Here is an 84,304-nt window from a genome sequence, read left to right as displayed (position 1 = left end):
AACTGGAATTTTGTGCTGCCATCATCAGCGGGCGGATTCGGCAGGATCACCACTTCCTTTGTCTCCACGGTGCAGGTCGCGTTTGCCCCGTGGTAGCTGTCGTTTCCTGCGTAGGAGGCCGTGAAGGTATAGTCTGCGGTGCTGTTGGGCAGTTCCGCCGTCCAAGTGCCGCCCGCTCCCGCTGTCACGGTGATGCCGCCAGAGCAGGTCACGGAAACCATTCCGCCGGCAGGCAGGCCGGAGAGGGTCAGCGTTACCGTGCCGCCGCCGATCAGCGGGGATGCCGGGGAGGCTGTCAGGGACAGCACCGGCGTGATCTTCTCCACGCTGACGGTGCAATTTGCTGTCGCGCCGTTGTGGTTCCCGTCCCCGGCGTAAGTGGCGGTAAAGGTGTAGGACGCTCCGCCAGCGGGCAGCTCCGCCGTCCAAGTATCGCCGCTCCCCTTTGTCACAGTGATGGTTTCATCCGAACAGGTCACGGTGGCCGAACCGCCAGAAGGCAGACCGGAGAGGGCCAGCGTCACCGTGCCGCCGTTGGGCAGGGTGGCCGGGGACGGCGTGAGGGTCAGGCTGGGCGTGAGCTTGTTGATGGTCACCAATACATCGCCGGTGGCTTGCGCATAGTTCTCACCGTCCACGGGCGTAAAGATCACGTTCTTTGTGCCGCTGTCGGCCACGGCGGTAAGCTCCTGCCCGCCAGCAAAGCTCCAAGCTCCGGGGACGGAGACCCCTTCCGACACCGCTGTGCCCCGGATGGCTGTGTTTGGGACAGGCTCACCGTTATAGATGACTGTGATGGGGTCGATGGTCAAGTTGGGCACAAACTTATCCTTCACAGTGACGGTAATAGTCAAGCTAAAACTGTTGTAATTGGTGGATTCCATTACGGGAATGGTGATCGTGCCGGTTTTGCCCACCTTTTCCTCCTCGTTCACCAGCTTATAAGTCAGTACGGTGCCGTCCACAGTGGGCGTATCCACAAAAATCCCGTTATCATCCGACACAGTGATTCCCCCCAGCACATACCCTGCCGGAAGCAAGTCCTTCAAATCAAAGGTCTTGGTTACGCCAAATCTGCCCTCGCTGCCGCCGGTTGTGTTTCCGGTGTAGCTGGCCTTTGAGATGGTCACGCTGGTGCTTACCGCTCCGTCCGGCTGGGTCAGGATGTAGTTTCCGGCTGACGTGCCGGTCAGCGTCAATTCGGGCAGAGTGACGGACGAATATGTACCCGCGTCGGAGCCGGTGATCGTGCCCTTGAGACCGGCGGTGTTCACCGAGACGGTATCGCCCGCTTTTACGCCGCCCAAGTCTACGGAAGTGATGGATACCTCATTTGTTTTATCATAGGCCCTGTCCGCGGCCGCGGCCCCGGTGACAGAGAGGGGCTTGGGGTTCACCTTTACCGTAAATTCCTTTTCCCCCAGACCGTCTGGCAGTTTTGCGGTGAGCGTCGCGTCTCCGGCGGGCAAACCGCTGGTATCAATGGTAATCTCTTCGTTCAGATTCCCCTCGCCCACCTTGGCCGTGCCGCTGAACACCTCCACAGTGGATGTGACAGCGGGGGTGGTGCTCAGCGTCACCTTGAGCGTGTCGGTATCGCCGTAGGTACAGGTGGGGGGACTTGCTGGAATGTTGAGGGTTACTGAGCCGAGTTTTACGGAAGCGGCCGCAGACCCGTCGCTATTTCGAATTGTTGTTTCTCCTATGGTTCCTCCGGCTGGTTCAATGACAATCAGTCCATTCACCGTGAGTTTTGCACAGTTTATTGCTGGGTATTGCGCGCCATCGTAGATGCCTCCAGAGGCTGTAAACGTTCCTCCCGTTATGCTGATGTTCCCCCCATTGATTCCAGGATACTCTGCACACGAAAGATTGACATCGCTATTTTTGATTACTATGTCCCCCAAAGTATGAATTGCGCAAATATTTGTACCCTGTGTGGAGATCATGATTGCGGCATCTTCAATGGTAATGTTTCCTTTGTTGCAAAAAATACCGCCTCCGATGGTGTTCCCTCTTATGGTTACGCCTCTTATTGTCATATTGCCTGAATTACTGCCGCTTACGCTTGGCATGCCTAGAAAAACCGGTTCATTTGCCACGTTGGCCTCCAACTCTCCGGTGCCTTCTACCGTAAGGTCAAAGGCGCTTTTGGCATAAATCGCGCGCTCATCGTTCCAAGCAGAGCTTGCGGATATGGTATTTTTCCCCTTCAATACTACAGTGACCGGGCCGTCCGACGGCAGTAAGATCGCTGTACGCTCCCGCCATTTCCAATCCTCTGTGTATTCTGTAACATTCAAGGATAATCCGTCCAGTGTCAGGGTGTAGCCGCTCTGAGCATCTCCTTCCAATTGATATCCAGGACCTTCCGCCGGGGTCTGGCCTTCCCCTTCTCCGATGTTGGTAAAATCCAGCGGCTTTGTAAGTGTCTTATTCGCTGCTTGGACCGTCCCCGGCAGAACCCCCAAACACAGGGCCAGAGCGGTGATGATGCTGAATAGTTTGCGTTTCATGCAGTATGCCTCCTCATGCGGCAGAGGAAATTTAGTTCCCCCATGGGGGGACTGAGAAAGGGGCGCACCCCTTTCTTAATCCATTTTCGCCGCAGTTTTCTATTTCACAACATACACAAAACTTTCTAAAAAAACAAGACCGCTCGACCAGAATGCAGGATTTGCTACCAATTAACATCCCCCGCCCCTTGACAGCGGCAATTTTCCCGGTTACGCTAAGTGCAAACAGGATTGAGGAGGGCGGAATATGCGGATCGGAAAACGGTGGGCCAGTTGTCTGGCAATGGGCCTGTTCCTGCTGTGCGCGGCGGGGCTGGTGTGGCTGCTGGCAATGGAGACAGTTCCCAATCAAGAGCCTGTGCGCCTGACGCCGGAGGCCGTGAGCGGTGCGCCGGAGCTGGAGGGGCTGTACCTCTACGCGGGTCCGCTGGAGCTGGAATATACTCTCCCGGCACAGGCGGGAAAACTGCGCCCGATTTTGGAGATTCGGCAACTGTTTGCGGCGGCGGAGCTGCGGCTGGACGGCGCGCCGTTTCAACAGCTCCCGGCGGGCCTGGGCCGCTTGTATGTGACCCTGCCTGGGGAGTGGGCGGGCAAGACCCTCACCCTCATTATGGACAAGGGGGAGGAGGACCCGGAGCCGTCCTTGTATTTCCTGGACAGCGTTCTGCTCAACGAACAGGCCCGCGCGGATACCAGCCTCCGCGCCTTTCCCGCCGCCGTGTTCGGGGCGGTCTTTCTGCTGACGTTGGGCCTGTTCCTGTATGGCTGGCTGGAGGGGACCCGGCCTTGGCCGGTACTGCTGCTCTGCGCCGCCGCCCTGGGCCAGACGGCGTACTTCTATCTGCAAAACTTCTCCCTGTTCAGCCTGCCGCCCGCGCTCTACGGGCTGGCGCTGTACCAGTCCCGTGCGCTCCTGTTCGCCGCACCAGCTTTGTATTTGATGCTTGGGATGAAAAAACGGCGAAAGGTCTTTGCGCCTTTCGCCGTCCTGCCCGCGCTGGTCTATTGGGTTGTGGCGGGATTTCAGACGGTGTTCCCGCTCTTTTCCAATTTTGCCGTCCACGCCGGGATCATGTTCTGTTTTACCATCGCCGCCCTGGCGGTCTGTTCCGCTCTGGAATACCGGGACGGCAATCCTGTGTTCCGTCGTTTCCTGCCCTGGCTGGGAGGGTGTGCTGTGGTCATTGTACTGCTGAGTATGCTCCCGGCGGGGCGGGCAGGTTCCCATGCCTCCATCCTGCGGGCGTTCCTGGATGACCCGATTCTTTGGATCGACACAGAGCTGTTTTACTGGAACAGCCTGCTGCTGGCCCTATGCTTTTTGGAGAGCGCGGCGGCCTACATCCGGCGCAGAAGCGAACAGGAAACGGAATTGCAGGTGCTGTCCGCCCGTGAAAGTCTGACGCGGGAGCAGCTTGCCACCGTGCTGGAGAGCGCCGCCGCCCTGGGGGAGCTGCGCCATGAGGTGAAAAATCATTATCTGGTCCTGCAAAACCTGTCCTGCGCGGGAGAGACGGAGCGGCTGGACGCCTATCTGAGCGAGCTGGCATCCGATGTGTCCTCTATTCCCGCTCTGACTTACGCGCCCCATCCGGCGATCAATGCGGTGCTGACGGTCATGCTGGCGCGGGCACAGAAACAAGGCGTAGAGGTGGAGCGCCGGATCGACGTACCGGAAACGCTGCCCTTCCCGGACACGGAGCTTTGCATGGTGCTGATGAATTTACTGCAAAACGCGCTGGAGGCCAACGCTCTGGCCCCGGAGGGGGTTCGGAAATGGCTTCGGGTCGATCTCCATATCCGGGGTGTCCATCTGTATATCGGGGTGGAAAATTCCCGCTTTGTTCCAGTGGACTATGACGCGGAGCGTGACCTGTGCCGCACAACGAAAGAGGACAAGTCCGCCCACGGCTACGGCCTGAAAGCAGTTCAGACCATAGCGCGGAAGTATCAAAGCGAGCTGCTGCTGAAATTCCCGGACAATGCCTTTTCCGTTGCTACCGCCCTGCAAATGCCAGATTAAAAAGCCGCCCTTTCTGTGACGATCCACAGAGAGGGCGGTTTCTATTGGATAAAAGCGACGAATCGTTTGGTAGTCTCCTGCTGATAGGCGCGGCTGATTGGCAGTTCTGCTCCGGTGTCCAGAAGCAATCCCCGCGCGGTTCGCTTATGGACGTGCTTCAAATTAACAACAAAGCTGTTGTGACAGCGGCAGAACGTGTCCCCCTGCAAATGGGAAAGCAACGCCCGAAAGCTCAGGTTGACGGATATGACTTCTTCCGGCAGATACACGGCGGCTTTGTGGTTGACCGCCTCCGCGTAGAGAATATCCTGGACCATTACCTTGCGTAAGCCGCCGTTGACGGGCAGCGCGATCTGCTCCGGGCGGTAGTTTTTCCGCAGATCCCATTCGATGGCCTTTGCCAACCGTTTCTCGTCCACCGGCTTCAAAAAATACCCCAGCGTATAGGTAGAAAAGGCGTCCTCCATATATTCCGTATAGGCGGTGATGTAGATGACGGAACAGCCAATATCGGACTCCCGCAGATAGTTGGCCAGCTCCACGCCATTTTCCTGCGCCAGCCTAATATCCAACAAAAGCAGATGAAAAGACGCGGGCTGGTTCCGCAGAGCGGTCAACAGCGGCCCCGCTGTGGAAAAGCTGGAAACGGTAAAGTCAATATCCCGCCGGAAATGGCGGTTCTCCAGAATACGGCAGAGCATAGTTTCATTTTCTTGCGCCATCAGCGGCTCGTCCTCGCATATCGCAATACGGTACATAGGCAGTCACCTCCCCGCAAAATTGTCAGTATCATTATAGCAGTTTTCGGTGTTTCCGTCAAAGGGCATCGCCGCCTGCTATCCGAGGGATTGAAAATGCGTCTCACGGTGAGACGCATTTATAGGGATACCTGGGCGCATAAGCGCCCGCCGCCTTTGCCTGACGATAACCGCCGCACGTTCCGGGAAACGCTGGCGTTGCCCATAACGAAAAAACCGGCGCAAGCCGGTTTTGGGGTATGTCCCCCTTAACCACCAAAAGCACCGACGGCCTTTGGCTGTCAAGGCCCGCGCCGGACGCTTGCGTCCGGCGCGGCTCGTCTTGGCCTTGACGGACAAAGGACGGTGGTGTAAAATCTGGCACATTGAGGGGGCATACCCCGCATTGTGACGCTTTATCATGTTACAGCATCTCTTTCACCAAACGCCACGCCCGCTGTACTAACGCAACAGCTTCTGCAATCTCTGCTTTTCCGCTGCCTTTGGTGGCGTTGGCCCAATATGCAATCTGATTTACGTTGTTCCCGATTGCCGACAACTCCCGCAGCAGGGCGGCGTAGGTGTCGGGTGGCTTCGGCTGAATGTTTACGTCCATAATACTGTGCCGGATCAGGGTGCTGGCATTGAGGCCAGACAGGACACATTGTTTCAGTAAATGCCTATATTCTATATCATCCAACCATAGGCCGATAAAATGTTCGCGTTTTCGCATGGCAGTCTCCTTTTTATAATGCGTCTCACGGTGAGACGTATTTTCCGTAGACTGGGGGTTTTAAGGGGGGTGTGCCCCCTAACAAGGGTCGTTTGTGTTTAACAAATGACATACTTGCTCGGACAGCACCGCCTTTTGGCGGCGCTGTCCGCTGTGGTGCCGCTGGGTAGGTGATTCCTTTTTTAACGGCGTTTTTTCCACAAAAGTAATGCGTCTCACGGTGAGACGCATTTCCCCAACATCGTGCTGAACAGTAGAAAAACTGTAAATGCTCATAATACGTACTATTTGATCTGCGTTCCTCTCTTAACTCGTATCCATCCATCTCCAGTCGTTCCGCGATGGGGGTAGGGGGATAGATAGATTGATTAGTATGGATAAAATTAGTTTGGTTTTTATCAATATAACTTGGGTTTGCATTTGAAACCTCAAGAGGTCGATTTTCCCGACGCCTTGAAGTCGATTTTTCCGACCTCTGGATGTCGGAAAAATCAGCCGATGAAATGGGTGCGGCAGGGCCTTGGCCGGGTGCCTCCGTATCTTCCTGTACAGTGATCCGCTTGACAAAAACCCTGTCCGGCTTGCCCTGGCCCTGCTTGACGCGCTCAATCAGGCCGATTCCTTTGCTGGTATCCAACTCTGCCAATAACCGCATGGCCTTGTTTCGCCCGCAGCCTATGGCTTCGCAGACTTCTTTTACAGTGAAGTAAATATAAACCCGCCCGGTGTTGTCGTGCCAGCCATTTTTTGCGGACAGGCTCATGCGGTTCAGTAGCATACCATATAGTAGCTTGGCATCAGTGGACAGGGGCTTGAAATGAGGATGGGTGATAAGCTGGCGGGGGATGCGAAAGTGTGAAAACTGTATTTCTTCATCGCCGCAAAAATAGTCTGATAAAGTTACGCTCGGCATAGATTGCCCTCCTTTTTGAAAGTGAAAAACGCACGATTGACTTTGATTGTCAAATCGTGCGTTTTTCTGCTTGTTTCATTTTGTCACAAAGGTTTGCTTTTTCGGTAACTGCCTTATTATATGTTGTTTTTTGGCTTGTCCTTTATGCGTACTGACCTTACACGCAACAATCAATCTGCATTGATGGAGCGCCGTGTGCGGTGAAAATCGCATGCACGGTGCGAAGCGGGGGAAAATCCGCTCTGACTGCCACTCTCTTATGAGAACGGTAAAAGCGGCGGATTACCTATCGCTATTACCCTTCCCGCCCAGGTGCGGCTGAACACTGTGGTCACCGGGACCTACAACTTCCCCGGCGTGTAATAAGATCACCTACCGGGTGAACGGCGGCGAGTACCGGACCCTGGCGGACAACCTGAGTACGCAGAAGAACTATACCCTGCAGGCATCCCCCGCCGCTCTGGGCCTCGCAGCCAATGAGCGGGTGACGGAAGTGATGGTTGTGTTCGGGCAGGCCCCCGCTGGCTTCGCCCAGGTGGAGAAGCCCCAGATCAAGTGTACCGCCATCGCCGGCCTGTCTGCCAGGAGCAGCTTCGTCAACATCGCGGATGTGGGCGGCGTGTACAACGGGGTCTAGGTGCAGGCCATCTCCCGCTAGGTCACCACCGTCTATGGCAAGCCCACCCCTCTGCCCAAGACCGGGTATTGATCGCACCCCGCTTTGCACCCATGGGGGCCGCCAGCAGGCGGCTCCCCTATACATTATAAATAACATCTTAGGTAATTGCGAAAGACAGCCTAGATAATTGGGACAGGGACAACACGGTCATAGAAGGAAATGTTTTTTTCATCCTTGAGCGCGCAATAGAGAAATACTGTTCCGTTGATGGATTCCATTGTTTTCTCAATATTTTCCATGAAACATCTCCTCTCAGCACTCCATCGGTTTCAGCTGCGGAATTGTTTTCAGTCCGTAGGTGCTGGGAATTTCATAATACCACCGCCCGGGTTCATCGTCATATCCCGGTTCGTACCAGGCACTGTAGCCCAGTTTTTCCAGTTCCTTAAAATCTCGCTGGCGGGTGCGGTCGGGGATGCCCGGCAAAATCTCCCGATAAAGCTCCACCTTGTTCATACCGTCTTCATAGTCCTCCCAGCTCATCCGGCACATGAGGATACACAGCCGCCGCAGCTTCTCCAGATACTTCTGCCGGGTCTGGTTCTCCTGGTTCTCCAGGGGAAAGGGCTCCAGTGTCACGGGCACGAAGGCTTTCCTTGCTCTGTCCCACTGAACCCCCAGGACTCCAGCCTGCCGCAGCAGCTGGATATCCCGGAGGGCGGTGCGCCGGCTGACGCCAAAATTCAGCGTAAACTCCTGAAACGAAACCTCCTCACAGTTTAGAAATAGGTGGTAGACGGACAGCACCCGGCTGGTTTTGGTAATTTCCTTCAGTCCTCATCTTCTCCATCATCGACAAGTCATCGATTCTTATACTCCCAAAATCCTTTTTTGCGGAACAAAAGAAAGGCGCCCCAGCAATCATCCTTTTTTGGCGAGAACCACGCTGTCTGTATATTGCTGAGGTGCTGATAGACCGGCGGAAGAAGAATATCCCAATCCTCATCCTATATTCGTCGGCGTTCTGATGGCAGTATAACATATTGCCTTCTCTGAATAAGACAAACGTATTGTCGTATTCTGGATACGCGCCTTTTACAGCACGTCCAAGTTAAGGGGTTCCCCGTCTTTCAGGACCTTTACACGGTCCTTATAGGGGGCAAATTCGGGGATGGTAGCAAATTCGTCCGCCCGCTCGGTGTGTATAGGCACGATGACCTTCGGATTGACGGTCTCGATCAGTTCTCCTCTGAACGGTTCAGTGCAATAGGAAACACACCTTCTAAGATATCAAGCAAACGCCCTCCCAGCACTTTCCCGAAACTCGGTTCTCCCTCTGCAAGCAAAGCGTAACGGGATACTTGTTTGTCATTGATACTGCTGTCTGTGGCTTTCAGTTCAACCAGGTAGACATTATCTGAATCAGCAAGGACATAGTCGATCTTCGCTCCAAGATTGCTGGCGCTTCCAAGTTCAAAGATAGACATCTCTTTTGTCAGAAAGGACAGCTCTCCGACTTTGAGTCCCATTTGGTCTTTGATGATTTGTGTGATATACTCCGTAAGTAACGTGTCCAGGATGACCTCTGCCCTGATGTTGGGGGTTAAGTAGTCGTTGACTACCAATTTTGTAATTGTGTCCGAAAGCGGCATGATATCAACTCTCTCTTTTATGATGTCTACAGTATATCAGGCAGGAACCAGAAGTACAAGCAGACGTATTGTCGGGTAGGAATTTATTTCGGCCAGAGGTGAGTGAAAGTATGAATGTTAGCCATATTGTATCACCCATCCATATTGTATACTTTACTTTTTGAAGCAATCTCTGATGGAAGTCAGGATGCCTTTGGGGGTCTCATCAAATGTTGATCCGGTAATCCAGTACATGGCTGAGCAGCTTTCGCGGCTCCACGCCCAACTTTGCCGCAAGTGTGCGCATATGTTCTGTTATTAGAGCCAAGTGGGTTTCCTCAAATTGAAGCAATCTCTGATGGAAGTCAGGATGCCTTTGGGGGTCTCATCAAATGTTGATCCGGTAATCCAGTACATGGCTGAGCAGCTTTCGCGGCTCCACGCCCAACTTTGCCGCAAGTGTGCGCATATGTTCTGTTATTAGAGCCAAGTGGGTTTCCTCAAATTGAAGCAATCTCTGATGGAAGTCAGGATGCCTTTGGGGGTCTCATCAAATGTTGATCCGGTAATCCAGTACATGGCTGAGCAGCTTTCGCGGCTCCACGCCCAACTTTGCCGCAAGTGTGCGCATATGTTCTGTTATTAGAGCCAAGTGGGTTTCCTCAAATTGTTCTGCTGCTTCTTCGCTGTCAAAGGCAAAATTATGCAAGCCGGTCAATTCTGCACCGGCTTTTTTCATGCAGCTCTGGCAGGGAATATTATCCACTTCCACCAGAAATTGAAACTGATTTTTGGTGGTTATTTCATTCAGCCGCTTCAAAAACAGCGTGATTGCTTTTGAGCCACAACCCTGGCCGCAATGGGTCTTGTCCAACTCGATCGCAATTTCCCAAAGTTCTTTGGAGGTATCCTTTACTGCGATATAGCCTATTTCATGGCTGCCATCCTCAACTTCTATTACACAGTAAAACGCAGAAGTCTTCCTGATCTCCGGACTCCAATATTCAATTAATTGCGCCATAGTAAGATCTTTGTGAAAAATGGAATACTGCTCCCGAATTGCTGCGTAAAATTCCGCATCCCTGGCGGAGAGCGGGCGCAGCAGGACTGTTCCATCCGCAATGAAAACCGGCTTTGTCCTTTCCTGGCTAAAATCCCAACATTTTTCCACTGTACTTGGCTTGGACGGATCGAGAAATGCTGATATGATGTCTATAATTTCCTGCTTGCTGTATGTAGATGTTTCACCTGCCAAAGCCTCCCTTTTTTCAAGTTTAGAAAGAGAGGCAAGTATTTCATCTGAAACACGCTTCATTTTCTCTTTTTGGATGATAGTGTAAATTCGATTCATTTTATGTGCTCCCTCCCCACTGGCTTGTAGTGATGCACCAGGGAAACTCATCATTCTGCATTCCGATACGCCAAAATATCCGCCAAGTTGGTATCGGACTTTACCTTGGGCATCACGTTTTCGATCATACCGCTCTCGTCAATGATGAACGTGGAGCGCACCACGCCCATACTTACCTTGCCACTGAATGGCAATCAGTTCAGGGTCGAATATAAGGATTCTTATATCCCGAACAGTCCGCGGATATCCCCTTCGTCAATGGTCCGGCCGCTGGTCCGGTCGGCATTTTTCAGCATTTGTTCCACCCGGTTGGCAATCACCACATCAATAAAGCGGCCCATTTCGATTCCCCGCAGTTCAAAAAACAAGGACGGATTTTCGTCCAGCCGCGCCCCAATCCCATAGAGGACCGCCGCCACATGCTTACACATCAGCGCCCAGTCGGGGCAGCTGCACGAAAAGCTGATCTCTCTGGATGAGGGGAACAGTCCGTCCCGCTGGGTGAACAACTCCTTGAGTTCCTCAGGAAAGTCTCCAGCCAAAAGCTTTTCCAGTGTTTCCACCCGCTTTCCGCAGTTCTGGAGGATCTCCTGACACCGCTCCTCGGACAGGGGGCTGATGCGGATCTCCACCTTGTAGGGCGTTTTCCGGGACCCCTGCACTTTGGCCTGAATCCTGCCCTTTGAGATGTTCAGGTCAATGACCGCTCCGGTTTTGACGTACCGCTTGCCCCGGCCCAGTCGGCTTTCATAGTCAGCGTACCGCTCCAGGTTATTGCACCATGCCCTTCCCCACCAGCTTTTGGCGATATTGCGGCCCTGAATGACCACAGGCTCCAGGCGCTTGCCCTTCTTCTCCGCACTCGCCCGGCTGGCCTCTGATTTCCGCTTCAGTTCCGAAGTGGTGGGCTGGCTGTAAAATCCATCCTCCCAATAACGACTCATCACGTCCTCCTCTCATCCATCCAGCCGCAGCAGAGACAGCAGCTCGTCGTTGCTCAGCTCGGTCAGCCACTTCTCTCCGCCCCCGCCCAGCACGTTCGCCGCCAGCTCCTTCTTGGCCTGGATCATGGCGTCGATCTTTTCCTCAATGGTTCCGTCGCAGACCAGCTTATGTACCATAACATTTCGGGTCTGCCCAATGCGGTAGGCCCGGTCGGTGGCCTGATTCTCCACCGCCGGATTCCACCACCGGTCAAAGTGGATCACATGGCTGGCCTTTGTCAGGTTCAGTCCCGTCCCTCCGGCCTTCAGGGACAGTACGATAAAGGGGACATAGTCCTCCCCTTGGAAGTCATCCACGATTTCCCCGCGCTTTTTCACCGGCGTACCGCCGTGAAGAACACGGCCTCGGGCGTGGAAAATGCCGGTGAGAAATTCCGCCAGCGGCCTGGTCAGCTCCCGATACTGGGTAAACACCAATACCCGCTCCCGCTTATCCCGGATGGTTTCGCACAACTCTCTTAGAACGGTCAGCTTGCCGCTGTCCTTTTCCTCAAACCCCTGCTGACCCAGGTACTGGTCGGGATGATTGCATATCTGTTTGAGCTTCAGAATGGTAGACAGCACCAGCCCTTTCCTGCCAATGCCCTCTGCGTCTTCCAGCCTGCGCTCCATATCCGCCACCGCCTTGCGGTAGAGGACCGCCTGCTTTTTGGACAGAGAGATATGCTCCACCATCTCCAGCTTCTCCGGCAAGTCGGCAATGATCCGTTTGTCCGTTTTCAGCCGCCGGAGCAGGAAGGGGGCCACCATGGCCCGCAGCCGGGCGTAGCCCTCCGGCCGCTCGTCCAGGCCTTTGCAGAACATCTTAAAGGTTTGAGAGGAACCCAGAAGCCCCTTGTTCAAAAAGTCGAACAGAGACCAGAGATTGGTCAAATCGTTCTCCACCGGTGTGCCGGTCATAGCCACGCGCATATGGGCGGACAGCTTTTTCAGCGCCTGCGTCTGTTTGGTCAGGGGGTTCTTAATGGCCTGGGCCTCATCCAGAATGACACATTCCCAGGTGATGTCCTGCAGCCCCTTGATCCGTGCCGCCATACCGTAGGTGGTCACGGTCAAAAACACCGGATGGTTCTCCAGCAGCTCTTCCAGCGCGGCGGAGGACTTGCCGTGTAGAATCAGCGGCTCCAGCTCCGGGGCAAAGCGGGCAGTCTCCTTGTTCCAGTTGCTCAGCAGGGATGCGGGAACCACCAGCAGCACCCGGGCCGATGGCTTGTCCCCGCGCAGACGTTCCAGGTATCCCAGCACCTGCACCGTCTTTCCAAGGCCCATGTCGTCCGCGAGGCAGGCGCCAAAGCCCAGGGAACTCATATAGTGCAGCCAGGTAAAACCGGTCCGCTGGTAGGGGCGCAGATCGGCATGAAAGCTTTTGGGCAGCTCAGGGGTGGGAATGGCCTCCGGCTCCTTCAGGCGGGCCAACAGCTCCCCCAGCCACGCGCCGTGGGTTATGGTGCCCCCCACATCGGCACAGGGCTTGTCCAACTCCGTGCGCAGAGCGTCTAACAGAGTGATTTCATCGGGGAGGGAGTCCATCTGTTCCAGCAGCGCCCGCAGCCGGCGGTGGTCCACCTCCACCCACCGGCCTTTGAGCAGGGCAAGGCCCTCGGTTTGGGCCAACAGAACCTGGATTTCCGCTCGGGTCAGGGGGATACCATCCACCGCCAGCTCGGGCTGAACCGAGACCAAGGCGCTGAAGCCCACCATAGACGGCTTCTTTCCGCCCAGGCTGATGGACAGACTGACTGCGGCATTGCGCTTGCGCCACCAGTTGGGGACCCGGCACAGTATGCCCGCCTGTTCAAATTCCATGGTGTGCTTCAAAAGCTGAAAGGCCTCCTCCGCCGTCAGTTTCAGGGGATGGAACAGTTCGCCGCTCTCCATGAACGCCCCGATCAGAGGCGAGACCTCCGCCGCCCGGTTCAGGCAGGCCAGCAGCTCCAACAGCTTTTCCCGCTCATTTTTGTACTCGGTCAGGGCATATTGCAGGGGTACATGGGAAATTTGCCTGTTCTTCCCCTCTGTGGCGTAGGTGGCCAGAAAGGCAAAGGGAAACGCCTCGTCTCCGCTCTCCACGATGTGGAAAAAGACCCGCTCCGGAACCCTCAGCCGCTGGCTCTGCTCAGCCAGATAGAAGGCCACCGTTCCGGTATAGGCTCCGATTTCCTCGGAGAATACCTCGTTCAAGCGCAGAAAAAGCCCTTCCAGCCAAGCTCGGTTTACATACTCCGCGCCGATGACAAAGGGGACCGCCTGGAGCAGTCTGGCCGTCTCCTCATCGGAGAGCAATGCCTGCGCTCTCTCCCGCAAAAGCTCCAGCTCGGGCAGGGAGGTCAGGGCGCGGAAGAAGGCCTCCGCCACCGTATATAAGTACAACACCGATGGGGACAGCCCTTCGGGACGTTCCCGCTGGCCCAAATGGTACAGCTCTTTGCAGCGGTTTTCCTTCCACCGGGCCAGCAGGGCTTTTCCCTCCTCTGTGTGCCGGCTGCCCGGCAGTTCCGGGACAAAGCCGTCTGGCGTCAGAACAAGCTCCAGGGGAAACGTGATTTTCTCCGTCATGTAACATACCTCCGCCTGTTTCATCGCTTCACCCGCTGCCGGCATATAGCTCTCTTACAGAGCAGGCAAAACTTTCCTCTATTATAGCGCAGAGAGTACCTTTCAACAAGCTCTGGTATAAAAGGTCGCCCGACCCTTTCCGTGCTGCACAAGAATGTCCTGCTCCACCAGCTTTTTGAGAGAGCTCTCCACAGAAGTTTTTCCCAGCGTGGGGCAGAGCTCCAAAATATCAGTCTTTGAGAACTTTCCCAGCCTGCTCTCCACAGCTCGCCGCACTACTTCAATAGCTGGGGACTTGTCCCCAACCAACTCCAACCGCTCATCCAGTTCCCGATAAGCCGCCAGGATGACCGAGAGCAAATATTTGATAAACGGTGTTGGATCGTCTGCGTTCTCATACCAGCCGCCCTGGCTGGCCTCTAACGAATCATAGTACAAATCCTTGTTCTTGGCAATCTTACTTTCCAGTGAAATATACTTCCCCACATGATATCCAGAGCGGTAGAGCAGCAGTATGGTCAACAAACGGCCCATTCTGTCGTTTCCGTCGTTAAAGGGGTGGACACACAGAAAATCGTGGATCACAACTGGAATCAGGATCAGCGGATCAATCTCCTGGGTATCAAGAACCCGATTATAGCTGGCACAAATCATGTCAATGGCCTCAGGCGTCTCGTAGGGCGGCAAAGGGCTAAACAATACAAAGGTATTTCAAAACTCTGAAGAAATAGTATAATACCCGTGTGTCAAGGAACCCCCTGTCCAATCCGGCAAACCGCTTCAGGTCTGCTCCGATTGGGCAGGGGGATTTTTGTCTATGGGATCATGCTCCAGCGCTCCAGTCCGGCGGTCACCAGTGTTTTTCCGCTGGCGTAGGTTCGCTCGCCGCCCTGCTCATAGTGGTCAAAATCAAAACAGAACAGGGAGTACGCGCCGACTTTTCCGGTTTCCATCACGGCTTGGACATTTCTGGCCACCACGTCCAGGTCGTGCCCCAAGGGGACCCGCTTCTCATAGGCGGGGACATAGTCCGGCTTGAGGATGTCCGCATCCACGGACAGATAGATGGCGTCTACCCGCTCCGCCAGCGCGGAGACCTTTTCCCGCCAGAGGGCCTCCGATTCAAATATGCTGCCGTCCACCGGCGCGATGTTGGCCGCACACAGATTTTCGGCTGTGGTTTCATCCATCATCCGCAGGTCGCTGGCCAGGATATCCTCGCCACGGCAGGGCGTTTCCAGGCCGCACACCTCCCGGCGGTACACAGGCAGAGTCAGCCCGGCCATGGTGGACAGGGGGACCCCTACCAGGCGAACGGGCTCCGGAGAGGTCTCCGGCACCCTGCAGTCGGCGTGGGCGTCGATCCATACCACGCCGATGCGCCGGTCCGCGCCAAGCGCCCGCTGCAGTCCGCCCAAAATGGCTGGGGCGTAGTTGCAATACCCCCCCGCCACCAGCACCGCCCGCCCCTGGGAGAGGGCGCTGTACACCGCGTCGGAGTAGTCCCGGGTCACCCCCGCGTAGGGCGCGTACTGACTGTAGTTCTCATAGTCCACATTGTGGATCTCCACCGGCACCCCCATGGCGCTGTACGCGCCGCAGGCGTGGTACAGGTCCACCTCTCTGGGCTGCTGGAACTCCTTCAGTTCAGAGGTAAAGACCGGGGTCCCGCCGGAACAGTCTACTCTCCATTTGTTGTAGCAGTATTTGCACTCAATTACGGTAAGTCCCGCTGCTTTTCTCATAAAAGCCTCCCATATTCCGCGTTCTAGGCAGTCCGCTTTTTGTTCCTGGTAATGCGCCCGAAGACCACCATGAGGATGGCCAGCACGACCGCGTGGGAGCCCACAAAGAGCATGGCGCTGAAGGCTCCGTTGTTGACCACATAGGGGAAGATCACCGCCGCCAGGACCACGCAGTAGAAGGTGTTCAGGGAGTAGGCGATGGAGAAGTCGCCCATGGCGGTGGATTTGAAGTCCGGGTCCAGCATCCGGGTGAGCAGAACGCCGGTGATAAAGTCCCCCGTCAGCATACCGATGGGGCCCATGGACTTCTCCACCCAGTCCTCGTGCATATAGTGCCTGCATAGGATCAGGACGACGGGGACGGTGACCAGGAAGCCCAGCACGGCGCTGACCAGGATAGGCAGCCAGAGCTCCAGCACCATGGAGATCGGCATACTCATAATGGCGGAGGCCACCACAAAATCGGTGCAGCAGCCCTGAATTTTACTCTTGATGCTGGGGTCGAAATATTTATCCCATCCCAGTAGGCGGATGACCGGCCAAATAATGTACATGGCGATGAGCATCCAGAACCAGTCGGCCATATAGATCAGCAGAGGGATCTGATAGGTTTTGATCAGCCTGCTGATGAGGTATCCGGCGCCCACCGCGAACATAATCAGCGCGAAGTGCAGGCCCAGGGTATCAATTGAGCCTCCGGCGGTGGTCTGCCGCCCGGCGCTGGGGCACTCCTCCGGCTCGCTGTACAGACCGGTTTTCATCTCCCTGGGCAGGTCCTTGGGGTTGGTCACATAGTTGGTCAGGCCCTTTCTGGCGTACCGGTTGATGATGTAGATGCCGGCCAGGATGCCGCCCACCATGCCCAGCGTGGCAAAAGTCATGCCGCAGCCCTGGGCCAGCTCCCAGTAGTCCATCCCAAGGTTTTGGAAGTTTGTACCGATGGTGGACGCGGTGCCGTGTCCGCCGCAGAAGCCCAGCATCATTTCGGCGCCGTAGCCGTCGTAGAGCTCCAGTCCCATGGCGTTGGATACCACATTGACTGCGAATCCAACTACAAACTGCAAGGCGGAGATCAGTGTGATGATGATTCCAAGCTGTACACCGTCTGTCTGATTCATCAGGTCCTCTTTTTTCAGCTTTTGGGCGCACATAGGCAGGGCGGCGATGATCACGCCGAACAGCCGTCCGGGCAGGTTGGACGCCGTGGTCATGATCTCCTCAGAGATGGGCAGCAGGCCCAGCACTCTGGGGCCCAGGATCAGCCCGATTACACCGCCGATTACACAGGCCGGCAGGAACAGCGTTTGGAAGAGTTTCACTTTCGCGCGGAGAAAGGTCCCCAGCAGCAGGAGCGCCGCCAGGATGGCCACCGTCTGGAAAAAAATATTGATTTCTGCGTTTGTCATAGAACCACCTCCAAATTATATCAGGAAAGGGTGTCGGCAACAATCATCATGTAGTACTTGATGGAGTCTAAATAGTCGCTCAGCCGCAGCCGCTCATTGGGCGTCCCGCTGCCGAAGGGGTCAGCCGCGCCTCGCTCGTCAAAGTCTGGGGCTGCCCCCAAGTTAGGGATGGGCAGCCGGTACGCCTGGTAGAGAGAAGCGGCGTCGGAGCCGCCGGCCCGGGTGTACAGCTTTGCGGGCCGGCCCATGATTTTCTCATAGGAGCGGGCGGCGCTCAGGATAAAGGGGTCGTCCGCCGGCACCGTCAGCACAGGGCGGTCAGACAGGATGGAGTACGCGTAGTGATACTCCGGGTCCGCCCGTTCCAGCCCGTCAAAGATATCTAGAATTTCCCCTTTGACGCGCTCCGGGTCCTCGTCCAAATCCACCCGGCGGTCCACCACAAATTCCGCCAGGCCGGGCTGAACATTGGGCGTGTTCCCCGCGTGGAGCATTGTGACAGACAGGCACCGGGACGGGGCGCCAAACTCGTCGGTCCGGTCGCGGAGGGTTTCGTTCAGGGCGTAGAGCCGCTGGATAGCGGTGACCGCCTTTTGCAGGGCATCGCAGGTGGGGTGGGGAGTGCTGGCGTGGTGGGGCTGAGCCCGGTAGGTGAACTTCATCCTCAGAATCCCCCGGTGCCGGTGGAGAATGCGACCGTTGGTTGGCTCCATGCACAGGCCAACGTCCGCTTTGAGCAGTCCCTGGTCGATGAGATACCGCACGCCCTTCCAGCCGCCGTTCTCCTCGTCCACCATGTAGCTGAGTATCACACTGCCTTTGGGATCAAAGTTCATCCTGCGCAGCAGCCGCACCGCCATCAGGGCTGCGCAGTCTCCGCCCTTCATATCCACCGCCCCGCGTCCATACAGAAAGCCGTCCGCGATTTTGCCGGACCAGGGGCCGTACCAGCCGCCATCCCCATCCGACGGGGGAAATACATCCAGGTGTCCGTTGAACAGAAAACGCTTCCCCGGCCGGCTGCCATGCCATTGGGCGATGAGGTTGGGACGGCCCGGCTCCGCTTCGTACTGTTCCACGGTCAGCCCGCAGTCCGCTATCCATCTGGTGAACAGCCGGCTGATGGCCAGTTCCTCCCCAGTGGGGCTGGGCGTTTGGACCGCCTCCTGTAGGCATTGAATTGCCTCGTCCTGACAGGCGTCCACCATATGAATGATCTGTTGAGGTGTAATCACCTTTCACGCTCCTTTCTTTGCCGCGGCAGGTTATTCTCCACCAGCGCTAGTGGAGTATGGACTGCCATTGAAAATCTTCTTGGACCAAGCTTCATTTCATTAGTACCATAAATCCCGGTGCTTGTCAAGAAAAATTTTATAATATAAATTATTGTTTTATAATATAAAATATGGAGGAGTAAAAAAGAACCTGCCCGCAGACAGCGGACAGGCCGTTTTTCATGTATAATGTTATGGGCAGGGGGGAATAGGGGCCCCTTTGAATAACAAATCCGGGCAGGTTGTGGAGCTGCTCAGCACATCCATCATCCCGACGGCAATCTCCCGCAGCCGCTGGTCCGAGGCGCGGAAGGTGGGCACCGAAACAGAGACGGCGTAGATCACCCGGCCCGTGTATTTGAACAGGGGCACCGCCACGGAACAGATCCCCGGCAGATACTCCTCCTTTTCAATGCAGAAGCCCTGCTTCCGGATCTCATCCAGCTGTGCGCGGAACACCTCCGGGTCTGTGACAGTGTGCTCGGTATAGCGGTCAAAGGGGGTGTACTGGAGCTGCTCCTCCAGCATGGCCTGGGAGTATCCCAGAAAACGGACCTTTCCGGCGGCGGTACAGTGGATGGGAGTGTGGGTCCCGATGTCCGCCGAGTATTTCAGGGAGTGGGAGGACTCCAGCTGAATAAAATTGATGCTGGCGTAGTAGTTCTCCATCTTGGCAAAGTAGTTGAGGTTGACGGTCTCGTTGGTCTGCTCCCGGATTCGCTCCATATAGGGCAGGATGATGGGCTTGATGTCAATGCTCTGGTAGATGGCCGCGAAGACCTCGAAGATCCGCCAGCCCAACTTATAGACCGAGGTGTCATAGCTTTTCTCCACGTATCCCCGGCTCTCCAGCGTCTTCAGGATGTGAAAGGCCGTTGTTTTGTTCAAGTGACACCGCTCCGCCAGCTCACCTAGCCTGTAGCTGTTTTGAAAGCAGAGACATTCCAGAATGTCCAGCGCCCGGTCCACGGACTGGATCGTCTTAACATCCGGATTCGGTGGCTTCTTTTCCGATCCCGCCATAATTCGTTCTCTCCAGTTTTCCGGCATCATGGAAGATGGATGCCCATGATCGAATTGAAATCTGCTTATAAAAATCCCGCAAAACCATGTGATTTTGCGGGATTTGGTGGACTTGAAGGGACTCGAACCCTCGACCTCTCGGATGCGAACCGAACGCTCTCCCAGCTGAGCTACAAGCCCAAATTTTTTCAATTATTCCATTTTGTAAGGTGCTGCTGCCACTTGCTTAGGGTCTGCTAAACGAAGCCCGCAGGCTCCCAACTGAGCTACGAGCCCGTATGAAATTTTGGTGGTAATAACGACAAATCAGAAATTGCGGATGTAAACCGAATGGCAACCATTCGAGTTACGCTCCAAAATGCGCTGCATACAGCTGGCACGCTTGTACTTCCGGCAACGTGTCAGACCTAATTCACCTCAGCCGCAGCTCCTTTATTATAGCAGATTTTTTCAAAATGTAAAGACCTTTTTTCGTTCTTTGCTAATTGAAACGTGTCCAGGAAATTTAAGGAAGAAAAATTAGTCATAATGCCCATTGACCGGGAGTCTTTACAAGAGTTTTACAGGGAAAATGCTGCATATTCCTTGACTTTTTTCCTTAGCGTTCTACAATAAGGGAGTCCTGCGGAACAGGGGCAGCACCCCCTGCAAGTCAAGGGATGAAAACGAAAATGGAGGAATGAAACGTGAAGAAAGTACTATCCATACTGCTGGCGTCGGCCATGGTTCTGTCTCTGGCTGCCTGCGGCGGAGGAAACTCAGGGAATCAAGGCGGTCAGTCCAGCGGCGGCAGTCAGGGCGGCTCTTCCCAGGGCGGCTCCAGCACTCCTGCTCCCACCGACGGGATGGACGCGCTGATCGAGGCCGCCAAGGCCGAGGGCGAGCTGGTGGTTTACGGCTCCTGCGAGGAGGACTACCTGGCCGCAGCCTGTGAGAAGTTTGAGCAGATGTACGGCATCAAGACCACCTTCCAGCGCCTGTCCACCGGCGAGGTCCAGGCCAAGATTGAGGAGGAGAACGGCAATCCCTCCGCCGACGTCTGGTTTGGCGGCACCACCGATCCCTACAATGTGGTGGCTGCCGAGGGTCTGCTGGAGCCCTATGAGGCCATCAACGCCTCCCACATCACCAAGGATGTGTATAAGCACTCCGACAATATGTGGCACGGCATCTACACCGGCATTCTGGGCTTCATGGTCAACAAGGACGAGCTGGCCCGGATGAATCTGGAGGCCCCCCAGGATTGGCCCGACCTGCTCAAGCCCGAGTACCAGGGACTGATTTGGCTGTCCAACTACAACACCGCCGGCACCGCCAAACTGGTCATCAACACCATGATCCAGAAGTACGGCCACGACGAAGGCATCCAGTACCTGGTGGACCTGGATAAGAATATCGAGGTCTACACCAAGTCCGGTTCCGGCCCCTCCAAAAACGTGGGCACCGGCGAGTGCGTTATCGGCATCGGCTTCCTCCACGACGGCATTACTCAGATTCTGGACAACGGCTATGAGAACATCGAGCTGATTATCCCCTCCAGCGGCACCTCCTGCGAGATTGGTGCCACTGCCATCTTCAAGGGCGCTGCCCATCCCAACGCCGCCAAGCTGTGGATTGAATATGCCCTGTCTCCCGACTGCGTGAACCAGGCCGATGAGGTGGGTTCCTACCAGTTCCTGGTTCTGGACAACGCCGAGCAGCCCCAGGCCGCCTATGACTTCGGGCTGGACCCCAACAACGTGATGGACTACGACTTCGAGGATGCTACCGCCAACATCAGCACCTATATCGAAGAGGTTATGACCGCCCTGGCTTCTGCCGGCGCCAACACTGGCGATACCGGCCGCTTCCAGACCGAGTAACATACCGCAAACAGCGGAGGACGGCGGTATGCGCCGTCCTCCGCGCTGCTTTTCATCCCACAGGGCGCGACGCCCCGGCGCGGCGGACCCGCCCGAAGACGGCGCGGCAGGCCGTCACGCCCTGTTTCCCGGCGATTTACTCTGAAATAAGGAGGGGTTCCTATGGCAAGAAGTCAGAGCGCGGTTCTGGACCGAAAAAAGCTGATGGCCGATCCCATTCTGGTGGGCACCATTGTAGTCCTTATCACATTTCTGACCCTGTTCATCCTCTATCCTCTGGCCATTCTGCTGGTGGACAGCTTCTATGGCGGAGAGGGCTTTACCACAGCCACCTTCCAAAAGGTAATGGCCATGCCCACCTTCCGCACCGCGATTGGCAACACCTTGAAGGTGGGCTTTCTGGTTGGTGTTCTGTCCACCATTGTGGGGCTGCTCTTTGCCTATGTGGAGGTCTATGTCAAGGTGCCCGGTTCCGATTCCGTGTTCCTGATTCCCATGCCCGTCGGCTGGAAGGCTGTCCGCTTTACTCCCAATATTATGGGCGGTCTGTTTAAGGTGGTGTCCATGCTGCCCGTGGTGTCGCCTCCCTTTGTGTTGTCCCTGTCTATGATTATGCTCTTCGGCAAGGCAGGCATCATAACCCGTTTTCTGCTGGGCATTTATGACAACAGCGTCTATGGCTTCTGGGGTATTGTTATTGTTCAGACCCTCACCTTCTTCCCGGTGTGCTACATGATGCTCAAGGGCCTACTGAAGAACATCGACCCCTCTCTGGAGGAGGCCGCCCGGGACATGGGGGCCAGCCGGTGGACCGTTTTCACTACCGTGACTCTGCCCCTGCTTCTCCCCGGCCTGGGCAACGCTTTTTTGGTGACCTTTATTGAGTCCATCGCCGACTTTGCCAACCCCATGATTATCGGCGGCTCCTACGACACCCTGGCCACCACCATCTACCTCCAGATTACGGGCGCCTATGACAAGGCGGGTGCAGCGGCTATGGCTGTGGTGCTGCTCTGTATTACGTTGGGGATGTTCATTGTCCAAAAATACTATTTAGAGGCGAAAACCGCCGCCACACTCACTGGTAAGGCCTCCCGGGGCCGGATGCTCATTGAGGACAAGAGCGTCACCATCCCCCTGACTCTTCTCTGCTCCCTGGCGGCCTTCTTCGTCATTCTGATGTACGCCTGTGTCCCAATCGGCGCCCTGTTCCCCACCTGGGGCTACAAGTTCACCCCCCTCACCTTCAAGTGGTTCAGCCAGGTGTTTACCCGCTACCACGGCTTCCAGGCTTTCCGGGACTCCTTCGTCCTGTCCCTCATTGCCTCCCCCATCACCGCCCTGCTGTCCATGATTATCTCCTACCTGGTGGTCAAGCGCAGGTTCAAGGCCAAGGGCTTTATTGAGGCGGTGTCCATGCTGGCTATGGCGGTGCCCGGGACGGTGCTGGGCGTGGGCTACATCCGGGGCTTCTCCGGGGGCGTGTTCCACACCGGCTTCCTCCAGGGGCTCTACGGCAGCGCCGCCATTCTAATTATCGTGTTTGTGGTCCGCTCCCTGCCCACCGGAACCCGCAGCGGCATCTCCGCCCTGCGGCAGATTGACAAGTCCATTGAGGAGTCGGCCTACGACATGGGGGCGGACAGTTTTAAGGTGTTTATGACGGTGACCCTGCCCCTCATCAAGGACTCCTTCCTCAGCGGCCTGGTGACCGCCTTTGTCCGGTCCATTACCGCCATTTCCGCCATCATCCTGCTGGTGACCCCCAGCGTCTACCTCATCACCGTCCAGATCAACGAGTTTGCCGAGAAGGGCGCCTACTCCATCGCCTGCGCCTTTGCCACCATCCTGATTCTCATTACCTACGGCTCAGTGCGGCTGATGAATCTGTTTATCAAGTATTTTGGCACCAGCAAAAAAATCAAGGAGGGCTAAACCATGTCCAAAGTGAAAAAGGGGGTCCGGCTGGACCACATCTCCAAAATCTACCAGGACCCCAAAACCGGTAAGGACTTTTACGCGGTGAAGGACACCTCCCTGACCATCGAGCCGGGCTCCTTTGTCACGCTGCTGGGCCCCTCCGGCTGCGGCAAGACCACGACCCTGCGTATGATTGCCGGCTTTGAGAGCCCGGACGAGGGGGAGATCTACCTGGGGGACCAGGCCATCAACGCCCTCACCCCCAACAAGCGGGATACGGCCATGGTCTTCCAGAGCTACGCCCTGCTGCCTCACTACAACGTGTTTGACAACGTGGCCTACGGACTGAAGCTGCGTAAGGTGTCTAAGGAGGAGATTCAAAAGCGGGTCATGCGCATTCTGGACCTGGTGGAGCTCACTGGCATGGAGGGCCGCATGACCAACCAGCTCTCCGGCGGCCAGCAGCAGCGGGTTGCCTTGGCCCGGGCGCTGGTGATCGAGCCCTCCGTCCTCCTCTTTGACGAGCCCCTGTCCAATCTGGATGCCAAGCTGCGGGTATCCATGCGCACCGAGATCCGCCGCATCCAGCAGGAGGTGGGCATCACCGCCATCTACGTGACCCATGACCAGAGCGAGGCAATGGCCCTCAGCGACAACATTATTATCATGAACAAGGGTGTGGTGGCCCAGATGGGCTCCCCCCAGGAGATCTACTACCATCCCAACAGCGAATTTGTGGCCGACTTCATCGGCGAGGCCAACTTTCTCAAGGGGACCCTGGAACGGATGGACGGCGACCACGCCATTTTGAAGGTGGAGGGCTCTCCCACCCGGGTCCCCGCCAAGGCCGGCATGACAGCGGGCACAGAGTACACCGTGGTACTGCGGCCCGAGTCCGCCGTGCTGCGGGACCAGGGGGGACTGCCCTGCCAGGTGACCCTGTCCTGCTTTATGGGCTCTTATCAGAACTACCATGTGAAGGTGGGCAATACTCTGGTGAAGCTCACCGACTATAATCCCAAGAACAAGCGTATTTACCAGGTGGGCGAGCAGTGTTCCCTGGTCTTCGACCCGGAGTCGGTCCATATTCTCTAAGACATCCGCCGTAAAACTGGACATAGGAAAAAATCCCCCCTGATGAGTACAAAATCAGGGGGGATGTGTTATGGAGACGGGGAACTGGAGGATTGTCACTGCACATGGGTGTGGTTGTTAATGTGATTGGCGCAGTAGCAGTAGTAGCCGTTGCACTTGGAGCAGTAGCGAAATTCCATATCCGGGTTGTCCCGGTCGGTGACGCCGCACACAGAGCACTTGTGCAGATAGCCCCGGCGCTGCTGGAGCTCCCGCTGGGCCTTTTTGAAGTTGATGGTCTGGGAGGAGCGCTGGTGCTGGACCCTGGCCCTCCCGCGGTTCAGGTAATCCATCAGATCATCCCAGAAGAAGATCAGGTAGTTAAAAATGGAGATAATGGGCAGCAGTGCCATGGCAAACTGTCCGTAGGAGAGGTAGACCAGAATCTCATAGGCAAACAAGGCGGCGTCCAGCAGGGCCAGCCACTTGATGCGGATGGGGATGAAGAAGAGGGCCAGCACCTGGAGGTCGGGGTAGAGGGTTGCATAGGCAAAGAAGAGGGACAGGTGGAGGTACTGCATATCGGCGGTGACAAAAGCCCGGTAGGCGGGGTTAATCAGGGCCAGCAGCAGGCCCACCACGATGTTCAGGATAACCCCCAGGCCATAGTAGACGGTGAACCGGGCGGCGCCCCAGGCGGCCTCCAGCCGGGTCCCCATGAAGTAGAAGAAAGCGGTGGACAGCACAAAGTTCAGGGGGCTGAAGCTCATGGGGACAAAAATGAAGGTGATTAGCCGCCAAACCTGTCCCCGGAAAATGAGGCTGGGGACAAAGTACAGCCAGTAGGTGGACGCGCCGTGGGTAAACAGGTCCAGCATAAAGACCAACAGATTGCCGGCAATGATGTAGCGGATCAGCCCTTCCACACGCAGGTTGGGGTGGTTATAGCTGAAGCGGGACAGCCAGCGGGACAGAGTTCTCATGGCTGAGCCTCCTTTTACTTAATATCGTACTTTTCATTGTAACCAATTTTTCGGGAAAAGTCTACGTCCAAAGTGTAAACAAATTCATCACGAGGAGAGGATGGGGTGCTGGGCCGAATTTAGCGGCAGGATGTGATTTTATTGGAACTTCCAGTGCAGTGAGCCCCCTTTTAACCGAAATGCAGAAGCAGACTGGCGGAATGCCCTGATACCTTGGGCGGCTCCTCTGGTCTCGGCTTTATATCCCTCTGCTGTTTTGTACCGGGTGATACTTTCTGAGTTATATGAAAACTTATTTACAGGCTCGGGCCCAGGGGCGGAGCGAAAAAGTATCTTGCATTTTTGGGTAAGATGTAGTATACTGTAGCTGCGGGCAGGGGTGCCCGCGGATAACGGCAAAAAGCGCTAGCGCTTTTTGCTCTCACCTTATAAAGGTGAGAGCAACGCCAATTTGAAATATGGAGGAAAGAGTATGAAGAAAAAACTTGCATTTGCCCTCGCCCTGGTGATGACCATGGGCCTGGCGCTGACCGCCTGCGGCGGCAATAACAGCCAAGACGGCGGCGGAAGTGCCGGCGGCGGCAGCCAGCCCTCCAACAGCGCCAAGGGCGGCACCCTCACCTTCACCACCGGCGGCGAGTCCGGCACCTACTACGCTTTCGGCAGCGTCATTGCCGGCCAGATCAGCGACAAGACCGGCACCACCGTCAACGCCATTGTGGGGGCCGGCTCCAAGGGCAACATCGAGAACATGGACGCCAACGACGCTCAGCTGGGCTTCGTCCAGTCCGACGTTATGGCCTACGCCTATGAGGGCACCAGCCTGTTCACCGAGAAGATCGACAGCTTCTCCACCGTGGCCGCCCTGTACATGGAGCAGGTCCAGATCATCACCCTGAACCCCGAGATCAAGACAGTTGCCGACCTGGCCGGCAAGAACGTCTCCGTGGGCGAGAACGGCTCCGGCGTTTACTTCAACGCCATTGACGTGCTCACCGCCTACGACCTGACCCTGGACGATATCAACCCCACCTACCAGTCCTTCGGCGACAGCGCTGACGCCCTCCAGGACGGCAAGATCGACGCCGCGTTCATCGTGGCCGGTGCGCCCACCACCGCCGTCACCGCTCTGGCCGCCACCCGCGACGTCTATGTGGTGGAGCTGGACGACGAGCACATCGACAAGCTGATCGCCGCCTCCCCCTACTACACTAAGAATGTCATCTCTAAGGACGCCTATAACCTGGACGCTGACGCCACCACCGTGGCCGTGGGCGCCGTTATCATCGCCCGGAACGACTGCACCGAGGACGACATCTACAACGTCTGCGCTGGCATCTTTGACAGCATCGATACGCTGAGCCACGACAAGAAGAGCGAGCTGAGCCTGGAGTTTGCCGCCAGCGTTACCGCTGTGCCCTATCATTCCGGCGCTGCCAAGTACTTCAGCGAAAAGGGCTTCACTGTTCCCACCAATTAACCCATTAAATTTTTCGAGCAGCCATCGGACTGCGGTGGATTTGTTCCGCCGCAGTCCATCTGTTATCAGGCTTCCGATCCTGTTTCGTGTTCCCGGCGCCGGGGGAGAGGCGGGGAGCAGGAAACAGGATCGGAAGGAAAGGAGCTTCCAAATTTGTCCCTGTCCTCCTGGGAGGGATTAGGCCGCTGGGCGGGTTGGAAGGAAAAGATTGAAAGGAGAGAAGAATGTGAGCTTTTGGAAGAAAGAAAAGGGATCTGCTCCTCCAGTGAGCGAGGCGGCTGTGGACAGCCAGGACACTGGCAGTGCCGCTGACCTGGAAGAGGTCATGAAAAAGTATGACCGGGAGTCCAACGTGCGCATATGGGAGGGCTGGCAGAAGTGGGCGGTCAAGTGCATTTTTATCGGCTTCTCCCTCTTCTGCCTGTACCTGACCCTGTGGGACACCCGTCTGCCTGAATTCCGCCTGGCCATGTTTGTGGGCCTGGTGGTTGTGATTGGATACCTGAATTTCCCCATGCGCAAGGGCAATGTCAAGCCCAACAGCCTGCCCTGGTATGATATTATCATTATGGTGGTGGGCTCCGCTCCCTTCTTCTACTTCGCCATCAATGCCTCCACCATCAAGACTACCAGCGCGGTAGCCGCCTCCAAGGACCCCATGATGCTGACCCTGGCGATTTTGGGCGCACTGGCCATGATCGAGCTGTGCCGCCGCAGTGTGGGCATCCCCATCCTGTGCGTGGTGGGCGTGCTGCTGATCTACGCCTTTACCCAGGTCCGTTTCGGCAAGGTCATCTATGACCTGTTCTACACCACCAGCGGCATCATCGGAACCCCCATCGCCACCTGCCAGAAGTTTATCGTGGTGTTCATCATTTTTGGCGCGTTTTTGGAGCGCACCGGAATCTCCGCCTTCTTTATCAACCTAGCCAACTGTGTGGCCGGCTCTGCCTCCGGCGGCCCGGCCAAGGTGGCCGTTATCTCCTCCGCCCTGTGCGGCATGGTGTCCGGCTCCTCAGTGGGCAATACCGTCACTACCGGCTCTGTCACCATCCCCATGATGAAGAAGACCGGCTACAAGGGCGAGTTTGCCGGTGCGGTGGAGGCCGCCGCCTCTACCGGCGGTCAGATCATGCCCCCCATCATGGGCGCCGCCGCCTTCCTCATGTCTGAGTACACCGGTTTCCCCTATGCCCAGATCGCTCTGCTGGCCGTTCTGCCTGCTCTGCTGTACTTCACCGGCATCTTTATCGCCGTCCATCTGGAGGCCAAGAAGCTGGGTCTGAAGGGCATCCCCAAGGAGCAGCTGCCGAAATTCACGAAGCTGCTGCCCAAGATCTATCTGCTGCTGCCCCTGATTATCCTGGTGGCGATGGTGTCCAGCGGTACCCGGACCATGCAGTTCTCCGCTGCCATTGCCATCCTGGTCACCATTGTGGTGGGTCTCATCAACAATGTGGTGAACCACCTGACCGGGAACGAGGACAAGACGGACAACATCAGCTTTATGAAGGTGCTGGACTCCCTGGAGGCGGGCGCCAAGGGCACCATCACCGTGGCCGCCGCCTGCGCTATGGCGGGTCTGGTGGCCGGGTGCATCACCACCACTGGTCTGGCCAATATCCTGCTGCGGACCATTGTGTCTGTCTCCGGCGGCGTGACCATCATCGCCCTGTTCCTCACCATGCTGTGCTGTATCGTGTTGGGCATGGGCGTGCCCACCACCGCCAACTACTGCATCATGGCTGCCACCTGCGCCCCCATCCTGATGAGCGAGCAGATCGGCGTGCCCATGATTGCGGCCCACTTCTTCGTCTTCTACTTTGGCATCGTGGCCGATATTACGCCCCCTGTGGCTCTGGCCGCCTACGCCGGCTCCGCCATCGCCAAGTCTACTCCGATGAAGACGGCTTTCAACGCCACAAAGCTGGCCATTGCCGCCTTTGTGGTGCCCTATATCTTCGCGCTGAATCCCACCATGCTCTTCCAGTTTGAGGAGGGCACTACCATGACTATGAAGATCGTTCAGGCTGTCCTCATTATTGTCACCTCTCTGGCCGGACTTTTCGGCGTGGCCTCTGCGCTGAACGGCTATCTCTACCGGCCCATCAACCCCCTGTTCCGGATTCTGATTGCCGCCGGTGGCCTGTGCATGATGATCCCCGGTGAGCTCACCGACGTGATTGGCCTGGTGGTCGTGGCCGGTGTGGTCATTTTCCAGCGCATGGGTGCAAAACATATCACCGCCGCCTGAGGACGGTATCTTCCTTCCAATTTGATAAATCCAACAAACCGGCGGGGCTGTTATGCCCCGTCGGTTGTTATAGTTAGGGAACACTTTCCCTTGAAAAGAGATGGGTTCTATGTTAAAATAAATGAAAATCGGCTGTAATCCTGTAAGGCAGGCATGAGGGCCAGACGGAGGGTCATATGAAAGGTATTGTTTTGGCGGCGGGGAAGGGGACCCGCCTGTACCCTATGACAAAACCGGTGTGCAAGCCCCTGCTGCCGGTGTATGATAAGCCGCTGATTTACTACCCCATCGCTATCCTGATGCAGGCGGGCATCTCGGAGATTCTGATTATCGTTCCGCCGGAGGAGACGGCCACCTTCCGGGCTCTGCTGGGGGACGGCAGTCAGTATGGGCTGTCCATTCAGTACGCCGAACAGCCGGTGGCCCGGGGCATCGCCGACGCCCTGCTCATCGGCGAGGAATTTGTGGGCGGCGACCGGGTGTGCCTGGTGCTGGGGGACAATATCTTCCACGCCCCCACCTTGGCCGCCACCTTAAAGCGGGCTGCCGCAAATGACCGGGGCTCCACCGTATTCGGTTACTGGGTGGAGGACCCCCGCCCCTTTGGTGTGGTGGAGTTTGATAAGGAGGGCAAGGCCATCTCCATTGAGGAGAAGCCCCGCTACCCCAAATCCAATTACATCATCCCCGGTCTGTACTTCTATGACCACCAGGTGATGGAAATTGCCAACCACTTGAAGCCCTCTCCCCGGGGGGAACTGGAGATTACCGATGTGAATTTGGAGTATCTGCGCCGGGGCCAGCTTCAGGTGATCCCCCTGGAGCGCAATTTTACCTGGCTGGACGCCGGCACAGCTGACAGTCTGCTGGTGGCGGGGGAGACCATCAAGAAAATTCAGGACACCACCGGCCGCTATGTGGGCTGTCTGGAGGAGCTGGCTCTTTATGAGGGCTGGGTCAGCGAGGAGCAGGTCCACGCCATTGGAGCGGAGCTGTCCATGACCCTGTACGGGAAATATTTACAGTGTCTGTGAGAAAGGCGGGACAGGACAAATGAGACGGATTCTGCTGTTGGCTACCGGGGGCACCATCGCCTCCAAGGAGAGCGGACAGGGACTTAGCCCGGCCATTACATCGGAGGAAATTTTGAGCTACGTGCCGGCGGTGGGAGAGCTGTGCCGGATGGAGGCGGTCCAGCTGATGAATCTGGACAGCACCAACGTGGGGCCCAGTCACTGGCTGAAAATTGCAGCGGCCATTCGGGAGCACTATGAGGACTATGACGGGTTTGTCATCACCCATGGCACTGACACCATGGCCTATACCGCCGCCGCCCTGTCCTACCTGATTCAGGATTCTCCCAAGCCTATTGTCATCACCGGCTCCCAAAAATCCATCTGCTTGGACGACACCGATGCCCGGCGCAACCTGTTTCAAAGTGTCCTCTACGCCGCCGACCGCCAGTCCCATGACGTGAGCCTGGTTTTTGACGGCCGGGTCATTTTGGGGACCCGTGCGCGGAAGGAGCGCAGCAAGAGCTTTAACGCCTTCTCAAGCGTGGACTATCCGGAGATTGCTGTCATCCGGGATCGGAAGCTGATCCGCTATCTGGCGCCCCGGGCCTACTCCTACGGGGCGGAGCCGGTGTTTTACGATAGTCTGGAGGACAAGGTCCTGCTGCTCACGTTGATTCCGGGCATGGGAGCGGAGGCCCTGGGCCTGCTGAAGGACAGCTACCAGGCGGTGATCCTCCAGTCCTTCGGGGTTGGCGGGCTGCCCGGCGGGGGGAGCGGTCCCCTGGCTCAGGCCATGAGCGAGTGGCTGGAGGCGGGCAAGACCATTGTAATGATGACTCAGGTGCCCTATGAGGGCAGTGATATGTCGGTCTACCAGGTGGGCCAGCAGGTGAAGGAGAAGTTTCCTCTGATTGAGGCCTACAATATGACCTTGGAGGCCGCCGCCGCCAAGCTGATGTGGGTCCTGGGCCAGACCAGAGAGCCGGAACAGGTACGGGAGCTGTTTTACCGCCCGGTCCAGTGTGATTTGATTCGCTGACAGGCCTGTGGAGGGGGGTTATGAATTGGATATCAGTAGGTGCTGTGATTTTATTGATAGCGGGCGATGCTATGTTAAAGAAGATGAATCCACCACTGTGGAAAAAAATTCAGCTGCCCGTTAATGTTTTTCTTAGTATTCTGAGCCTGTTTGTTGTCATTTTAATGACGCTGGGAGTCAGAGATGTGTTTACCAGCCAGGTGAATTGGGGAGATAAGGTGGTTTTCTGTCTATTTGCGGCTGTGTACATTGCTGCCCTGGTTTGGGGAAGCCTGTCCAATTGGAAAAAGTGGCAAGCAATGAGACAAGAGTAATTTGGAATTTTTAAGACTGAATGGAGGCCCCGATGAAGCGTTCGCGCCCAATTTCTGCGTTTTTTCTGGCGGTTTTGCTGCTGCTCTCTCTGCTGCCCGCTGTAGCGGCGGAGTCCGGGCGTTACAGTACCACCGTTTTGTTTACCCACGATCTCCACTCCCATTTTCTGCCCCAGGCGGACGGGGAGGGGGGCGAGTCGGGGGGCTACGCCCGCCTGAGGGTCGCCTTGGACTGGGAGCGCCGGGCCCACCCGGACGCCCTGACGGTGGACGGTGGCGACTTCTCCATCGGTTCGCTGATTCAGACCCTGTATACGACCCAGGCGGCGGAGCTGCGCACCATGGGCGCCATGGGCTACGACGTGGTGACCGCCGGCAACCACGAGTTTGACCACACCGGCACCGGCTTTGCCAGTATGCTCAGCGCCGCGCTGGACAGCGGCGACAAGACCCCGGCCCTGGTGATGGCCAACTACAAACCCAGCGCCAGTAATCCGGACCGGCTGGACATCCAGCGCGCTATGGCTGCCTACGACGTGGAGGACTATATCCTGCTGGAGCGGGGGGACGTCACCTACGGCATTTTTGGCCTGATGGGGGAGGACTCCCACGCCTGCGCTCCCTCCTCCGGCTTTGAGCTGGGGGATATGGTGAGCAATGCCCAGCGGTGTGTGGACGCCCTCAAGGAGAAAGGGGCCCAGTTCATCATCTGTCTGTCCCACTCGGGGACGAATGAGAAAAAGAAGCTGTCGGAGGATGAGCGGCTGGCGGAGAAGGTGAGCGGGATTGATTTGATTGTCTCCGGTCACACCCATACGACGCTGACCGAGCCCATCCTTGTCAACAATACCTATATCATCTCCGCCGGGCCCTACTGCCAGAATCTGGGGTCTATAACCCTGGAGTGGTCGGAGAACGGCGAAAAAAAGCTGACGGACTACCACCTGACCCCCATTGACGAGACCCTGCCGGAGGACCCGGACATTGCCGCCATAGTGGAGCGGTGGAAGGGGCTGGTGGGGGGGACCTACCTGGGCCGCTACGGCCTGACCTATGATAAGGTGCTCACCCACACCGATTTCGACCTGCCCACGCCGGAATCCGGAGTTCAGCAGGGCAGTTCCCTGGGGGAGCTGGTGGCGGACGCCTTCCTCTGGGCCACGCAGAATCTGGAGGCGGACAGCCCGGATGTATTCACGGTGTCTGTAACCGCCGACGGAGTGCTCCGCGCACCCCTGTCCTCGGGGGAGATTACCACTTCCATGGCCTTTGACGTGCTGTCCATGGGAGTGGGCAGCGACGGCACCTCCGGCTTCCCTCTGGTGGGGGTGTACCTCACAGGCAGGGAGCTGAAGGCCATTGCCGAGGTGGACGCCTCTGTGACGCCCATTATGCCCGCCGCCCAGCTGTATGTGTCGGGGCTGCACTACTCCTTCAACACCCACCGGATGTTCTTCAACCGGGTTATGGATATCCAGCTGCATCAGGTCGTAAACGCCGCACCTGACGTGGAAGTCGTTGACGCTGAGGGCAGTGCCGTGCCTGTGCCTGCCGATATCATAGATTGGTATGAAGAGATCGAGGACGACCAGCTCTACCGGGTGGTCACCGGCATGTACTCCGCCCAGATGCTGGGCACGGTGAAGGGCAAATCCCTGGGCTTGCTGTCCCTGGAGCCCAAGCTGGCGGACGGCAGTCCGGTCACCGACTTTGAGACCTGCATCCTCCGGGACCAAAACGGAAATGAGATCAAGGAGTGGTACGCCCTGGCCGCCTACCTCCAGTCCTTCGGGGAGGAGGGGATTCCAGCCCGCTACTCCAGGCCCGCCGGAGATGGGCGCAAGGTGGTGAGCCGCAGCTGGAACCCCGTTGAACTGCTGAAGAGCCTCAACTGGATTGGCGTAGCCGCCCTGGTGCTGGTGGTCCTGGCCCTGGTGCTGGTGGGATTCTTGGTGAAATGGGTCAAGGCGGCCCGAAAACGCCGGCGCTACAACGGCAGCTACCGGCGGAAAAAGTGGTAATATTGTGATCTGCGCGGCAGGGCCGCTTGATAGCCAAGGGAATGGAAGGGTTTTGTTCCCGCGGCAAATAGTTTGATGAAAAAGGAAGAACTCTGACAGGAGGAGAAACAGTGAAGAAATACGAAATTGCCAAAAAAAAGGCGCTGACCCCTGAGATCAGTCAAATCTCGGTGTATGCGCCCCTGGTGGCCGCCAAGGCTAAGGCGGGCCAGTTTATCATTCTGCGGGTTGATGAAGAGGGAGAGCGGATTCCTCTGACCATCTCCAGCACGGCGGACGGCCTGGTTACCGTGATTTTCCAGAAGATTGGCGGCACCACCATGGCCCTGGATGAGCTGAACGAGGGCGATTGCCTCCAGGATTTTGTGGGCCCCCTGGGTCTGCCCACCGAGGTGGAAAACCTGGGCCGGGTTGCCGTTCTGGGCGGCGGCCTGGGCTGCGCCATCGCCCTGCCCGTGGCCCGCGCGCTGCACCAGGCCGGCAATCAGGTGGACCTGATCGGCGGCTTTAAAACCCAGGAAATTGTTATCCTGGAGGAGGAGATGTCTGAGGCCTGCACCGACCTGCACATCTGCACTGACGACGGCTCCTACGGCTACCACGGCTTTGTCACCGGCAAGCTGGAGGCGCTGATTAACAGCGGGGTGAAGTTTGACCATGTCTTTGCCATCGGCCCTCTGATGATGATGAAGTTTGCCTGCAAGCTCACTAAGAAGTACGATATCCCCACCACAGTGAGCATGAACCCCATCATGATCGACGGTACGGGCATGTGCGGCTGCTGCCGCCTCACCGTGGACGGCGAGGTGAAGTTCGCCTGCGTGGACGGCCCCGACTTCGACGGCCACAGGGTTGACTTCGACGAGGTCATTGCCCGCAACGCGACCTATCTGGAACAGGAGACCAAGGCGAGAGAGGACCACCTCTGCCGCCTGGGAGGAGGTGCCATGAATGGCTAATATGCAAAATGTACGGACCCTCATGGGGGACCAGGACCCCGCCAACCGGGTCAAGAATTTCAAAGAGGTGGCGCTGGGCTACTCCACCGGCGCGGCTATGAACGAGGCCGACCGCTGCCTGAACTGCAAGAACCGTCCCTGCGTCAGCGGCTGCCCGGTGGGTATCCCCATCCCCGACTTTCTGCGCAAGGTGGCCGACGGCGACATCAACGGGGCCTACGAGATCCTCTCCGCCGCCAACGCTTTGCCCTCCATCTCGGGCCGTGTCTGTCCCCAGGAGACCCAGTGCGAGGGTATGTGCGTCCGGGGCATCAAGGGTGAGCCCATCGCTATCGGCCGCATCGAGCGCTTTGTTGCGGACTGGGCCTACCTCCGGGGCTACAACGAAAAGATCGAGGCTGTCCCCAGCAACGGTCACAAGGTAGCGGTCATCGGCTCCGGCCCCGCCGGCCTGACCTGCGCCGGCGAGTTGGCCCGTTTCGGCTATGAGGTCACCGTCTTTGAGGCCTTCCATGTGGCCGGAGGCGTGCTGAGCTACGGCATCCCCGAGTTCCGTCTGCCCAAGGCGGTGGTTAAGCGGGAAGTGGAGAAGCTGGAGAAGATGGGCGTGAAGATTGAGCTGAATATGGTCATCGGCAAGGTGCTCACCATCACCGAGCTGTTCGAGGAGCACGGCTTCGAGGCCGTCTTCATCGGCTCCGGCGCGGGCCTGCCCATGTTCATGAAGATCCCCGGCGAGTCCCTGATTGGCGTGTACTCCGCCAACGAGTACCTGACCCGCATCAACCTGATGAAGGCCTACAAGGACGACGCCCCAACCCCCGTGCTCCACAACAAGAAGGTGGCCGTGGTAGGCGGCGGCAACGTGGCTATGGATGCCGCCCGCTGCGCCAAGCGGCTGGGGGCCGAGGTCCACATCGTCTACCGCCGCTCCGAGGCGGAGCTGCCCGCCCGTGCCGAGGAGGTCCACCACGCCAAGCAGGAGGGCATCATCTTCGACCTGCTTACCAATCCTGTGTCCATCGAGGGGGACGAGAAGGGCCAGGTCCAGTCCATCACCTGCGTGAAGATGGAGCTGGGCGAGCCCGACGCCTCCGGCCGCCGCCGTCCCATGGCGGTGCCCGGCAGCGAGTTCAAGATGGAGGTAGACGCCGTCATCATGTCCCTGGGCACCCAGCCCAACCCCATGAGCTATGAGGGAACTCCCGGCCTGGAGAAGAACAGGAAGGGCTGTGTGGCCGCCGACGAGAACGGCTGTACCTCCTGCCCCGCCATCTTCGCCGGCGGCGATGCCGCCACCGGCGCTGCCACCGTCATTCTGGCCATGGGCGCCGGTAAGTCTGCCGCCAAGTCCATTGACGAGTATATCAAGAGCAAGAAGTAAGTAAACATGACCGCCTCCGCGGGTTGGAGGCGGTCATGGTTTTAAAGGAGCCGCTATGATCTATCTGCGCCGCTTTTCTCTCCCCGGCGTGGGTCAGGAGGCCAACTTTCTGGCCCGCAATTTTGAAAATAAGCGCACCTGCTACACCAGCCGCTACCCCTTCGGTGTCTTTCTCAACCGGGCGGTGCCCACACTGGAGCTGGAGCCCATTACCATCCTCTGCGGCGGCAACGGCAGCGGCAAGACCACCATTCTGAATCTGATGGGGGAGAAGCTGGGCCTGCGCCGGGGGACGGTGTTCAACCGCAGCTCCTTTTTCGGGGACTATCTGGAGCGATGTGGGGCGGAGACCGCCCCCGGATTTCAGCGGGCCAAGGAAAACAGCCGGGTCATCACCAGCGATGATGTGTTCGACTATCTCCTGGACCTGCGGTACCTAAACGAGAACATCTCCCTGCGCCGCCGGGAGCTGCTGGAGGAGTACACCGATGCCAAATACGCCAGCTTCCAGATGCGCTCCATGGAGGACTACGACCGGCTGCGCCAGGTGGTGGACGCCCAGCGGCATACCGGTTCCCGCTACGTCCGGGACCGGGTTATGAACGACGTGGTGGAGAAGTCCAACGGGGAGAGCGCTTTCGCCTTTTTCACCAAGGAGATTCAGGAGGACGGCCTGTACCTGCTGGACGAGCCGGAGAACAGCCTGTCTCCCAAGCTCCAGGAAGAGCTGTGCTCCTTTCTGGAGGACTCCGCACGGTTTTACCGCTGTCAGTTTGTCATCTCCACCCATTCGCCCTTTTTGCTGGCCATGCGGGGGGCGAAACTATACGACCTGGACCGTGTGCCCGTCCAAGCCTGCCGCTGGACCGAGCTGGAGCACATTCAGACCTATTGGAAATTCTTCCAGGCGCACAGCGGAGAGTTCTGCTGAAGGATTTTTGAAACATTAGACAGCTTTGCTGCGGAAGAGCGATCAACCCAACGAAAGGGCTTGCAGTCTGTGAATGGCAGACAGCAGGCCCTTTCGTGTTGCGGAAGTGAAAGCGGCTTTGGATATTTTCCGGCCTCAGCCCTCCAGCTTTTGAGCAGTTTTTGCCAAAAAGCGGTTGTCGGTGATGATAAACCGCTCATGGGTCCCCTGGCCGATGAGACCCTCCCCGTCATAGGCGGTCACCTTGAGCACAATGCGCTTGCCATCCACCTGGATGACCTCGCTCTCTGCCCAGATTTTCATCCCCACGGGAGTTGCGCTGTCGTGGGAGATATTCAGCTTGGTGCCCACGGTGCTCTGGCCCGCCTCCAGATGGGGGGCGATGGATTTCCAGGATGCCTCTTCCATCAGGGCGCACATAAAGGGAGTGCCGAACACAGGCAGAGCTCCGGAACAGGCCGCCTGAGCGGTATTGTGCTCGCTGACCACGGTCTCGGCCCGGCCTTTTAGGCCCACTGTAACAGACATATCAATGTCCTCCTTTGTGAATTGATTTTCTCATTATACCACAGCGGAGGGATAAAATCTACATCTCACTGCGGATCTGGGCCATAGAATTGAGTACTACCCAGTTTTGCGGGAAAGGCCGGTCCAAATTCCAGTAGCCCACGCCGTACAGGTTGGAATCAAAGGCCAGATTCAATTTGGCCTGGATGGACCGAGCATCCTCGAACCACACCTCGTGCTCTGCGCCCTGGTCGTCCACATACCGGAACCAGGGGGCCTGAGCCTGTTCATCGTAGCGGATGGAGACCCGCCTGTTCCAGGCCAGCTGGACGGCCTCCACATTGCTGACGGACCTGGCCCGGCTCCCCGGACGGTAGGGGAGGGTCCAGTCGTAGCCATAGTTGGGGATGCCCAGGAAGAGCTGGTTGGGGGAGAACTCGGTGAGGGCGTACTGTACCACCTGGCGCACCTGGGGCAGGGGGGCCACCGCCATGGGGGGACCGCTGAGATTGCCCCAGTCGTAGGTCATCAGCAGGGCAAAATCCACCGACTGGGAGATGAGGCGGTAGTCGATGCCCTCATATAGCCGTCCGGGTTGGTTGGCGGAGGTCTTGGCGACTAGAGCGGCGGTGAGGGGCAGTCCACGGGAGGTGAGCGCCTGGCGCAGCCGGGCCAGGAACTGGGCATAGGCGGTGGAATCCTCGGGGCGGACGCCCTCGAAGTCCACATCAACCCATCGGTAGCCCCGCCGGTCCACCGTCTCCAAAATTTCCTCAATCAGATCCCGTTGGTCCTCCGGGTCTGTCAGCAGCTCGTGGGCCAGCTCCCCGGAGAATTGTTCCTGGTCATCCAGGTTGGACAGGTGGAAAACAGGGACAACCCGGCTCTGAAGGGCGGTGTTCACTAAAAATTCGTCCTGAAGGGGGATGAGATCGTCCCCGTCGAAGCGGTAGGTGAAGGGGGTGAGCTGGGACAGATAGGGCAGGGTGGAGCGGAACAGGCTGCGATCGATGTAGGGGTAGGCGTAGGCGTTGACGGTGAGGCCCCCCCGGGGCTCTCCCTGGTACCGCACCACAATGACCTGGCCGGGATAGATCAGGTCCCGGCCCTGGAGAACGGGGTTGTTGCGGAACAGCTGGCTGACAGTGACACCGTGCATCTGAGCGATGGAGTACAGCGAGTCGCCGGACTTGACGGTATGAGTCAGCTCCGGGTACTGGACTACAATGGTCTGCCCTACCACTAGGCGGGAGGGATCAGGGAGCTGGTTGTCCTGGAGCAGCCGCTCCATGGGAACGCCGTACTGCTGGGCCAACCGGTATATAGTGTCGCCGGGCTGGACAACATGGATGTCCATGAAAACCCCCTCCTTTCAGGTCAGCGTGACAAATTCGTCGCTCACATATCCAATAGTGCCGTTGTAGTTCACCAGATGCCAGCCGTTGGCGGAGTTGAGGATGGTGATGGGAGCGCCGTCGGGAGCCTGGGCCACAATGGCGGCGGAGGTGTTGGGCCGGGCGCGGACGTTGAGATTGCCCCACTCTACGTCCACCACGCCGGAGCGGCGGTGCTCCGTCTCGAAGAAGGGGATGCCGAAGTACTCGGTCAGGGCCAGGACGATGACCCGGGCGGCGTTGTCCAGGTTGGCTTTGATCCAATTGGCGTCCTCCACGTTGTCGTGAAAGGCCAGCTCGATGAGGACGGCGGGGGCCCTGACCTGGGCCACCTCACCCAGGGTTGTGGTGGCCTCGGTGCGCACCTTGTTGGGGTCGGGGTAGATGGTTTTCAGACCGTCGGCGATAAGATTGGCCGCCCGCTGGCCGTCGGCGCTGCCGGGGTAGTAGAAGACGATGGAGCCCCGGGCCTTGCCCGCCTGGTCGCCGGCGGCGGCGTTGGAGTGGAGGGCCAGGTGGAGGTCGTAGTTCCCCGCGTTAGAGGCGGCGATAGAGGAAGCGGCGGTCATGTCCGGTGTGTTGCGGGCGTACCGGATGCCGGAGGCGTCCAACATGGGGACCATTTTGTCGGCCAGAAGATTCATCCACTCCTCTTCGGTGCCTCCGTTGACGTAGGGATTCCAGTCTTGTGTGGATGGGGACAAATATATGATGGGCATAGTGATGCACCTCCAAAATTTTACCCATCCTATGAATATAATTTCTAATTGGTGCAACTTTCTCCAGACTTTTGCGTCTATACAGAGGAAGAGACATTGTGCAGAGCGCCGTTACCGCCCTGCACACAGAAAAGAAAGGGAGGATTATGATGAAAAAGAAGCTCTTTGCATTGTGTATGGCGGCGATGCTGCTGCTGGCGGGGTGCGGGGGAGGCAACTCCATGGCCAGCGGCGGGGCGGCTGCCGATATGTCCGCGCCCAGTGCGGAGCTGGACTGGAACGGCCAGGACAGCTGGGAGATGGAATTCCCTATGGAGTCGGAGAGCCAACTTTCCGGAGATGTCTACCAAAACCCCCGGGCCAAGCTGATCCGCCGGGCGGAGCTGAACATCCAGACGGAGCAGTTTGACCAGAGCCTAGAGGCATTGAACCAGCTGGTGAACAGCTGCGGCGGCTACTTTGAGACGGCCAACCTCTACGGCGGAAGCCGACGGGATGCCTATTCCAGCCGCAGCGGGGATTACACTGTCCGGGTTCCGGCGGAGAAGTACGACCAGTTTTTGTCCGGCACCGGAGACCTGGGCTATGTGACCAGCAAGAACGAGAGCAGCGAGGACGTGGGTGAGCGGTACTATGACACCGAGGCCCGCCTGAAGACCCAGCGCACCAAGCAGGAGCGGCTGCTGGCCCTGCTGGAGAAGGCGGAATCCATGGAGGACATCATTGCCCTGGAGAGCGCCCTCAGTGATGTAGAGTATCAGATTGAACAGTACTCCTCCAAGCTGAACCGCTACGATGCCCTAATCAGCTTTGCTACCTTCCAGGTCTATCTCGACGAGGTGGGCCGGGTCACCCAGGAGGTGGGGGAGACCGCCTCCCTGGGGGCGCGGATGGCGGCGGGCTTCCAGGCCAGCTTCCGTAACCTGGGCCAGGGCCTCCAGGATTTCCTGGTCTGGGCCTCCTACAACATCTTCCTGCTGGTGATTCTGGCCGTGGCAGCCGCTGTGGCCGTCGTGGTGGGAAAACGGGAGCTGAAAAAGATGAAGAGGCAGAATGAACCGGACAAAAAATCTGACGAGTGACCCTGTTTGGGCGGTCTCCGGGCCGCCTAAATTATTTTTAAAAATCCCTTGACTTTGACGCTGCGTCAAGTGATAGTATCCTGTTTGAGGAGGTGATTGGATGGAATACACCATTCAAGAGCTGTCGCGCCTGTCCGGGGTTACCACCCGAGCCCTGCGCTGGTATGACAAGATCGGTCTGCTGAAACCCAGCCGCAGGGCGGAAAACGGCTACCGCTGCTACGGCCCGGCGGAGGTGGACCGGCTCCAGGACATTTTGTACTACCGGGCCCTCGGGGTGGAGCTGGCCCAGGTGAAAGCATTTCTGGACAATCCCTCCTATGACCGCCTGGCCGCCCTGCGCAGCCATCTGACCGCCCTGGAGGCGGAGCTGGAGCGGGTCCAGGGACTGATTTATGCTGTAAAGGAAACCATCTTTACACAGGAAAGGAATGAGATCATGTCGGACGAAAAGAAATTTGAGGCCTTCAAGCGCCATACGGTGGAGGAAAACGAGAAGCGGTACGGCAGCGAGATTCGGGAGCAGTACGGCGACGCGGAGGTGGACGCCGCCAACGCCCAGATCATGGGTCTGACCCAGGAGCAATACCAGGAGTGGGAACGCCTGGGCAGGGAGATCCTGGACAAGCTGGCCGCCGCTGTGGCTGCCGGGGCCGCCCCCCAGGAGGAGGTGGGGGAGGAGATTACTGCCCTCCACCGCCGCTGGCTTACCATTACCGGGAACGCCTATGACGTTCAGCGCCACCGGGGTCTGGCAGAGCTGTATGTGCAGGACCAGCGGTTTACCGCCTACTACGACCAGGAGCGGCCCGGCTGCGCCCGGTTCCTCCGGGATGCGGTGCTGTTCTGGGCCAAATAACACAGCGGGAGCGCGAAAAAATTTCGCGCTCCCACTCTTTTCTGCGGAAAAAACTTGCAATCTCTCCCATACTCAGGTATGATGAAGATGTGTGTTTGAAACAGGAAGGAGAGACCCCTATGAAAGAGCTGACACCCCAGCTGATACACTCACTGAAACACTATTCCAAGGAAGATTTTATAAAGGACCTGACCTCCGGCGTGATTGTCGCTATCATCGCTCTGCCGCTGTCCATCGCCCTGGCCCTGGCCTCGGGGGTGTCCCCGGAGCAGGGCTTATACACCGCCATTGTGGCTGGCTTCCTCATCTCCGCCCTGGGCGGGAGTAAGGTACAGATTGCCGGTCCCACCGCCGCCTTTGCCACCATCGTGGCGGGAATTGTGGCGCGGAACGGCATGGACGGCCTGGCTGTGGCTACCATTTTGGCGGGGCTTATGCTGATTCTTATGGGCGTTCTGCGCATGGGCAGCATGATTAAATTCATCCCCTACACTATTACCACTGGCTTTACCGCCGGTATTGCGGTGACCATTCTAATTGGACAGCTGAAGGATTTCTTTGGCCTCACCTTCCCACGTTCCCCGGTGGAGACCATGGAGAAGGTGGAGGAGGTGATCCACACCTTCCATACGGTGAATCTGGCTGCCGTGGGGGTAGGGGTCCTGGCCTTGGCCGTTTTGATTGTGTGGCCTAAGTTTTTCAAAAAGGTCCCCGCGTCGCTCATCGCTGTCATACTTACCGCAGGAGCTGTAAAGCTGATGTCCCTGCCAGTGAATACCATCGGGGACCTGTATTCTATTTCCAGCGCCCTGCCCCGGTTCACCCTGCCCGCCATTTCCTATGGGACCGTTTCGGCGGTGCTGCCTGACGCCTTCACCATTGCGGTGCTGGCGGCCATCGAGTCTCTGCTGTCCGCCGTGGTGGCCGACGAGATGATTGGCTCCCGGCACAACTCCAACATGGAGCTGGTGGCCCAGGGGGTTGGCAACGCCGCCTCCGCCCTCTTTGGAGGCATCCCCGCCACCGGCGCCATTGCCCGGACGGCGGCCAACATCAAAAACGGGGGGAGGTCTCCCGTTGCGGGTATGGTCCACGGGGTTGTGCTTCTTCTGGTGCTGGTCCTGCTGATGCCCTATGCCGCCCTCATTCCCATGCCCTGCATTGCCGCCATTTTGTTCCAGGTGGCCTACAACATGAGCGGCTGGCGCACCGTCATCAAGGTGGTCAACCACTCCCCCAAGAGCGATGTGGCGGTGCTGGTGGTCACCTTCCTGCTCACCGTGGTCTTCGATCTGGTGGTGGCCATTGCAGTGGGTCTGTCGCTGGCCTGCCTGCTGTTTATGAAGCGGATGGCCGATGTGGCTTCTGTAAAGGAGTGGAACTATGTGGAGGATACCCAGGACGACCAGGGCCGCCTGAAAGCGGTGCCCGCCCACGTGATGGTTTATGAGTTCACCGGGCCGCTGTTCTTTGGCGCGGCGGACAAGATCCCTCACATGGAACGCAATACCGGGCGCAATGTGCTGATCCTGCGGATGCGCTCCGTGCCCGCCATGGACATTACCGCGATGAACAGCCTGCGGCGGCTCTATGAGGAGTGCCAGTCGAAGGATATCCGGGTCCTCTTCTCCCACGTCAACGAGCAGCCTATGTCGGTGTTCCGGAAGTCCGGACTGTACGACTTGGTAGGGGAGGAGAGCTTTGTCCCCAACATTGATGCCGCCCTGGACCGGGCAGCGGCATTAAAAGTGTAACGCCGCTCCATAGACAACGTCCCCCGAAGCAGTGCTCACAGGCGCTGCATCGGGGGACGTTTGTTGTTTTTATCCCCAAAAATGGAGGAATTCCCAGGTGAGAGAGGCTATCCAGAGGGCTGCTGCTGCGCTGACCAGCCCCGCCAGGAAGAAGAGGATGGCCAGGACCTGCAGCGGCAGCTTTGGGTTCCTCCGCAGTCTCCTGCCCATGCGAAAGCAGACTGCTGCCAGTCCCGCCAGACCTAGGACCATCAGAAAAAGCATAAAAGCCGCAAGCCCCAAAACAGATCATCTCCTTCTCTGAGCCCGGTATTTCAGCAACCGCACAGTTTAAACCGTTCCAATATCGGTGCGGAAGTGCATATCCTGGAAGGAGATAGGCTTTGCGGCGGAGTAGGCCTTGTCGATGGCCTCCTCCAGGGAGTTTCCCAAAGCGGTGACACCCAGTACTCGTCCGCCGGCGGTGAGGACTTCTTTCTGCTCCCCCTGCTTGGTCCCGGCGTGAAATACTGTAGCTCCCAGAGCGGCGGCCTCCTCCAGACCGGAGATGGGGTAGCCGCTCTTGTAGCTGACAGGGTAGCCGCCGGAGGCCAGCACCAGACAGCAGGCGGCCCCGTCCTTCCATCTGATGTCCACCTTGTCCAGAGTCCCGTCCACACAGGCCTGGAAAATGTCCATCAGGTCGGTCTCCAGCATGGACAGAATGGGCTGGGTCTCCGGGTCGCCGAACCGGGCGTTGTACTCCACCACTTTTGGGCCGTCCTTGGTCAGCATCAGACCAAAGTAGATGACCCCCTTGAAGGGCCGGCCCTCCGCTTTCAGGGCGGCAACGGTGGGCAGGAAGATCTCCTTCATACACCGCTGGGCGATATCAGGGGTGTACTTGGGGGAGGGGCAGAAGGCCCCCATGCCTCCGGTGTTGGGACCCTGGTTGCCGTCATAGGCCCGCTTGTGGTCCTGGCTGGACAACATAGGTACCAGGTGCTCCCCGTCGCAAAAGGCCAGCACCGTCACTTCAGGTCCCACCATGCACTCCTCAATAACCACGGTGGAGCCGCTCTCCCCGAACTTCTTATCCTCCATCATCTCCCGGGCGGCGGTTTTAGCCTCCTCCACGGTGGAGGCCACCACAACCCCCTTGCCCAGGGCCAGACCGTCGGCCTTGACCACAATGGGTGCGCCCTGCTCCTGAATATAGGCGAGGGCCTTTTCCAGGTCGGTAAAGGTCTCGTACTTGGCGGTGGGAATATGGTATTTTTTCATCAATTCCTTGGAAAATGCCTTGCTGGCCTCAATGATAGCGGCGTTGGCCCGGGGACCGAAAGCGGGGATGCCTGCCGCCTCCAGGGCGTCCACCATGCCCAGAGCCAGGGGGTCGTCGGGGGCCACCATGACAAAGTCCATGGCGTTCTCCTTGGCCCATTTCACCATGCCATCCACGTCGGTGGCCTTAATGGGTACGCAGGCAGCCACCTGAGCAATGCCCCCGTTGCCCGGGGCGCAGTAGAGCTGGGTCACCTTGGGCGACTGGGCCAGCTTCCAGCAGATAGCGTGCTCCCGCCCGCCTCCGCCAACCACTAAAACTTTCATATGTGGGACCTCCTTTTACATACGTTCCGCAGCATCGATGCGGTGACCGATTTCACTGGCCAACCGCTGCAAATCGGCAAGCTGAGCGACAGAAACGGGGAAGAGGACATAGCTGTCACTGTCGATATCGATTGCGGCCAGACACACCCCCTGGGCGGCCCACTTTTCCGCCAGGATGCCGCACCAGGCGGAAATGTCCTCATCCTCGGTAAGCCAGTCCGGGTTCAGCTCCAGTCCCAGCTTCTGGAAGCCGTGAAGGTTTTGGACAAAATAGGTAAAATCCTCCAGCTCGTCCTTCCAGTCCCGTTCACAGACCCAGCCGTGCTCCTCCAGGATATCCACCAGACCCAGCCACTGGACCAAATCCGCGTCCTCAGCGGAATCGACACCCCGCTCCTGGTACCGGTCCTGGTGTTCCGCAAACCAGCCTGCGGGGCGCTCCATACAGGCGGCAACCCCACCAAGAACGGTTTCGTCTCCGTCGGAAATCACCCGCGCAATCCCCGCCAGCGCGGGCTCGTGAGGCTCTGCGCCCTGTTTTGAAGCTGCGGCTTCTTTCTTAAAACGGTCAAAAATTCCCATGGTTTCCCCTTTTCCGTCAATGGTGGAACAGCCGCATTCCGGTGAAGGCCATCACCATGCCGAATTTGTTGGCGGTCTCAATCACCAGGTCGTCCCGGATGGAGCCACCGGGCTGGGCGATGTACTTCACGCCGGACTGGCGGGCCCGCTCCACGTTGTCACCGAAGGGGAAGAAGGCGTCGGAGCCTAGGGTGACGCCCTCCAACTGGGCGATCCACTCCGCCTTCTCCTCCCGGGTGAGGCTGTCGGCGATGAAGGCGTCAATGGCGTTGTCCCGGTCGGGGCGGCGAATGGTTTCCGGGAAGGAGAGGGTCAGCGTCTTGGGGTGCTGGCGCAGCCACCAGATATCCGCCTTGTTCCCCGCCAGACGGGTGCAGTGGATGCGGCTCTGCTGGCCGGCACCTACCCCCAGGGTCTGACCGTTTTTTACATAGCAGACCGAGTTGGACTGGGTGTATTTCAGGGTAATCAGGGCCAGGAGCATATCATTTTTTGCCCCCTGAGGCAGGTCCTTGTTTTGGGTTACGATGTTCTCCAGCATGGACTCGTCCACAGCCAGGTCGTTGTAGCCCTGTTCAAAGGTGATGCCGAAGATGCTCCGCCGCTCAATGGGGGCGGGGGAGTAGTCGGGATCGATCTTGACCACGTTGTAGCCGCCCTTGCGCTTGGTTTTCAAAATCTCCAGGGACTCCGGGGTGTAGTCCGGGGCAATGACGCCGTCGGATACCTCCAGAGCCAGGAAGCGGGCGGTGTCGCCGTCGCAGGGGTCGGACAGGGCGGCCCAGTCCCCAAAGGAGCACAGTCGGTCGGTGCCCCGGGCCCGGATGTAGGCGCAGGCAATGGGGGAGAGGTCCCCCTGGGGGGCAAAGTAGATGTTCCGCTCCACCTCGCTGAGAGGCAGACCTAGTGCAGCCCCGGCGGGGGAGACGTGCTTGAAGGAGGCGGCAGCGGGCAGTCCAGTGGCCTGTTTCAGGGCCTTTACCAGCTGCCAGGAGTTCAGCGCGTCCATGAAGTTGATATAGCCCGGCCTGCCGTTGAGCACCTCCAGGGGGAGCTGGCCCTGCTCCATAAAGATGCGGGCCGGCTTCTGGTTGGGGTTGCAGCCGTATTTCAGTTCTAATTCGGTCATGGTCTGCTCCTTTCTTTTTTCTTCCTTTCTTGTAAGAAAGGAAGCGAAAGAACTTTTTGGAAAAACTTCGTTTTTCCTCTTATTCTTCTATAGAGTCCTCGTTGATGAATGGGTAGTTGTCATCTATGAGCATTTGCAGGTATTCGTCAAAGCTGTCCGCCGCGACGACCATCTCGTCCGGGTCGTGGAGGAAGCGCAGGACCTGGCCCTTTTTGCCCTTGGCGGAGGGGGAGAAGTCGATGAACAGCTGGGAACTGCCGCCGTTGTTGCAGCAGTCGGAGAAGTGGAGCCAGTCCAGCTTGTCCAGGTCGTCACAGACCCCCTCGTCCACCGGCAGGTCGTCAAACTCCCGGGTTACGATGTAGTCGAAAAACTCTCTGGCCTGGTGGCGGGTCTCCACCATTTGCCGGGCGGACAGGAGGTAGTAGGGGTAGCCCTCATAGTCGGAGCCCAGGAAGTAGAAGAGGACCTTGTCCTTGGGGTACTCCCGGTAGTAGGTGCCGTCCGCCAGCTTCAGCAGCTCAATCAGGCTGTCCGGGGCGTCGGGGTAGAGGGCAATGAGCCGGTCCAGATCCCGCTGGTCCGCCCCCTGGACGGTGGAGGCGAAGCGGTCCCAGGCCTCCTGGCCGTCATAGCTGTAATAGGCCTCTTTCAGGCCGTCAAAGTAGGCTTTTGCCAGTTCTTTTCCAGTAGACATCACATCAATCCTCCGGTGGAGTGAAGGGCTCCGCATAAAATTTTCCGTCCTCACCCCGGGCATAGGCGGTGCCGATGGGGGCGCTGAGCAGGGGGAGAATGTCCGGGTCGTAGTTGCAGATGGTGTTCAGGTCGTAGACCCCGGTGTTTTGGGGGTCGCTGGTGTATGCCTCGTCCTCCTCGCCGGAGAAGAACCGCCAGCCGCTGTCCGGGTAGCCCTCGCTGGGTTGTTCCCGGTAGCACCAGCCCACCTTCCTGCCCAGGACGGTGATATGGTCGGTGGCGAGACAGCCGTTGGGGCCCTCCCAATCGGGGAGGTACAGCTTAAATTCCGGAGCCCACAGCTTGAATTCCTTGCTCCGGGGCGGGACGTACCACAATCCGCTGGCCCAGGCAGCCCCATCCTCCAGAAGGATGTGTATCAGCTTGGTCCACAGCTCCAGCCCCTTGTTCAGCTCGGGCAGCTTGGAGCCGTGGCGGAAGTCCCAGTACAGCTCACCACATACCAGGCTGACGGCGAAGTCAGTCCAATCCTGAAAGATCTGGGCCTGGACGATCCAGTGCTCCGCCATCTCGTCCAGCTCCTCCCGGGTGAGCAGGCCGCAGGCATAGCCGCTGCGCAGGTGGCCCACGCACTCACTGATATCCCAGGCCAGGTAGCCCTTGTGGCCCACAATGGGGTAGAACTGGGCGGAGAAGTCCCGGGCCACCTGAAAGAACTCCAGGGCGTCCTTGTTCTTCTGGCCCAATTCCTCCAGGGAGAAGGGGGGACGGCCCTCCCAGAAGCCCTCAAAGTCCAGGTAGTTGTTGTGGCAGCGGATTTCCTGGTTGCAGAAATCCAGCATGGACTCCTTGTCTGTGATGCCGAAGACCTTTTCCAGGTGCTCCCGGCAGGCCCTTTCATCCTCGGGGGCGGCGCACTTGGGCAGGGTGATGAAGTAGTTGGGGCCGGACTCACCGGGGCCGGGGATGCCGGGGGTTTTCCGCAGGGCGGCGATGCCCGACAGCAGAGCGATGAACTGGTCCCGTTCACAGGGGCGGCGGCTGTTGGTGTTCAGCTTACGAAGGTCCTGCTCCAGCGTCTGGACGGACTGGGCCAGCCCGGTGTCATAGGGGTGGAAGTCGGTCAGCCCGGGGGAGGGGACCTCCGGCGGAGCGGGGGGCTCCGGCTGAGGGTCAGCCCGGCCTTGTTTCTTGAAGCGGTCAAAGAGACCCATGGTGATACCCTTCTTTCAGTTGTGCTTATTGATGATGAGAGAGTTCCAATCGCCTGTCTCCAGGTCCTTGAGCCAGACGTATAAGGAGACCTTGTTGTCCTCGTTCAGGCTGTCCCAGATGGGGTCCGCCAGGTCGTCAGGATGGTCCAGATCACCAATTTTCACCCGCCGGGGCTCCCCCTGGAAGGAGGGGAGGGGATCGCCGTCACTCTGGTAGGTGTGGATAAAGTGGCCCGTGCCGGGAACGGGACAGTCGTACTCAAAGAAGTACCGGCAGCAGCAGGCGGGATCGCCGTCCATGCTCTTGAGGATGGACAGGTTATAGCTCCCATCCGGCTTCATCACACCGGAGATGCGGGGGGTCCAGTTGGGACCGTCCGGCTCGAACTTCCGGGTATTCAGGGCGTGGCGGTAGCAGTGGCCCTCCGCGATGGCGTCCTGGATGGTGTCGGTCTGGTCCCCGTTGGTCACCACCAGCAGGTTGTTGGGCAGCAGCCGGACGGGGTGGTAGATAATCAGAGAGGAGTCAGTCATTTTGGACTCGTCAAAGGCCCGGGTGCGGATGCCGTCCTCGGTGTTCTCAAAGACTCGGTTGCGGCTGTTCTCGCTGCGGCCCATGATGAAGTAGGCGGCCACCGCCTTGTTGTTGGAGGTGCGGCCCATGACAATACCCCGTCCGGGATAGGGATTTTCCTTCAAAATCTGAAACAAATCTTCCATATCTTAATCCTCCTCAAATGCGCGGTCGATCCACTCCCAGAGGGGACCGCTGGCGCCGCACTCCGGGCAGGTACAGGTCCCATAGAGATAGGGCAGCCGGGGCAACAGTATCTGGTCGCCCAGTTCGATGAGCAGCTTCTGGAGCCAAACGCCCTCCTCGTCCAGCTCTCCCGGGGTTACAAACTCTGGCTCCTCCTCCAGGGAGAAATCCATGCACTCCTCGTACCAATCGCACTCCGGGCACAGGGCGGGAAACTCATCCCAGGGGGCAAAGAGGTAGAGGTAATAGGCGTGTTTCTGGTCCCACAGCAGAGCCAGAGCGGAGTTGGAAAAGAACAGAGGCAGGTCCTTGGGGAGCGCCTTGATCTGATCCGTATGGTGCTCCAAGAGCTCCCGGGCCACCTGGGCCAGAGGGGCCAGACCCTCGTGGAACTCCTGGTACGCCTGGGTGTCCGGGGAGAGGGACACCTGTGACTCAGCAGCGACAGCCGGGCCGATCTGGGCGACCAGGTAGAGCTTGTCCTCCGCCTTCAGTGTCTCGCACAGCCGGGCCAGGTGGGGCAGGACGTAGGCAGTAGCGTCGTACCAGCTGAGCTGGTGGGCCAGATTTTCGGCCAGTTCGTCCATATTTTCCCGAAAATCGCCCTCTCCCGCCAGCAGACGGCGCAGTTGTTGATCTACACAGCCTCCAGCACTGCGGATGGCGCTCCAGATAGGGTCATTTAAGTCAATCATACAATCACACGTCCTCCTATGATTTGTACAGTGCGCCCTTCCACCTTCAAATTGTCCCGGCACAGCAGGTCCACCGCCTTCGGAAGAAGTTCCCACTCGCATTCCTCCATGACCCGGCGCTGGAGGCTCTCTGGGGTGTCCCAGGGCAGGACGTCGATGGCCTTTTGCAGCACGATGGGACCACCGTCGGGCTCAGCGGTGACCAGGTGGACAGTAGCGCCGGTGACCTTGACGCCGTAGGCCAGGGCCTGTTCATGGACGTGGAGTCCGTAAGCGCCCTTGCCGCAGAAGGAGGGGATCAAGGCGGGGTGGACGTTGAGGATTTTGTTGGAGTAGGCCTGGACGATTTCATCGGTGAGGATGACCATGAACCCGGCCAGCACCACCACGTCCGCGCCCATCTCCTGGAGGAGGCTCACCAGGGCGTGGGTGTAGGCTTGACTGGAGTCCCAATTCTTTCTGGGCAGGATGTAGCCAGGAATATTTGCCTGTTTGGCACGCTCCAGGGCGTAGGCGTCCGGATTGGAGGAAACCACCATACCGATTTCCCCGCAGAGGAATTCTCCCCGGGCCTGGGCGTCGATGAGGGCCTGTAGATTGGTCCCGCCCCCGGACACTAAAACAGCGATGTTTTTCATTCGATGATCTCCGCAGGTGGTGGGTTGATGGCAACGCCATAATCACCCTTGGCCACAATGCCGATGACGCTGGCGTTCTCCCCGGCGGCCCGGAGGATGTCCAGGGCCTGCTGTTCCTGCTCCGCCGGGACGGCCAGCACCATGCCGACGCCCATGTTAAAGGTGTTGTACATATCCCGCTCCGGGATGTTTCCCGTCTTCTGAATCAGCTCAAAGATGGGCAGGCGGGGCAGCTCCTTCTCCCAGAGGGCGGCGGACAGGCCCTCGGGGAGCATTCTGGGGATGTTCTCATAGAAGCCGCCGCCAGTGATGTGGCTGGCCCCGTGGAGGTCCACGCCGCCATCGATAAGGGCCAGGACGGACTTGACATAGATTCTGGTGGGGGCCAGCAGAGCCTCGCCCAGGGATTTTCCCTCCAGCTCCTCCATGGGGGAGGTGAGGTCAGCGTGTTCGATGTCAAAGACCTTGCGCACCAGAGAGAAGCCGTTGGAGTGGCCCCCGGAGGAGGCCAAACCGATAAGGGAGTCGCCCTTTTGGATTTTGGCGCTGTCGATGATCTTTTCCCGGTCCACGATGCCCACGGTGAAGCCGGCCAGGTCGTAGTCCTCGGGGGCCATAACCCCGGGGTGCTCGGCCGTCTCGCCGCCGATGAGGGCGCAGCCCGCCTGGACGCAGCCCTCGGCCACGCCGGAGACGATAGTGGCCACTTTTTCCGGCTTATTCTTGCCGATGGCGATGTAGTCCAGGAAGAACAGGGGTTTCGCACCGCAGCAGATCACGTCGTTGACGCACATAGCCACGCAGTCGATGCCGATGGTGTCGTGCCGGTCCAGCAGCTGGGCCAGGCGGATTTTGGTGCCCACGCCGTCGGTGCCCGAGACCAGCACCGGCTCCTTCATCCCGGTCAGGTCGGGGGCGAACAGGCCGCCGAAGCCGCCAATGCCGCTGACCACGCCGGGGATCATGGTGCGGGCCACATGTTTCTTCATCAGCTGTACGCCCTTGTAACCGGCCTCAATGTCCACGCCGGCGGCGGCGTAGGAGGCGGAATGAGAGTTTTCCATGGGGGGAAGACCTCCAATCATTGAAAATATTGGAAATTGTGTATGCAGGGCAGGACGACCACGGCCCGCCGCCATAAAGGGAAATACCTGTGTCAAACGGCGTGCCGGACCGTCACGCCCTACAGTAAGGGATTATTCTTTCCCGTTCCAGCAGTAGGTACATACCTTGTCCCGGTCGATGCCGATGGCCTCCAGGAGGCCGTCCAGGGACTGGTAGCCCAGGGAGTCAAAGCCGAAGCGCTCACAGATGGTCTTGAGCATACACTGGCCCCGATGAGAGGTGGGGTCGGCGTACTCCTCCAGGTGCTTCTGGCCCTCGTCTCCCTCCAGCTCCTGGATGGTGCGCCGGGCGAGAAGGTCCATGTCCGAGTTGCCCCGGGAGAAGTTCAGGTACTTACAGCTGTACATGATGGGGGGGCAGGCGGAGCGCATATGGACCTCCCGGGCCCCGGATTCGTAGAGAAATTCCACCGTCTCCCGCAGCTGGGTGCCCCGGACAATGGAGTCGTCTACGAAGAGCAGCTTCTTGTCCTGAATCAGCTCCGGGACAGGAATCTGCTTCATCTTGGCCACCTGGTTGCGCACCTCCTGGTTTTCCGGCATAAAGGACCGAGGCCAGGTGGGGGTGTATTTGATAAAGGGACGGGCGAAGGGGATGCCGCTCTCATTGGCGTAGCCGATGGCGTGGGGCAGGCCGGAGTCGGGGACACCGGCAACATAGTCCACCTGGGGCAGGGTGTCCCGGCTGCCCTCGTCCCGGGCCATGACCGCCCCGTTTTTGTAGCGCATGACCTCCACATTGATGCCTTCATAGTTGGAGTTGGGGTAGCCATAGTAGCTCCAGAGGAAGGCACAAATTTTCATCTCTTCCCCGGCGGGGGAGAGGACCTGGAAGCCGTCAGCGGTAATGCGGACGATCTCCCGGGGGCCTAGCTCGTAGGCGTTTTCGTAGCCCAGCTTGTGGTAGGCGAAGGACTCGAAGGAGACGCAGTGCCCCTGATCGTTTTTGCCGATGAGGACGGGCAGACGGCCAACCCGGTCCCGAGCGGCAATGATCTCCCCCTGGCCGGTGAGAATGAGCAGGGTGAGGGAGCCGTCAACGGCCTGTTGGGCGTGGAGGATGCCGGAGACCAGGTCACCCTTCTGGTTGATAAGGGCGGCGGCCAGCTCGGTGGAGTTGACCTTGCCGGAGCTCATGGCCATAAACTGGTGGCCGTGGTCGGAGAAGTACCGCTCCACCAGCTCCTCGGCGTTGTTGATGATGCCCACCGTGGTGATGGCGTACAGCCCCAGGTGGGAGCGCACCAGCAGGGGCTGGGGGTCGGTGTCGCTGATGCAGCCGATGCCGGAGGTGCCGTGGAAGGAGGAGAGGTCCTTCTCAAACTTGGTGCGGAAGGGAGTATTCTCGATGGAGTGAATCTGCCGCTGGAAGCCGTCCCTGGCGTCGTGGATAATCATACCGCCCCGGCGGGTCCCCAGATGGGAGTGGTAGTCCACTCCGAAGAAAATGTCAAGCGTCACGTCCCGCTGGGAGACGGCGCCGAAAAAACCACCCATGTGGTACCTCCTTATTTTTTATGTCTGCGCCAAAAAAGCCAGACTGCCCCACCAATTACAGCCGCGGCCAGCAACAGCATAAGGGCAGCCCCCACGGGGTCGCCCCCGACGAGAGTGGCCGTGGGGCCGTCCTGCCCGCCGATGATACCAAAATCCATCCCTTATTTCCCTATGAGGCGGCGGCTCATCTCCTGATAGGCCCCCTCCACGTTGCCCAGGTCCCGGCGGAAGCGGTCCTTGTCCAGCTTCTCTCCGGTCTTGGCGTCCCAGAAGCGGCAGGTGTCGGGGGAGATCTCGTCGGCCAGGATGATGGTGCCGTCGGCGGTCTTGCCAAACTCCAGCTTGAAGTCCACCAGAGTGACGCCGCACTCGGCCAGAGTCTTTTTCAGGAAGTCGTTGACCTGGAAGGCGTACTTCTTAATGAGCTCGATTTCCTCCCAGGTGGCCAGCTTCAGGGCCACGGCGTGGTAGTCGTTGATGAGGGGGTCATGGAGGTCGTCGTCCTTGTAGGAGAACTCCACCGTGGGGGCGTCAAAGACGATGCCCTCCTCCACGCCGTACCGCTTGGCGAAGGAGCCGGCGGAGATGTTGCGGATGATGACCTCCAGGGGGACGATGGTCACCTTCTTCACGGCGGTCTCCCGCTGGCTCAGCTCCTCCACAAAGTGGGTGGGCACACCGGCCTTCTCCAGCTGCTGCATGAGGAAGTTGGTCATCTGGTTGTTGATGGCCCCCTTGCCCACGATGGTGCCCTTCTTGGTTCCGTCAAAGGCGGTGGCGTCGTCCTTGTAGTCCACAATGACCACGTTGGGGTCCTCGGTGGAAAAGACCTTCTTGGCCTTGCCCTCGTAGAGCTGTTCCAGTTTCTTCATGGCAAATACATCCTTTCAAATGATTAAAATGTTGTTGTATTGTGGTATCCAAGACAGATGCCGCTGCTGCCGCCCCTGGGGTCCCAGTAGGTGGTGAGCTCTCCCCAGAGATAGGCGCGGCTGTCGGTGTGCAGGCGGTGCTGGGTGAGGACCGGCCCGCAGTGCTGTTCCAGCCACCGGTCACACAGCTGTTTGTTTCTCTGTCCGGCCTCTGGCGACCAGCCCGGCTCCCCTTTAGGGGCGTCCCGGGGCAGGTGGGGGTAGAGGTCGACCATGGACAGCTGTCCGTCTGGCGTAAAGCACAGGTCGATGAGAAAGGGCTTGTCTCCGGCAAAGACCCTGTCACATAGATAAAACCAGGTGTAGCCGGTGGAGGGCCGCCAGCTGCGCCAGATTTGCTCACAGGGAAAGCCAGCCTGAAATTCCTCCAGGGTCAGCTCCGGCCCCAGCGTAAGCCGGCTCATGCGCAGGGAGACAGTCCCTCTCTCCAGGTCGATCATGCGTGCAGCTCCGCCTGAAGCTTGGCCTCCTTTGCGGCGATCTGCTTCGCCATTTCCTCCCGGGCCTGGTCCAGCCTGGCGGCCAGAGCGTCGTCGGATACGGCCAGGATCTGGGCGGCCAGCACGGCGGCGTTCTTGGCCCCGTTGATGGCCACAGTGGCTACGGGGATGCCGCTGGGCATTTGGACGGTGGCCAGCAGAGCGTCCAGACCGTCCATAGCCCCCCCCTTCATGGGGATGCCAATGACGGGCAGGGTGGAATTGCCGGCAAAGGCTCCGGCCAGATGGGCAGCCATACCGGCGGCGCAGATGAGCACGCCGAAGCCGTTGGCCCGGGCGTTTTTGGCAAACTCTGCGGCGGCGGCGGGGGTGCGGTGGGCGCTGAGGATGTGGGCCTCGTAGGGGATGCCGAACTCATCCAGCTGCTTGCAGGCCCCCTGGACCACCGGCCAGTCGCTGTCAGAACCCATAATCACGGCCACTTTTTTCATAAGAGCACTCCTTTATTAAAATAATAAGCTTAGGGGACGGTTCCATCCTCGCCCTGCCGGAGGGAAAGGGGCGAGAAAAAGTTTCAGGCTATCTGAGGGTCCAGACAGCCTGATAGATGATTAGGGGATGATTTTGGGCAGATTGGGGCCGTCGTACTCCTGAAATCGGAAGCCGGAACAGTGGAGCATAGTGTGGACCCCTTTCTGGTAATTCAGCTCCCATTTTATAGGAAAGGCCGGCGTGTTGCAAGAGGAAAACGCATTTTTGTAGGCTTGTACAAGAAAGGAGCGGAAAGGAGCTGAAAAAGTTGTCTAAAGAAGGCCCGCAGTGGTGAGGATGCGCTCCGCCGTCAGGCTTCTGCAGGGCCAGGCGGCCTCAGCGGCGCGGTCCATCCGCCGTTGGGAGACAAAATGGGGCGCTTCCTCCATAGCGTGCGCACACAGGGTGACAAACTCCTCCAGCTCGTGGGCGGCGTAGACCACATCCGGGAAGGTCTCCACCTGGTCGGGCCACAGCATAGACACCACCGGCTTTCCTGTGGCGAAGTACTCGTACAGCCGGGGAGAGACCACCTCGTCAAAGGGCTGCTCGGTACGCTGGAGGTCCAGCAGCACCTGGCAGCGATACAGCCAGTCGGCCACCTCGGCGGCGGGGCAGGGGCCGGGCAGATACACGTTGGACAGCTTGTTCAGCGGGCGCAGGAAGGGATTTCCCTTCTCTACCGCCCCCAGCAGCAGAAAGCCCCAGTCGGGCCGGGTCTGGGCGGCATACAGTACCGGCGACAGGTCCAGGTCGGCCCAGATGGTGCCCGCCCAGCCAAGAATGGGGGCGGTGACCCCCGGCATGGGGTCGAAGCGGTGGATATTCGGGTCGAAGAGGGGCAGATTGATGCCGTTGGGCAGCAGAGCGATGTTGGCGCTGCAGGGGGACAGCCGGTCGGCCAGCAGGGGGGAGGCAGCAAAGACCACATCTGCCGCTTGGGCCAGACTGCCCTCCCAGGCGGGCGGTGGGCCGTCCCAGGCGCGGTCGCAGTCGTAGACCAGGGCGCTGTACTCCAACTGATCCAGCAGGTGGATGTGCCGGGGATGGGTTGTCCACAGCAGGGGCTCAGAGAAGCGGCGACGGTCGGCAGTGTTTCGAATGAACCGGCCTATTTTGTTCCAGGCCATCTGGAACAGCAGGTGGTGCCGCTCCGGAATGGGGAAGGGGATGGGGGGCAGAGTAAAGGCGGTTACATTGGGGCGGACCTGGGCTCCCCGCTGTCGAAACGATCTGTCCTTGGGACTTTGGGCAGGGGAGAAGTATAAAATATGAATATCCCGCATACGGGAGAGCAATTGTTGTGTGCGGCTTGGAAGCCGGGTGGACCAGGGCTCATTCGCCAGACAGAGGATTTGCTTCAAGGAAATGGACCTCCGAAAAAATAGTGTTGACTTGTGGAAAAATTCCTCTATTATTATAGTATAGATTTCAGGAGGGGTCAAGGCGTATCTCCTAGGGCGCGCCCTCCAAAAATTTCCGGAGGGAAGGCTTTCATGTTAGACGGATTGCTTCAATTGGACGGTCAGCTGCTGGTGGCAATCCAGGGGCTGCACCAGTCCTGGCTGGACCCTGTTGTAAGTGTTTATACCAAGCTGGGGGACGCGGGTCTTTTGTGGATTGTCCTGTCTGTCCTCATGCTGGCATACCGGCCGACCCGAAAGGCAGGGGCGCTGGCGCTGTGCGCCATGGGGTTGGGGCTGCTGGTGACCAATATGACCATTAAGCCCCTGGTGGAGCGGGCCCGGCCCTGGCTGGACTGGCCCATTGTTCCTCTGGTGACCGAGCGGGACCCCCACTCCTTCCCCTCGGGCCACACCTGCGCCGCCTTTGCCGCTGGAATGATCTGGCTGCGGGCGCTGCCCTGGAAATGGGGGAGGAACGCCGCCCCGGTGCTGGCGGTGTGTATGGGGCTGTCCCGGCTGTACGTGGGGGTCCACTACCCCACCGATGTGCTGGCGGGGGCGGTCATTGGAAGTCTGTGCGCCTGGCTGGTCTGGCAGATATATTGTGCCGGGTTTGTTCTGAAGTTATATGAACTTCGCCGGGGCGGTCGCTCTGGGCCGGGCGGCAATAAGTAGCGAGACCTCAACTGTATGTCACGCACCGGTGTGTGTGAAATATAAAATGAAGGAAGAGAGAACAATGTGGAAGAATGTTGGCTATTACAATGGGAAAATGGGTCCCTTGGAGGAGATGGAGGTGCCCATGGGGGATCGGGCCCTCTACTTCGGCGATGGCATCTACGAGGCCACCTGTGCGGCCAACCGCATCCCCTTCGCCATTGACGACCACCTGGACCGGATGTACAACAGCCTGCGGCTGCTGGAGATTCCCTTCCAGATGGAGCGGGAGCAGGTGAAGGGGGAGCTGCAAAAGGTGCTGGACGCGGCGGAAGAGGCCCCGATCCATTTCCTCTACTGGCAGATCACCCGGGGCAACGGCCCCCGCAACCACGTATTCCCCCAGGGGGTGGAGCCCTCGCTGATGATCTTTGTCAAGCCCCACACCATGAAGCCCATGGACATCCCCTATAAGCTGATCTCCATGGAGGACAACCGCTTTAAGCTGTGCAACATTAAGACCCTGAACCTGATCCCCAGCGTGCTGGCCAACCAGCGGGCGGCGGAGGCGGGCTGTGACGAGGCGGTGCTTCACCGGGGCAGTCGGGTCACCGAGTGCGCCCACAGCAACATCTCCATTCTGAAGGACGGCGTCCTGCGCACCGCCCCCACCGATGAGCTGATTCTCCCCGGCATCACCCGCAAGCACCTGCTGGCTCTGGCCAAGGAGCACGGCATTCCCACACTGGAGCTGCCCTTCTCCATGGTGGAGCTGATGAACGCGGACGAGGCCATTGTCACCAGCTCCAGCGCCCTGTGTATGCGGGTGGAGTCCATCGACGGCATCCCCGTGGGCGGGAAGGATCCCCAGCGGCTGAAGCTGCTCCAGGACGCCTATCTGGCCAAATTCCAGCGCGAGACGGCCAAATAATTCAACCATTTGCCGGACGCCCTGACTGGGGGGTCCGGTATTTTTACAGTTTCCGTACAGGCATTGGATATTTTTTGGCCGTTTTCCGGAAAAACGGGCATAAAAGAGAAAATTTACAAGATGCGGGACAAAATGGAAAAATGGGCTTTCGCTTTTGTGAAAAATTTGATATAATGTATTAACGAGTATACTGGAGCATCTATGGATGTTCCATTCCTTTCCACCGCCGGAAGAGCGGATGGAAACTGCGGTCCCAAGAAAAAGTGTGTGCGGGCAGCCGTACCGCTTAAGGAGTGGCAACATGGAAAGAATATTGATTATTGACGACAGTATGACCCAAGCCGATGTGCTGAAATCCATATTGGCAGGGGAGCATGACGTTACGGTGACCCACAGCGCGGAGGAGGGCCTGCGGCTGGTCAGGAGGGGGGATTTTTCCCTGATCCTGCTGGACGTGGTCATGCCGGAGATGGACGGTTTTTCTTTGCTGAAGAAACTGCGGGAGGAGGTCCTGACCCGGAATACACCGGTCATCCTGATTACCAGTCTGTCAGACCTGGAGAGCGAGGAGCGGGGGCTGGCCCTGGGGGCGGTGGACTATATCAGAAAGCCCTTCCGGGACGCCATCATCCGGGCCCGGGTGAACACCCATATCAAGCTGTATCAGTACCGGCTTCAGGTGGAGCGGATGGCCATGGTGGACCAGCTGACTGGCGTGGCCAACCGGCGGCGGTATGATTTGTGCTGCCGCACTAAGTGGCAGGATGCCATTCGGCTGGGGGTTCCCATCTCCCTGTGCATGTTCGACATTGACAAGTTTAAGGTCTACAATGATACCTTCGGCCACCCCGCTGGAGATAAGGTCATTCTGGAGGTGGCCCAAACGGTCAACGGAATGCTCCGGCGCAACACCGACTTCTTTGCCCGCTATGGCGGGGAGGAGTTTGTAGCGATCCTGCTGGGCAACGACTCCTTCTCCGCCTATAAGCACTTGAAGGATGTGTGTAAGGCGGTGGAGGCGCGGCACATTCCCCACAATCCAGAGGTATCCCCCTGGGTCACCATCAGCGTGGGTGGGGTCACTATCATTCCCCAAAACAGTGATTCCTATGATACTTACCTGCAAATCGCGGATACCATGCTGTATGACGCCAAACGGTTTGGACGCAATCAAGTGGTCTGGTCCAACGAACATATGGAACAGCTGCGGGAGAAGTCCGGCGCTGGTGTCTGATGAAATCTGAAAACCGGAGGGGCCCTATGGGACTGTTTCAAATTTTTAAGGGTTTTGGCAAGAGCGCCAAGGAGCGCAGGGCGGAGGAATCCCGGCGCAGGGCCCAGCAGGAGGATTTGGAGATTTACTCCGGGATGCGGGTGGAGGTGTCCTCCGAGGACGGCCGCATTTTCCTCACCGCCCAGCTGTTAGAGCTGCGGGGAGACCGGGCCCAGCTCCAATCTGAGAGCGATGGCAACCTGCTGGCCGGCACCGAGGGGCCCGTGCCGGTGATCCTCCGGGGCTACAGCAGCCTGGAGAACAAGGCAGTGCTGCTGGAGGGGACCATCCGCACCGAGCCCAACGGACTGTGGCAGGCGGAGAATTTGGTGCTGGTCAAGCGGAGCAACGACCGCGCCTTTTTCCGGGTTGACACCAATATCGACGCAGGAATGACCGCCATGGGCAGCTTCAGCGATAAGGAGGAACCCTGTAAGATTTTGAACCTCAGTGTGGGCGGCGTATGTGTGGGCTCCAAGGAGCGGCACAACGTGGGGGACAAGTTTATCCTCCAGACCAAGCTGCTGCAGGAGCTGGAGTCCTCCCTGATCTTCTGCCAGATTCTGCGCATTTTAGAGCGCAAACACGACTATTTCGAGTATGGCTGTCAGTTCCTCCGCCTGAACTCATCGGATGAGGAGCGCATTTTACAGATCATCTTCGATTTGCAGCGCAAACAGCGATAATCAAAAGACACGCCCGAGGGCGTGTCTTTTTGTGTGGAAGTTGAGGAATTTAAGGCGGCTTGGGAGCCTCCGCCCTACAGACCCAGCTTTTGAGAGAAGTCCGTGAAAGCTTCGGAGATCTTGATCTGCTGAGGGCACACCGCCTCGCAGCTGCGGCAGCCCACACAGGCGCTGGGTTTTTTCTCCGGGGGCAGTTGGCCCACCCGCATGGGGGCGATGAAGCCGCCGCCGGTGAAGGTGAACTCGTTGTACAGCTCCAGCAGGTCGGGGATGTCCAGTCCCTGAGGGCAGTGGGACGTACAGTAGCGGCAGGCGGTACAGGGGACCGAGGTGCGCCCGGTCATTTCCCTGGCGATGGTCAGCAGTGCCGTCTGTTCCTCCTCGGACAGGGGTTTCTCCTCCTGGAAGGTGTTCAGGTTGTCCTCTACCTGCTCCATGGTGGACATACCGGACAGAGTTACCGTCACCTCCGGCAGGGACTGGATAAACCGGAAGGCCCAGGCGGGGACCTTCTCGCCGGGGCGCAGCGCGTTCAGTCTGGCGGCGTCCTCCTGGGAGAGGCTGGCAAGCTTGCCGCCCCGCAGGGGCTCCATAACCCAGATAGGGATATTCCACTGCTTCAGCAGCTCCACCTTGTCCCGGGCGTTCTGAAATTCCCAGTCCAGCCAGTTGAGCTGAATCTGGCAAAATTCCATATCCTTGCCATAGGCCGTCAGGAAGCGCTCCATGGTAGCATAGTCGCCGTGGGCAGAGAAGCCCAGGTGCTTGATCTGTCCCGCTGCCTTCCGGGCCATGAGGGACTCATAGATATGGTATTGAGGGTCCAAATAGGCGTCAATGTTCATTTCGCATATGTTGTGGAAGAGGTAGAAGTCGAAATAGTCCACCCGGCACTTCTCCAGCTGCTTGTCAAAAATCTCCTCCACCTTGTCCATGTTGGACAGGTCGTAGCCCGGGAATTTGCTGGCCAGATAAAAGCTGTTCCGGGGGTAGGCGCTTAGTATTTTGCCCATCACAAGCTCAGAATTGCCGCCGTGGTAGCCCCAGGCGGTGTCGTAGTAGTTGACCCCGGCCTCCATGGCGCGGGCTACCATTTTGGCGGCCTCCTCCTCATTGACGAGGTTGAGGTCTCCGCCGACGGTGGGCAGGCGCATACAGCCGAAGCCCAGCGCGGACAGGCGCAGGTCTTGGAACGATTTGTAGATCATAGTTGGCCTTCCTTTCGGTTGACAGATGGGGTTTCAACGAGTATGATAGCTGTGTAGGCTTATTATACAACTTAAAGTAAACTTGAAGTCAAGTGCTTTTGGGGAGAGATTACCATGTTTTACACCATTGGAGAGATGGCGCAGAAGCTGAATGTGGCCCCATCTACCCTGCGCTACTATGATAAAGAGGGCCTTTTGCCCTTTGTGGAGCGGTCCAGCGGGGGGAGCCGTATGTTCAAGGACGAGGATATGGAGTGGCTGAAGCTGCTGGGCTGTCTGAAAAAGGCGGGGATGCCGCTGAAGGAGATTCGGGACTTTATGGAGTACTCCCGCCAGGGGGACGCCACCATCGACCGCCGCCTGGAGATCATTGAACACCAGCGCCAGTCGGTGCTGGAGCAGCAGAGGCAGCTGGAGGAGACCCTCCTGATGCTGGACTACAAGCGCTGGTACTACCAGACCGCCCAGGAGGCGGGCACCTGCGCTGTCCACGACAGCCTGACCCCGGAGCAGATCCCGGAGTCCTTCCGGGCGCTGAAAGAGGAGTGGCAGAGGGAGCAGTGAAGATGGAAGCAATCAAAATCACAATTGATGGAGTCCGCTTTTCAACCCTGGAAGAATTTTACGATGAGATAGACCGGCTGCTGACCAAAGACCTCACCTGGAAGACCGGTCACAACATGAGTGCCTTCCACGACCTGCTGCGGGGCGGCTTCGGGGTCCATGAGTACGGCGAGAAGATCGCGTTTACCTGGACCCACGCGGCCAAAAGCCGGCAGGACTTCGGCTATGAGGCGACGGTGGGGTATTGGGAAAGGATTCTGCAGAGGTGCCACCCCACTAACCGGGGGTGGGTCCAGAAGAATATACGGGCTGCCCAAAACGGCGAGGGGCCCACATTATTTGAACTGCTGGTCAATGAGATTTTGGATAAAGAGGATGATTATGACCACAGCTTGAGCCTCGACGATGAGACATAGAATAATCAAAAATGGAGAACAAGCCAATGAGTGATTTATTTGAAAAATCCATGGCAACCCTGGAGCTGCCCCGTGTGCTGGAGCTGCTGAGCGGGTGTGCCGTCACCGAAGAGGGTCGGGAGCGGGCGCTGGCCCTGCGTCCCATGGACGACATGGACGACGTGAAGCGGGCCCAGGCGGAGACCACCGCCGCGGTCAAGCTGCTGGTTCTTCGGGGGACCCCCGGCTTTGCGGGCATCAAGCCGGTAGCTGCCAGTCTCCAGCGTGCGGACATGGGGGGCAGTCTGAACACCCGGGAACTGTTGGAGATTGCCGCGGTCCTCCGGGCGGCCCGCACTGCCGCCGACTACGGAGCGGGGGAGGAGAAGACCCCCATCTCCCATCTGTTCCACGCCCTCACCCCCAACCGCTTTCTGGAGGATACCATTACCAACTCCATTGTGGGGGAGGACGAGCTGGCCGACTCCGCCAGTCCCGAGCTGGCCGCCATCCGCCGCCATATGCGGGCTACCGAGTCCAAGGTGCGGGACATTTTGCAGAAGCTGATCTCCTCCAACCAGTCCAAGTACTTGCAGGAGTCCATCATCACCATCCGATCCGACCGGTATGTGGTGCCGGTGAAGTCGGAGCATAAAAACGCCATTCCCGGCCTGGTCCACGATGTGTCCTCCTCGGGCTCCACTTTCTTCATCGAGCCCATGGGGGTTGTGAAGGCCAACAATGAGCTGCGGGAGCTGCTGGCCAAGGAGAAGAAGGAGATCGAGCGGATTTTAGCCGAGCTGTCCGCCCAGTGCGCCGCCCACAAAACAGACATTTCCGAGGACTATCAGTTGCTGATCTGGCTGGACGCCATCTTTGCCCGGGCCAAGCTGTCGCTGAAGCTGGAGTGTATCGAGCCGAAATTATCTGACAAGTATTTACACTTGCGGGGGGCCAGGCACCCCCTGCTGGACCAGAAGAAGGCGGTCCCCAACGACCTGGAGTTGGGGGAGCGGTTTGACACCCTGGTCATTACCGGCCCCAACACCGGCGGCAAGACGGTGACCCTGAAGACCCTGGGGCTCATCACCCTTATGGCCCAGTGTGGCCTGCACATCCCCGCCAGGGACGACTCCACCGTGCGGGTCTTCTCCAAGGTGCTGGCCGACATCGGAGACGAGCAGTCCATCGCCCAGTCTCTGTCCACCTTCTCCTCCCACATGACCAACATCGTGGGCATTCTGGACGAGGCGGACGGCGATACCCTCATCCTCTTTGACGAGCTGGGGGCGGGCACCGACCCGGTGGAGGGGGCCGCTCTGGCCGCCGCCATCATCGAGTCCGCCCGGGGGATGGGGGCTCAGGTGGCGGCTACCACCCACTATGCCGAGCTGAAGGTCTACGCCATGACCACCCCGGGGGTGGAGAACGCCAGCTGTGAGTTCAACGTGGAGACCCTGGCCCCCACCTACCGCCTGGTGCTGGGTATCCCGGGCAAATCCAACGCCTTTGCTATCTCCCGGCGGCTGGGTCTGCCGGAGTATATCATCGAAAAAGCCGCCGCCCGGCTGGACGCGGAGAATGTACGCTTTGAGGACGTACTCACCCGCCTGGACCAGCAGCGCCAGGAGATGGAGCGGGAGCGTGCCGAGGCCCGGCGGCTGAAGCTGGATATGGAGCAGTCGGCGGAGAAGGCCCGGGAGTACCGAGAGAAGCTGGAGGCGGAGCGGGCTAAGGTGGTGGAGAAGGCCAACGCTGAGGCCCGGGCCATCATCGAGGAGGCGAGAGCGGCCAGCGACCTAGCCATCTCCCAGCTGAAGGAGCTGAAAAAGCAGCAGGACCGGCTGGACTGGCAGCAGGTGAACGACGGTCGGGCGGAGGCGCGGCGGCTGCTCAACGAGGCGGAGCGGAACATTGGAGGCTCCGCGCCGGAGGTGGAGGCCCCGCCCCCATCCCGTCCCGCCAAGGCGGGGGACACGGTGGAGCTGGTGTCCATGGGTACCAGGGCCACGGTGCTGTCGGTGAACAAGGAGGGCGTTCTCCAGCTCCAGGCGGGGATTTTGAAGATTTCCGCCAAGCAGGAGGAGGTCCGGGTGGTGGAGGGGGAGACCCCGGCCCAGAAGGACGTCCGCCGCATCATTGCCAAGGCGGAGCACACCATTCGCACTGCCGCTGTTCCCTCCCAGGTGGACCTGCGGGGGATGATGACCGACGAGGCCCTCATTGTCCTGGAGCGCTTTCTGGACACCGCCATGATGGGCAAGCTGGAGACGGTGACCATCGTCCACGGCAAGGGCACCGGTGCGGTGCGTTCCGCCGTGCGCACCTATTTGAAGCGCAGCCGCTATGTAAAGTCCTTCCGCCCTGGCCGCTACGGCGAGGGGGAGGACGGTGTCACCGTGGCGGAGCTGAAATAAATGCAGACAGTTCCCGCCCTGTCCAGGGCGGGAACTGGGTTGAAAGAGAGAAAACGGATGAAAAAACAGAAACAGGAACGAGTGTATTCCAAAAAGGAAATGCTGGCCATTACGTTCCTCATCGGCTTGTTCCTTCCCATGACCATTCTGCTGTTTATGGTTCCCAGCTCCTGGTACAGCGCAGAGGGCTATGAGGATCTGGGGGTCATAGAGTTTGAGGCGTACAAATGTCAAGCCCGGGGAAAGGGCGTTGACAAACACTATGTGTTCTACGAGGCGGTGGACGGCAGCGGACTGAGCTTCCGGGAGGGCAGGATGTCCCAGCGGGAGGCTCAGCGGGCGGTGGAAAACAAAGAGCACGTCCGGCGGCAGGTCTACCGGGCCTATGACAAACCCAATTTCATCCTGGGTATGGTCCGGAACGCGGGCTATCACTTTTTCCAGGAGGGAGAGGGACCCCAGAGCCAGGAGGAGTTCCAGCGCGGCCTGGACCGGGCGCGGAAAATCGCCTTCGTTGGACAGGGCGTTGGGCTGTGCTACATTGGAGCGTATGGGCTATGGGCTTTCCGCAGGCGGAGGAAGGAAGCCGCAGAAGCTCAGAACTGATACAAAAGCATATAATATGTCTCGCCGTCCTGGGTCTGGGCGCGAATGCCCACTGTGTTGTCGTCGTACCAATCAATGGTGTATTCATCCAGCTTCTCGTAGCCCTCCCGGTCGAAGGCGATGAAGGTGCGTGCTTCCAGGTCGATTACGCCGAGTTTGGAGATACCCAAGCCTCTGTCGATGGAGTAGTCCGGGGAGTAATACAGCAGCTTGGTTCCGGAGGAATTTGGCATGAAGTCGTCCCCGTCCTGAAAGGTGAAACCCTCTATCGGAGTGCGTTCCCCGGTTCTCAGGTCGATGAGCTGGACCTGCCCCGTTTTCGAGATGTCAAGACATACTCCGTACTCGAGACAGAACAGTCCCTCGCGCTTACTTATGTAATTAGGGGACCAATCCAAAAGGAGGTCCAGGTGGCCCGTGGAAATATCATAGGTATAGGTTGCCAACTCCTGGACAACTCCCTCTTCATTTCGGGTGCAGTCGTAGACAAGCAGCGTGTTCCCCTCCAGGAAGGTGAGGGAGGCTTCCAGTCCTGCCAGCTCGTCCAGTTTGACCAGCGTGCCGTCATCCAAGTTGCACAGCAAGGTATCGACGTTCCAATTCATATCCTCGTCCAAGCCGGACCCGGACTGGATTAATACTCGCCGCATATCCTCTCTCCAGATATAGGGATTGGCGCAATGCTCCAGTTCATCCACGCCGGTGCCCGCCAGAATATCTTCCGCCTCCCCGGTGTCCAGGTGATAGAGGAAGGGGTAACTGGCGAGATCCGTCCATCCTCCTCGGTTTAGATAGAGCAACACCGCATCGGTGCGGTCGGGGATAGAATTGAGCTGCCAAAGCGGCCTACCAGCCTTTGAGTTTTCATCGTATCTGTAGTTGTTCTCCCCGGTAAAGTAGCACAGCTGCCCGTCCCGGACGAACCACCAGAACTCCCCCTGATAGTGGATGCCCTTGAATGTGATGTCAATGGGAGCGGTCTTCAAATCTACCTCAACCGGGACCATCTCGTTGCCTTTGATCTCCCAGAATTTGGCATCCAGAAGAGTTTGGAAGTCGTTGCTCCAGGTCAGGTAGTTGACCAGGCCGCCGGAGAAGCCGTACCCGTAGTCATCCAGACGGACATACTGGGCCTTGACCAGCTGGCCGATCTCCGCCTGGCTGATGTCGGGGCCCTCCGGATTGGCGCTGCTGTTGGGCACCTGTTCCCGTTCCTCCATGCGGAAGAAGGACAGCACTGCCGTGCGCAGCTCCGGGCTGGCGGCCAAAGCCACGGTACACAGGCAGGCCAGAGCCAGGGCCGCCGCCAGCAGGAGGTTGACCGCCCGGCGGACCGGGACATGTTTTCTTGGGCTTGAGTTGTTCATAATACGCTCCTTCAATTCCGGAGCCGGGGCGATGTGGTCCATTCCCCGGCGGTAGTCGTTGATGTTCATGGGGACACCTCCAATTCGATTTTCAGCAAATCACGGCCCCGCTTCAGCCGCATTTTGACTGCCGACTGGCCCAGCTTGAGGATTTCCCCAATCTCCGCCACTGAGTAGCCCTCGTAATAATGGAGATGGATTGGCAGCCGGTACTTTTCCGGCAGGCCCAGCACCGCACTAAGGGCTTCCAGCTCCTGAGGAGGCGCAGCGGGGAGGGTGTCCTCCAGCTCCGTGACCTGTCTGCGCCAGAAGCTCCGCAGCTGGTCCCGGCACAGGTTGGCCGTCACTTGAAGGAGCCACCGCTTTTTGTGCTCCTCATCTGTGAAGGCAGGGGAGCGATCAAACAGGCGGCAAAAGACCTCCTGAGTCATGTCCTCCGCATCGGCGTGCTGCCTGAGAAAGACCATGGCCAGCCGGTAAACCGCAGCGCCATAGGCGTCGTAGGCCGCTTCAAGCTGGGACGGGCTGATGGGTTGTTTCATTACTCAACCTCCTTTCACAGATAAAACGAATCCGCCAGGGCAGAGGTCACAAAATGGGAGTTTTTTTCTTGTCCTCCCTTGATTTTCTCACAGCAGACAGCAAAAAGAAACACAGGACCTCCATTTTGGACAGAAGCGCACCGGAACGGCGGTGAAAATGAAGTGAAAATGACGAAAATGCAGGGGGAGATGTTCCCCGGCGTTTTGTTGAGAAAAAGCTGTGGAATACTGGAAACAATGCCTGTTTCCGGCGGGAAATGGAAAAAGTAGAGTGAAATCCCATAGAACAGCCGTAAAATTCAGCTAAAATTGCAGTAATATTTGTGCAATTGTCCATTGACGAAACCGGGATAAATCTGGTATGCTAAGCACACATCCTAATTATAGGGCGGAGGTACGCGATATGTATAGTCAGGAAGCCGTCGTAAACAACCAGGTCGGTCTCCATGCCAGACCCGCTACATTTTTCATCCAGAAGGCCAACGAGTTCAAGAGTTCCATCTGGGTTGAGAAGGAGGAGCGCCGGGTCAACGCAAAGAGTCTGCTGGGCGTTCTGTCTCTTGGCATCGTAAAGGGCACTCCTATCAAGCTGATTGCTGATGGTCCGGATGAGAAGGAAGCGGTCGAGGCCCTCTACAAAATGATTTCTTCCGATTTCTCCGAGTAAACACCGCGAAACATGAAAGGCGCCGCGCAGCGGTGCCTTTTTTGATATTCCCCAAGAGAGGAGGGGTACCGTGACCTTTGACGGATTGAAGGAGAAGGCCCACAGTCTGCCGCTGAAACCGGGTGTCTATATCATGCAGGACGCCCAGAGCACCGTGATTTATGTGGGCAAGGCCAAGGCGCTGAAAAACCGGGTGAGCCAGTACTTTCAGGACTCTGCCTCTCACACCGAGAAGACCCGGGCCATGGTGTCCCAGATCGACCACTTCGACGTCATTATTGCCGACAGCGAATTTGAGGCCCTGGTACTGGAGTGCTCTCTCATCAAGCGTCACCAGCCCCGGTACAATATCCTTCTCAAGGACAGCAAAGGCTTTCCCTATATCCGCCTGTCCCGGGAGGCCTACCCCAAGTTCTCCCTGGCGGCCAAGGCGGCGGAGGACGGCGCCCGGTACTTTGGCCCCTACGCCAGCCGCCACAGTACTCAGGGCATTATCGACGCCCTGCGCTCTGCCCTGCGGCTGCCCTCCTGCGGGAAGAAGTTTCCTCGGGACATTGGTAAGGAGCGGCCCTGTCTCAATTTCCACATGGGCAAGTGCGACGGCTACTGCCGGGGTGAGGAGCTGCGCGAGCAGCACGATCAGGCTATTGCCCAGGCGGTGTCCCTGCTGGAGGGCCGCTTTAAGGACGTGCAGCGGGACCTGACGGCAGAGATGGAGCGGGCGGCGGAGGAGCTGCGGTTTGAGCAGGCCGCCCAGCTCCGGGACCGGATCGCTGCCATCGAGCTGCTGGGCAAGCGGCAGAAGGTGATTGCCGGCTCCCTGGCGGACACCGACGTTACCGGCTTCTTCCGGGGGACGGCCAAGAGCTGTTTCGTGGTCCTCCATTATGTGGACGGGGAGCTGGCCGCCAAGGACTTCGACCTGCTGGAAACTCCCATGGAGGAGGAGGAGGGGGCGGTGCTGTCCTCGCTGCTGCGGGAGTACTACGTGGGCCGGACCCGTCTGCCCAGACAGATTTTGGCACCCTGCGAGCTGCCCGACCAGGTGCCCCTGATGCGGATGCTGTCAGAGCAGGTGGGCTGCCGGGTTGAGCTGGTGACCCCTCAGCGGGGGGCAAAAATGGATTTAATCAAGCTGGCCAACCAGAACGCCCGGGAAGAGGTGGAGCGGGCCACGACCCGGGAGGAGCGGCGCAACAAGCTGCTGGAGGTCTTTGGCCGGCTGCTGGGCCTGGAGCAGCCCCCCCGGCGGATGGAGTCCTACGACATTTCCAACACGGGGGCCAGCGACATTGTAGCCTCCATGGTGGTCTATGTGGACGGCAAGCCCCTGAAACGGGACTACCGCCGGTTCAAGCTGAAGGATATGGACGGCCCCGACGACTACGCCTCCATGGAGCAGGTCCTGACCCGCCGGTTCCGCCGGTATTTGGACGGGGACGAGAAATTTTCGGACAAGCCGGATTTGCTCCTCATCGACGGCGGCCACGAGCATGTGAAGGTGGCCGCCCGGGTCCTGGAGACGCTGAACCTGGACATTCCCGCCTACGGCATGGTGAAGGACGACCGCCACCGCACCCGGGCCCTGGTCAGCCCCGACGGCAGGGAGATTGGAATCCAGTCGGTCCCCGCTGTTTTCGCCCTGGTGGGACAGATCCAGGAGGAGACCCACCGGTTTGCCATTGAGTACCACCGCCAGCTCCAGGCGGGGCACGTAAAAACCTCCGTCCTGGACAAAATACCCGGGGTGGGGGAGAAGCGCCGCCAGCAGCTGTTGAAGCATTTTAAAACGGTGAAGGCCATTAAGGGGGCCACCCTGGAGCAGCTCCAGGAGGCCGTGCCGAAAAATACCGCTCAGGCGGTGTACAACTATTTTCAATCCAATCAGTAAAGGAGGATGGAAATGCGTATTATCTCCGGTTCCGCCAGGGGCCGCAAATTAAGGGAGCCTCAGGGCGTGGATACCCGGCCCACCACCGACAAGGTGAAGGAATCCCTGTTCAACATCATCCAGTTTGAGCTGGAGGGCCGGCGGGTTCTGGACCTCTTTGCGGGCACCGGCCAGCTGGGTCTGGAGGCCCTGTCCCGGGGGGCGGAGCACTGTACCTTTGTGGACCAGCGGAAGGAGTCCGCCGCCCTGGTGCGGGAGAACATCAAGCTGTGCCGCTTTGAGGACCGGTCCCGGTTTGTCCAGGGGGAGGCCCAGGCCTTTCTCACCTCCTGCCTGAACCGGGAGCGGTTTGATATCGTCTTTCTGGACCCGCCCTATAAAACCGATCTGCTGAAGCAGTGCCTGGAGAAGATTGCGAGATTTGACATTCTCCGGGAATATGGTATAATAGTGTGCGAAAGCGGGATGGAGTGGACCCTCCCCGCGCTGGAGCCCCCTTACGAGGCGGGGCGGGAGTACCGGTATGGACAGATCAAGCTGACGGTCTGCCGCCGGGCCGGGAGCGTGAATCGATGAGTGCAGCCATTTATCCGGGCAGCTTTGATCCGGTGACTCTGGGACACCTGAACATCATCAAGCGGGCGGCCGCCTGTTTTGACAAGGTGATCGTGTGTGTGATGGTAAACTCCAAGAAGAAGGGGATGTTTAGCCCGGAGGAGCGGGTGGAGCTTCTGCGGAAGTCCACCGAGCGCTTTCCCAACGTGGAGGTGGACTTCTCCAGCGAGCTGCTGGCGGCCTACGCCAAGCGGCGGGGCGCCCACGTGGTGGTGAAGGGACTGCGGGCGGTATCCGACTTTGAGCAGGAGGTGCAGATGGCGGTCATCAACCGGCACCTGAACCCCAGGCTGGAGACCATGTTTTTGGCGTCCAGCGAAAAATACACCTATCTCAGCTCTACCATTGTAAAGGAGATGGCCCGGTATGGGACGGACTTGACAGGGCTGGTCCCCCGGGAGATCGTGGACGATGTAAACCGGCGCATGAGAGAGATGGAAGGAAAGGAAGGCTGAAGCGATGGCAAGCGGAGTGGAAGAACTGTTGGATATGCTCTTTGAGATAATCGACGAGGCGAAGAACGCCCCCTTCACCAATGACAAGTGCATCATTGAGCGGGACCGGGCCCTGGACCTGATCGACGATATCCGCAGCCAGTTCCCTATGGAGCTGACCGAGGCCCGGAAAATGATGGCCCGCCGGGCGGAGATGGAGCAGGAGGCCAAGCGGAAGGCGGAGGCCATTGTCCGCACAGCCCAGGACCAGGCCAAGCAGATGCTGGCCACGGATACGGTGGCGCTCCAGGCGCGCCAGCGGGCCAACGAGCTGATGCGCCAGGCCGAGGAGCGCAGCCGGGAGTTGAAGCGCTCCGCCAACGAGTACTGCGAGGACGCCCTGCGCCGTACCGAGGAGGCGGTGGCCGAGGCCTATAATGAGATCAAGCAGTCCCGTTCCCGGTTCCGGGCTGCTGCGGCGGCGAGCACAACGGTAAAGCCTGCGGCTCCAGGGGCGCGGCCTGTGTACGACGCAGCGGCAGATGAGCATTAGGTAACATAAGAATCAGGAAGCTCTTCAAATGGAGAGCTTCCTGATTTTTTTGTGGGAGAAATGGCGGTGTGGAATACGCACAACTGAACCCTACAGCCCCTGGAAGGGCCATACTGCAAGACGGCAAACGGCAGACCCTCCAGGGGAGCGTCTGCCGTTTGAGAGGGAAGAGGGCCATGTAAACAAGGTGATATGCCGCAAAAAGGATTACTCCAGCAGTATGCCAGTTTCCCCCTCATACTCCTGGCGGGTTATTTCACCCTTGTAATACATCTGCTTTAACTCGGTATCGGTGTATTGGGACAGGTCCTCGAGCTCATACTGCTCCGCTGCCGCAGCGGACTGCTTCTGGAGCTTAGTGCTGGCGGCTCTGCCCTCCGCACTGATCTCCACGGTGTTCATATTGGGGGAAAGCGGACTGTTTCTGTGGGACTGTTCCGTGCCCTGCTGGCGGCTGACCTCGGCGATGGCAATTCCCTCCTGGCCCATGTTTACCTGGTCCAGGCTGGCGGATACCGCGCTGTACTGAGTCTTGCCTGCCTTGGCAGTTTGCTTCTCCTCACCGGAGGTGCGTGTGCTTTGTTGGGGGTTAATGAAGTAGCTTGTTGCGCTGATGGTTATGCTCATAGTTCTTTCATCCTTTCTGCAATTAAATTGTTGGGTCCGCCGGAGCGTCCGGCAATATATCAACACAGGAGCGGTCAGCTCATCTGCGGGATTGCCGCAGTAAAGGTGATTAGCCCGTCCGCATAGCGGTTGGAGATACGGCCCTTGTGCCGGGCGACAATGGCCTTTACGGTAGACAGGCCGATGCCGTAACCTCCGGTGGATCGGGCGCGGGAGGAGTCTGCCCGGTAGAAGCGGTCAAAGTAGCGGGAGAGCTGGGCTGTGTCAACCCCTGCGCAGGGGTTGGAGACGGAGATACAGATATTCCGTCCCCGTATGGATAGGGACAGCTGGATTGTTCCCCGGGGTCACAGTATTTAACGGCATTGTCCAGCAGGATGGAGAACAGGCGGAAAAAATTCTCTTGAACGCCCCTGATGCGGATCTCCGCCGTCAGGGATTTTCCATCCGCCTCGGCCAGCGGCTGAAAGGTGTCCGCACTGGCTTGGGCAATCTCGCTGATGGAAAATACCTCTGCCGCGTCCTCTTGAATCGTCTCCAATAAAATATCGCGTTTCAAAGGCCGTCTCCGGCGTAACCTGAAAATTAAAATCGGAGGGGTCGGAGTGGGAGCCGGGAGGGAAAAAGGTTCCGCCGTTCTGATAGAGAATAAAAATGCCCCTGTCCATCCGGTTTGCAGTTGCGTAGTAATTACTGGCGCCAATGGCGGCACAGAGGACAGTCATGGTTCCAATCATGGAGACCATAGCGATTACAATAAATTTGCGGCGGATGGAAGGGATCATGTGGTCACCTCCAGCAGATACCCCTGGCCCCGGCGCACGGTAATTTGAAGGTTCCCGCCCACAGCCTCCAGCTTTCGCCGGAGATAGGAGATATAGGCCCAGACAACGTTGATCTCAGCCTGGCTGTCGTAGCCCCAGATGTGCTCCATAAACTGCTCCGTGGAGATCAGCCGCCCTGTCTGCCGCATAAACAGCTGAAATTCCTTGCTGCCCAGCCGGACGCAGGAAGAGCCGCACTTCAGTCCAAAGGTGGAGCAGTCCAGGGTCACATTTCCGGCAGTGAGAATGTTGGGGGGTGTACTTGCAGCTCCTGAGGGTCAGGGCCCGGACTCTGGCAATAAATTCCCGATTATCAAAGGGCTTGGGCAGATAGTCGTCCGCCCCGCTGTACAGTCCGGCCACCCGGTCCTCCACCTGGCTTTTTGCCGTCAGCAGCAGCACCGGTGTGGCGATGTGGTTGGCCCGCAGCTCCCGCAGAGCCTGGAGGCCGTCCAGCTTGGGCATCATAATGTCCAGAATAATGCAGTCGTAATTTTCTGCCAGACCATAGTCCAGCGCCTCCTGTCCGTCGGAGACCACATCCACGGAGTAATGCTCCCGTTTGAGCAGGGCTTCCAATACCATGGTCATCTGTGGCTCGTCGTCCGCAACTAAAATCCGCATTGTGTTTCCTCCTGAAAATCAGGCAATCCGCCCTTCGCGGCTGTACCTCCTGTCCGGGGGTTGGGTTCATTTCCCAGTATAGAGGAGCAACTCAAAATTTACTTAAAAGAAAAGGATGGAATTAAAAATTTTGGGCCATTGGCTGCCGTCATCAAAGTGCGTGAGGTCCACCAGTACAGCAGTACGACCAGGGCCGTGGAGAGCAAGTCGGCCACAGGCTGCGCCCAGGCCAGCCCCCTTGCCTCCAGAGCGGCCTGCAAAAGAAACAGGGCCGGGATGTAAATAATCCCTTGACGGCTGAGGTTGATGATTAGTGCCTGAACCGCCGCCCCCATAGCCTGTAGGGCATTGGTCAGCACATAGAATATGCCGAACAGGAAACTGGTGGTCAGAAGGATGCCGGTAAAGGAGGTGGCATAGTCGAAGGAGGCCGGTTCCGTCAGAAATATCTGAATGATGGAGTCCCGGAGCAGATAACACAGCCCTGTCATGGCTGCGCTGAGCCCCAGGGAGAAGAGGATGGAGAAGCGCATGATTCCCTGAAAGCGTCCCCACAGCCGCGCTCCCACACAGTAGCCCAGCAGCGGCTGAACGCCCTGACCAAAGCCGATGCAGACCATCCCCGTCATCATGGTCACCTTCATGGCTACGCCCATCCCCGCCAGCGCCATATCTCCATAGGCTGCCATCTGTGCGTTGACGATGATTTGGGACACGCTCATCATCAAAGACCTCAGAGAGGCAGGGACGCCAATGGCCAGGACCCCGGAACATATCCGATCCTTCAAGGAAAAATCCCTGATATGGATGCTGAGGGTGGACTGACCCCGCAGAAAATAGCAGAAATAGTATCCGGCCCCCACCATATTTCCAATGACCGTAGCGGCAGCCGCGCCGGCGATGCCCCAGTTGAATCCAAGGATCATGACAGGGTCCAGCACCACATTTATCAGATTTCCTAAAATCTGTCCGGCCATGGCCCTGTTGGATTGCCCCTCTGCCCGGAGAATGTTGGAATAGCAGTTGGAGAGCAGAACAAAGGGACCACCCAGAGAAACAATGGTCAAGTAGGTCTTTGAAGCCTCCCAGGTGTCCGCGCTGGCCCCAATTACGGTCAGAATCTGCTCCATAAAAACCAGGAAGGAGGTCGAAATGACAATCCCTGCCGCCACACACCCCCACATACAGAATGAGCACACCTTTTTTGCGTACTCGGTCCGGCCTCCGCCTAGGGAACGAGAGATGACCGAGGTGCCGCCGATACCAAATATGTTGCCTACTGCCATAAAGAGGAGAAAGACGGGAGTTGTCAGGGAGACTGCGGCCACCAGGATATCGTTGTGGGTCTGGGCAATAAAGAAGGTGTCGGCCAGATTGTAGATTAACACCATCAGCATAGCTGCCATTGCGGGAACGGCGTTTTTCAGTACCGCTTTGGGAACTGGCGCTTTTTCGAAAATAGTTACTGTGTCAACATTCATAAAAAATCCTCCCTTAATCAAAATGATACTGTTAATAGCTTGCTTTTATTTTGGGGAAAGTCAACCGACGCTGTTAGCGACGGTCCCTTTACAGGGAATCCCGTACCTTTTTCAGAAGAGTACAGAAGATGTCCCGCTCGGTTTCCGTCAGGCCGGAGAGGAGCTGTTCCTCCGCCTCCGCCCGGTGATGCAGGGCGATGCTCAGGCACTGAATACCCGCCGGCGTGATCCGAACCCGCTTGATCCGCCGGTCGGCAGAATCGCCAAAGCTCTCCACAAGGCCCTTTTGCTCCAGCCGCACCATGATTCCTGCCGCCGTGGACTGGGCCACGTGCAAAATCTGTTCCAGCTCCTTGAGCGACCGCTGCCCCTCCGGAGCCGGGTTCAGCGCTGCCAGGGCGTCCAGCTGGGTTAAGGTCATGTTCAGTGACCGAAGTGCGTTGTTGGCGTTTTTCCGCAGCTCATCGTTAATTTGCTTTATCAGTAATCCGCAGTCCTGCCGCTGTTCCATCGTTCATTCCCCCCGCCTTAAATAATAGCGTGCTTTTTATCTTATGTCAATAGCCTGCTGTTATTTTAAACTATCTTTAATACTGGTAAACTTTTTTGCAGAATTTTTATTGTAAACATTTGATGTTTCTGATTATTTAATAAGATTTTTCGTTTGTATTTTGCACATATTTATGGCGTAAGCTATAAGCTTACGCCATTTTGCAAATTTCGGTTTTCAAAAATCGACATCAATCTGGGTATAATGCTCCGTGATATCCTTGGCGGTTTTTTATGATTGGTCCATTACCAACAGTTTCCGCAACGCTCCTTTCCGGCAGCTTTTGCTTCTGCCTCTGAGTCAAACCATATTTTATTTTCTTCTCTTATATTCACTGCTCCAGTCATTCCTCTTTCGCAGTACATACAGTGATACACTTTTCTATTCTTGCTAGCCAAAAACTTTCCTTCAGGCCAATTAAGATTGGAGGATTGACTATTTCCAACGCTTTGAGTGTTGCCGCTTGGATTTGCGGAAGGAAAATTAGACAGGGAAATATTTGTAGTTGGCTGCTGCGTCTTGGTATTTGTGGTTGAATTAGTGGGCTGTCCATCCGAAGCCGCTGGTTTTTCGGGCTGCGGGGCGGAAGATGGGGCCGTGTCCTGCTCCGGCTGTACCGGTGTTCCATCATTTTTGGTGGCCGCGCAAGATGATAGCCTTATGCACCGGATTCTCCGGCCTGAGTTCCACGTAGTCCTCATGGGAATATACACGCTTTAAAGTGTATTCATTGCCGACCCGGACCACAGCTATCTGCCCGTTCTCAACCTCCGGCTGTAGCCGCACAAACACAACGTCGCCGCTAAAGATATGGGCATTTATAATGCTGTCACCAACATACCGAAAAACCACGTCCGCCTTGATATCGTCAGGGGGTGAGTTCCCCGGAGGTGTTCAAGCTGGCCTCAACGGTACATTTCCCCGATTTAAGAGAAGAAGGGATGGGCATAGGGGGCGGGCTCAGGGCCGCAGTAGAGGCCATAGGCGTCACAGATCCAGTACGTGCCGTCAATGTTGACCCGGCACCACTGGTGGGAGTACTCGTTTTCGTTGATATGCTCATAGGGGATCCCCAAAATATTCAGGCACAGACCGGTTGCGCGGGTGCATCCGGCACAGGAGGCAGAGCCCAGAATAAAGTAGCCGTAGGGGTCGTTGTAGTGGTCGGCGGACATGGAGTACTCCATTCCGTTTTCAAAAATCTGCCGGATCGCAATGGCAATTCCCTGAAGCTGCTCCTCTTTAGACAGTCCCGCCAGGGGCCGCACGATTTCCAGGGCAACTGCGTAGGCCTGAGCCAGCTGCTCATCGGTAGCTTTCTTTTGCAGGCTCTTCCGGTTGGCTAGATCCTTCATGGGAACCGGGTCAAAGCTGCCGGTATCGTCGCCGGAGGGAACATTGGAGGGGAGATTGGTGGAAGGAGCAGAGGGCGCGCCAGGGGTTCCGGCATCAATGTACAGCAGCGACCAGAAATCCTGAAAACCGCCATAGCCATTGGCGTTATAGTAGTAGCCAATACCAATATGGGTAAAGTCCCTGCTCACCATGGCGGCGGAGGCGTTGGGGTTGTTCATCATCACGGAGTAGATGTCCGACGCCGTGCCGCTTCCGCCCGTTATGGTCTCGTACAGGCTTTCGGTGGTGCTGGGCAGTTCGGTGATGACGCTGTCCCAGCTGGAACCGTCGGCACGGACCTCGACATAGCCCTTGGAGATATCCTCCGACCGAATTTTCGCCGCCTGGGCCAGGCTGTCATAGACCTCCAGCTCCTTCAGTCCCGCCTCGACTCGCCGGACGTTAATCAGCTTGAGAAGCTGGGCGCACTCGTCAGTGGCCTGGGGGGCGGCAGGAGTTTCGGAGGGCTGAGACGCGCTCTCATCGTAGGCCCGCCTCAGGAAGGCGACGATTTGCGCCCGGGTGCAGATGCTGTCGGGGGAGAAGGTGGTGCTGGTGGTGCCGGAAGTGACGCCGCTCTCCACCGCCCAGGAAACCGGTTTAGACAGCGTTTCATCCTGCGTGGAAACATCGGTAAAGCTGGCCGGGGAGGAGGAGGCGGGCATTCCCTTTGCCTTCCAGATGTAGGTCACCGCCATAGCTCGGGTGCAGCCCTCCCCGGCGTTGAAGCTGTCGCCGGAGACCAGGCCCTTCTCGTAAGCCCACAGCGCCGGCTGATAGTAATAGTCGCTGGCCGAGACATTGCGGAAGGGATTAGAGATGGAGGCGGACGGTCTTCCGGCGGCCTGCCAGAGGAAGGTAAGAATTTGAGCGTTGCTGCAAGTGGAGTTGGGGGAGAAGGTGGTAGCGCTGGTGCCAGAGGTGATGCCGTTATCCACGGCCCAGACCACGGCGTCGCAGAACCAGTCGCTGCTCTTGACATCGCTGAATCTGGAAGCGCCTGCGGCTGCCACAATGTTTGCGGATAACAGCAGCAGAACCAGTGCGCACAGGATTTGGGTGAAACGGCGAGATATTTTGTGTTTCATAATGGCCTCCTATGATGATATAGTTCTGGTCCATATTCCGGTTTCTCCATCTGAGCGCGGAAGATTTTCCCACTGCATTATAGCACCTTCCGAAGTACTGTGCAAGCTTCATCCAGTTTTTGGAGTGGAGAGATTTTATCCCCATTTCCTCCCTCTCCAGGGGGGGAACCAGCAACCATAGCGCTTCACTGCGGAGGCCCCCGATTCATCATAAAAGCCCCTGAACCCTGTAAAAGTTCAGAGGCTATGTATGGAACGGAATATCAGGAGCGCTGATAGATGCACTGACGCCAGTAAGCGGCCCGTTCCAGATCCTGGGGGACCCCGGGGCGGCCCTCCTTCAGACAGTCGGCCAGCTTCTTTTGGGCGTCCTCAATTCCCTGCTCTGCCGCCTTGGTGTACCAGTAAACGGCCTGAACCCAGTCCTGGTCGGTTCCCATTCCGCCGGCGTAGCAGTCGCCCAGCTTTTCTTGAGACCAGGAGTAGCCCTGTTCCGCCGCCTTGTGATACCAGAAGAAGGCCTGCTCGTGGGACTGATTTTCCACGCCCTCATTTCTGGCGTAGCGCTGAGCCAGGTTGTGCTGTGCGTGGGCGTTTCCGTTCATCGCCGCCTTTTTGTACCACTCGACGGCCTTCTCCCAGCTCTGGTCAACCCCTCTGCCTCGGGCATAGCACACCCCCAGGTCCTTCTGGGCCAGGGCATAGCCAGACTCTGCCGCGCTGTGGTACAGCTCTGCTGCCCGTTTGAGGTCCTTGGGAACGCCCCTCTTGTAGGCGTAGCATACCCCAAGGCTGTGCTGGGCGGCGGGGAGGTGCTGCTCTGCCGCCTTGGCGTACCACAGGGCCGCCTCGGTCCAGCTCTGTTCGACACCTACACCCTGGGCGTAATGGGAGCCCAGCTGGTACTGGGCCTTGGCGTCGCCCTGCTGGGCCTGACGGGTTAGCAGATCAATGGCGCTGCCCTCCGCCGCTGCTGCCTCGCCGCCGGCATGACGCTGGACCTCCTTCTCAAAGTAGGAGGTGATCCGCTTGAAAATCAGCTGCCCCACCGCCTCGCGGCGCCCAAGCCAGAAGTCGCTTTCACAGACCGCTTCCAGCTGATTCAGATTTAAGGTACATCCAGCCACTTTGATGTTGCGCCCGCCCCCGTTGCCCAGGTCTCGGGCGATCCACTCGGCCAGCTTATCCGCCGGAATGTCCGGATTGGTGCTGCGTACCGACAGCTTGACCGCCTCCGGGCGCTTGCAGTAGGTGATGCAGGCGTCCAGACCCTCCACGCCCATAATCATGTCGCAGATGGTACCCAGCAGATTTGGGCTGCAGCACGCGGTCTCCGCCATCGCAAAGGGGTATTCCTCGCTGCAATGGAGGTGGGACAGGGCGCCGCCGAAGATGCGCAGGTCCTCCAGGTGGAGGTTGGAGTACTTCAGCTGGTCAAAGACGCTGCGGTCGTAATTGAGCGTCTTCATCATGTTGATATCCATGTTGTCCGTGTCGTTCAGACGCTGGAAGTAGCAGCTGTCAATGTACAGGCCGAAATACAGGATGGTGGCCAGCTTGGTGGAGATATTGTGCTCCCAGCCAGCTTTACACAGCATATCCCACAGAATGGTGGAGCAGGACCCGTAACTGGTGCGGAACTCGCAGAAAATGGCGGCGTCGGGGCCGCAGCGCTCCCGCAGCTTGTCAAGCATGGCCTGCATGTCCGGCTCGGCATGGTGGTCGATGATGGCGATATTTTTGCACGGCAGGAGGGAGACCTTGTTTTCATTGGACTGGAAATTGGGGTGGCAGTCCACCGTTACCAGCAGTTCTACCGGCTCCTCATTCTGGGGGTCGGAGATGTAATCGAAGGAGATGTGATAGATCTGGCACAATTTTTTCAGGTCGGGTTTGGAGATCATCTCGTACCCGCTGTAAACCAGCCTGGGGGACTTTCCCTGGCTCTTGAGGTATTGAAACAGCGCGTAGCTGCTGGCGATGGCGTCGGCGTCCGGGGCGTCGTGGCACTGGATGGTGATTTGCTCAAAGGGGAGAAGTTCTTCAAGGATCAAAGGAAACACTCCTTTTTGCAAGAAATGGGTCATGCTATTTTAACTCAATTTTACGGCAGAGTTCAAGCCCTATCTTTTTAGGCCGTCCCACTTTTTGGGAGGCCAGACTGCGCTGGAGCCCATTGCGCGCCCCCCACTCCGCCGCCCGGCGTGTAAAGGTGGTGCGTGAGACTCCCAGCTCCCGGCCGGCCTGAACGGCGGTCACCCGGCCCAGGTGCCAGTTTTCCGCCAGGAGCGGAAAGGTGTCGGGCATGGGGATGCGGTCCGGGCCGAAGCGGACTCCCTTGGCCTTGGCCGCCTCGATGCCCTCAGCCTGGCGCTGGCGAAGGAATTCCCGCTCGGTCTGGGCCACATAGCTGAGCAGCTGGAGCACAATATCCGCAATCAAGGTGCCGGTGAGGTCGCGGCCCTCCCGGGTGTCCAGCAGGGGCATATCCAGAACAACGATGGCAACCCTCTTCTCCTTGGTCAGGCAGGCCCACTGCTCCAGAATTTCGTCGTAGTTCCGGCCCAGCCGGTCAATGCTTTTGATGACCAATACATCGCCGGGCTCCAGAATTTGGACCAGCTGGAGATAGATTGGCCGCAAAAAGTCCTTCCCGGACTGTTTTTCCACCACAATGTGTGCCGCCGGAATGCCAAATTCCTCCATGGCGGCCACCTGCCGGTCCTCCTTCTGGCCTCGGGTTGATACGCGGACATAGCCATAGGTCTTTCCTGACATTCCAATTTCCTCCTTAGAATTCAATCGAATGTCAGTCTATTTTATCAAAAAAACCGGTCCTGTCCATGGAGGGAAAACTGGTCTCGCATAAGTGGGACAGCTTGTGTCCTCAGCGGAAGAGGCGGTTGTCCTGCCTGCTGGGCCTGCCGCCCCGGCCATCGATTCCGATGTCAATGCCGGAGGTGCGCTCGCTGGGCTGGATGACAACTGTTGTCCTGGGGTCGTGAAAATCCAGAAAATAGGACTCGCCAGAGGCCTGTCCAATAAAGTTCTTCCAGCTGATCTGGGTGCGGAACTGGGGGTCCTCCTGGCCCACGTAGAACACAAAGGCGTCCGGGTCCACGGTACAGGGGGCGTTCAGTGCGATGGGGTTGCCGTCACACAGCAGGGCGCACTGGCCGGGCCCGATGATGGTGGAGGTAAACAGCCCCTTCTGGCTGATGACGCCCGCCCCCATAAAGCGCACGCTGTACTGGCAGGACTCGGTAAAGGCCAAAATATTCTCGCTCTCCACGCTGACCCGCTCGCCCCGCTGCAGATCCAAGACCACAATGTGCTGGGCCAGATTGGCAAAATAGCCCACCGCTCTGCCCCGGGGGGTTACCAGCATCAGGGGGAGGTTCTCGCCCGTCAGCCGGCGGGTGATTTGGCCCATAAAGGCGCTTCCCGCACTCTGACCAGGCCCCAGGAGCTCCTTGTCAAAGTTCAAATCGCCCTGAAAGCCAATCATCGCCCCCGCCTTGGTGTGGACACGCTCCCCGTTGTCAAAGGTAATCTTTAAAGTCAACTCATTTACTGTCTCGAAAAATGCCACAATCCGACCTCCATCTTGATACAGTCCATTTCGTTTCCCGCGGTCAGACGTTGACGCCGTACCGCCGGCACAAGCCCTCCAAATCGTCCCCCGTGCCGTTGCCCACGGGGTTGAAGCGCCACTCATTTTTATAGCGGTAAATTTCGCCCACCACCATACTGCACACACTGTTGTAGTAGTCCGTCAGCTGGAAGCGCACCAGCTCCCGGCGGGTTGACGAATTTACAATGCGGACGTAGGCGTTGGCCACGTTGCCGAAGTGCCGGCCATGTGTCCGCGCCTCGTTGATGGTGACAATAAAGGCAATTTTTGCCACACCGGGGTTGACCTGACTGAGGCGGACCTGAATCACCGCGTCGTCGCCAGAGACGCTGGCTTCCAGCAGGCGCACCGCCCCGTCCGGGCTGCCCGGCTGATTGTAGAAGACAAACCAGTCGTCCCCCGGCACGGTTCCGTCCGCCTTCAGGAGAAAGGCCTCCACATCCAGGTCATATCCCCGGCCGCCGGGACCCAGGTCCCAGCCCATGCCCACCTCGATCTGCTCCAGGGTGGGGTCCAGCTGGGAGAGGGATATTTTCTGCCCCTTCTGGACCATGGTCCCGGCGGCGGGCGGATGGGGCCGCCTGGGCGGGGGAGCGCTCTGGGCCCGGTTGGGCGGGGGAGTGCTCTGAGCCCGGTTGGGCGGGGGAGTACTCTGGGCCCGGTTGGGCGGGGGAGTGCTCTGAGCCCGGTTGGGTGGGGGAGTACTCTGGGCCCGGTTGGGCGGGGGAGTACTCTGAGCGCGATTGGGTGGGGGAGTACTCTGAGCGCGGTTGGGCGGGGGAGTGCTCCTTCTGGGGGCAGTCTGGCCCGCACACAGTGACTGGAGGCTCTGGGACTGACCAACCCGGTTGATTCCCCCCAGCTCAGAGGTGCGCATAGGCTTTTTGGATGTCATTGGGATATCGACCATAAAATTTTCTCCCCCAACCGCTCTTTTTCCCGTTTCTCACCCCACATTATACAGGATACGCCCCACAAAATCAATGAAAAAAACAAGGGGCATTCCAAGCTGCCTCGGAATGCCCCTTGTTTGACTTATCCAGCCTGTTTTGCCTCCCCCTCGGGGAAGATGATCTTGTTGATGACGAAGAAAATAACCATAGACACGCCGCCGGTGAGGACGGTAGTCAGGATGTTGTACAGGAAATTGGGGACGCCCAGAGAGCCGGCAACCCCGACCCAGATACTGTTGATGGAGTTGACCACCAGAGTTACCCCCACCCAGCCAACAAAGTAGCCCGCGATTTGGGGCGGAATGGCGCCGTGGCTGCGGAAGGTGATGTTCCGCTGTAGGGGGAAGTTAATGCACTGGGCGGTAAAGGTGGCGATGAGGTAGGCGATGAAGTAGGCCAGACCGCCGTCCTTCACGCTGTAGCCCAGGATGTTGAAGGTAAAGTCGGCCCCCAGCAGGCTCATAGGGATGCCGGGCCACATCCACTCCACATTGGCGTACTGGGAGAAGGCGGCGGGCAGAAACTGGATCAGCAGATACTGCCATACCGTGACCAGGTTGCTGAACAGGAAGAACAGGCCGCCCTCCCGGATCCATTTGGCTGCGCCGGGGTGTTTTTGGGCAAAATCGCTCCAAAAATTCATAATTGGAGACCTCCTTACTTGATAGCCTCAGCGGCCTTGTGCTTTTTTCCAGCCCGGAAGAAGCCGCCGATGATCTGCCCCAGACCCTTCAGGAAGCGGCCATTGACAATGGTGAGGATACCCTCCGCCATCTCCATGGTGCAGATGCCGCCGGTCATTTTGGCAATGCCTCGGAAGGGCATATTGTAGTTGAACATCAGGTTCAGGTTGGGGGTACCCCTCTCTATGCTCTTGTTCAGCATATTGGTGAGGCGTTTGCAGACAAACCGGGCCAGGCCGCTCTTTGCGTAGTACATCTGGCAGATGGCGTCGTTCATGGTAAGGGTCCCGCTCCAGCTGCTGTCGGGAATGGGGCGGCCCAGCAGAGCCTCAAAGACCTGGTCAGAGACCTGCCTGATATCCCCGCTGTAGTAGGGGGACAGCTTTTGGGCGTCATAGGGATTTTCCGCGCCGGTGCCCTTCACGGTGATGGAGCCGGACAGCTTGATATCCGCCGCAGAGGAGCCGATTAAAATTTGATACTCGCCGCCCTCCACCTCGAACCGGTTCGTTTTCACGTTGAAATAGCGGAAGGACTTGTCGTCCAGGGAAATGGTGACGGTTTTGCTCTCACCGGCCTTGAGGAAAACCTTCTGGAAGCCTTTCAGCTCCTTGATGGGCCGAAAGATTTGGCCGTTCGCCTTGGAGATATACAGCTGGGCCACCTCAGCGCCGTCCATGGAACCGGTATTTTTCAGTGTAAAGGTCACTTCCTTGTCACTGATGTGCAGACCGTCGTAGGTGAAGGTGGTGTAGCTCAGGCCGTAGCCGAAGGGGAAGAGAACGTGGATATGGGCGGTTTCGAAATGGCGATAGCCCACATAGAGGCCCTCGCGGTACTCGGCATTGCGCTGCTTGGCGGGGAAGTAGGGCGCAGAGGATACATCCTCATAGTTCAGCGGATAGCTCTCCGCCAGCTTGCCGGAGGGGTTGATCTCCCCTAAAATAGCCTGGAGCATGGCCCCCGCCCCCGCCTGGCCGCAGAGGTAGCCGTGGATCACCGCTTTGCATTTGTCCAGCCAGGGCATCTCCACTGCGGAACCGGCGGACAGGACCGCCACCACGTTGGCATTGACGGCGGCCACCGCCTCCAGCAGGTCCACCTGGCTCTTAGGCAGCCTCATGTGGGGCCGGTCCAGGCCCTCGGACTCGCTGATCTCATCCAGCCCGATATAGAGCAGGACCACATCCGCTCTCTTGGCCAGCTCCACCGCCTTGGCCTGCATGGCGGGGTCTCCCTTGCCGCTGCGGGGGTAACCGGCCTCAAAACCCGCCACCTCCAGGGGGTAATTTCCAATCAAGTCCATGGTGTTGTCC

The 84,304-nt window shown here is 58.3% G+C and carries 77 protein-coding genes, 1 tRNA gene and 2 pseudogenes (1 of these 80 running past the window's edge); 30 read left to right on the top strand and 50 right to left on the bottom strand.

The window, feature by feature from the left end; translation table 11 throughout:
• On the bottom strand, nt 1–1,745 hold a 1,745-nt coding region (locus D1646_RS01425; RefSeq protein ID WP_160634704.1), incomplete at its 3' end, for a YDG domain-containing protein.
• 1,018 nt (nt 1,746–2,763) lie between these two features.
• Between D1646_RS01425 and D1646_RS23595 the strand changes: the two genes are divergently transcribed.
• The gene (locus tag D1646_RS23595) at nt 2,764–4,542 is read left to right on the top strand and encodes a GHKL domain-containing protein (protein WP_160634703.1); all 1,779 of its coding nucleotides are present in this window, start codon (nt 2,764–2,766) and stop codon (nt 4,540–4,542) included.
• Between the two features lie 41 nt (nt 4,543–4,583).
• Here the strand turns inward: D1646_RS23595 and D1646_RS01415 are convergent, their stop codons facing one another.
• From D1646_RS01415 to D1646_RS01405, 3 genes are all read right to left on the bottom strand, one after another.
• On the bottom strand, nt 4,584–5,300 hold the full coding sequence (locus D1646_RS01415) for a LytTR family DNA-binding domain-containing protein (RefSeq protein ID WP_160634702.1): 717 nt from the start codon (nt 5,298–5,300) through the stop codon (nt 4,584–4,586).
• A 403-nt stretch (nt 5,301–5,703) separates the two neighbouring features.
• Nucleotides 5,704–6,012, bottom strand: coding sequence for a MobC family plasmid mobilization relaxosome protein (locus D1646_RS01410; RefSeq protein WP_023347653.1), 309 nt, complete (start codon nt 6,010–6,012; stop codon nt 5,704–5,706).
• Nucleotides 6,013–6,037: 25 nt separating this feature from the next.
• Nucleotides 6,038–6,925, bottom strand: a complete 888-nt coding sequence (locus D1646_RS01405; protein WP_023347654.1) for a replication initiator protein A — start codon at nt 6,923–6,925, stop codon at nt 6,038–6,040.
• A 297-nt stretch (nt 6,926–7,222) separates the two neighbouring features.
• On the opposite strand from D1646_RS01405, the pseudogene D1646_RS01400 reads away from it, so the two are divergent.
• A pseudogene (locus D1646_RS01400) lies at nt 7,223–7,583 on the top strand (hypothetical protein); the annotation flags it as partial.
• 273 nt (nt 7,584–7,856) lie between these two features.
• Here the strand turns inward: D1646_RS01400 and D1646_RS01395 are convergent.
• From D1646_RS01395 to D1646_RS01340, 11 genes are all read right to left on the bottom strand, one after another.
• The gene (locus D1646_RS01395) at nt 7,857–8,351 is read right to left on the bottom strand and encodes an HTH domain-containing protein (protein WP_160634701.1); all 495 of its coding nucleotides are present in this window, start codon (nt 8,349–8,351) and stop codon (nt 7,857–7,859) included.
• A gap of 431 nt (nt 8,352–8,782) precedes the next feature.
• Nucleotides 8,783–9,196, bottom strand: a complete 414-nt coding sequence (locus D1646_RS01390; protein WP_160634700.1) for a hypothetical protein — start codon at nt 9,194–9,196, stop codon at nt 8,783–8,785.
• Between the two features lie 529 nt (nt 9,197–9,725).
• Nucleotides 9,726–10,526 carry a GNAT family N-acetyltransferase gene (locus D1646_RS01385; RefSeq protein WP_160634699.1) on the bottom strand — a complete coding sequence of 267 codons (801 nt, stop codon included), beginning with the start codon at nt 10,524–10,526 and terminating at the stop codon, nt 9,726–9,728.
• Between the two features lie 221 nt (nt 10,527–10,747).
• A complete protein-coding gene (locus D1646_RS01375; RefSeq protein ID WP_160634698.1) occupies nt 10,748–11,470 on the bottom strand; it encodes an SWIM zinc finger family protein in 723 nt (240 codons plus the stop codon).
• 12 nt (nt 11,471–11,482) lie between these two features.
• Nucleotides 11,483–14,086 carry a DEAD/DEAH box helicase gene (locus D1646_RS01370; protein WP_201754507.1) on the bottom strand — a complete coding sequence of 868 codons (2,604 nt, stop codon included), beginning with the start codon at nt 14,084–14,086 and terminating at the stop codon, nt 11,483–11,485.
• Nucleotides 14,087–14,188: 102 nt separating this feature from the next.
• Nucleotides 14,189–14,773 carry a Fic family protein gene (locus D1646_RS01365; protein ID WP_347565104.1) on the bottom strand — a complete coding sequence of 195 codons (585 nt, stop codon included), beginning with the start codon at nt 14,771–14,773 and terminating at the stop codon, nt 14,189–14,191.
• A 128-nt stretch (nt 14,774–14,901) separates the two neighbouring features.
• Nucleotides 14,902–15,831, bottom strand: coding sequence for an arginase family protein (locus D1646_RS01360; RefSeq protein ID WP_160634696.1), 930 nt, complete (start codon nt 15,829–15,831; stop codon nt 14,902–14,904).
• A 23-nt stretch (nt 15,832–15,854) separates the two neighbouring features.
• Nucleotides 15,855–17,237: a sodium/glutamate symporter gene (locus D1646_RS01355; protein WP_160634695.1), complete on the bottom strand. Its 1,383-nt coding sequence runs from the start codon at nt 17,235–17,237 to the stop codon at nt 15,855–15,857.
• Nucleotides 17,238–17,257: 20 nt separating this feature from the next.
• Nucleotides 17,258–18,472: a M20/M25/M40 family metallo-hydrolase gene (locus D1646_RS01350; protein ID WP_160634694.1), complete on the bottom strand. Its 1,215-nt coding sequence runs from the start codon at nt 18,470–18,472 to the stop codon at nt 17,258–17,260.
• Between the two features lie 231 nt (nt 18,473–18,703).
• The gene (locus D1646_RS01345) at nt 18,704–19,534 is read right to left on the bottom strand and encodes an IclR family transcriptional regulator (RefSeq protein ID WP_160634693.1); all 831 of its coding nucleotides are present in this window, start codon (nt 19,532–19,534) and stop codon (nt 18,704–18,706) included.
• 104 nt (nt 19,535–19,638) lie between these two features.
• Nucleotides 19,639–19,714: transfer RNA gene (locus D1646_RS01340), tRNA-Ala, on the bottom strand.
• Nucleotides 19,715–20,220: 506 nt separating this feature from the next.
• Between D1646_RS01340 and D1646_RS01335 the strand changes: the two genes are divergently transcribed.
• The 3 genes from D1646_RS01335 to D1646_RS01325 all read left to right on the top strand — a co-directional run bounded on the left by D1646_RS01335 (nt 20,221) and on the right by D1646_RS01325 (nt 24,411).
• Nucleotides 20,221–21,396, top strand: coding sequence for an ABC transporter substrate-binding protein (locus D1646_RS01335; RefSeq protein WP_160634692.1), 1,176 nt, complete (start codon nt 20,221–20,223; stop codon nt 21,394–21,396).
• 162 nt (nt 21,397–21,558) lie between these two features.
• Nucleotides 21,559–23,331 (top strand): iron ABC transporter permease, encoded by a 1,773-nt coding sequence (locus D1646_RS01330; RefSeq protein WP_160634691.1) that lies wholly within the window; start codon nt 21,559–21,561, stop codon nt 23,329–23,331.
• A gap of 3 nt (nt 23,332–23,334) precedes the next feature.
• Nucleotides 23,335–24,411: an ABC transporter ATP-binding protein gene (locus D1646_RS01325; RefSeq protein WP_160634690.1), complete on the top strand. Its 1,077-nt coding sequence runs from the start codon at nt 23,335–23,337 to the stop codon at nt 24,409–24,411.
• Nucleotides 24,412–24,506: 95 nt separating this feature from the next.
• Here D1646_RS01325 and D1646_RS01320 read toward each other — a convergent pair whose 3' ends face one another.
• Entirely contained in the window at nt 24,507–25,373 is an 867-nt protein-coding gene (locus D1646_RS01320) for a rhomboid family intramembrane serine protease (RefSeq protein WP_201754506.1), read from the bottom strand.
• A gap of 472 nt (nt 25,374–25,845) precedes the next feature.
• On the opposite strand from D1646_RS01320, the gene D1646_RS01315 reads away from it, so the two are divergent.
• From D1646_RS01315 to D1646_RS01275, 9 genes are all read left to right on the top strand, one after another.
• Nucleotides 25,846–26,853 carry a TAXI family TRAP transporter solute-binding subunit gene (locus D1646_RS01315; RefSeq protein ID WP_160634689.1) on the top strand — a complete coding sequence of 336 codons (1,008 nt, stop codon included), beginning with the start codon at nt 25,846–25,848 and terminating at the stop codon, nt 26,851–26,853.
• Between the two features lie 226 nt (nt 26,854–27,079).
• On the top strand, nt 27,080–29,107 hold the full coding sequence (locus D1646_RS01310) for a TRAP transporter fused permease subunit (RefSeq protein ID WP_347565102.1): 2,028 nt from the start codon (nt 27,080–27,082) through the stop codon (nt 29,105–29,107).
• 176 nt (nt 29,108–29,283) lie between these two features.
• Nucleotides 29,284–30,141 carry a glucose-1-phosphate thymidylyltransferase RfbA gene (rfbA, locus tag D1646_RS01305; protein WP_160634688.1) on the top strand — a complete coding sequence of 286 codons (858 nt, stop codon included), beginning with the start codon at nt 29,284–29,286 and terminating at the stop codon, nt 30,139–30,141.
• 19 nt (nt 30,142–30,160) lie between these two features.
• Entirely contained in the window at nt 30,161–31,162 is a 1,002-nt protein-coding gene (locus tag D1646_RS01300) for an asparaginase (protein ID WP_160634687.1), read from the top strand.
• A 20-nt stretch (nt 31,163–31,182) separates the two neighbouring features.
• Nucleotides 31,183–31,476 carry a hypothetical protein gene (locus D1646_RS01295; protein ID WP_160634686.1) on the top strand — a complete coding sequence of 98 codons (294 nt, stop codon included), beginning with the start codon at nt 31,183–31,185 and terminating at the stop codon, nt 31,474–31,476.
• 32 nt (nt 31,477–31,508) lie between these two features.
• Nucleotides 31,509–33,497 (top strand): metallophosphoesterase, encoded by a 1,989-nt coding sequence (locus D1646_RS01290; RefSeq protein WP_243153973.1) that lies wholly within the window; start codon nt 31,509–31,511, stop codon nt 33,495–33,497.
• Between the two features lie 110 nt (nt 33,498–33,607).
• A complete protein-coding gene (locus tag D1646_RS01285; RefSeq protein ID WP_160634684.1) occupies nt 33,608–34,456 on the top strand; it encodes a sulfide/dihydroorotate dehydrogenase-like FAD/NAD-binding protein in 849 nt (282 codons plus the stop codon).
• Nucleotides 34,449–35,840, top strand: coding sequence for an NADPH-dependent glutamate synthase (gltA, locus tag D1646_RS01280; RefSeq protein ID WP_201754505.1), 1,392 nt, complete (start codon nt 34,449–34,451; stop codon nt 35,838–35,840). The genes D1646_RS01285 and gltA overlap by 8 nt, the downstream gene beginning before the upstream one ends.
• A gap of 55 nt (nt 35,841–35,895) precedes the next feature.
• The gene (locus tag D1646_RS01275; protein ID WP_160634683.1) at nt 35,896–36,771 is read left to right on the top strand and encodes an AAA family ATPase; all 876 of its coding nucleotides are present in this window, start codon (nt 35,896–35,898) and stop codon (nt 36,769–36,771) included.
• Between the two features lie 135 nt (nt 36,772–36,906).
• Here D1646_RS01275 and D1646_RS01270 read toward each other — a convergent pair whose 3' ends face one another.
• Genes D1646_RS01270 through D1646_RS01260 form a run of 3 tightly spaced genes read right to left on the bottom strand, consistent with a single transcriptional unit; the run spans nt 36,907 to nt 39,391 of the window.
• Nucleotides 36,907–37,299: a thioesterase family protein gene (locus tag D1646_RS01270; RefSeq protein ID WP_201754504.1), complete on the bottom strand. Its 393-nt coding sequence runs from the start codon at nt 37,297–37,299 to the stop codon at nt 36,907–36,909.
• A 58-nt stretch (nt 37,300–37,357) separates the two neighbouring features.
• Nucleotides 37,358–38,635, bottom strand: a complete 1,278-nt coding sequence (locus D1646_RS01265; protein ID WP_160634682.1) for a LysM peptidoglycan-binding domain-containing protein — start codon at nt 38,633–38,635, stop codon at nt 37,358–37,360.
• 15 nt (nt 38,636–38,650) lie between these two features.
• Entirely contained in the window at nt 38,651–39,391 is a 741-nt protein-coding gene (locus tag D1646_RS01260; protein WP_160634681.1) for an N-acetylmuramoyl-L-alanine amidase, read from the bottom strand.
• Nucleotides 39,392–39,537: 146 nt separating this feature from the next.
• Between D1646_RS01260 and D1646_RS01255 the strand changes: the two genes are divergently transcribed.
• From D1646_RS01255 to D1646_RS01245, 3 genes are all read left to right on the top strand, one after another.
• Nucleotides 39,538–40,473: a DUF4349 domain-containing protein gene (locus tag D1646_RS01255; RefSeq protein WP_160634680.1), complete on the top strand. Its 936-nt coding sequence runs from the start codon at nt 39,538–39,540 to the stop codon at nt 40,471–40,473.
• Between the two features lie 100 nt (nt 40,474–40,573).
• Nucleotides 40,574–41,332, top strand: a complete 759-nt coding sequence (locus tag D1646_RS01250; protein WP_160634679.1) for a MerR family transcriptional regulator — start codon at nt 40,574–40,576, stop codon at nt 41,330–41,332.
• Between the two features lie 119 nt (nt 41,333–41,451).
• Nucleotides 41,452–43,086, top strand: coding sequence for a SulP family inorganic anion transporter (locus D1646_RS01245; protein WP_160634678.1), 1,635 nt, complete (start codon nt 41,452–41,454; stop codon nt 43,084–43,086).
• Between the two features lie 330 nt (nt 43,087–43,416).
• Here D1646_RS01245 and purD read toward each other — a convergent pair whose 3' ends face one another.
• The 14 genes and pseudogenes from purD to D1646_RS01175 all read right to left on the bottom strand — a co-directional run bounded on the left by purD (nt 43,417) and on the right by D1646_RS01175 (nt 56,281).
• Nucleotides 43,417–44,676, bottom strand: a complete 1,260-nt coding sequence (gene purD, locus D1646_RS01240; protein WP_160634677.1) for a phosphoribosylamine--glycine ligase — start codon at nt 44,674–44,676, stop codon at nt 43,417–43,419.
• 15 nt (nt 44,677–44,691) lie between these two features.
• Nucleotides 44,692–45,258 (bottom strand): DUF6630 family protein, encoded by a 567-nt coding sequence (locus D1646_RS01235; RefSeq protein ID WP_160634676.1) that lies wholly within the window; start codon nt 45,256–45,258, stop codon nt 44,692–44,694.
• A gap of 16 nt (nt 45,259–45,274) precedes the next feature.
• Nucleotides 45,275–46,396, bottom strand: a pseudogene (locus D1646_RS01230) (phosphoribosylaminoimidazolecarboxamide formyltransferase); the annotation flags it as partial.
• 70 nt (nt 46,397–46,466) lie between these two features.
• Complete coding sequence (locus D1646_RS01225) at nt 46,467–47,084, bottom strand: SMI1/KNR4 family protein (protein WP_160634674.1); 618 nt, start codon at nt 47,082–47,084, stop codon at nt 46,467–46,469.
• Between the two features lie 4 nt (nt 47,085–47,088).
• A complete protein-coding gene (locus D1646_RS22925) occupies nt 47,089–48,300 on the bottom strand; it encodes a DUF2185 domain-containing protein (RefSeq protein WP_160634673.1) in 1,212 nt (403 codons plus the stop codon).
• A 15-nt stretch (nt 48,301–48,315) separates the two neighbouring features.
• Entirely contained in the window at nt 48,316–49,020 is a 705-nt protein-coding gene (locus D1646_RS01215; protein WP_160634672.1) for an IMP cyclohydrolase, read from the bottom strand.
• A 3-nt stretch (nt 49,021–49,023) separates the two neighbouring features.
• Nucleotides 49,024–49,755, bottom strand: a complete 732-nt coding sequence (locus tag D1646_RS01210; RefSeq protein WP_160634671.1) for a hypothetical protein — start codon at nt 49,753–49,755, stop codon at nt 49,024–49,026.
• Nucleotides 49,752–50,393 carry a phosphoribosylglycinamide formyltransferase gene (purN, locus tag D1646_RS01205; RefSeq protein WP_160634670.1) on the bottom strand — a complete coding sequence of 214 codons (642 nt, stop codon included), beginning with the start codon at nt 50,391–50,393 and terminating at the stop codon, nt 49,752–49,754. Before purN ends, D1646_RS01210 begins: the two co-directional genes overlap by 4 nt.
• Nucleotides 50,390–51,457 (bottom strand): phosphoribosylformylglycinamidine cyclo-ligase, encoded by a 1,068-nt coding sequence (gene purM / locus D1646_RS01200; RefSeq protein ID WP_160634669.1) that lies wholly within the window; start codon nt 51,455–51,457, stop codon nt 50,390–50,392. The genes purN and purM overlap by 4 nt, the downstream gene beginning before the upstream one ends.
• Before the next feature lie 132 nt (nt 51,458–51,589).
• Complete coding sequence (locus D1646_RS01195) at nt 51,590–53,014, bottom strand: amidophosphoribosyltransferase (RefSeq protein ID WP_160634668.1); 1,425 nt, start codon at nt 53,012–53,014, stop codon at nt 51,590–51,592.
• Nucleotides 53,015–53,175: 161 nt separating this feature from the next.
• The gene (purC, locus tag D1646_RS01190) at nt 53,176–53,886 is read right to left on the bottom strand and encodes a phosphoribosylaminoimidazolesuccinocarboxamide synthase (protein WP_160634667.1); all 711 of its coding nucleotides are present in this window, start codon (nt 53,884–53,886) and stop codon (nt 53,176–53,178) included.
• A gap of 23 nt (nt 53,887–53,909) precedes the next feature.
• A complete protein-coding gene (locus D1646_RS01185; protein WP_160634666.1) occupies nt 53,910–54,386 on the bottom strand; it encodes a hypothetical protein in 477 nt (158 codons plus the stop codon).
• Nucleotides 54,383–54,877, bottom strand: a complete 495-nt coding sequence (gene purE, locus D1646_RS01180) for a 5-(carboxyamino)imidazole ribonucleotide mutase (RefSeq protein WP_160634665.1) — start codon at nt 54,875–54,877, stop codon at nt 54,383–54,385. The genes D1646_RS01185 and purE overlap by 4 nt, the downstream gene beginning before the upstream one ends.
• Before the next feature lie 312 nt (nt 54,878–55,189).
• Nucleotides 55,190–56,281 carry a hypothetical protein gene (locus tag D1646_RS01175; RefSeq protein WP_201754503.1) on the bottom strand — a complete coding sequence of 364 codons (1,092 nt, stop codon included), beginning with the start codon at nt 56,279–56,281 and terminating at the stop codon, nt 55,190–55,192.
• 132 nt (nt 56,282–56,413) lie between these two features.
• Between D1646_RS01175 and D1646_RS01170 the strand changes: the two genes are divergently transcribed.
• The 4 genes from D1646_RS01170 (at nt 56,414) to D1646_RS01155 (ending at nt 59,870) form a co-directional block, all read left to right on the top strand.
• Nucleotides 56,414–56,998, top strand: a complete 585-nt coding sequence (locus tag D1646_RS01170) for a phosphatase PAP2 family protein (RefSeq protein WP_160634664.1) — start codon at nt 56,414–56,416, stop codon at nt 56,996–56,998.
• 64 nt (nt 56,999–57,062) lie between these two features.
• Nucleotides 57,063–57,911: an aminotransferase class IV gene (locus tag D1646_RS01165; protein ID WP_160634663.1), complete on the top strand. Its 849-nt coding sequence runs from the start codon at nt 57,063–57,065 to the stop codon at nt 57,909–57,911.
• A gap of 301 nt (nt 57,912–58,212) precedes the next feature.
• On the top strand, nt 58,213–59,145 hold the full coding sequence (locus D1646_RS01160; protein ID WP_160634662.1) for a diguanylate cyclase: 933 nt from the start codon (nt 58,213–58,215) through the stop codon (nt 59,143–59,145).
• A gap of 26 nt (nt 59,146–59,171) precedes the next feature.
• A complete protein-coding gene (locus D1646_RS01155; protein ID WP_160634661.1) occupies nt 59,172–59,870 on the top strand; it encodes a PilZ domain-containing protein in 699 nt (232 codons plus the stop codon).
• Between the two features lie 74 nt (nt 59,871–59,944).
• On the opposite strand, the gene D1646_RS01150 is transcribed toward D1646_RS01155, so the two are convergent.
• Nucleotides 59,945–61,078, bottom strand: coding sequence for an aldo/keto reductase (locus D1646_RS01150; protein ID WP_160634660.1), 1,134 nt, complete (start codon nt 61,076–61,078; stop codon nt 59,945–59,947).
• 114 nt (nt 61,079–61,192) lie between these two features.
• Here D1646_RS01150 and D1646_RS01145 point away from each other — a divergent pair, with 114 nt between their 5' ends.
• The 4 genes from D1646_RS01145 to D1646_RS01130 are packed head-to-tail and all read left to right on the top strand — an operon-like array spanning nt 61,193 to nt 65,060.
• Complete coding sequence (locus D1646_RS01145) at nt 61,193–61,642, top strand: MerR family transcriptional regulator (RefSeq protein ID WP_160634659.1); 450 nt, start codon at nt 61,193–61,195, stop codon at nt 61,640–61,642.
• A gap of 2 nt (nt 61,643–61,644) precedes the next feature.
• Nucleotides 61,645–62,058 carry a barstar family protein gene (locus tag D1646_RS01140; RefSeq protein WP_160634658.1) on the top strand — a complete coding sequence of 138 codons (414 nt, stop codon included), beginning with the start codon at nt 61,645–61,647 and terminating at the stop codon, nt 62,056–62,058.
• A 26-nt stretch (nt 62,059–62,084) separates the two neighbouring features.
• Nucleotides 62,085–64,454 (top strand): endonuclease MutS2, encoded by a 2,370-nt coding sequence (locus D1646_RS01135; RefSeq protein ID WP_160634657.1) that lies wholly within the window; start codon nt 62,085–62,087, stop codon nt 64,452–64,454.
• A 57-nt stretch (nt 64,455–64,511) separates the two neighbouring features.
• Complete coding sequence (locus D1646_RS01130) at nt 64,512–65,060, top strand: hypothetical protein (RefSeq protein WP_160634656.1); 549 nt, start codon at nt 64,512–64,514, stop codon at nt 65,058–65,060.
• On the opposite strand, the gene D1646_RS01125 is transcribed toward D1646_RS01130, so the two are convergent.
• The gene (locus D1646_RS01125) at nt 65,051–66,496 is read right to left on the bottom strand and encodes a hypothetical protein (RefSeq protein ID WP_160634655.1); all 1,446 of its coding nucleotides are present in this window, start codon (nt 66,494–66,496) and stop codon (nt 65,051–65,053) included. The genes D1646_RS01130 and D1646_RS01125 overlap by 10 nt on opposite strands.
• A complete protein-coding gene (locus tag D1646_RS01120; protein WP_160634654.1) occupies nt 66,493–66,969 on the bottom strand; it encodes a sigma-70 family RNA polymerase sigma factor in 477 nt (158 codons plus the stop codon). Before D1646_RS01120 ends, D1646_RS01125 begins: the two co-directional genes overlap by 4 nt.
• Before the next feature lie 403 nt (nt 66,970–67,372).
• Here D1646_RS01120 and D1646_RS01115 point away from each other — a divergent pair, with 403 nt between their 5' ends.
• The 5 genes from D1646_RS01115 (at nt 67,373) to D1646_RS01095 (ending at nt 71,129) form a co-directional block, all read left to right on the top strand.
• Entirely contained in the window at nt 67,373–67,636 is a 264-nt protein-coding gene (locus tag D1646_RS01115) for an HPr family phosphocarrier protein (RefSeq protein ID WP_160634653.1), read from the top strand.
• A 70-nt stretch (nt 67,637–67,706) separates the two neighbouring features.
• Nucleotides 67,707–69,527: an excinuclease ABC subunit UvrC gene (uvrC, locus tag D1646_RS01110; RefSeq protein WP_160634652.1), complete on the top strand. Its 1,821-nt coding sequence runs from the start codon at nt 67,707–67,709 to the stop codon at nt 69,525–69,527.
• A gap of 6 nt (nt 69,528–69,533) precedes the next feature.
• Complete coding sequence (gene rsmD / locus D1646_RS01105; RefSeq protein WP_347565101.1) at nt 69,534–70,103, top strand: 16S rRNA (guanine(966)-N(2))-methyltransferase RsmD; 570 nt, start codon at nt 69,534–69,536, stop codon at nt 70,101–70,103.
• Nucleotides 70,100–70,597 (top strand): pantetheine-phosphate adenylyltransferase, encoded by a 498-nt coding sequence (coaD, locus tag D1646_RS01100; RefSeq protein WP_160634651.1) that lies wholly within the window; start codon nt 70,100–70,102, stop codon nt 70,595–70,597. The genes rsmD and coaD overlap by 4 nt, the downstream gene beginning before the upstream one ends.
• A gap of 4 nt (nt 70,598–70,601) precedes the next feature.
• Nucleotides 70,602–71,129 (top strand): hypothetical protein, encoded by a 528-nt coding sequence (locus D1646_RS01095; protein WP_160634650.1) that lies wholly within the window; start codon nt 70,602–70,604, stop codon nt 71,127–71,129.
• A 207-nt stretch (nt 71,130–71,336) separates the two neighbouring features.
• Here the strand turns inward: D1646_RS01095 and D1646_RS01090 are convergent, their stop codons facing one another.
• The 14 genes from D1646_RS01090 to D1646_RS01030 all read right to left on the bottom strand — a co-directional run.
• Nucleotides 71,337–71,756: a hypothetical protein gene (locus D1646_RS01090; protein WP_160634649.1), complete on the bottom strand. Its 420-nt coding sequence runs from the start codon at nt 71,754–71,756 to the stop codon at nt 71,337–71,339.
• Between the two features lie 166 nt (nt 71,757–71,922).
• On the bottom strand, nt 71,923–72,315 hold the full coding sequence (locus D1646_RS22920; RefSeq protein WP_243153972.1) for a hypothetical protein: 393 nt from the start codon (nt 72,313–72,315) through the stop codon (nt 71,923–71,925).
• Between the two features lie 222 nt (nt 72,316–72,537).
• Entirely contained in the window at nt 72,538–72,729 is a 192-nt protein-coding gene (locus tag D1646_RS23865; RefSeq protein WP_347565100.1) for a helix-turn-helix domain-containing protein, read from the bottom strand.
• Nucleotides 72,656–73,204, bottom strand: coding sequence for a response regulator (locus D1646_RS01080; protein WP_347565099.1), 549 nt, complete (start codon nt 73,202–73,204; stop codon nt 72,656–72,658). Before D1646_RS01080 ends, D1646_RS23865 begins: the two co-directional genes overlap by 74 nt.
• Before the next feature lie 98 nt (nt 73,205–73,302).
• A complete protein-coding gene (locus D1646_RS01075; RefSeq protein ID WP_243153971.1) occupies nt 73,303–74,685 on the bottom strand; it encodes an MATE family efflux transporter in 1,383 nt (460 codons plus the stop codon).
• An 88-nt stretch (nt 74,686–74,773) separates the two neighbouring features.
• Nucleotides 74,774–75,196: a MarR family transcriptional regulator gene (locus D1646_RS01070; RefSeq protein WP_160634648.1), complete on the bottom strand. Its 423-nt coding sequence runs from the start codon at nt 75,194–75,196 to the stop codon at nt 74,774–74,776.
• 666 nt (nt 75,197–75,862) lie between these two features.
• Nucleotides 75,863–76,087 (bottom strand): S24 family peptidase, encoded by a 225-nt coding sequence (locus D1646_RS01065; protein ID WP_160634647.1) that lies wholly within the window; start codon nt 76,085–76,087, stop codon nt 75,863–75,865.
• 74 nt (nt 76,088–76,161) lie between these two features.
• Entirely contained in the window at nt 76,162–77,718 is a 1,557-nt protein-coding gene (locus tag D1646_RS01060) for an S-layer homology domain-containing protein (RefSeq protein ID WP_160634646.1), read from the bottom strand.
• 263 nt (nt 77,719–77,981) lie between these two features.
• On the bottom strand, nt 77,982–79,772 hold the full coding sequence (locus D1646_RS01055) for a DHH family phosphoesterase (protein ID WP_160634645.1): 1,791 nt from the start codon (nt 79,770–79,772) through the stop codon (nt 77,982–77,984).
• A gap of 34 nt (nt 79,773–79,806) precedes the next feature.
• On the bottom strand, nt 79,807–80,496 hold the full coding sequence (locus D1646_RS01050) for a recombinase family protein (RefSeq protein WP_160634644.1): 690 nt from the start codon (nt 80,494–80,496) through the stop codon (nt 79,807–79,809).
• 109 nt (nt 80,497–80,605) lie between these two features.
• Nucleotides 80,606–81,310 (bottom strand): AIM24 family protein, encoded by a 705-nt coding sequence (locus D1646_RS01045; RefSeq protein ID WP_160634643.1) that lies wholly within the window; start codon nt 81,308–81,310, stop codon nt 80,606–80,608.
• Between the two features lie 43 nt (nt 81,311–81,353).
• A complete protein-coding gene (locus D1646_RS01040; protein ID WP_160634642.1) occupies nt 81,354–82,262 on the bottom strand; it encodes a TerD family protein in 909 nt (302 codons plus the stop codon).
• A gap of 125 nt (nt 82,263–82,387) precedes the next feature.
• Nucleotides 82,388–82,948, bottom strand: coding sequence for a hypothetical protein (locus D1646_RS01035; protein ID WP_160634641.1), 561 nt, complete (start codon nt 82,946–82,948; stop codon nt 82,388–82,390).
• A gap of 14 nt (nt 82,949–82,962) precedes the next feature.
• Nucleotides 82,963–84,304 carry the 3' portion of a glycoside hydrolase family 3 C-terminal domain-containing protein gene (locus D1646_RS01030; protein WP_160634640.1) on the bottom strand. Its footprint extends 1,076 nt past the window's final position, so 1,342 of the gene's 2,418 nt are visible here — the last part of the coding sequence; its start codon lies off the right edge, out of view; the stop codon is at nt 82,963–82,965.

The organism is Pseudoflavonifractor sp. 60, assembly GCF_009911645.1.
Taxonomy (GTDB): Bacteria; Bacillota; Clostridia; order Oscillospirales; family Oscillospiraceae; genus Lawsonibacter.
This window is presented reverse-complemented; position numbering and strand designations above follow the sequence as displayed.

Bases quoted from the DNA above. Each gene is read 5' to 3' on its own strand.
- D1646_RS01260 (WP_160634681.1), bottom strand. From the start codon at position 39,391: ATGCCCATCATATATTTGTCCCCATCCACACAAGACTGGAATCCCTAC.
- D1646_RS01295 (WP_160634686.1), top strand. From the start codon at position 31,183: ATGAATTGGATATCAGTAGGTGCTGTGATTTTATTGATAGCGGGCGAT.
- D1646_RS01370 (WP_201754507.1), bottom strand. From the start codon at position 14,086: ATGACGGAGAAAATCACGTTTCCCCTGGAGCTTGTTCTGACGCCAGAC.
- D1646_RS01050 (WP_160634644.1), bottom strand. From the start codon at position 80,496: ATGTCAGGAAAGACCTATGGCTATGTCCGCGTATCAACCCGAGGCCAG.
- D1646_RS01405 (WP_023347654.1), bottom strand. From the start codon at position 6,925: ATGCCGAGCGTAACTTTATCAGACTATTTTTGCGGCGATGAAGAAATA.
- D1646_RS01235 (WP_160634676.1), bottom strand. From the start codon at position 45,258: ATGGGAATTTTTGACCGTTTTAAGAAAGAAGCCGCAGCTTCAAAACAG.
- D1646_RS01355 (WP_160634695.1), bottom strand. From the start codon at position 17,237: ATGACAAACGCAGAAATCAATATTTTTTTCCAGACGGTGGCCATCCTG.
- D1646_RS01375 (WP_160634698.1), bottom strand. From the start codon at position 11,470: ATGAGTCGTTATTGGGAGGATGGATTTTACAGCCAGCCCACCACTTCG.
- D1646_RS01225 (WP_160634674.1), bottom strand. From the start codon at position 47,084: ATGTCTACTGGAAAAGAACTGGCAAAAGCCTACTTTGACGGCCTGAAA.
- D1646_RS01265 (WP_160634682.1), bottom strand. From the start codon at position 38,635: ATGGACATCCATGTTGTCCAGCCCGGCGACACTATATACCGGTTGGCC.
- D1646_RS01345 (WP_160634693.1), bottom strand. From the start codon at position 19,534: ATGGCGGGATCGGAAAAGAAGCCACCGAATCCGGATGTTAAGACGATC.
- D1646_RS01275 (WP_160634683.1), top strand. From the start codon at position 35,896: ATGATCTATCTGCGCCGCTTTTCTCTCCCCGGCGTGGGTCAGGAGGCC.
- D1646_RS01250 (WP_160634679.1), top strand. From the start codon at position 40,574: ATGGAATACACCATTCAAGAGCTGTCGCGCCTGTCCGGGGTTACCACC.
- D1646_RS01270 (WP_201754504.1), bottom strand. From the start codon at position 37,299: ATGTCTGTTACAGTGGGCCTAAAAGGCCGGGCCGAGACCGTGGTCAGC.
- D1646_RS01120 (WP_160634654.1), bottom strand. From the start codon at position 66,969: ATGAAACAACCCATCAGCCCGTCCCAGCTTGAAGCGGCCTACGACGCC.
- D1646_RS01090 (WP_160634649.1), bottom strand. From the start codon at position 71,756: ATGAGCATAACCATCAGCGCAACAAGCTACTTCATTAACCCCCAACAA.
- D1646_RS01035 (WP_160634641.1), bottom strand. From the start codon at position 82,948: ATGAATTTTTGGAGCGATTTTGCCCAAAAACACCCCGGCGCAGCCAAA.
- D1646_RS01075 (WP_243153971.1), bottom strand. From the start codon at position 74,685: ATGAATGTTGACACAGTAACTATTTTCGAAAAAGCGCCAGTTCCCAAA.
- D1646_RS01155 (WP_160634661.1), top strand. From the start codon at position 59,172: ATGGGACTGTTTCAAATTTTTAAGGGTTTTGGCAAGAGCGCCAAGGAG.
- D1646_RS01390 (WP_160634700.1), bottom strand. From the start codon at position 9,196: ATGCCGCTTTCGGACACAATTACAAAATTGGTAGTCAACGACTACTTA.
- D1646_RS01135 (WP_160634657.1), top strand. From the start codon at position 62,085: ATGAGTGATTTATTTGAAAAATCCATGGCAACCCTGGAGCTGCCCCGT.
- D1646_RS01210 (WP_160634671.1), bottom strand. From the start codon at position 49,755: ATGATTGACTTAAATGACCCTATCTGGAGCGCCATCCGCAGTGCTGGA.
- gltA (WP_201754505.1), top strand. From the start codon at position 34,449: ATGGCTAATATGCAAAATGTACGGACCCTCATGGGGGACCAGGACCCC.
- D1646_RS23595 (WP_160634703.1), top strand. From the start codon at position 2,764: ATGCGGATCGGAAAACGGTGGGCCAGTTGTCTGGCAATGGGCCTGTTC.
- D1646_RS01255 (WP_160634680.1), top strand. From the start codon at position 39,538: ATGATGAAAAAGAAGCTCTTTGCATTGTGTATGGCGGCGATGCTGCTG.
- purC (WP_160634667.1), bottom strand. From the start codon at position 53,886: ATGAAGAAACTGGAACAGCTCTACGAGGGCAAGGCCAAGAAGGTCTTT.
- D1646_RS01320 (WP_201754506.1), bottom strand. From the start codon at position 25,373: ATGAGAACTCTGTCCCGCTGGCTGTCCCGCTTCAGCTATAACCACCCC.
- coaD (WP_160634651.1), top strand. From the start codon at position 70,100: ATGAGTGCAGCCATTTATCCGGGCAGCTTTGATCCGGTGACTCTGGGA.
- D1646_RS01070 (WP_160634648.1), bottom strand. From the start codon at position 75,196: ATGGAACAGCGGCAGGACTGCGGATTACTGATAAAGCAAATTAACGAT.
- rfbA (WP_160634688.1), top strand. From the start codon at position 29,284: ATGAAAGGTATTGTTTTGGCGGCGGGGAAGGGGACCCGCCTGTACCCT.
- D1646_RS01170 (WP_160634664.1), top strand. From the start codon at position 56,414: ATGTTAGACGGATTGCTTCAATTGGACGGTCAGCTGCTGGTGGCAATC.
- D1646_RS01095 (WP_160634650.1), top strand. From the start codon at position 70,602: ATGGCAAGCGGAGTGGAAGAACTGTTGGATATGCTCTTTGAGATAATC.
- D1646_RS01150 (WP_160634660.1), bottom strand. From the start codon at position 61,078: ATGATCTACAAATCGTTCCAAGACCTGCGCCTGTCCGCGCTGGGCTTC.
- D1646_RS01115 (WP_160634653.1), top strand. From the start codon at position 67,373: ATGTATAGTCAGGAAGCCGTCGTAAACAACCAGGTCGGTCTCCATGCC.
- D1646_RS01300 (WP_160634687.1), top strand. From the start codon at position 30,161: ATGAGACGGATTCTGCTGTTGGCTACCGGGGGCACCATCGCCTCCAAG.
- D1646_RS01165 (WP_160634663.1), top strand. From the start codon at position 57,063: ATGTGGAAGAATGTTGGCTATTACAATGGGAAAATGGGTCCCTTGGAG.
- D1646_RS01125 (WP_160634655.1), bottom strand. From the start codon at position 66,496: ATGAACATCAACGACTACCGCCGGGGAATGGACCACATCGCCCCGGCT.
- D1646_RS23865 (WP_347565100.1), bottom strand. From the start codon at position 72,729: ATGCGGCAGACAGGGCGGCTGATCTCCACGGAGCAGTTTATGGAGCAC.
- D1646_RS01325 (WP_160634690.1), top strand. From the start codon at position 23,335: ATGTCCAAAGTGAAAAAGGGGGTCCGGCTGGACCACATCTCCAAAATC.
- D1646_RS01290 (WP_243153973.1), top strand. From the start codon at position 31,509: ATGAAGCGTTCGCGCCCAATTTCTGCGTTTTTTCTGGCGGTTTTGCTG.
- D1646_RS01385 (WP_160634699.1), bottom strand. From the start codon at position 10,526: ATGAATCGAATTTACACTATCATCCAAAAAGAGAAAATGAAGCGTGTT.
- purM (WP_160634669.1), bottom strand. From the start codon at position 51,457: ATGGAAAACTCTCATTCCGCCTCCTACGCCGCCGCCGGCGTGGACATT.
- rsmD (WP_347565101.1), top strand. From the start codon at position 69,534: ATGGAAATGCGTATTATCTCCGGTTCCGCCAGGGGCCGCAAATTAAGG.
- D1646_RS01145 (WP_160634659.1), top strand. From the start codon at position 61,193: ATGTTTTACACCATTGGAGAGATGGCGCAGAAGCTGAATGTGGCCCCA.
- D1646_RS01330 (WP_160634691.1), top strand. From the start codon at position 21,559: ATGGCAAGAAGTCAGAGCGCGGTTCTGGACCGAAAAAAGCTGATGGCC.
- D1646_RS01060 (WP_160634646.1), bottom strand. From the start codon at position 77,718: ATGAAACACAAAATATCTCGCCGTTTCACCCAAATCCTGTGCGCACTG.
- D1646_RS01040 (WP_160634642.1), bottom strand. From the start codon at position 82,262: ATGGTCGATATCCCAATGACATCCAAAAAGCCTATGCGCACCTCTGAG.
- D1646_RS22925 (WP_160634673.1), bottom strand. From the start codon at position 48,300: ATGGGTCTCTTTGACCGCTTCAAGAAACAAGGCCGGGCTGACCCTCAG.
- D1646_RS01140 (WP_160634658.1), top strand. From the start codon at position 61,645: ATGGAAGCAATCAAAATCACAATTGATGGAGTCCGCTTTTCAACCCTG.
- D1646_RS01245 (WP_160634678.1), top strand. From the start codon at position 41,452: ATGAAAGAGCTGACACCCCAGCTGATACACTCACTGAAACACTATTCC.
- D1646_RS01130 (WP_160634656.1), top strand. From the start codon at position 64,512: ATGAAAAAACAGAAACAGGAACGAGTGTATTCCAAAAAGGAAATGCTG.
- D1646_RS01415 (WP_160634702.1), bottom strand. From the start codon at position 5,300: ATGTACCGTATTGCGATATGCGAGGACGAGCCGCTGATGGCGCAAGAA.
- D1646_RS01185 (WP_160634666.1), bottom strand. From the start codon at position 54,386: ATGATCGACCTGGAGAGAGGGACTGTCTCCCTGCGCATGAGCCGGCTT.
- D1646_RS01080 (WP_347565099.1), bottom strand. From the start codon at position 73,204: ATGCGGATTTTAGTTGCGGACGACGAGCCACAGATGACCATGGTATTG.
- purE (WP_160634665.1), bottom strand. From the start codon at position 54,877: ATGAAAAAAGTGGCCGTGATTATGGGTTCTGACAGCGACTGGCCGGTG.
- purN (WP_160634670.1), bottom strand. From the start codon at position 50,393: ATGAAAAACATCGCTGTTTTAGTGTCCGGGGGCGGGACCAATCTACAG.
- D1646_RS01315 (WP_160634689.1), top strand. From the start codon at position 25,846: ATGAAGAAAAAACTTGCATTTGCCCTCGCCCTGGTGATGACCATGGGC.
- D1646_RS01215 (WP_160634672.1), bottom strand. From the start codon at position 49,020: ATGGAAGATTTGTTTCAGATTTTGAAGGAAAATCCCTATCCCGGACGG.
- D1646_RS01360 (WP_160634696.1), bottom strand. From the start codon at position 15,831: ATGAGAAAAGCAGCGGGACTTACCGTAATTGAGTGCAAATACTGCTAC.
- D1646_RS01410 (WP_023347653.1), bottom strand. From the start codon at position 6,012: ATGCGAAAACGCGAACATTTTATCGGCCTATGGTTGGATGATATAGAA.
- purD (WP_160634677.1), bottom strand. From the start codon at position 44,676: ATGAAAGTTTTAGTGGTTGGCGGAGGCGGGCGGGAGCACGCTATCTGC.
- D1646_RS01160 (WP_160634662.1), top strand. From the start codon at position 58,213: ATGGAAAGAATATTGATTATTGACGACAGTATGACCCAAGCCGATGTG.
- D1646_RS01195 (WP_160634668.1), bottom strand. From the start codon at position 53,014: ATGGGTGGTTTTTTCGGCGCCGTCTCCCAGCGGGACGTGACGCTTGAC.